Below are 115,343 nucleotides of genomic sequence, written 5' to 3'. Positions count from 1 at the left end.
ATCATCGTCTCCGGTGGCCGCGCCATGCAAAGCCGGGAAAACTTCGCAAAGTACATCGAGCCGCTCGCCGACAAGCTGGGCGCCGGTGTCGGTGCCTCGCGCGCGGCGGTCGACGCCGGCTATGCGCCGAACGACTGGCAGGTCGGCCAGACCGGCAAGGTCGTGGCCCCTGAGCTCTATGTCGCCGTCGGCATTTCCGGCGCGATCCAGCATCTCGCCGGCATGAAGGACTCCAAGGTGATCGTCGCAATCAACAAGGACGAGGACGCGCCGATCTTCCAGGTCGCCGACTACGGCCTGGTCGCCGACCTCTACCAGGCGGTTCCTGAGCTCACCCACGAACTCGGCAAAAAGGGAAACTAACCTACAAAACAATCCGCCGGTGTGTTCGCCGGCCACACCTACTTCGAATTGGAAGCTGCTTTCAAGAATAACGCAAATGGTGAAGCATAACCTCTGGCGTTTCTCATCGCGGCATCAATGACCGCCATGTGGGAATATCGACGCTCTCATTGGCGAGGATATTGACCGGGAACTCTATGGACCTATCGAGATGTTGCCATTTCTAGGCGTTCGGCGTGGCAAGTCCTCAATGCTGGATGCGATTCGCCAGATCGCTGACAATTTTTGCGTTCGGCGTTTCGGCCGCGAAACATCATGCCCGGACTCGATTCAGTAGCGTCCAGGGTGCGCTGTTTTCTGGTCACACGACCTTGATCTCGTTGCGCGTTGCGCAGTTCGCTCAGTTCAAGGCTTGCCGGCTCATCAACACGCGCGTGCTCGTCGACACCTTTGATCTGGTCGAGTAGGGGCTCGGTCGGCCAACACATCTCCCGAACGTGAGTGGGCACTGTCACGATGGAAATGGGTCCGCCTTCCCGGCCTAGCCTTTCCTGCGGGAGGTTGCGCGGCCTTAAGCACGGCCGAATGGGCCGCACGAAGGCATTGTCGGTGCCCTGATGAGCAAACAATAACTTCATGTCAGACGCGGCGCGGGATCAGCCCCAACAGAAGCTAAGATTCGGAAAAGTTGCGAACTGGCACCTATGCAGCCGCGTCCCTTAGAGTCGGCAGCCGCCAAACGCACACAGTCAGTTCCAACCTCGTATCAGTTCGTGCGAAATTGCTATTGGCATCATGAAAGGCAATACGTTCACAGCCTTCTTTCTCAGCTCGCGAGGCTGCCATTTGTCGGCGGCCGGCCTGCAAAGCAACTTCGCTAAGGCCCGCAAGCTCGCGAGTCTTGACGATGCAAGCCCCTGCGACACCACGATCTCCGACACCGGTTCGCGGTGACCAGGCTCAGGCTTTGGCACCACTCCGGCGGAGTGGGTTGATGGACTGTCCTGGACGACCCGGATGATCTCGGCATCGGGATAATGGATGTCGACGAGGTCGCGCATGCCTTGGGCATAGTCTTCCGCCGCACGCCGCTCGGTGACTTTGACCTTGCGCCAGGGACGATGCGCCTCGAGGAGAACGAAAAGATTGACGATTGACGTATCGTTGCCACGATACTCGTAATCGTTACGTTCGAGTGGGCTAGACTCAGCCGGGGTGGGCTGACGCGCCTCACCGATGAGCTGCACCTGGCTTTCGTCGAAGCACACCACCGGCCGCCTGGGATGGGGGCGCCTCGGCATAGAGGTCCTCCATGCTGAGGGCATATTCACGATCGACCTGCGGAATGCGTCAGCGGCCAGCAAAATATGCGCGCGCTTAAGCTTGCGGGATCCATGCTTGCCGCCGCTGAGCAGTGCCGTGAGTTTGGTGCGCTCGATTTGGCTGAGCTCGACCCGATAGCGTACATTCATGGCGTGCCTGCTTGTTCGAGGCACGCACCAACAACTGAATCGAATGGCCGGCGTGTGTCCTTCGGCAGAAACCTACGTGTAAAAGAAGGGACTTGAGCTGACAGTGGGTGCTTTGTCGCGGCAGGTGTCCGACAAAGATTTCGTGTCCGACCTCACGCAGCCGGCAACAATTTCTCTCTCGACAGAGCACTTGCGTCAAGCAAGGTTTGCATCGGCGTCTTGCCGTAGCACCAGCGCCCCTGATGCGGGCGCACCTCATTGTAGGCAGCGATCCACTCATCGAGATCGCTCTGCAACGCAGGGATGCTCGGATAGATCTTCTTGCGGAACGCGACGCGATAGAACTCTTCGAGCACGGTGCGGTGGAAGCGCTCGACAATGCCGTTGGTCTGTGGGCTCTTCGTCTTGGTGCGGGTGTGATCGATGTCCTCGACGGCGAGGTAGAGCTCGTATTCGTGATGCTCCGGATTGCCGCAATACTCGGTGCCGCGGTCGGTCAGGATCCGGTTCAGCGGGATGCCCCGCGCATCGAAGAACGGCACCACGCGATCATTCAACAGTTCGGCCGCCGTGATCGGCGTCTTGCGATCATACAGCTTGGCGAACGCCACCTTGCTGTAGGTGTCGATGAAGGTCTGCTGATAGATCCGCCCGACCCCCTTCATGTTGCCGACATAGAAGGTGTCCTGCGCACCACAATAGCCGGGGCACTCGCTCTCGAACTCGCCGTGCGCTTCCTTCTCGGACTTGGCCTTTTCCAACGCAACGAGCTGGGCCTCGGTCAGCACCAGGCCGTCCTGGGCCATCTTGGCCTCCAGCGCCGTCAGCCGCTTCTTGACGTTGGCGAGGTCGTGACGCAGCCACACCGCCCGCACACCGAACGGGGAGATCGACAGGCCGCGGCTCCTGAGCTCATTGCTGACTCGCACCTGGCCCCAGGCCGGCTGGTCGATCGCCAGCTCAACGACAGCCGCCTCGACCTCCGGCGCGACCCGGTTCTTCAGGATCGGTTTCTTGCGGCTGATCTCAATCAGCGCCAGCTCGCCGCCCTTGTCGTACAGTTCCTTGAACCGGTAGAAGCTGTCGCGGCTATAGCCCATCATCCGGCAAGCCTGGCTGACATTGCCGAGCTGCTTGGCCAATTCCAGCATTCCGACTTTCGCGCGAATGACCTTCTGTTCCTGGGTCATGGTAACGTCTCCTGTGAGACGCTGCGGGCTGCGCGGGAGCGCCCTTTGGGTGAGCGCTCCTGCTCGCCCGCAGCTCCATTCCCTGCCAGTTCAAACCTTGCCGTCAGATTAAGTCGAAACTTCTACAACCTACGGCTCGGCCGCAGGCCCCTGGCCGAACCCGAATGAAGGAAAATTTCCGCGTCAGCCCGCCTTCGGTCCACCAGATGGTGCTGACGCTGGAACGCGCCGGCCTCATCAGAAGGCAGCCAAGAACCCCTCGCAGCATCGAGGTCCTCGTCGATCCAAACACAAACACTTGCGCTGATCTGACAAGACCCAACCCGTCAAAGTCACTGTGCAGAGCAACTAGAGCATGATGTTTTTGACTGGAATCGGGGTTCCCAGAGCGGGCGATTTCTGATTCAAGCTCCATGCTGGAGTGCGGAGGCCAGCATGGATGACGCGCCCCTATTCGGAAGACATCCGTGAACGTGCCTTGGCTCGCGCTGACGCGGGCGAGACGGTTCGTTCGATCGCGAAGGCGCTACAGATCAGCCCCTCGTGCGTGACGAAGTGGAAGAACCTAAGGCGTGATACCGGAGGCCTGGCGCCCGGCCAGATCGGCGGCCACAAGAAGCGGGTTCTGTCGGATGCCAACGCCGACTGGCTGCGCAAACGCATTCGCTCGGGGCCATTCACCTTGCGCAAGCTGACGCAGGAGCTGGCCGCACGGGGGATCAAGACAGACGTGCGGGCGGTGTGGACTTTTGTTCACGCCGAGGGGCTCAGCTTCAAAAAAAACGCTTCTACCAGCCGAGCAGGATCGCCCAGACGTCGCCCGTAAGCGGACCCGATGGAAAGCGCATCAAGGCAGGATTGACGTCACGCGGCTGGTTTTTATCGACGAGACGTGGATCAAGACCAATATGGCGCCGCTACGCGGCTGGGGGCCTTGTGGGCAGCGCCTCCAAGCCTCTGCACCTTTCGGCCATTGGAAGACCATGACCTTCATCGCGGCGCTGCGTCATGATCGGATCAGTGCGCCTTGGGTGATTGATGGTCCCATCAATGGTGAACTCTTCACGCTGTACGTCGAGAAGGTGTTGGCACCCACCCTCGCACCGGGCGAGATCGTCGTTCTCGACAATCTTGGCAGCCACAAGGGCAAAGCGGCTCGCCAAGCTATCCGCGCCAGAGGAGCCCACCTTATCTTCTTGCCGCCCTACAGCCCTGACCTCAACCCGATCGAGCAGGTCTTCGCCAAACTCAAACACCTCATGCGATCCGCAGAACCCCGTGACGTCGAGGCAACCTGGCGGAAGGTTGGTGAACTCCTCGATCTCTTCTCCGAGGCGGAGTGCACCAACTACTTCAAAAACTCAGGCTATGTTTCCGTGTAAATACATCATGCTCTAGCATATGATGCGACGAACTTCCGTTCCAGATGACTAGCGTCCCTGATGCTAAGCTGGGAGGAGCGGGCTGAATTGGAAAGGCGTTGGCGGGCCGCCGCAAGACGGCAGCGCCAATGCGAGAGAGCTCGGACTACTTTTCTGTGAACCGGCTTGGCTTCATGCCCATCCCCTCTGCGTCATGAGACTCTACCAGATTTGGGAGGAGATTATGGGATTCAGCAAAGTTAGAAGTTCCTTCGGGCTGAGATCCATTGGAATGGGCCTCCCGCACGAAGCTTTCAGGAAAGGGCCTATGCCAAGATATCACCATTTCGTCAGCGGAAAGACGTTCTCAGCCCTACTGGATCGAATTTTGCTACCTTTGTCCGCTGTAACCACAGCGATGCTTTTCGCTTGGGTCTTATACTACAGCAGTTACGGTCTCAATATTGGCGACGAAGGTTACTGGCTTACCTCTATGGCGAACCCATTCGCCTACAGAATCAATATTCCGCCTTCTCTTTTTGGCGTCGTTTATCACGAGCCATATCATTGGGTAAAAGGCGACGTGGCAATGCTTCGCATGGCGAACGTCACGCTCACCATGCTGCTTGGCTGGATCCTCAGCTTCTTAGTGATCCGGCGCTTCTGGACCGCGGGCTGGCTGTATGAGGCGGTGCTATCGGCCGGGTTCGGCAGCCTGGCATTAGCCGCTTTTCATGACCGCTTTCTGGTCACCCCCAGCTACTATACACTCAACATTCAATCGGTCTTGCTGGTGATGATCGGCCTGCTGCTAGCCGACCGGCCAGGGCGCATCCGCCAATTCTCGGGATGGTTTCTCGTGGGCGTTGGCGGCTGGTGCTGCTTCATGGCCAGGCCGACCACCGCTGCGGCACTTGCCCTTGTCGTCATGCTCTATGTCATCGTTCTGCGCCGAACGTCTTTACTGCCCATGCTTGCTGCGGCGCTGGTCGCTCTCGCTCTAGTGATCATTACCGGCCATTTGATTGGCGGAGGCATCACTGGGCTGGTAGCTCGTACGGTCAACGGCGCTGAGGCGATAATGTTGCTGGGTGCCGGCCACGAGGTATCTCACATTTTTCGGATCGACTGGCTCGCTACTAGTCGCTCGCAACTCGCTATCGCAGTTTTACTGGCAACAGCCCTTTTGTTCAGCATTCTGATGCGGTCTACACTCGATTTGCTCTCCCAGTTGGCGCTTATTGCGGCGCTGATCGTAACAATAACGATTGCGGTGCTCGGGACCGATCCGATCAGCATCAAGCCCTCGACCCTATTCTTAGTGCCCGCCTTCGCATGCGCCGGCGCGACGCTTTATCGCGAGGGAATGGTTCTGCGCTCCCAGGCTCCCTGTAGCATGCCTCTAGCGTTGGTCTTTTTGGTCCTGCCACACCTGCTTGCGCTCGGTTCTAATCTCAATTACTGGATCATTGGTTCGTACGCCGCCTTGTTGTGGATGCTTGCGGTCGTCGCGTACCTAGCTCCTCTTGCTCAAGAGGGCCGCAGCGTCGCAACCCTACTTCCCCTGACGGTCTTGGCACAACTGCTCACAGCATCGGTGGTCAATACTGGCATGCTCAAGCCGTTCTTCCAAGCGAAGGATCTACGCACTTATACAGCTACTATGCATATGCCCGGAGGTGGAAAGTTGGTGATCTCGCAACTGTTCCACGACTATCTAGCCACTGCCAGAGTTGAAGCTCGTGCGGCCGGTCTAGAAATCGGTGCCGGGGTCGTCGATCTCACAGGCCATTCGCCAACCCTGCTGTATGTACTCGAGACGCAAGCACTAGGTCTACCATGGCTGATAGGGGGATATCCCGACAGTAGCGCAATCGCGCTGGAAGCGCTCAGGCTTGAAAAATGCGCCGATCTGGCCAAAGGGTGGATATTGATCGAGCCCGGTGGCCCGCGTCACCTGGACCAAACCAGTATCATGTCCTCCTTTGGAGCCGAGCCGGCGGACTACGTCCCCGCCGCTACATTTGAAACCCCGGTCCTGGGGGGCGATTATCCGAATGCCCATAAGCAGTTTCTGCTCAGGCCTGCGCGGCCGACTGCGCTGGCGGAGCAATCCTGCCATGAAGCTAGGCGACGGCGACCGGCTAGCCAGAAATGGACTCAATCCTGAAAGCAGCCGCAGGGCGTGGGCTTGGAATCCCAAGTCCAAGGAAAACCGCCCTGAGCTTCTGCTAGTGTTGAACAAATTGAAGGATCAAACAGGGAATTTCGAGATGAAGATGTCGCCATGTGGGCAACATCCCGACTTGCGCTTCAAATTGCAAAGGTGAAAAATGGTGAATACAGCTTTAGTTGCAGGCCGCGCGGGATACTTTGGGCAATTGTTGAGCAAACGGTTGCTTGAGCGAGGAACGCATGTTCGTGTGTTCGACCTCAATTTCCCTGATTTCAGTCATCTAAACCTTGAATCTTTTAAAGGCACGATTCTCGACCGCAACGCGGTTAAGCAGGCGGTCTCAGGCGTGAACAAGATGTTCCACAACGTTGCCCAAGTACCTCTGGCCAGAGATGTAGACCTGTTCTGGTCCGTCAACAGGGGCGGCACTCAGATCGTTGCTGACGAATTGGTCGTGGCAGGAGTCGAGAAGCTGATATACACCTCCTCCAGCGCTGTTTTTGGAGCTCCGAAATCGAACCCCGTCACGGAGAATACGGCCCCCAATCCGGCCGAGGACTACGGACGCACGAAACTCGCTGGAGAAATCATTTGTAAGAAGGCAGTGAGCCATGGCTTGGACGTGGCGATTGTGCGCCCGCGGACTATTCTCGGACATGGCCGGCTTGGCGTCGTTCATATCTTGTTTGATTGGATTGAACGGGGCCTCGACATTCCATTTTTGGCTGACGGCGAAAATTTTGAGAATACAACATTGGCTCCGCCGAATTTGGCACAATGCGTAAACTTCTGCAGGTGGCAATCGATCATGCGGGAACGACGAGCCGAATCGGGGCAATGCCGATGAGGCCAACTACTCTCGCAGCGAATTTGGCCAGTGCGCTCGGCTTTTCCCCCTTAGGCCCGTACCATTTGTTGATGTGTGGCCGACCAATGTATTTCGACATTTCGAAAGCACAAACAGTTACGTACCGAAGTAATCGAATTCCCAGATGATCATCGATAGTTATGATTGGTATCAGGCCAATAAGTCGTCTCTGAGCAAAGACGGAGCGTCAAACCACAAGTCTCCAGTCAAACAGCGGCTTCTCGCACTGATTCCCTACATATTGCGGGTGATCCCGGAATGAATATGCCGCCTCTGATCACGCTTCTTGCCGCGGGCCTGAATTCCTGCAGTATCTTGCTGCAGTGGAGCCGGACGTCATTGCCTGCCGATGCCCTACTAGCCGATAAGCTTCTCTCAATGGGCTTTATAGGTGCCCTAGTTTTTTTCGGTTGTGTTAGCCGGTATTATTTTTCTGGCTCGAGGAGACTAAAAATGATATTCGATCGAGTGCTCGTGGCAACACTGATGCCGACGTGGCCATTGCTCGACGCGGAAGAAAGACCAATCGTAGTAGTCGAAGTGGCTGCAAGCGTCACCCGGGCCATTGGAGGCGCCCCCTTTTTTGTACGTTCGACGGTTCGAAGCGTTTCGATTTTGCTGGGCCTTTGCATCTTGTTGATCTCGACCGCCGCGGGCGGTCCGTTAGCAACCGCCTCTCGAGCAGACAGTTTTTATGCTCTTCTGCAGAGGTCGCCCGGTGCTATCACGTCCGTCGTACGCCTCTATCGATCGATGACGCTACTTGCATTTTATGACCACATGTACGTGACGGCCAAGCTTTGGTCCGCACGGCCTGGGCCTACTCTGAACCAAAAGGCACGGACATGAAAGGCAGTTTTCATCCGACCAACGCACTGCAACTGGAAGCGGATGCGGTGATTATCGGCTCCGGTGCGGGCGGTGCCAGCGTGGCAGATGCGCTGACATCTGCCGGTTTATCTATAATCATGCTTGAAGAAGGTAAGCATATTCCGCCGTCATCGGCTTCTCCTATCGCAATAGAGGCATTTTCGGCCGCTTGGCGCGGCGGAGGAATAACCGCCGCGATTGGCAGGCCTAGCATTACCTATGCGGAAGGCCGCTGCGTCGGGGGAGGAACAGAAATCAACAGCGGTATTACCCAACGAGCCGATAGCGATCTCATTGATCAATGGCGCTCGCTCAACAAGATCGAGAATTTTACGCCCGATGAACTGGCGCCATATTACGAGCGCGCAGAGGCGGCGGTAAATGCAAGCCTGACCCCCGGTCCGCACGGACGCGCGACCGATATTTTGCGGCAGGGGGGCGAAGCGCTCGGTTGGAAAGTATCGGAACTGAAACGGGCGCAACGTGGCTGTAAGGGGGCGAACCGATGTTCTTATGTATGTCCGAACGGCGCCAAGCAGTCTATGTCGGTGACGCTTCTGCAGAAGGCGATGGACTGCGGGATGCGGCTGCTGGCGCAAACGCGGGTGGACAAGATCCGAATTGAAAAAGACCGCGCCACAGAGGTCCTTGCCCAGTCACGGGATACTAGCGGACAGGCCGTGCCAGTCCGCGTAAAAGCCGACCTGGTGTTTGTTTGCGCCGGTGCAATTCAAACCCCAGCGCTTTTGCGCCGCTCTGGCCTGCGTGAACGCATTGGTAATACGCTGCGCCTTCACCCGACAATCAAGGCAACGGCGCTGTTTAACGAGCCGGTCGATGCGCATCAGTCGCGGCTTCCTTTAACTGCGATTACCGAATTTATGCCAGAACAACGCATCGGTGGATCGGTATTCACGCCCGCGGTCTTTGGCCTCTCGCTTGCGGAGGACTGGACCAATCGCGGCGATCTGATGCGGGACTGGCGTTTTTGCGGCTCATATTACGGCATGATACGTCCGCGCGGCGTGGGCTCAGTGAGACCGATTCCGAGCTCTAACGAGCCGCTTGTCACTTTCAAACTTGCCCCTGAGGACTGGATTGCGTTGAGCCAAGTTCTTACGCGTCTTGGCCAAGCCATGTTTGCCGCCGGCGCTCGCAAGGTGTTCCCCAGCATATCCGGCCATGAAGGATGGACGAGCCCTGATCAGGTGCATGAATTCTGGAACAAGCCTCTGCCCAAAGGGGCAACGAATCTGATGACAATACACTTGTTTTCGAGCTGCCCGCCTGGCGAGCATCGGGATGTTTGCGCCGTCGACAGTTACGGGCGGGTGCGCGGCATTGAAAACCTCTTTATCGCCGATGGCAGCCTCATTCCGGAAGCGCCAGGCGTCAATCCCCAAATGACCATCATGGCGCTAGCTTTCCGGGCTGCGGAGGCAGCGCTCTGTCATTCAGCACGAGAACGTGCCGGCTCAGCCACAAGAGAAAGAAATTAAGGGGCAATTAATGTCGCAAGAGGTAATCCCGATAGCCCTGAATACGCCGCTCGTGCTTCTGACGGGAGCCTCCGGCTGGCTGGGCGGGCGGATCGCGGCGGCGCTGACGACAGGTTTGCCGGAAACACGACTTCTTGCAACCGGAGGCTTCCGGTTACGGGCGCTCGCCCTTCCGGGAGAAGACGTGTCGCAGCTACGTCAACAGGGCATACAAATCGTGATAGGTGACATCCGGGACATGGAAACTGTTCGTGCATTCATGGCCGGTGCCGAGGGTGCCATATTGATCCACATTGCGGGGGTTGTTCATCCCAAATCGGTTGCTCAGTTCGAAGCGATCAACACGCAAGGCACGATCAATCTGCTTACGGCGGCGCAAAAGATAGGCGTACGGCGCGCGATCGTCATGTCCTCAAATTCGCCGATGGGCTTCAACCCACATCCGGACCACAGGTTCACTGAGAAAAGCCACTATAACCCATATATGGGATATGGCCGCTCCAAGATGCTGATGGAAAAAGCGCTGCGTGCGGAAATTGCCGTTGGTGGGCCGACAGAAATTGTCATCGTCCGTGCGCCGTGGTTTTACGGACCCAATCAGCCAACAAGGCAAACGCTCTTTTTCAAGATGGTAAAGAACGGCAAGTTTCCAATCGTTGGATCTGGGCGAAACCGCCGCTCGATGGGCTATACTGACAACCTCGCGCAGGGCATCCTGCTTGCCTCAGCTCACAAAAATGCGGCGGGCGAGATTTTCTGGCTTGCGGACGAGACGCCGTACACGATGAACGAAATTGTCGAAACCATCAGCAAGGTCCTGCATGAAGATTTTGGGATGACGGTCAAACGTAATAAGATCCGTCTGCCGAGCGTTGCGGCCAAACTCGCAATGGCGGTTGATGCAACTCTTCAAATGGCCGGCATTTATCACCAGAATGTCCATGTTCTTTCTGAAATGGACAAGACAATTGCCTGCGACATCACTAAGGCGAGAAAAGTGCTTGGATATGGGCCCAAGATCGCCTTGCGAGAAGGCATGCGCCTTTCGATCGACTCGTGCCTGAAGGATGGGCAAGCGATTTAGGTGGTCTTAGGTCAGAACGCTGCACCGATTTTTGGCTAAAGCAGGATGGGTTTAGTTAGGGATGAACGAAGCCGCTGGCGCGGCATTTGAGGAGAGGTGGTAACGGCCGGCTCCCGCTATCTAGAGCTCGAGGGCTCTCAGAGCCCAACACTTCAGACAGGAGGTTTTCCGATGGCCGAGGTGAGCCCTCTCCGCCGACGCATCCACAATTTGTCGCCGGCGAGCAGCGAGTGGCAGGTCTCAATCCGCAGGGCCTGTGACGCTCTCGAATTTGACCGCTCGACCTACCACTACAAGTCCCGTCGCTCCGGCCAGGCTGCCCTCGAACAGAAGATCAAGGAGATCTGTCATGTTCGTATCCGCTACGGTTATCGTCGTGTTCACGTCCTGCTGCGTCGTGAAGGCTGGCGCCATGGCCAGAACAAGACGCGGCGCATCTATCGCGAATTGGGCCTGCAATTACGCAACAAAACGCCCAAGCGCCGGGTCAAGGCCAAGCTGCGGGATGATCGCAGGCCGGCCACACGATCGAACGAGACCTGGGCGATGGACTTCGTCCATGACCAGTTGGCAACCGGACACAAGCTGCGCGTACTTACGATTGTCGATACCTTCTCCCGCTTCTCGCCGGCGCTGGCGCCACGGTTGACTTTTCGCGGCAGCGACGTCGTGGCGATACTGGAAAGGGCCTGTAAGGAAGTGGGATACCCGGCGACGATCCGCGTCGATCAAGGCAGCGAGTTCGTGTCGCGCGACCTTGACCTTTGGGCCTACCAGCGCGGCGTCACGCTGGACTTCTCGCGGCCCGGCAAGCCGACCGACAATGCGTTCATCGAAGCCTTCAACGGTCGCTTCCGGGCCGAATGCCTCAACGCCCACTGGTTCCTCAGCCTTGCGGACGCCCAGGAAAAAGTGGAGACTTGGCGCAGATATTACAACTGCGCATCTGAACACCCATCTGGCTATGTGATTGAAGAGAAGAGATTTTGTTGAGCGGGATGCGATCCCGCGGGGTATTTTGGGTTCTGTCGCGCTCGTTCGGCGATAGATTGAGCGGCAGTTGTTATCAGCCAGGTGCGGGCGAAGATCCAAGGACCATCCGGGAGAGGATGGATGGATTCGATCTCGCCGGCTTCAGCGGCGAGCCGGAGCGTCTTGGGCGCGATCTTCAGGAGCTTTGCGGCGTTGCCAAGGTTGAGCCATGGCTCGATCCCGTCCTCGGCGGGCTTGAACACCGGGATGTGGTAGTTCGAGCGCATTGATGTGACGCGCTCGCGGGTCCAGCGATTGCCGTTACCGGTCTTGAGGCCGTTGCGATTGAGGAGGCCGGCAATCAGATCGTCGCTGGCGATCAGCACGAACTGACGCACGGCCTGGATGATGTCGGCGGAGGTGCTGTTGCGCTGTCCGCGCCGGCGCTTGGGCAAGCGCAACTCGCTGTGGGCGCCCCCCACCCAATGGACGATGAGAACGATCTCCGAGGCCGCGTCGTCGATATCGGCCACGACCTCATGGATGAGGGTCCGCACAATGCGCTTCTTGAGGCGAGCATCCGTGGTCGGCGCATCCCAGACCGTTTTGAGGTTCGAGGCCAGAACGCCGAGCGAGGCTGGATCAGCAAGGGGTGCGGGCGTCGCCGCATCATGCATGGCGATCTTGGCCTCAACCTCCGCCGCGTGAGCGAGCGACCTGTTCCAGCGGGCTTCCAGCTCACTGGCCACCAGCCGGTTCGCGGGATCAGTGGCATCGTATTGCCGGAAGGCTCGGTCGGCGGCATAGCGCGCCGCTTCGAGGTCGCGACTGAGAGCATCGCGTACCTGATCGCGCCGTTCCCTGGCTCCCTTGGCGGCAGCGGTTGCGGCGGCGACAGCGCCCGGACCGACGACGCCAAGCAGTGCTTCCTCGATGGCATCATCGACGCGCAGTCCGCCGAAGGCGATGCAGTGGGCCCCGCCATTGTCCATCCAGGCGCGGCTGCAGCTGTAGCGAGGGATATGGTTTTCCATGCCGGAGTACCGGAGTGTGAGCTTGCGACCGCAGCGCTTGCAGCGGATCAGACCGGCCAGCAACGCGTCACCATGCTTGGGCGCGCCGTGATGCCGACTGGTGGGAACATTGCTGCTGACCATGGTGCGAATCGCCTCGAACTTCTCCCAGCTCACATACCCTTCGTGAGTGTTGGGCTTCAGCGTCAGCCAGTCGTTCCGCGCCTTGCGGCGGATCTTCACGCTCACGCCCGCGGTGCTGTATCCCGCCGCCACAGCTGTCTTACCATAGGCATAGGCGCCGCCGTAGACCGGGTTCTCAATGATCCGGTGGATGGCAGAGTAGTTTGGTCGCCGCCAGGCCGTGTCGCCGTTGGTCTGCTTCACCGGCAAATCGAGATTGTACTCGTGGAGCCAGCAGAGCGCCTGCCGCGCGCTGCCCAGTTCCTCGACCTTGTCGAACACCAGCTTGATCGCTTCCTGGACACGCCGATCCGGGTCTTTCTCATAACGGTCGCCGGCCTTCACGAAGCCGACGGGCGCTGTCACAACCAACTCGCCCCGGCGTGCCTTCTCGTAGCGGGCCGAGAGCGAGCGCTGGCGCAACAGATCCAGCTCGTACTCGTTGAGGCTGCCCTTGAGCCCGAGCAGCAGGCGGTCGTTGCCGTGCCTTGGCGCATAGATGGTCTCTTGATCGACCAGAACGGTATCGACCACGCGGCACATCTCGATGAGTTGCTGCCAATCCCGGCTATTGCGGGCGAAGCGCGAGACCTCGCGGGCGCAAACCGCACCAACCTTGCCGAGGCAAACCTCCGCCACCATTCGCTCGAATCCGGCGCGTTGTATGCCGCCGGCGGCTGAACGACCGAGATCATCATCGATCACTTCAATCTCTGACCACCCGAGTGCCGTCAGTCGGTCTCGCATGGCGTATTGCAGCGCGCTGCTCTCGCGATTGTGCAACACCTGATGGGCCGAAGATTGACGCACGTAAAGAATCGCCTTGCGCTCCAGATGATGAGGCCTGACCTTGTCAGAGATCATGATCGACCTCCTTCGCGCGCGGCGTCGCTGTCATCGCAGCATGGTCGAGGATCAATTGCGTCATCAGGCTCGTGAGCGCTGCCCGCGCTTCTGCTGGCAGATCCAGCCATGTGGGCGCGCCGACGGCGCCGTTCGACAGGCCACTCCCGAACAGATCCATCTGATGCTTGCGCATTCCAGGGATGGTGATCAGGTGTTCCAGGCGATGGTGATCACGGATTCCAGTGATCGCGATCAGGTGCGGAGGCGAACACGGCTGACGATTGCATCTGGGCTGGAAATAGTCTCCTCGTCAAGATTGGCGGGTTGGTTTGGAGATCGTCCCGGCGGTCCATGGGAGGGCCCCGTGCGCGGCGCGGAGTGCCCCCACGAGCGACGTAGCGACGCGCGCGGGAGGGGCCTGTGGGCCGGCGGGCCGATCGTGCGCGAGGTGCTCACGGTTTTTTCTTTTCGCCAGCCTGACGCCGTAGACTGTCGCCTTTGAGCTCGATGCGGTGGGCATTGTGAATGATGCGGTCCAATATCGCATCGCCGAGGGTGGGATCGGCAATGACGTCATGCCATTGCGACACGGGGACCTGACTTGTAATCAACAAGGACCCCTTGTCGTAGCGATCATCGACGATCTCAAGCAGATCACGGCGCTGGTCGGCGGTGAGCGGTTCGGGTCCCCAGTCGTCGAGGATGAGGAGATTGACGCGCTCCAGGGCCGCGATCAGGCGCGCCAGACGGCCTTCGCCGCGCGCCTGGGCGAGATCGGCGAACAGACGGGATGTTCGCTTGTAGAGGACGGAAAAGCCGTCGCGGCAGGCCTTGTTGCCGAGCGCGCAGGCAAGCCAGGACTTGCCGGTGCCGGTTGGGCCGACAATGACCAGGTGGTTGCTGTCACGGATCCATTGACAGGTGACGAGGTTCTGGAAGAGCGAACGATCGAGACCACGGGCGGTGCGATAGTCGACGTTCTCGATGGTGGCGGCTTGACGGAGCTTGGCACTGGTCAAGCGGCGCGTGAGGCGGCGGTTGTCGCGGGCGGTGACCTCGCGATCGACGAGGAGGCCGAGCCAATCGGCGTGCGGCATCTCGGCCGCCTCGGGATTGTTCTGCAGTTCGGCGCAGGTATCGGCCATGGCGGCGAGGCCGAGTGCGCGCAAGCGATCGACGGTGGGGTGAATGAGCATGCTGATCTCTCCTGATCAATTGTAATAGCTGCGGCCACGGATGTTGGTATGGAAGAGGATGGGCGCCTCCTCGGCGGGAGGAGCAGTTCTGTCAGTGCCGTTCTTGAGGATGGCGGCGACCGATTTGTACGACCGGGCGTTGAGCAGGAGGGCCCGGGCACAAGCGGCATCGACGCGTTCCTGGCCGTAGCGCTTGACCAGCCCGAGAATGCCGATGGCCGAGCGGAAGCCCTGTTCCGGATGTGGCCGCGATCGCAGGATGACGTCGATCAGCGTCTGGGCATCGGGACCGACCTTGGCGGCTTCCGAACGAATGCGCTCAAGGGTCCAGTCGCGATAGCGGCGATGTGAGCTCGGCATATGCTCGGGAATCGTGGTCGGGCGATGTGGCAAGGTGCTGCGCAGATGCGACGCCACCCGATTGCCGCGGAGAAATATCTCGACGGTCTTTTGGGTGATGCGGGCCTCAACCTCCTGATGAACGAGGTTGTGAGGGACGCTGTAGTAATGCTTGGCGATCTCGACGTGATAATCGAGGTTGACCCGGCAGCGCTTCCACTCGGCATACTCGTACGGTTCATCCGGCAAGGGGGTGAGCGCCGGATGATCGAGCTCCTGAAACAGTTCGCGCCGACTTCGCCCCCAGCTCCGGAGAGGTCGATCGTTCAACTCGACAAGGAGCGCGTAGATCGCCTCGTTGAGGGCGGCGAGCGAGAAGAAGCGGCGGTTGCGCAAGCGCGCCAGAATCCATCGCCCGACGATTTGGACCCCGACTTCGACCTTGGCTTTGTCGCGCGGCCGATACGGCCGCGCTGGAACGATGGCGGTGCGGTAATGGCGGGCGAGATCGGCATAGGTCCGGTTGACCATCGGCTCGTGGAAGCAAGCCCGGGTGATACCGGCCTTCAGATTGTCGCTCACCGTCTGCCGGGCCACGCCGCCGAAAAAGGCAAAGGCCCGAACGTGCGAAGCGATCCAGTCCGGCAGGCTCTGGCTGAGGCTGGCCTCGGCGTAGGTGTAGTTCGAGGCGCCGAGCACGGCGACGAAGATCTGCGTGCTGCGCACCTCACCCGTGAGCCCGTCAACCACCTCCATCGTGTGGCCGGAATAGTCGACGAACAGCTTCTCGCCGGCGACATGAACCTGGCGCAGGGTCGGCTTGAGGCGGCCGGCCCATTCCTTGTAGCGTTCGCAGAACCATGAGTAGCTGAAGCTGTCGGAGCTTGCGTCGCAATACTCCTCCCACAACAGCATCAGCGTGACGTTCGGGCGCCGCAGCTCGCGATGCACGAGCGCCCAATCCGGCTGCGGACGTTCGTCGCTGGGCCGATCAGAGGGTGGCGGATACAGGCGGTTCTCGAGCCGGACATCGTCATCCAGCTCTGGCCGCAACGGCCAGGTCAGGCCGGCGCGGCGGGCGCGGTTGAGGTACTTGCTGACCGTGCCTTGGGCCAAGCCGAGGCTGCGGGCAACGGCGCGTTGCGACATGCCGACGCTGTAGTGCAGGCGTAGAACTTCACGAATGTGGCGCATGGACAGTCTCTCTGTCGGCATCTCGATCCTCTGCGGTTGGGCAAAAGACCAAGGTAGCCGGGTTGCAGACTGTCAGCGGTGCGCGCCTCCCCGTTGCCCCCGATCATGATCGCTGGAAATAGCGATCACGATCGGCTGGAAACGATGATCACGATGCTCTGGAATGGGTGATCACGATGGCCTGGAATCGGTGATCACGATCGGCTGGAACACGCATGATGCTGCGGCCGCGGTTGTCGATTGCGTCGGTATCCGCTCCCTGGCACTGCCGTCTGCCGTGACATGAGTCTCTCCCCGATTCTGGTCGTGAGAGGCTCTGGATGCGCCAGAAAGCAGGGCAGCTGATGGCGTTCGATCCTTCAACGCCCGATCGAGAAGCGCAGAGAGCGCCGCAAGTGCGTCAATGCTGACAAACGGCTGAGCTGTCAAAGGCTCAGCGTCAGGGCATGCTGTCCGATCGAACATCCATGCTGGAACCTCCAACCATCGATCCGCTTGCGATCCATCAAGAGAGCAGCGGAAAGCGACATCATCAGCCTTCTCGACCCTTCCATGAACGCAAACTCGGCGACCAAACCAGGGATGATGTCGGTAAAGAACCTCGCGAAGAACCGTCCTGTGGGCGTTCTTGAGCCTTGTTGTATAACGAAGAACGGCCCCATGGGGCGATCGGCAACAGACCGCCGATTTTGCTGCAAACCCACCTTGGCGCATCCAGCCCGCCAACGTGACAGAGGCGTAAAACTCTAGGTCTGGGTGGTCCAAAGTTCGGTCTCGCTCCAAAAACCCCGAGACTCTAACCGCCGCTGGATGAAAGTTCGGTGGCAGGTCATTCCAGATTCACCTGGTGGCGACGGGGATCCCATGGCCTGCACTGAATCAGATCGTCTGTGCGTTGCAATCTTCTACGGCGTGACGCTCGGTCACAGCACGATCCCGGAGCGGATCGCCTATGCGCGGTGCCACGCAAGTGCCGGTCGTGCTGTGTGCCGACGAGGTGGTGAACTTTCTAGAGGCGATCCCGAGCCTAAAGAGCCGCAAAGCGTTGACGACAGGCTATGCCGCCGGACTACCGCTGTCGAAGGTGGCTTTCCTCAAGGTCGCGGATATCGACAGCCAGCGGATGGTAATCCGGGTCGAACAAGGCAAAGGCGGCAGGGACCGCTATGTCATGCTCTCGCCGCGGCTTCTGAAGATTCTGAGAGCCCACTGGCGGCTAACCCGACCGACACGCTGGCTATTTCCCGGCCGCGACAGTGAGCGGCCGCGCGTCCGTGCTGCACCGCCGATTTCATTCCTGGCTATGCAACTCCCTTGGCTTTGGAGAGCGAAATGAGCCGCTGCAAACAGGTGCGCTGAACAGCTCATCTGGCTTGGTTCATCCGCATGGCGTCCGGATTGTAAATCTGACCAAACCGATTGCCCAGAAAGTCCGCCAAACCAATCTCCTCCTGTCGGACAAAGCCTTTTGCCGGCAACCGGTCCTGCGCGAGAAGGTCAAAGATAGTGGTAATTCCTGTCGCCGTCGCCATTTGGATTGCAGTCGATGTGCGTCCCGCAACAATTCCAGGATAGATCTTGTTTGCATAGGTTTCCTGCACATAACGTCCATCGCGCCAACCGCAGACAGTGACAAAGATGATGACCACATCTTGCGTGGTCGCCGGCAGAGCATTTTCGAATAGATCTTTCAGAACATCTCGACGGTCCTTCAGATTGAGATCGTTTAGCAGCGCCTTCATAATTGCCTGGTGACCAGGATAACGGATTGTTCGATAGTTCATCGTGCGCACTTTCCCCTCCAGCGTCCTTGCCAGCGTACCCAATCCGCCAGAAGTATTGAAAGCTTCATAAGTCACTCCGTCAAACGAAAGCTCCTCCCGCTCCTCCATCGCCGGCACCTGCACAAGTCTGCCGTCGACGATGGCATCGCAGGGCTGAACATACTCGTTGATCAGGCCGTCGGTGCTCCAGAGCAGGTTGTAGTTCAGCGCGTTAGAGGGATACCGGGGCAGCGCGCCGACGCGCATGCGTACGCTGTCGAGTGTGTCGAAGCGCGATACCATGTCGTTGGCGACGATTGAAACGAAGCCAGGCGCCAGGCCACATTGCGGGATGAATGCCCGATCCGCATTGTGAGCCAGATCTTCGATCTTCTCACTGGTCGCTACATCCTCGGTCAAATCAAGATAGTGCGCGTCCGCCTCAAGTGCGGCCTCGGCGATCTGCCCCGTTACATGAAAGGGGGCGGCGGAAAGAACCGCGAATTTCTCCGTGAGCGCGGCCGCCAGACTTGCATTGTCCGCAATGTCAAGCAATGCAATGGAAAGCGCCGGATGGCGATCCACCTTGTCGAGCTGCTCACGACTGCAGTCGGCGACCGTCACCTTGTAGTCGCCAGTATCGACCAGCATCGACGCGATTGCACCGCCGATCCGACCTGCCCCGATGACCAGAATATCTTTCATGTTTGTTCCCTAGTTTTTTTGTACGTTGGATATTCAAGATTTAGGGATGAAATCGGACAATTCATAGTGACAAAAGGTACTGTTGGCACACCTGTTCTGGCAGTTTGACAATCGCCTGGACACTAGAAACGTGCTCGTCCGGGTTCGAACTAAAGCGAAGCTGTCGGGTTTAGACTGAGCATGCCGGCACACCGGTGGTGACACTGGTGAGGTAGTGCCGCCTCGTAGTGCCACGCAGACTTTAGCTGAATCTTGGAAGAAAACGGCGATTACCGTTTATGCCGTTGTTGCGTGGGATATGCTTCAAGTGGTACGGGCGCATATGCTATTGGTTTTGTGCCGAAAGCATTGGCGGAGGTCGTTATCTTCGTTCGAAAAATGCGCGAGATAATTGCGATGAATGGTCGCGGATTTCGCGAATTGTTTGACGCAATCTGGATCATCGAAGGTGTCGAGCAGAGGGCTGATGGGGTAGAATACCGGATTGGTACAACGGTGATCCACATATAACAAGATTCTGTGTTTGTTTTCCGCATCGCCGCCCGTTCGGAATGGATGATCCGTTATTGTCTCGACTGCGACGATGGTTTTGGCGCGAACCGCGCGAGCGCTGGCCAAGTTCTCACATCGGCACAAAAGCTGGTTAGGTTCGCAACATCGCCACGCCGTGCTACCCACCTTAGCTTTTGAACGCGCAATCAGTGGCTTAGTGTTCGCTGACGCCGATGGCACGAACATTGCTATTGAGATGCAGCAACACTGAGTGGATGGTGACTCGAAATACCGAGCAGTTGGGATCACAGCTGAACCCAAGCTTCTGGTATCCGAACCCGGATGGGCGTGCCTCTTGGTGAGCGGGGCCCTGACTCAAAGGAGCTATAATTATGGATGCAGAGCTAGCTGGACCGGAAAGGTGGCAGCAAGAGGTGTTCCGCATACTGAAGCAGCATGGAGTGAAGCACGTCGTCTACGTTCCGGATATCGGGCATTCCACGACTATCCGATTGGCCGAGGCGGACAGGGAGATCAATGCTGTCGTCCTCACGACGGAGGAAGAAGGGATCGGCTACTTGGCTGGAGCGTGGCTCGGAGGCGAGCGCGGCGTTCTTCTTATGCAGTCGAGCGGTGTGGGAAACTGCATCAACTCGCTAGCCCTTCAGTCCTGTACTCACTTTCCGCTTCTGATGGTCGTCACCAGGCGCGGCGATTGGGCTGAATCGAATCCATGGCAGAATCCCATGGGGCAAGCGATCGAGAAGGCGCTGAACCTGATGAACGTTTTGACTTGGCAGGCCGACGATCCCAAGGATGTCGGCCCCGTTCTGCACGGCGCTGCAACCATGGCCTTCAACGGGGACCGGGCGTGCGCTGTACTGCTCGGGCAGATATTGATGGGAGATAAGCAATGGGTGAGGTAGTAGACAATGGTATGCTCGATCGCCGCGAGGTGGTGGCTCGCCTGCTTACTGGTCGGAAGAACCTGTTGGTGGTGGGTGGTATCGGGTGGGCATCATTCGACATCATGGCGGCAGGCGATCATGATAACAATTATTACCTCTGGGGTGCCATGGGGAGCGCCGCTATGATAGGCCTCGGGCTCGCGACAGCCCGGCCCGATCAATCAGTACTCGTCCTCACCGGTGACGGCGATATGCTGATGGGCTTTGGGGCCCTTGCGACCATTGGGATCCGCAACCCCGCCAACTTGACCGTGGCCGTTCTCGACAACGGCCATTTTGGTCAGACCGGAATGCAGGAAAGCCACACCGGGCGCGGCGTTGCGCTCGATCAAGTCGCGAAGGCTTGCGGCTTCTCATGGACCGGCAAAATCACGAATCTCGCGGGCATCAACGATCTACGCGAGAGGCTCGATAGCCGATGTGGCGTGAAGTTCGCTGCGATCAAAATCACGACCGATATTCCCCCTCGCGTTCCACCTCCGCGCGACGGGGCCTACATAAAGAACCGTTTTCGTTTTTCGCTCGGGTTTCAGCCGATATGAGGCCTCATCATGGCAAAGGTGCAGCTGTTGTCAGCCTCTCGACAACACCGGTCGCGAGCACAAGCAGCTGCACCCGCGGCTCAGCGACCGTGAGCCGAGGTGCGCATCGCTTCGAAGGAACGCCGACGCTGCGGTTTAGAGTGCGTCTGCGGACCGTAGCGTGACTGTGGCCGAGGCATCGAGGTGAGGGCGCCTCTCCCGCCGTTCGTGGGGGGGGGGCCGTGTTGCCGATTGGCTAATTGAGAGGCCATGATGATGCGACAATGCATGCCTCCGCCTCGCCGCCACGGCGGCAGCTAGACAGAGATCATCAAGACACCCGAATTGGAGCAAGGAGCCCCAGCGATGGATATCAAGCGAGTTGTTCCCGAGGCGTCCGCGTCGATCGACTTCCAGAGCCGGCTCGTTTCACGGGGGACAAGCGGCGCGTTTTCCCGGCGCTTGTACCGCGTGCACACTCCATGAACGCTGCAAGCGGCCAACACTAAGCGTGCACGAGATTGATGATGTGACGGAGGCAAAGAGTGCAGCGGCGCAAGCTTGGGAAGAGCAACTTGGAAGTCTCGGCTATTGGACTTGGCTGCATGGGGCTGAGCAGCGGTTACGGTCCGGCGGTCGATAGGCAGACGGGCATTTCGCTCATCCGATCTGCCGTCGAACGCGGCGTCACGCTTTTTGATACCGCGGAGATATATGGGCCGTTTACGAACGAAGAGCTGGTAGGCGAAGCGCTTGCTCCGCTCCGCGACCAGGTTGTAGTCGCCACCAAATTTGGGTTCGAAGTTGACCAGAGAGCGAATCAGATAAGTCTCAATAGCTGGCCGGTGCACATCAAGGAAGTCGCGGAAGGCTCACTCAAACGGCTAAGGACCGACCGGATTGACCTATTTTATCAGCACCGCGTCGATCCGGACGTCCCGATCGAGGATGTTGCCGGCGCAGTAAAGAGCCTAATTCAGGAAGGTAAGGTGAAGCACTTCGGTCTGTCGGAGGTTGGAGTGCAAACGATCCGGCGTGCGCACGCGGTTTGCCCGATCACCGCGGTACAGAGTGAATACTCTCTTTGGTGGCGAGAACCCGAGCATGAGGTTCTACCGACGCTCGCGGAACTCGGCATCGGATTCGTACCGTTCAGTCCGTTAGGCAGAGGCTTCCTCACAGGAGCCATTAACGAGCACACGACTTTCGACAGTACCGATTTGCGTAAGAGTGTGCCGCGCTTCACTCCAGAGGCCCGCAAGGCGAACCAAGCGTTAGTCGATCTCATCGGGGAAATTGCCACGCGCAAGCAAATAACGTGTGCGCAGCTGTCGCTCGCTTGGGTGCTTGGCCAGAAAGGATGGATTGTGCCGATTCCTGGTACCACTAAGCTTGACCGGCTTGAGGAGAATGTTGGAGCCGCTCGTGTTGAACTAAAAGTCGAGGATCTTCACGATATCGACACCGTCATTTCCAAGATCCTGGTGCAGGGGGCACGGTACCCGCAGCATCTCGAGCGGATGACTGCTCCTTGACCGGCCATGATCAAATCGGAATGCCCACAGGGCTTGATTGTTTGGTACGTTCTCTGCGACTCCTATCCCCCACCGATTCCCCTCAGTGGCTCGGATCAGCTTCGAGGCGGTACAAGCTATGGCGATTCCAATTGGGTTGCTCGGACTCGCGGGCCACGCAAGATCTGAAAGGAGGAATCTTGCGCGCGACATACCGATCTCGGGTGTCGTGGCCGCGCCGAGATCATCGATGTGCTCGCGCCCGGCCGATTTGCCGCGCCCCATAAAGGCAATCCGCTGGCGATGGCGGCAGCGCACGCGGTGCCATCGTCTACGAGAAGCGAGTTTCTGAGCTCGATGGCGCTGGGCGAACGGCTGATGCGCAGCTCACCTCGCTGGAGGACAAGTTACCGATATGGCGCGAGCCGGGTGCTAATGTACCGGTCGGGTCTGCAATCTGGGCACACGTGAGCCCGATGTCCAATTCGTGAACCGCCCTTGAGCGCGGCGTCGAGGCCGATCTCGTTGCGCACAGCGGGATGGAATAGCGCCGCCCCCGCGCGCCCTTGCCATTGGGGAGCAATTTACGTGAGGCAACAACTCAGTATTCAGGAGCATTTCTGACGGGGCAATGCGCATACGGATACCCTAGTCGCGAGGACAAATCGTTCGCCGCCACATGCACCACCGTTCCTCGCCGTAATCCGCAAAAAAGCTCTGCCTCGCGCCGATCCTCCATGTGCCTTGTCGGCAGCCCGACACGCGTCACAAAGCTAACAGGCGCGTTTCGAAAAGGCGAGCGTTATCCACGGGGCGCACTGGCACGCGTCTTGCCAATTCACAGACAAGCGATCCGGAAACATCAATTGATAGCTATGATAGATCTGAGGACACTACAGTGGATGCGGCCAACAGTGCGACTCAACGTCGGGCAGCCGGCACGATCAGTCCCGAGCAATAGGCCTGTATTGCCTCGTTCCGGCCAATCACAGTCGCAAGACCCTATGTCTATCGCAGGCGTGTCTCGCTCCTTTTCTCCGCGATCTATGTGACCGCCGCGCTGGCTGAACCGCCTTGGTAACGAACAAGCTGGCTGTCGGACTCAGTAGGATTGATCTGTCTGACATTCCAATTGGCGTCACCAGACCCCATTCATCAGAGTTCATCAATCAAAGGACGACGAGACGACGATTATGCGATTTGCAATATCAAACTTCCCGCTCCTGCTGATCGGACTAACCTGCTACTCGCTCGCGACTTTTGCGCAAACCCAGGATCCTCTTATCACCTCGATGCGTAAAGCCGATGAGGCCAGGGTGGCAATGGGCTCGGTCCCTCCCTGGATGGGCGTATCGCAGAGCGGAGAGCCGACGGGTTACACAGTAGAGTTGGCGAGTCTAGCGCTCAAGAATATGGGAGCACCAGCGCTTACGCCTGTGCTTACGGCATGGGAGGCGATGATCCCTGGACTGCTGGCCCGGCATTTCGACCTGATTGGACCGGGGCTTGTAATCACCGAACCCCGCTGCAGAGTGGTGGTTTTCTCGGCCCCAATGATCGCAATGCATGATGCCCTGTTTGTGCGCTCTGGAAATCCGAGCAATCTAGAGAACCTCAGGCAGGTTACGGAGACTCCTGAAATCAGGCTTGCGGTGGTTACAGGGTCATCTCAGGAAGCCTATGTACTCAAGCAGGGAATCGCATTCGAGCGACTCGTGCGCGTTCCTGACATCGAGGCTGGCGTCGCGGTAGTCATTGGCCGCCGGGCAAATGCGTTTGTAGTCGGTCAGTTCAGCATCAGCAAGCCGGAGCAGAAAGGTCTCGAGGTTGTGGTCGACAAATCGACCCCACTGAGTGGAATTGGCGCGGCATTCCGCAAAGAAGACATTCGTTTTCGCGACGCATTCGACAAGCAGCTCGATTTATTGCGCACTAATGGGGCCTGGAAGAACCTGATCGTGAAGTACGAGGTCCCCAACTGGGATATGCTTACCAAGCTGAAGAGGGCCAGTCACGTCGTGCCAAGTTGCGAGTAAGGAGCAGCTGCAGTGGGAGCTGTGTTGGAGTACTGGCCTTCACTCGCGCATGGCTTGTGGGTCACCGGATCGGTAGCGTTCTGCATCATTCTGGGTGCAGCTCTAGGCGCGCTCATCCTTGGCCCGCTAAGGCTCTCCAAGAGGTCGGTGATCCGAGTAAGCTCGATTCTCTTGATCGAATTCATTCGTGGTCCCTCGGCTCTGGTTCTCCTGTTTTGGGTCTTCTATGTGCTGCCGCTGATACGCGGAATGCCGCAGCTGAGTCCGCTTGCGGCCTCGATCCTTGTGCTGTCGCTCGATGGAGCCGTTTACGGTGCCGAGATCGTGCGAGCTGGCATTCAGGCCGTGCATCGCGGGCAAACTGATGCGTGTCATGCACTCGGGCTGAGTAGAATACAGAGCCTCACCAAGGTGGTTCTGCCACAGGCGCTTTCGCAGATCGTCCCCGGTTTCGGCAGCTTAGCAAGAGACATGATCAAATGGACCTCGATCGTGAGCTTCGTTGGTGTACAAGATGTGCTCTATGTTGCGAATAACATTCGCAACCAAACGTTCGAGTCGGCCACCGTGTTTTGCCTGGTTGCTGCGGTGTACTGGATGCTGTGCCTGCTTTGCGCCGCTGCTTTTCGCGCGCTTGAAGGTGTGCTTCCGTTGAACCGCGCATTGCGAGCTGCGCGCGTCTCGGTTCAGGTCGCGCCCGATGCGACCGCGCTCGCGGGAGCCGCTCAATGACGTGGGATTGGGGCTATGCTGTTCAGATCCTGCCGCGCCTGATGGTCGGGGTCTGGTACACCGTCCTAGTAACGTTTGCGAGTTCGGCGATTGCGCTGACAGCTGGTCTTCTGCTTGCGATCTTGGAGAATGTGAGTACCAAGCTCGGTCGAATGTTCGTGCGTTTCCTACTCGAACTCTTCCGGGGAGTGCCAATCCTGGTGCTTCTCTACTTCGCCTTCTATGTCTTGCCGGAAGTGGGGTTCACCCTTCCCGCAATGCCAATTGGCATCGCCGTGCTGGGTGTTGTCTACGCTGCGTTCTGTTCCGAGGTATATCGGGGCAGCCTGGTCACAATCCCCGCCGAATTGCGCGAAGCTTGTGTGGCGCTCAGTTTGAGTCCATCGACAACCTGGCGATGCGTGCTTGTTCCGTTGATGATAAAGCGGTCCATCCCTGCGCTCCTCAACTACGTACTTGCGCTGTTTCGGACATCCGCGTTCCTCTTTGCGATCGGGGTGCCTGTACTGCTTGGCGAAGCTCAAGTCGCTGGCTACGAAAACTTCCGCTATCTCGAGCCCTTCACCATTGCGGGCCTTATTTATATCTTCATGAATCTGCCGTTCCTCTATCTCATCTGCCGATTGAAAGACAAGCATGTTTAGCACCGTGATTGGCCGTGCAGGCGGCTACGTGCCAGGAGCCGCTGTAACCTCCAATCCAATAGAGGCACAGGCATCCACCCCCAAATCGGTACAGGCCATGTACGCCATCGAATTCGAAAACGTCTCGAAATCATTCGGCGCTCACCCCGTTCTCATCGATCTGGATCTGTTGGTGCGGCCGGGCGAAAAGGTTACGCTGATCGGCCCGAGCGGTTCAGGAAAGACGACTGTACTGCGTTTGGCGATGACCCTTGAGAAGCCCACCGGCGGCAATATCCGCGTCTTTGGCGAAAGCATCCTCTTCGATGCTACGGGCAAACCGCTCTCCAGCTCGCAGGAGGCGCGAATCCGCCGCCGGTGTGGTATGGTCTTTCAGCAATTCAATCTGTTTCCGCATCTGACCGTACTGCAGAACCTCGTGTTGGCACCGACGACCGCGTTGGGACAGGCCACAGATCAGGCTCAGACGAGCGCGCTCAAATACCTTCGGATGGTAGGCCTTGAAGCCAAAGTGCATGCATATCCTGCGCAGCTTTCTGGAGGTCAGCAGCAGCGTATTGCGATCGCGCGGGCGCTCGTCCTGAAGCCTGAGATACTCCTGCTCGATGAAATCACTTCAGCGCTGGACCCTGAGCTCGCCGGAGAGGTTCTCGATGTGGTGCGAGACGTAGCGCACGAGACGAAGGTGACGTTGCTAATCGTCACGCATGAGATGCGTTTTGCACGCGAGGTCTCTGACCGCATCGTCGTCTTCGACGGTGGCCGCATTATCGAGCAGGGTTCGCCGGACAAGATCTTTAGCAATCCCGAATCCGCGCGCACGCGCACATTCCTACAATATGTTCTGAGCCGCTGAGGGCCAACCTACAATGCAGCTCATTTCTGAGTTCCTCCTAGCCGGGCTTAAGAAACGGCCGCCGCATCGTCTGTTCGTGAATCTGCCTCGACATCGTCCCTTTAGGCCATCCATCTAATGTGAGCGACGTCCATCGTTCCGCTAAACGGCAGCTTGGCTTATATAGATCACCTGAGCCTGTCCGCGACAGGGGCTCGTCCTTGTGCTGGATGAGGTCTCGTCGGACCGCTAACGCAGCAATAGAATTTGATGCCGCTGTTCTGCGGCTGTACTATCGGCACGAATGAGCTATTCCATTCGTTGGATGCGGTGATTAGCAGCATTTCGTAATTGGCGCAGTGCTTGCTCTGGCTTACCTGGTAAGAGGAGAGATCGCCAATGAAAGTCAGCTCCATTACCTACCATGCTCGCACCCGGGCGCTTTCAAGTTCTGACTGGAACCGAAGAGATCGACACCCCGTCGTGACCGGGTTCGAGAGTAGACACCTTAAGAAATTATCGAAGCGAGCTTTTCTGATCGGAACGATCAAGTCGACTCCTGGTGGATCATCGCCCTTCAATATCCGGCAGAAACGTAAGGGCACCGGCGAACTTCAAGCGAGTGTTCGCATCGACATTGGTACGGATGAGTGCCCGCCCATCTCGCGTGCATTAAAGAACGTATCTTAACCGATCGTCGCGGACTTGTTCGACCCTTGCACTCCGCAATAGGCGTTCTACCGTTCGCATGGCAGCTGAATAGTTTTATCCTCCGAAAACAGCAACTTGGAGCAAATCACTATGAGCGAAAAGATCGACAATGTCATTCCGCCTGCCGACGTCGTCAAACGCGCATCGCGCATCGGTGCTGAAATCACGAATATCAAATTATCAGGCGCGTTGTTGGATCACACAATTGACGCCATCAACCGCGTGCTGCTCGACCACAAGGTCATCTTCTTTCGCGACCAGACTCATCTCGACGACGCGGAGCAGGAGCGCTTTGCTCTTCGCTTAGGAAAGCTTGCACCGCACCCGCTACGCGATCTCCATGAGGGAGCGCCTCCGATCCTCGAGCTTGATTCCACCCGGGGCGGTGGTCGGGCGGACATCTGGCACGTCGATGTGTCCTTCGTCAATGCCTATCCCAAGATTTCGGTGCTGCGAGGAGTTGTGATTCCACCATTCGGCGGCGATACCGTCTGGTCAAACACCGCGGCTGCTTATCTCGACCTGCCGCCGCCGCTGCAACGGTTGGCCGACGAGCTCTGGGCCGTTCACAGCAACGTCTACGACTACCAGGCCGTGAGATCTCGCGCCCGCGAAGTCGACAAGAAGCACTATGACGAGCTCGAGACCAGAGTGATCTATGAGACTGAGCATCCCGTCGTACGCGTCCACCCCGAGACCGCCGAGCGCGCACTTGTGCTTGGCGGTTTAAGTGCAGCGTTTTGTCGGTATCTCAAAGTGTGACGGTACAGAAGCTGTACGATCTGTTTCAGTCTTATATCGTTGCACCCGAGAACACCGTCCGCTGGAACTGGAAGGAGGGCGATGTTGCAATCTGGGACAACCGAGCCACGCAGCATTATGCAGTCAATGATTACGGGGGCCAGCATCGCGTCGTTCGTCGCGTGACCGTCGAAGGTGAAGTGCCTCTCAGTGTTGACGGCCGGCATAGTGTAACGCGCATCACTGCCCCCAAGCTCCCGACCGCGAGGAGCGCGTAGCGCATGTTCCGCCTCCGCCGCCTGCAATGTTTGCGGGCCAAACGGCCCGCTATGGCGACTAATGTGGTCTTTGTGATCGCGATCAGTCTCGTCGGCCTGGCATCGTCTCCCCTCGGTGAAAACATTGCCTGGATATTCGAGCACATGTCCTCAAGCGCGTTCGTTTTTTGAACATTCTTGGAGCGCTTGATGGGGGCCTGATGCAACCGAGCAGACTCATGTTGCTTTCGATCGATCTGAATGACTGCTGCCGATTGGAATTGCGCCCGAATTTGGCCAGGCCCCATTTCGAATTGCAGGTCTGTCGGTTACCTGTCCAACTCCCGGGGGGTTGGCTTGCCAGAGTGAGCGCACGGTTTCTTTAACCCAAGAATCAGAGTCGAAACGAGCCCTGACTGAAATGGTCCAGCACACTGGAGGGGCGCTCTCAAGCCGAATAATCTCAAGTTGAATCGACTTGTGATCCCAGATCAGTCCACTTCTTGTGCCGTCTATGTCTGAATGAAGACGCCGACGTCGGAGCTCGGACAAAACGGGCGGTCCTTCCACACGGGCATTGCTACGAGCGCGTGTTTCTCTCGCGAAGCAAAGTGCGCGTCAGAGTGCGCGAGCGGCACGCCAATTGCTTTAATGAGGAAGAGAGTCGCTGCAATTGATGCGGTTCGTTCCACGAATTGCCGATGAGGGGCGCGATCGATGGCTATGAGTGGGTTTATTGCGTCGTGGTGAGATCAGGCGGCGACAAAGCCAAAGCACAACTGCTTGCCCGCATGCTGCCGGGCAGATTGGCTGCGACAGCGATCGGCGTGGTGTTCATGAGAACAACAAGCGGCTCAAGACGTCAGGATACCTACAGTGGGCGCCCTTGCGAGCGCCCTTTTGGTTCATTTTTACCGCTCTGGCCAGTCTCGTCCGGGTGCCGACACGATCTTTGTGATGCGAACGACATTGTAGATGACGGCACTGACCCAGAGGACCATTGGACCAGCGCTGCAATAGCAGCACGTCTTTTGCAGACCGCCGGCGCTCTTAATCGGTATCGGCGTTTCGTGCTGATGCGATCGCAAGATATGTGTGGCGTGTCAGCGATTCCGGAGCGGTGATGGGTCTGGTTTTGCTCGGCAAACAGTTGGAAAAGTGAGTCGGACAAGCACACCTGTAAGGAAGGGAAAGATATGAGTCGGATTAACGATCAGATGACGCCGAGCTATCGTTGGGCCAAGCGAGCGCATGATACGGTCGTTTCAGCGGTGATCGCGACCGCGCATGGCAAGCCAGTCGAGCTCGGTGGCGGCTACGATTTTCCTGACACGCTGCCGGACATCGTGTCGGAAGCGATGGCGGCCGCCCAGTCGAAGCACGAGACATTGCAATATGGCCCACTCTATGGCTTGGATGAGCTACGCGATGCTATCGTCGACTATCTCCGCGATGATGGAATCACCACCGCTCGGGAGAACATCCTGGTCGTTAATGGCGCCAAGCACGGACTTGACCTGGCCTGTCGGGTCTTCGTGGAGCCTGGCGATGCCGTGATCGTGGCCGCTCCCACTTACCTGAATGCCGTCCAAATCCTGAAAAACGCCGAGGCGCACTTTGTTTCCATACCGCAGGATGATGCAGGTATTGATACGGAGATACTGCGGCAGCGGCTGCAGGCACGGCATGATGCCGGCGAGCCTATGCCAAAGCTGCTGTTCGACATGCCGGACTTCCACAACCCAACGGGTATCGCGATGTCTGCTGCTCGTCGGCAAAGGCTCGTCGAGCTCGCCATGTATTATGACTTCTTCATCATTGAAGACGACCCCTATCGCCGCATCCGCTTTGAGGGCGAGCCCGTGCCGCCGATTAAAGCCTTCGACAATACCGGCCGGGTCATCGGCCTGGGTACCGTCTCCAAGATTCTAGCTCCAGGGCTCCGAATCGGCTGGGTGAACGCAGCCCCGCCCATTCTTCGTCGCATGGCTTCGCAAAAATCCGACGGGGGCACCTGTCCATTTCTGCAGCGAACGCTTGTCCAGCTCTTCCGCAACGGTAAGGTGGACCAACACATCGCGACGCTCTCGACTCTGCTGCGTCTTCATCGCGACACAATGATCGATGCTATCCGCGAGCACCTGCCAGGCACGTCGATTCGTACGCCGAACGGCGGCTACTTCCTGTGGGTGCGGCTGCCGCCTCAGATCGATGCAGACGAGCTGGTGCGCCGCGCCGCGAAGGAGGGCGTTTCCACTCTGTCGGGCCGGCTGTGCTTCGCCGAAGAGCCGTCAGATTCGTTCCTGCGTCTAGCTTACAGTTTCAGCACGCCCGGGCAGATCGCCGATGGTATCGAGCGGCTGGGGCGCGCCTACGCCGCAATGCGGTCCGAGTTCGGGCCGCCTCCTCATCGGGATCTCTGACCATAAACACCTCGATCGAGTACCGCGCCCTCGACACCTACGTGAGCGCGGCTCGAGAATCTCTACCCAGAAAGACATCCATCATAGTCACGGACGTTCCCGTGTGTTTCGGTCTCTAATATTTGCAAGCCGATCATAGGGAAGTCGCTGCGGAATGAAAGTAGTGATAGTGCTCCGCAAGTGATCGATAGTTTCCTTTGCGGCATTCCGCTAAATTTTGATCCCTTTTGGCTGGGCAGCTTGTCAGTGATAGCAATGGCGACAGGGGTGAGCGGGATGATGTCCTTCTCCGCGTACACGCAGACGCCGCGATTGAACGTACTGAGTATCAGAGGGGATATCGGAGGAATAGGAGTTATAAGTTGGCCATAAAGCTTTGTGAATTGCAAGGCAGACGGTATGACGCTGTTGTAATCGGATTGGGCATCAACGGAGCTGCCGCGCTGCGAGAACTCGCGTGCGCTGGCTATTCGGTGCTGGGCGTTGATATGCACGATTTCGGGTCAGGAGCGTCCGCGCGGTCGAGCCGCTTGCTGCATTGCGGGCTTCGGTACTTGGCGCCTGGTCGATCGCTGTGGGAATTCGTTTGGCGGCCCCAGCAGTTTGCCACTGCATTGAGGATGGCCCGTCAAGCGGTTACGGCTCGCAATGAATTTGTGCATGCTGAGCCGCACCGAGTGAGCGCAATTAAAGTTCACTTCCCGATATACGAGGGCGGACCGTATGCCACTTGGCAAGTTCGTGCTGCTTTCGGCCTGCTGGGCGCGATGAACGCGCATGGCATTCCATTGGATTATTCCATGCTGTCGCACGATGAGGCGGTCCGAGCTCCAATGCTGCGCATGCTGCGCTCACGGGATCAGCTAAAGGCCGTCGTCTCCTACCGTGAGTACTCGCTTATTTGGCCTGAGCGCATCTGCGTTGATGCGGTACTCGATGCCGAAGCCGCTGGGGCCGCTATGCTGAACTACACGCGCGTGCAATCTTGTGCCAAAACACCACAAGGCGACTGGCGCATTCACCTTGAGGGAAATGTCGAGATCCGAACGCCCGTTGTTTTGAACATGGCTGGAATCTGGATCGACGACATTGTGCATACCGCCAATCTTCGGGCCCCCAGGCGTGTTGTGGGAACAAAGGGCGCTCACATTCTCGTGCGTATGCCGGAAGAGTGCAGATCGCTAGGCATCGCGAGCCTTAATTCGAAAGGTGAGCCCTTCTATTGCTTACCGTGGGGGGATTATCATTACTTCGGGCCGACAGAAACATTGTACGAAGGTGACAAGGAACGTGTATTCGTCAATACGACGGAGATGGAGTTCCTGCTGAGCGAGGCTAACCGCCTGTTTCCTTCCCAGGCGCTGAACGCCTCGCACATTGTGCAAACGTGGGCGGGGGTGAGGCCATTGACGTTTGATAGTGACCTGCCGATGGGAAAGCGCAACCGGTTGCTGCACGACCTTTCGCGGGATGACTTGGCTGGGATGCTTGCGTTGACCGGTGGACCGTTGACCTCCCACAGATCGGCCGGCAGGGAGGTCCGACAAGCGCTTGATCGGTTGACCGGCAAAATAGGTGACAAGCGCGAGAAAATCCGGTGGGAGCACGCCGCCATAGACCGAGATCTGTTGCAGAAACTATGCGCGAACGAGCCGAGAGCGAATGAGCAGTTGCAGCGAGTCCTATCAAACGAACAGGTTCGCACGCTTTCCGACCTTTTCTTCAGGCGATTGGGCGTGGCGTGGTTTGAGCGGATTGAGCCCGCCAAGGTTCGCCAGATTGCAAGCGTAGTGGCAGCGATGCTGAACTGGAACGAAGCGAAAACCGAAATGGAGATTGCCAAGTTCCTTGACGAGCTCAACACGATCTTCGGATATGGCGTGAGTAAGCAGGCGGAAGAGCCAGAGCTCCGGCACTGATTGCGCGTTGCGCCGCGCGTCGTTCTCATTCGAGATGATCACCGAGCCTCTGTTACGCTGAGAGAATTCGATATCACCTGATCAATGCGGTGTGTTCACACTGGGAAGAGTGGCAATCATACCAGGCGGTCGCAACAGCTGGCGTGAGTGCTCCCGGACACGCTGTGCTCCGCCATCACCTGCTCGAGCAGAGAGCGACACCCAGGTGCCAGGAAGAGTTCTTTTCTGCGCCCATCCTCGGACTGTGAATAGACACGCGAAGCGCTCGCCGACATCTTGAAGCAACGAGGCTCATCTGCAGAAAGCGCCGGATTTGAGGTGTCCCAGTTAGGATGCGAGCTGAGGAAACATAGGCTGGGCGTCCCCAAGCAAGAAGGCCACATTCTCACGAAAACGAACCAAACTACACTCGGCACTAAGTAGCTGATCAGTGTGCCCGATCAAGATAGATTGGCGACTACAGGGTCATTCTCGTCGTGCTCTTGCCGGAACTCAGGGCTGCGCCTTATGAATATATACGGGGCGAAAGAATCGCGCGTGACGGCGCGGGGCTTAAGCTGGGGCCGCTAGTCAGCGACGATATCTCGCGCAGTTACCACGGTCGAGCTCCAGTCGATGGCGATGGCCGGCGCCGAGAGGCCTGCGATGCATTTCCAGGACAATGTTGGTCACCGTATCCCTGCCGTTCGCGAGCGATAGGAGCATCGATGAATCCGTCCACTGTCCGGCGTTTCAACTATGTGCTGGAAGGCCAGGCGACTTTGAACGTCTGGCAGGCGCGTCGATGGTACTTTATCAATGCCGCTTCCCATAAACGCCTTCAGCAACGTCGAGGCAGCAGCTTCTCCGGCGGGATCGATAGCTATCCAATTGGCGGCGCGGCAACCCGCCTTGCTGCTCCCACAGCGCCGTGCCGCCGCGCCGGACCCTCAGTTGGCACAACGCTTTCCTCAAGAGGCCGCTAGCCCTAGCGCAACCTGAGGTGTGGTCTTACTCGGTCGAGAGGTTTGGCCAAAATCTCCTTACTACCTCGCCTCCCTGCCGGTATGCGTGACAACTATCGATCAAGCCGGGTCGCGGTTGTTTGTCGAATGTTCCTTCTTTGTAATACAGGAACGGCAAGATGGTTTGGAACATCACCGAACCGATAGGACCAAGGAGTTCGGCGAAGTGAATGCAACCTGCAGCTCCGCCGACGTGCTCTTTGATCTTCCTTTGCCAACCGGGCCCTATCGTGAGACCCACGAGTCGCGCGAACGCGTTCGCTACCTCCGAGCACGCTGGATATGGATTCTTATCGCTCGCAAGTTCAAGCGCGCGGATTTTAAAACTGTTATCCACGGTTAGCCGTAGCCACATATCGTGCACCGGTTCGCCCGCGGGCACCTCTCCACCCCAAGGGCTCACGTACTCATTGGCCTTTGAGTCGATGGCCCAAGTGAGCGTCGATGTCCCAGAGTTGATCGTGACGACGGTAACCCACCAGTTCTATAGCCCTGCGATGCAGAACCTCGCGTTCGACAGGAACGGGAAGCGGCATGGTTGCTCCTCTCATTTGCAATGCACCTTAATACTAGGCGCAGCATAGCTGGGTCCGCAAGAAGAAATCTCAATATAGGTGTTTTTGAGTTGATTGATTCTCTAAATAGGTGTACCAAGTATGTCGAGGCGGAGACGCGGCCTTCCAGATGCTAGATTGGAGACAGCATGCCCATTTTGGAAACGGAAGCTTATGGTGCGGTTCTGGTCGCGCGGTTCAATCACTCCAACATAAACAACCCGATGAGTGTGGAACTTGAGAATGCCATTCGCGCGACTTGCAAAGAGACAGAAGAAAATTCAGCGATAAGGGCTTTAGTATTGACGGGAGGGAACAACCGATCATTTTGCGCCGGTGGCGATTTTAAGGAGGTGGCTCAAATTTCCGGACGCGCGGCGGTGGAGTCGTTTATCGACAGGGTAGTTGATTTTTATTGTACCATACTCCACGTGACGAAGCCGACTGTTGCTGCGATCGGCGGGTACGCAGTGGGGCTCGGCTTTCAAGTCGCTCTATCGTGTGATTGGCGTGTCGGATCGTCAGAAACCAAGCTCCTCATGTGGGAATTGAAACACGGTTTAGCCTGCACGATTGGTGGCTATATGCTCGAGAGTTTCTTGGGTCGAGCAGCGATGTCTGACATCATTTACCGATGCGAGGCCATTCCGGTTGCCTGGGCGGCGGACCACAAATTGCTTCACGAGGTGGTTGATTCAGAGGGCCTTGTGGAGAGGGCTGTCGCGCGAGCACAGATTCTCAGTGAATTTCCGGAAACCACATTTCGGCGAACGAAGGCCTCGTTAAATCAGCGACTCATCACAGGCCTGCGGAATATCGCGTTGGACGCAAAGGAAGCTCATGTTGCGGCTTTTGCGAGCGGGGCCGCCGAAGAACACTTCAATCGCGTACTGGGGAGATAGCCAAGGCGGGCGGTATGATCCTGGGTACCGACGCTCGCCGCGGCTTCAGCGCGTGACCTTCGACTTGGATAGTCTTGAAACCAACGAAACGATATCCGATCGAGCACGCTCATCCCTAATCTTCATGAAGGCCGTGACGAGATCGAGGACCTGGTTTGCCAGCTTACCCTTGTGCGTGCCGACTATCGCAGAAACGTCGGACAGGGGCGAGGAACCTCGCGGCAATTCGCCTTCCACGACTTCATAAAAGTATGAAATAGGTGTATTCAGTACTCTGGCTATTTCGTAAAGTCGGCTGGCTGGCACTCTACTTGTGCCATTCTCGTGCTTCTGCAGCTGTTGAAAAACTATATCCAGACGACTCGCGAGTTCCTTCTGACTTAGCCCGAATCGCTTTCGCTGGTTGCGAATGCGTTGACCAATTCTTGCGTCAAGATTGTTGTGTGTCACGGGGATAAATATGGCATTTAGCTTACAATTTGTCAGCTATCATACCACTTCCAACAATCCGCTCAACAGCCACTCTGTCATCCGATGAAGCATTTGGAGCAATTCAACTGGACGAACTCTAGAAGATTCACGGCGGTGCCTACTCCCGTTCGACAATTGGCCTAGGATCGGTCTCATTGGCTTGGCCGGTCGGAGGCCCGCGACATGGATAAACGCCATTCGTCGCGTCATTACAAAATTCCGCTTTTGCATCGGCCGGCGCATTGGGGCACATTTGCTGCACAGGGTGACCGGCGCAGCTCGATCGCGGGCTCATTCACCTTAGTGAGGTTTGCGCGACTGCCAGATGCTAATTCAGTCCTTGCCCGGTTTCACTCTCACAATCTTGTTCAAGACACCTGCTGCCGCAACTGGTCCACTTTTTTAAGCGTAGTTGGTACGTATGGATCGAGGACAACGCTGGCACGCCTGTTGCTCTACGCGGCAGCAACACTGAGTGACGCCGTGGCTAGATCGCGAAATGTCGCAGAACAAAGTCGATGATCGCGAATGATCCCGAGATTTTCTTTCGAGGCGACTTCCCAGATGTGGTCGCTTCCGTCACAGCGACGGCGGAAGCACTCCGGATGTCACGAAGCCCCGGATCATGCAGCTCAAAGTGAGGCCTAATTTTCAGCCTCTGTTTCGGCAACTTCATCGGGGACTGTCTGATGACACACACCTCTACCGATCTAACTGGCGCTCTTGCTCGATTTGCCTCAACTCTCAATCTGGCTGACGTGCCGGCCGTTGTGAAAGCCGACGCTCGCCGTCTTCTGCTCGACGCAATCGGCTGTATAATCGCGGCAACTCAGACCCGAATGGCACCGATCGCCTACGGCCTGGCTGAGTTCATGGGTGAGAGCAAAGTCGCATCTGTTGCCGGACGCAAAGAGCGCGCGAGCATAGCGGCGGCAGTGTATGCAAATGGTCGCCTGGGAAACTGTATGGACCTCGACGAGACGTTCCCCGTCGGGCACCATTTCGGGGTGCCCGCCGTCGTTGCCGCACTTGCGCTAGCGGAGGCACACAAGGCGACCGGCTCCCAGCTTTTACAGGCCGTGATCGCGGGATATGAATTGGGCGGGCGCGTGGCGAGTGCAAGTGGGCCGCCCATGATTTTGAAGGATGGTTACCTAACTGGCTTCCCAGTTCTTTATAGTTGCTCCGCGTCCGCGGTATTCGCGGCAGCAGGCTCGGCAATCCAACTGGAGTCTCAGGACGAAAGGCTAGCTCGGCAGACGCTGGGTATTGCTGGTTCGAATACTCCGGTACCGGTGGCGAGTAAGTGGGCCGAGTCAACACATCTGCCGGACTGCAAATACGCGGATGCGGGTTGGTCTGCCCTTGCGGGCGTATTCGCGGCACGGTCAGCCGCGATAGGCGCGACAGGCTTTTCTACCATCTTGGACGGCGACTACGGCCTGATCAGAATGTGCGGCATAGATGCTTTCGAACCAGATACGCTAGTCGGCGGCTTTGGCTCGCGCTGGATGCTCGCCGATATTACTTACAAGCCATGGCCGACCTGCCGGTGGACGCATCAGCCGCTCACTGCCCTCGTCAAGGCGACCGCCGGAGCCAACGTGGACCCTCAGCAGATTGAACGCGTCTTCATCGGTACGAACTTGTTGCTGTGTACTCCGCGTTTTTGCAATCCAAAACCACGCACTTTTTCCTCGCGGCAATTTAGCATTCCACACGCTGTGGCCATGGCGTTGCTCGGCATTCCCGCCGGTGCGCTTTGGTTAGACGAGGCACAGGACCACGACCCAATGGTTACGGCGTTGCGGGAAAAAGTAACGGTCGAGCAGTGGGATCGCGCGAATACGTTCGCATGCCATATTGTGCGCGGGCAGGTGCGCAATATGCCCGCACGCGCAACAGTTCTGATGCGCGATGGCGCGCGGCTCGAAGCTGAGACGGAGTTCGCTCTGGGCGATCCGTGGACGAGCGACACTGCTTATGGTGACGAAGACGTAATCGAAAAGTTTCGCCGTGTGAGCGGGCTATCGACTGCGCGAGCTACGGAGGTAATCGAATTCGTGATGAATGTCGAAGCACGGACAAGCGTGGAGCCGATCGTGTCGGTGCTGCGTAACGCAAATCAAAACCATTGAAACGGGTTTGCGCATGGAGGTCTGTCTGGCAGGACCAACATTCCGCACTGCTGCGTCAATGTCCGCCTGAGACCCATCGCATTGGTAGGCTCGGAGGCCGCCCACCATTTCTAATTGCGGCTCATCGTTCTGTTCGAGCAGGATCGCGGCAACGAGGTGGAGAATGGCGCCTTCCATCAGGAAGATGCCGATCAACTCGGTGCGCCGCTTGATCTCCTCGCTAAGGCGCTGGATCTGGTTTTTTGAGGATGGCTTGGTCCGATGCTGGGCTGGGAAGCTCATGGGCCGAGATCGCCACAGCGGAGATAGCCCAGATCGATGCGTCGCTAATGCGCGATAACGTGAGCTGGGGCGGGCTCCCGGAGCAGCATGAAAAACAAAGCTAGGATGAAAGGCAGGTCGAGGCCGGCAGAGCAGCAAGTACAAGAAGGTCCGCCCGACAGATCCCGAAGTAGCGATGGCCACGAATGCCCGAAAACACCGTCTGGAGCTCTCATACAAGGAGCACAGGGCATCGATGATAAGTCGACGATCTCGATCGTGCGGTCACAACTGGATAAACGAAGAAAGGCGAGGCGATCGAGCTGCAACTCGATGAGATTGAACCGATGAGAGTCCGCGAGATCGACACGGCCACCTCCGCTGCCGGCTTTGCGTATGCTGCGCGCTCTCGAACGGCGCGGCATCGATGCCCCGATCCGAACTAATCAAAGGTCACGTACCCTCAGACATTTCCGGTACAGCGCCAAGCGCGACATCTTGAAGTGCCCCCGAGGACGCGTCCTGCGACCCATGCAGTCGTTTCTCTTATTCGAAGGCGAAGGATTGTACCAGGTGTCCCTCCTTGATGGCTTCGTGAGCATCCGAGATCAACCGGCGGCCCGCGCGAGGTTGCGCAGGAACGCGGTCCAGAACATCTCGGCCTCAAACGGGCCGATGTCCATGCGGCACTCACGCCGGCCAGCGCTGTTAACCTCGCTCGCGGCAATCGCCGCGAACCAGACGATGCGGCCATTCTGGCGCACCTTCACGAAAGTGACATGTCAATTTACGGCCAAACGCCCTCGATCGAATGGGCAAGGAGCACCTTCACCTTGTAGTCGATCTCCGTGCGCAGCCGGCCTTGGCACCCATCAATCCTTAGGGCCATTGCTTATAAGCTTACGTTCGCACTCTAACCCTGTCTGATTTGGTAGCTGCCCAACCGATATAGCCAATGGTTTACTTCGCTTGAGCAGTGGGCATTGCTTGCGCTACGACGGCCGCTGCCCTGTTCAGACTGCAGGAGCTCACTCATTGCCGGTCTTCACCACATCGGGAGGCCAGTTCACCGTGTGATGTATGATGTATGGAGAGGACCGGTCGGGATTGTGCAGTCGTAAATTACCACGAGGTTGCAGTGTCGCTTGTTGATCATGAACTGTCGCGGCCCGCATGCGGTCGGAAAAACCTCTACAACGTTGGAGAGATTCCACCGCTCGGATACGTTCCGAAGCAGATGTACGCATGGACCATACGCCGAGAGCGCCACGGGCCGCCGGAGACCTCGATGCTGGTCGAAGTGGTGCCGACTTGGCCGATTGAAGAGGACGAAGTACTCGTGTTCGTGTTGGCGGCTGGTATCAACTACAACGGAATCTGGGCCGCGCTCGGTAACCCGATTTCACCCTTCGACGTGCACAATGTCCCTTACCACGTTCCCGGCTCAGATGCGGCTGGCGTGGTATGGGCGGTGGGCGCTAAGGTGCGGCGTTGGAAGGTCGGCGACGAGGTTATCGTCCACTGCAACCAGGACGACGGCGATGATGACGAGTGTAATGGCGGCGAGCCGTTGCTCTCTCAGTCCCAGCGGATTTGGGGATACGAGACCCCTGACGGCTCGTTCGCCCAGTTCAGTCGTGTTCAGTCGCGACAGCTAATGAAAAAACCGGAGCACCTGACGTGGGAGGAGGCGGGCTGCTACACGTTAACCTTGGCCACAGCCTATCGCATGCTGTTCGGGCACGCTCCGCACATCATTAAACCAGGCGATAACGTCCTGGTGTGGGGGGGCTCGGGCGGACTCGGAGTCTTCGGGGTTCAGCTTACCGCGGCCTCCGGCGCCAACGCGATTGCCATTGTCTCGGAAGCCAGTAAAGCGGAGTACGTGAAGGCGCTTGGCGCCAAAGGTGTCATTAGTCGCAACGACTTCAACTGTTGGGGCCCGATGCCCACGGTAAATTCGCTTCAGTATAACACCTGGATCAAAGAGGCTCGGCGGTTCGGTAAGGCGATCTGGGCGGTCACCGGAAATCGCGACGTGGACATCGTGTTCGAGCATCCAGGTGAGCAGACGTTCCCTGTCTCGACCCTGATCGTTAAGCGCGGCGGCATGGTGGTGTTCTGCGGCGGCACCACAGGGTTCAACATTAGCTTCGACGCCCGCTACGTCTGGATGCGCCAAAAGCGAATCCAGGGCTCGCACTTTGCGAATCTCAAGCAGGCCAGCGCGGCGAACCAGCTCGTGCTCGATCGTCGCATCTCTCCCTGCATGAGCGAGGTCTTTTCGTGGGACGAAATCGCCCGAGCGCACACGAAGATGTGGAAGAGCCAGCACAAGCCTGGAAATACAGCCGTGCTGATCAATGCATTACGTATCGGCTGCCGGACTTTCGACGACATCACATCGGCGACGAGAACCTGACTAATTTGCAGCCGACGTTAGCTTTCCCGGGATTGCGAGAGGGGGACACGATTTGAGACAGATGAGCGGTGCGGTTGCTGTAATAGGGGCTGCTTATGCGAATAGCCATTTCCGAAGGAATAACCGTCGTTTAAGCTTGGCAAAGACCTGTTCGATCGGGTTCAGGTTGGGCGAGTATTTTGGCAGGAAGAAGAGCTTGGCGTCGAACGAACGGATGAGCTGACGAACTGCGTTGCTCTTGTGGCGGCCGAGATTGTCCAAGACGACGATATCGAGGGGCCGAAGGATGGGCAGGAGAACCTTCTCGATATAGGTCCGAAGGCTAACGCCATCGATCGGTCCCTCGATGAACCATGGCGCATCGATCCGGTCATGGCGCAGGGTAGCCAGGAAGGTCATGGTCTTTCAGCGGCTGTGGGGAACTTTGGCGGGCAATCGGCGTCCGCGCGGCGCTCATCCCGGCAGGGGAGCTATGTCGGTCCTGGTCCAGATCTCGTCGATGAAGGCCAAGTGCTCAGCTTCGACGGACCTTGATACTTTGTCCATTGGGCTCGCCGCCGCGCGACCTCGGGACGATCGCGTTCCCCAGCCGCCACGCCTTTCTTGAAGCTGAGCTTCTCGGCATGAACGAAATCCCACACCGAATGGTAGTCAACCTTCAGCCCACGGCTGGCAAGTTCGGCCACAAAACCACGCAGCGTGAAATCGTCGTTCCTGATCCGCTGTGACAGCCACTCCGCATGCTCGCCCGAAATCGCCTTCCGCTTGTGACCGCCCATATGGCCCGGAGTAACGCTGCCAGTCTCCTCGACCCGCTGCATCCAGCCGATTGCCGTGCTGATCGCGACCCAAACTGCTTGGCTGTTTGATTGCGGGACATCCCGCCATCGATCGCGGCCACGACACGCTTGCGAAGATCCGGAGAATAAGGCTTGCCCATCCATGCTGGCCTACGTCCAGCCAGCATGGTGAATCAGAAACGGACTGATTTGATGGTGTGGAACGACCCCGCTCCTCCAGTACAGTTGGCGAGACCGGTCGTTCGAGGACCGGTTAGCTTTCGAGGGAGCAGCGCGATGGAAGAGATGACGACAGTGAGACTAGACATAGCCAAGCAGGTCTTTCAGGTGCACGGCATCGCCAGCGACGGCCGAGTGGTCGTCAGGCGATCGCTGCGGCGCTCCGAGGTGCTTCGCTTTTTCTCCAAGCTGTCGCGCTGCGTCGTCGGCCTCGAAGCGCGAGCGGCGGCGCCCATCACTGGGCGCGCGAGATTGGAGTGTTCGGGCATGACGTTCGGCTGATCTCGCCAAGCTACGTCAAGCCCTATGTGAAGCGTGGCAAGACCGACGCGATCGACGCCGAAGCGATTTGTGAGGCGGTATCTCGTCCGACCATGCGGTTCGTGCCCGTTAAGACGATCGCGTGCCAGGCTAGTCAGATGGCGCTCAGGCGTCGCGACCTTCTCGTCCGGCAGCGGACTCAGACCGTCAACGCCTTGCGCGGACATCTTGCTGAACTGGGAATCGTCGCAGCAAAGGGGTTGGCGAAGGCTGATACGCTGGCCGCCATTGTCCTCGACGACACCGATGAACGGCTGCCGATCTCAGCACGGAAAGCGCTTTCAGTGCTCGTGGATCAGCTCCGGTCCTTGACCGACCAGATACAGTAGCTCGAGCGCGACATCGTTGCGGACGTTCGCGCCAGCCAGACAGGGCGTCGGCTGACGACAATCCCGGGCGTCGGGCCGATTACCGCCGCCACGCTCGAGGCGCTCGCGCCCGATCCAGCCGCCTTCGCTTCGGGAAGGCATTTCGGGGCCTGGATCGGCCTGACGCCTCGCAGCAACTCGAGCGGCGGCAAGGAGCGGATCGGCAGGATTTCCAAGATGGGCAACCCCGCGTTGCGCTCGCTCCTGGTCGCTGGCGCGACCGCGGTGATCATGCATGCGCGACGGGGACGCCCCATGTCGACGTGGCTGAGGCGGCTGCTCGAGCGGAGGCCGCCGAAGGTTGTGGCCATCGCCCTGGCCAGCAAGATGGCGCGGATCGCATGGGCCCTTCTCGCAAAGGGCGGCGTCTACAATCGCGGCCTGCCTGCCATGGCGGTCACGGCATGAGCTCACGACCCACCTGACGAATTGGCCAGCCGGCTTCGGCGGTTGGTCATGGGCAAGGCGCAGTTAACTGTGATGACCAACGGGACGACATCTCGATAGGGCGTAAGGCCGCGGATTCCCAAGCGCATCAAGCGCGTTGATTTGACTGGCCCGTACTATCGCGAACGTCATCAAGGCCGGCGGCTTTTGTCCGCACAATTAGAGGCCGGACATATGGGCGCACCGAACCCCAAAGGTCATTCAGGCGACGGCGACCCTTGACCGCGGGGTCGTTCCACATATGGGAATCCCCTTCGATTCAACCTAACCCCATCCCGCTTTAGAAAATTGAGATCGCTTGAAGCGCTCGGACGGAGCGAGTATGGCGGTACAGATGATTGGATGCGGCCCATAGAGCTGATCTCGGTTGACTAGAGTTGTTTCGCAGCGGAGACGCTGTCCCTCACAACTGAGGGGAGATGTGCATGGCGGAGCTAAATCTGGGACTAGAGGAAGTTCTTATGCCTCAGTTCAATCGCAGAGAAGCTGGTGGCCCCGCTTATTCCGAGAGCTAAAACGAGACATCGTACAGACTTGTCGATCCAGGAGGAAGCCGCGGTGAAGGCAACAGTTTCTTCGTGGCTGAATCCCACCGGCCCGTCAGGCTCTAGTCTAGTTTCTGTCGCGAAACGCCCGGGTTGAGTGGTGCAATCTAATTTATGCCGATGGATTGGGCACAAAATGCCAGTAGCTGCGGGGATCGGCAAGCTCCGGAGGGCCGATTTTCGGGCTTGGTTTCGCTGTTGGGCAACGAAGTGTCAGCTCAAGATACGTTGAGCCGTGGGGGTGCCTGCGGCTTCGGAGAAGGAGGCACCATGAAGGTCAAGCCGCTTTTTGCCTGCGCGGCGATCGTGCCCCCAGCATTGCCGCGATCCTCATGAGATTGTTGGCGAGCACAGCGGCGCCGACCCACAATTCGAAGCGGTCACGTCCTTCGGCAAGACAGCGCTTCATGCCGCGGCCTCGGAACAGCACCGAGATGCGTCCCTCGATGCCGGCGCGAAAGCGCTGACCATTCTTGAAGACTGCGCTCTTCTCGTACGCTTCACGCCGTCTCGTCCTTTTGCCGCCGCGCTGCGGAATGCAGACCACCTTGACGCCGGCGTGCTTGCACGAGGCAAGGTTCTGCTCGCTGAAGAAGCCACGATCCGAGCCGTACAGTTGCGGGGCACGGCCAAAGGCTTGCCTGTGGCGCTGGAGGGAAGATGCCACGTGAACTTCGTCGGGCGGATTGCCTGTAAAAGAAGGGACTTGAGCTGACAGTGGGTGCTTTGTCGCGGCAGGTGTCCGACAAAGATTTCGTGTCCGACCTCACGCAGCCGGCAACAATTTCTCTCTCGACAGAGCACTTGCGTCAAGCAAGGTTTGCATCGGCGTCTTGCCGTAGCACCAGCGCCCCTGATGCGGGCGCACCTCATTGTAGGCAGCGATCCACTCATCGAGATCGCTCTGCAACGCAGGGATGCTCGGATAGATCTTCTTGCGGAACGCGACGCGATAGAACTCTTCGAGCACGGTGCGGTGGAAGCGCTCGACAATGCCGTTGGTCTGTGGGCTCTTCGTCTTGGTGCGGGTGTGATCGATGTCCTCGACGGCGAGGTAGAGCTCGTATTCGTGATGCTCCGGATTGCCGCAATACTCGGTGCCGCGGTCGGTCAGGATCCGGTTCAGCGGGATGCCCCGCGCATCGAAGAACGGCACCACGCGATCATTCAACAGTTCGGCCGCCGTGATCGGCGTCTTGCGATCATACCGGTAGAAGCTGTCGCGGCTATAGCCCATCATCCGGCAAGCCTGGCTGACATTGCCGAGCTGCTTGGCCAATTCCAGCATTCCGACTTTCGCGCGAATGACCTTCTGTTCCTGGGTCATGGTAACGTCTCCTGTGAGACGCTGCGGGCTGCGCGGGAGCGCCCTTTGGGTGAGCGCTCCTGCTCGCCCGCAGCTCCATTCCCTGCCAGTTCAAACCTTGCCGTCAGATTAAGTCGAAACTTCTACATTGCCTTTCAGCACCTCGTATTGCGTGATCAGGCCCTCCGCGCTTTCGGCGAGGAAGACTTTATGGCCGAACTCGACCGGCGTGCGCACCTTGCCACGCTTGATCAGGTCGGTATGGGGCTCGAAGATGGAATAAATCTTCTCGTCGGTAGCCACCTGCTCACCAAAGCGCACACGACGACGTGCCTGATCGAGCCGCGCATCGTGTGGGTCCTCTCGAGCCCCGCGCGCGCGTTTCCTACGACCTCCTCGGCGATGTCGATGAGCACCCGGTACGTTCGGGTCTGCTGCTCGTGACGCTGCCTCGTCGTCATGCGCTGGATCTCGTACATCCGGCGCCGCGCCGCGCGCGTGCGGTCGCAAAAGCCCTTGATTCTTTGCAATTCCAGCGCTTTGGCCAGACGGCGGACCAAGCGTGTGACGACACGGACCACATCCCATAGCAACGTGTTGTCGGTCGGATGATGAATGTCGGTCTGCACCACCGTAGTGTCGACCCGCAGCTTCGCGCCGTCCTCCAATCCGAGCTCGATCGCTGCCCGAACCACCAAATCGTTGACCGCTCTCAGCGTTTGTGGGGTCAGACGGATGAAGCCACGCTGAAAGGCGTCATGCTTCGGCACTGGCGCGCAGTAGAAGTCGGTGAACTGACGAAGCGTCAATCCATCTGCGATGCGTTCACGCAACTCGCGATAGTCCCAGTTCTTGAGCCGCATCAGAACCAGCGAGCGCAGAACCTGTGTCGCCGTCAATCCGTGACGACCGCTATCGGGCTGCTTCAGGCCACGCACCAGATCCCGCCGGACGCGCTCGATGACGTCCCGCTGGTCGTCGAGAAAGCCGGATATCGCCTCCAGTAGCGGCTCCAGGCGAATGCCCTGATCACGTTGCCGCATCAGCTCCCAATCGGCAAAGCTGATCTGTCGCGCCGTCGCTCTCACTCCGCTCGGCTCTTCTTGCTTTTGGCTGCCTTGGTCCGTTCTCGCTTCAAGGCCTTCACGTAGCGCGGCGCAGTCTGCTGCAGCAGCTCCTGCAGGGCGCGTCCGTTGTCCAGACTGCGCTGAACCTCCGGCACAAGCTCTTCCGGCACATAAACGGCAACACGGCGCCCGTTCGCCCGACCGTACAGCACATAACTTTGATGCTGTTCGCCAGACTGGCACGCCGGGCAATTCTTGCGGATGCACCGACTCCGGCGCAGGCTCAGCGAACCCAGAAGCGCAGGCCAAAGATTCGTCGTTTCGCTTTGCAGCCAGCGCGCGACATCCGAAGGCGATTCCGAATCAACATGCTTCATATGAAGCATGTGATACCATGCACATATACGTCGCAAGAAAAACCGTGCTCGAAAATCGCGAAATAACCCCTATTTTTTAAGGGCGAAATGTCTTTCGCGACAGAAACTAGTCTAATTGCCGAGCGATGTCGGCAATCGCCGCTCCTAAAAGCGCGGCCGATATTTCAAGATCCAGCTCTGCTATCTCGGCCTCCGCATAGCGAAGCAAGTTAAGAATGCTTGTAAGTCGCTTCTGCCGCTTGCCCTTGGTAACATACCGATCGTCGGCCGTGACAAACTCTTCCTTAACGGGGCTCAGGAGTTGTCCATGCGGAAACGTGTCGTAGCCCATTGAGATGAGGAAGATTGGAATATTTCTCATAGAGGGATTCTTGAGAAGGCACTGACAAGCTTTCAATGCTTCTCCGACCGGCGGGCACGCAACCAGGATGAGATCCGGCTGATGTTTGACGGCCAACGATACGATTCGCTCGAATTCCGTCTTAACCACATGAACCTTGGATCGATCAATTCCCTGCAACTCGCTCAAGTGATGTATTGCAGCTACTACTAGCGCCACTGGGGCGTGACGTTCCGTCGGTAAAGGGAGCTCGAAGTAGGTTGGCCCGACCGCCAATAGGCTGCATTCTGCCAATGCATTCGGCGGGCGTAAATTGTTTTTCGGTCGTCCCATGAGTAAATTCCGATCTCCTTAGTCGTGATTGGAAGTCTCTGCGGAGTAGCCGCGACCTTTAGTCTCTCGACATCGTTTCCCCAGGTTGTGGCCGCTTACAAATGTAGCACTTCAGTCGCTAGCCGATGTGAGTGTTGTCAACATATCGAAAGAGAGAAAGGGGAGCCCTTACAAATTCCGGAAGGAGGTGTGACAATCGTTGTCGATTTTCGGACGCTTTATCATTTGTCCTAAGAAATCACGACGCCGGACACTTATGCCGCCAGCTTTTGTTGCTTCTTCTATTTTATGTTGGAGCCAATGCTTGGTTTCGCCGAGCGCGACCAATGGGTTGTCAAGGCACTCCGTTATTATAGCGTAGCCACCCAGCTTCTTCCCGACCAGGCTAAATCATCTCCTGGACGGTTGCTCCTCGTAGCCGCGCACAGCACAGCGCAGCCCTCGACCCTGTTCAATTGGGCCGACGCATCAGGCTACGCGCGTCCTGCTGGCGATCTGTGGGATTGTCGGAAATATCGAGTTCGATATTGTGAGATACCTCTATGATGGTTTCTGGATGCCGACCATTCTCGAACAGGCCGTATCTGAGTGCTTGAGCGCGATTCACGAACAGGCCGCCAAACAGCCCGTTCTGTTCGCGTGCAACCCAGTTCCCGCGCCGATTCCTCCCGAGAAGAATGGTCGACGCTATGTTGCTGCACGAAGCAGGCTTGACGAGCTTCATAGTCATTTCTTCCATGAGTTTCGAAAGGTATGCCATTCGGAAAACGCCTGCCAACATCCATACTGCAGACTCCTCAAAGCTATCGGACTGGAAAACAGACTCACCACATTACAGTATCTGGCGCATGGCGCGGCGCTTTAGTGCGAACGGCGGGGCAGAATACAAGCGAAAGGAAAGGCAGCCACCTACCAATTCTGGAGGAAACTTAACTTGCGACGAGCGCCGCGTCAGCGTTTGCGCGGTTCGGCCGGCAGAGCGATCTGATGCAAAGAGTCGATCAAAGAGACACTGAGACATTAAATCGAGGCCTTTGCCGAGTGGTCAAGCTTCGAAGCCGCGCAGCGGCTCGCCGGAGGCGCGGGACTTAGCGGCGAAGATTCGGTCCAAGCGATTAGGGGTCGCAAAACCGCAATGCAAAACATCATTGCGTGACAATCACACTGGCTACATCAGCTGACAGGAGTACGGTCGAATTAGAAGCTATGTCTTGCGCGACACGAAGCAAGAGCTGTGGCCCAACCGGAGGTTTCTGGCGATGCTTGTGTCCAGCATGTCTTCGCGAAACGAACTGCTCGCACGTCGATGACGGCTGTGTTGCCGGGGTCGCTTGTCGTCGGGAGCCGTAAATCGAATTGGAGTGCCGGGGACGTACTTCTCTCTCACGGCTAACGCGCGTGGCTTGTCCGGCCCGCCATTTTGACTCCAATCGGCATCGCCGCTCTTATCGAATCCTGTCTGGCTTCGAGGAGGCATTAGAAAAGCAATGGCAAACCACGCTCTTCCGGGGACGCGAAGCGCGCAATTCGTGTCCCGTCTCTAACAGCGGCACAAAGTCTGTCAGGTTCAAGACACCGACATCTCGGGGGCGTGGAGAGTTTGGTGCTTAGTATGCGCCGACGCCCTTGGCACGGCCGTTGCTAGTAAAACGCAGCAATACTGAAACGAGGCTGAGTGCTCGCAGACGCACAAGACGAGCGATACTCTCCTCCCACCGAAGACGTGTCGCCCGTTTCTGAGAGAAAACGGAGCTCGCGCATAAAGTCGAGCAGTCTTCCAATAGCGTTGGAGAGCAACATGATGCTGCGCATTGGGTCACCGGCTCCTCGGATCAAGGTGGAGAGCTGGCTGCGCGGACAGCCACTGACGAGCTTTCAGTCGGGGAAAGTGTATATCGTTGAGTTTTGGACAACTTGCGAACTATGTGTGGCGGCAGTGCCCCATCTGATGCAGCTGCAAGAGAAATATCGAAACAGCGGACTTGAGGTCATCGGAATCGCGGCCTACGAACGAACTTCAACACTGAATGATACCCGAATTAACCTGGACGCATGGTTGACCAAAAAGTTCCCGAATCTGAATTATCGGATTGCGTGCGATAACACAGGTGAAATGAACGAGCTTTGGATGAAACCGAACCTTTCTCGCGGGATTCCCACGTCTTTTGTCGTCGACCGTGACGGCTACATCGCCTTTATCGGTGCTCCGATGCAAGTCGATGATGTTTTACCGAAAGTTCTCGACTACGTCTGGCTCGCCGGACATAATGCTGAACCCGCCGACGATACGGCTTTTCCCCCCTACAAGCCGTTAGTAGTTGATCTAGATGGATCTTTGCTGCTCACGGATGTGCTATATGAGTCCTTCTTTAACGTCTTGCCTCTGGGATTCCACGCAAACTTTGCCGCCGTTCGGGCTCTGGCAGATGGCAAAGCGGCCGTAAAGCATCAGCTTGCTCAGTCGTCCGACCTGGATTATGCAACTCTCCCGTATAATGCCTGCGTTTTGGATCTAATCCAGGCCGCCAAAGCAGGGGGCAGAAAAGTCTACCTTGCTACCGCAGCCAACGGGAAACACGCGAAGGCCATTGCAGATCACTTGGGGATCTTCGATGGTTGGTTTGCTTCTGACGCGAAAACGAATTTGTCGGGACCTTTGAAGGCCGAGATACTCACAGCTGCCTTTGGCAAGTCCGGGTTTGACTACATTGGCGACGGTCCCGCAGATTTACCGGTGTGGGAGATTGCCGATAAAGCCTACGGGGTCGGTCTTTCCAATTCGGTAAGGAGTAGGCTCGTCGCGCTCAATGATAACTACGTCCCGTTAGATCGCGGAAATGTGGACAGGCGGGTATGGTTCAAGGCCCTTCGGGTCCACCAATACGTCAAGAATCTTCTTATTTTTGTGCCAGCGCTGACCGCGCATCAATTTACGCTCGCTAACATCTTCTCCGGTGCGATCGCCTTTGTAGCATTTTGCGCCTGCGCGTCAGCCGTCTACTTCCTCAACGATCTACTAGATTTAAAATCTGATCGCGCGCACCCTAGCAAGCGTGCGCGACCCTTTGCGAGTGGGCTTCTCCAACTTCGGACCGGCTTGCTCATGGTTCCGGCGCTCCTCCTATTTTCTCTAATGCTGGCAACTATGATCTCACTTGAGTTTGTCCGCGTATTAGTTGGCTATTTCGTGCTAACGAGCGCCTACTCTGTCTTTTTTAAGCGCCTGATGCTGGTGGACGTTATTGTGCTGGCGATGCTCTATACGATGCGGATTGTCGCAGGGGGGGTGGCAGTTGAAATTCAAATTTCGCAATGGCTTTTCATCTTCTCTATCTTCATTTTCACATCGCTCGCGCTAATCAAACGCTACGTAGAGCTGGCGACCAGGCTCGACCACGGCCTCCCCGATCGTCCAGATCGAGACTACAGGATCGGCGATCTTGATGTCGTTGCCGCTCTAGTTGCGGCGGCTGGCTTGAACGCTGTCACGATCTTTGCACTTTATGTTACATCGCCCGATGTTCAGACACTCTATCGACATCCGAAAGCGCTATGGCTTATCTGTCCAATTCTTCTGTATTGGACAGCCAGGAATCTCATGATGGCGCACCGGCGTCAAATGGACGACGACCCAATTGTCTTCGCATTGAGGGATCGTATCAGTGCAATTGCCATCGCCTCAATAGTCGCTGTAGTTCTCATCGCCATCTGACGCATTTTCGGGTTTTCAGGGTGGCGTACATTAGTGAACATAGATACCGGCTTCGGCACCGCTGATAAACCGTGAGTTGGCATCGCCCGCGATGCTGCTAACGCGCAAATCTCCTACAAAGTATCGTGACTGAACATTTTTGGCTAGAGTTTTCGCTGCCAAATCCTCGCCTCGGAGGAGCGGACGACGATGAAGGCGTCAAAATTTTCGGACGCCCAGTAGGCGTTCATCCTAAGGCAGGGCCATGACGAGATTTTACTGGCGCAATCTGCCGCAGGCCGGGATCGGCCAGACGACTATTTCAACTGGAAGAAGTGTGACGGTTGCCCACCGAGATGCGGCGGTTGAAACAGCCCGAGGATGAGAACGCCAAGCTGAAGAAGCTGATGGCGGATCTGTCGCTCGTCAAGGAGATGCCGCAGGACGTGATCCGCCTAAAGCCATCAAGCTTGGCCGCAACGCAAGCTGGTCGACGAGGTGTGCGGAGTGGCAGGTATCGATCCGCAAGGCTTGATTCGACCGGTCGACCTACCGTTACAAGTCTCGTCGTTCCGGCCAGGCAGCCCTCGAAGATCGGATCAAGGAGATTGACCTTGCCCCCATATGTGGAACGGCCCGCGAGGCAAGAGCTTTTTCAGTCGATTCACACATTGGGACGGTGCGGTCATATGTCCGGCCTTTGCGCGCGGCACAATAAGGCCGCTGGCCTCGATGAGATCCGCGGAACGAGGAGCTAAATCAAGTTTACGCGCTTGAGCGCATTGGGGGCAGTAGCTTCACTCGTTTCGGGATTTCGTCCCATGGGTTCATCGCCTGTTGTTGCACCTTGCCCTCTGCCGGCCTGCGCCGGTCAGATCGTTTTGGCGGTCACTACGTCACCGCGGTAATCGCCAATGGGTCGGGACGCCGATAAATTCCGCCCTTGTTCAGAAGCGCCCAGATAATCCGCGCCGTCTTGTTGGCCTGCGCGACAGCGGCAACCTTGAAGGGCCGTCTGGCGAGAAGCGCCTTCAGCCACGGCCGCGCCCGAGTGTCGTTTCGGACAACCCGCAAGACGGCCGTTGCCCCGACAACGAGGAGAGAGCGGAGTTCCGGATTTCCCATCTTCGATATTCGTCCCAACCGCTCTTTGCCTCCGCTTGAATGAGGCCGCGGCGTCAATCCCAGCCAGGCGGCAAAGTGGCGAGCCGACTTGAACCCGCCGGGATCCGGCACAAGCGCCTTGATGGTCGCCGCCGTAATGGCGCCGACGCCAGGGATCGTGGTCAACCGACGCATGTCCTCGTCGTGCTTGGCTTCCACGACGATTGCGCGCTCGAGTCTTTCGATCTGGTCGGCTGAAGCTTCAATCTCGTCGGCAATAGCCATCAGCGCGAAGCGCGCTGCTGCGGGCAGGCGAGCATCTGTCTCATCCCGTATGATTGCGACCAGCGCCTCAACCTTTGCCAGGCCGGCGGTGGCGATGATCCCCAATTCTGCCAGATGCGCGCGCAACGCGTTGACCGGCTGCGTTCGCTGCCGCACTAGAAGAGCGCGGGTCTTCAGCACCATCGCGGCAGCCTGTTGCTCAGCCGTCTTAATCGGCACGAAGCGCATGGTCTTTCGGATCACCGCTTCGCTGATGGCCTCAGCGTCCGCCGCATCCGTCTTGCCACGCTTGACGAAGGGTTTGACATAAGCCGGCGGAATGAGCCGGACCTCATGACCGAGAGCTGCGATCTCGCGTGCCCAATAGTGGGCGCTACCGCATGCTTCCATCCCCACCAGGCATGCTGGCAGCTTCTCAAAGAAACGCAGAACTTCGCTGCACCGTAGCTTCCGGTTGAACACGGGTGAGCCCTGGGCATCCGCCCCGTGAACCTGGAAAACGTGCTTGGCCAAATCCAACCCGATGGTGCTAACCTGTTTCACGGAACGGTCCCTCCTTTGTGGCGTTCGAACAACGACCACGTTCTAGCACTTTGATGCTGCTGGAGCGGGCCGTTCCACCACATCAAGTTTTATCTAGTCCTGAGTTCGCCCCGGCTGTTGGATTTACCCGAATGGGCGGTGGTAGCGACGGGAGCTGGTGCGGAGCCATCGGCATAGCGCAGCGCCAGATCCCGTCGCGGGTTGCAGGTGAAGGCAAACTCCGATGGTGTTTTCCATCCGAGTTGCGAGTGAGGTCGCGTATCGTTGTACAACAAGGCTCAAGAACGCCCACAGGACGGTTCTTCGCGAGGTTCTTTACCGACATCATCCCTGGTTTGGTCGCCGAGTTTGCGTTCATGGAAGGGTCGAGAAGGCTGATGATGTCGCTTTCCGCTGCTCTCTTGATGGATCGCAAGCGGATCGATGGTTGGAGGTTCCAGCATGGATGTTCGATCGGACAGCATGCCCTGACGCTGAGCCTTTGACAGCTCAGCCGTTTGTCAGCATTGACGCACTTGCGGCGCTCTCTGCGCTTCTCGATCGGGCGTTGAAGGATCGAACGCCATCAGCTGCCCTGCTTTCTGGCGCATCCAGAGCCTCTCACGACCAGAATCGGGGAGAGACTCATGTCACGGCAGACGGCAGTGCCAGGGAGCGGATACCGACGCAATCGACAACCGCGGCCGCAGCATCAGATGGATCTGTTCGGGAGTGGCCTGTCGAACGGCGCCGTCGGCGCGCCCACATGGCTGGATCTGCCAGCAGAAGCGCGGGCAGCGCTCACGAGCCTGATGACGCAATTGATCCTCGACCATGCTGCGATGACAGCGACGCCGCGCGCGAAGGAGGTCGATCATGATCTCTGACAAGGTCAGGCCTCATCATCTGGAGCGCAAGGCGATTCTTTACGTGCGTCAATCTTCGGCCCATCAGGTGTTGCACAATCGCGAGAGCAGCGCGCTGCAATACGCCATGCGAGACCGACTGACGGCACTCGGGTGGTCAGAGATTGAAGTGATCGATGATGATCTCGGTCGTTCAGCCGCCGGCGGCATACAACGCGCCGGATTCGAGCGAATGGTGGCGGAGGTTTGCCTCGGCAAGGTTGGTGCGGTTTGCGCCCGCGAGGTCTCGCGCTTCGCCCGCAATAGCCGGGATTGGCAGCAACTCATCGAGATGTGCCGCGTGGTCGATACCGTTCTGGTCGATCAAGAGACCATCTATGCGCCAAGGCACGGCAACGACCGCCTGCTGCTCGGGCTCAAGGGCAGCCTCAACGAGTACGAGCTGGATCTGTTGCGCCAGCGCTCGCTCTCGGCCCGCTACGAGAAGGCACGCCGGGGCGAGTTGGTTGTGACAGCGCCCGTCGGCTTCGTGAAGGCCGGCGACCGTTATGAGAAAGACCCGGATCGGCGTGTCCAGGAAGCGATCAAGCTGGTGTTCGACAAGGTCGAGGAACTGGGCAGCGCGCGGCAGGCGCTCTGCTGGCTCCACGAGTACAATCTCGATTTGCCGGTGAAGCAGACCAACGGCGACACGGCCTGGCGGCGACCAAACTACTCTGCCATCCACCGGATCATTGAGAACCCGGTCTACGGCGGCGCCTATGCCTATGGTAAGACAGCTGTGGCGGCGGGATACAGCACCGCGGGCGTGAGCGTGAAGATCCGCCGCAAGGCGCGGAACGACTGGCTGACGCTGAAGCCCAACACTCACGAAGGGTATGTGAGCTGGGAGAAGTTCGAGGCGATTCGCACCATGGTCAGCAGCAATGTTCCCACCAGTCGGCATCACGGCGCGCCCAAGCATGGTGACGCGTTGCTGGCCGGTCTGATCCGCTGCAAGCGCTGCGGTCGCAAGCTCACACTCCGGTACTCCGGCATGGAAAACCATATCCCTCGCTACAGCTGCAGCCGCGCCTGGATGGACAATGGCGGGGCCCACTGCATCGCCTTCGGCGGACTGCGCGTCGATGATGCCATCGAGGAAGCACTGCTTGGCGTCGTCGGTCCGGGCGCTGTCGCCGCCGCAACCGCTGCCGCCAAGGGAGCCAGGGAACGGCGCGATCAGGTACGCGATGCTCTCAGTCGCGACCTCGAAGCGGCGCGCTATGCCGCCGACCGAGCCTTCCGGCAATACGATGCCACTGATCCCGCGAACCGGCTGGTGGCCAGTGAGCTGGAAGCCCGCTGGAACAGGTCGCTCGCTCACGCGGCGGAGGTTGAGGCCAAGATCGCCATGCATGATGCGGCGACGCCCGCACCCCTTGCTGATCCAGCCTCGCTCGGCGTTCTGGCCTCGAACCTCAAAACGGTCTGGGATGCGCCGACCACGGATGCTCGCCTCAAGAAGCGCATTGTGCGGACCCTCATCCATGAGGTCGTGGCCGATATCGACGACGCGGCCTCGGAGATCGTTCTCATCGTCCATTGGGTGGGGGGCGCCCACAGCGAGTTGCGCTTGCCCAAGCGCCGGCGCGGACAGCGCAACAGCACCTCCGCCGACATCATCCAGGCCGTGCGTCAGTTCGTGCTGATCGCCAGCGACGATCTGATTGCCGGCCTCCTCAATCGCAACGGCCTCAAGACCGGTAATGGCAATCGCTGGACCCGCGAGCGCGTCACATCAATGCGCTCGAACTACCACATCCCGGTGTTCAAGCCCGCCGAGGACGGGATCGAGCCATGGCTCAACCTTGGCAACGCAGCAAAGCTCCTGAAGATCGCGCCCAAGACGCTCCGGCTCGCCGCTGAAGCCGGCGAGATCGAATCCATCCATCCTCTCCCGGATGGTCCTTGGATCTTCGCCCGCACCTGGCTGATAACAACTGCCGCTCAATCTATCGCCGAACGAGCGCGACAGAACCCAAAATACCCCGCGGGATCGCATCCCGCTCAGCAAAATCTCTTCTCTTCAATCACATAGCCAGATGGGTGTTCTGATGCGCAGTTGTAGTCGGCCCGCCAATGTCCGAGTTCGACCCGGGCCTGGGCCAGCGACGTGAACAGCGTCTCGTTCAACAATTCGTCTCGGAGACGGCCATTGAAGCTTTCGATGAAGGCATTCTGCGTCGGCTTGCCGGGCGCGATGTAATGCCAGGCGACGCGGCTCTGATCGGCCCATGTCAGGATGGCGTTGCTGGTCAATTCGGTGCCGTTGTCGCTGACCACCATTTTGGGCTTGCTGCGCTCGATGATCAGCCGGTCCAGCTCCCGCGCCACCCGGGAGCCCGACAGCGAGGTGTCGGCCACCAACGCCAGGCATTCGCGCGTGCACTCGTCGACCACGGTCAGGATGCGGAAGCGGCGGCCATCGGTGAGCTGGTCCGAGACGAAGTCGAGCGACCAGCGGTCATTCGGCGCTATCGGCACCACCATCGGCGCCCTGGTCCCGAGCGCCCGCTTGCGGCCACCACGGCGACGGACCGCGAGCCTCTCTTCCCGGTAGAGCCGGAACAGTTTCTTGTGGTTGACCAGATAGCCCTCCCGCCTGAGCAGAACATGCAGGCGCCGATAGCCGAAGCGACGGCGCACCTCGGCAATCGCTCTCATGCGTTGGCGTAGGGCCGCGTCGTCCGCCCGGGTCGCCCGATATCTGATGGACATGCGGCAACAGCCGATGGCTTTACACGCCCGCCGTTCGCTCATCCCGTGGGCGTCCACGAGATGGGCGACAGCTTTCCGCTTCCCCGCGGGCGTCACCACTTCTTTCCCAGGAGGTCCTTTAACGCCGCATTGTCCAGCATGGCGTCGGCCAAAAGCCGCTTCAGCCGCGTGTTCTCATCCTCCAGCGTCCTCAGCCGCTTGGCCTCCGAGACCTCCATCCCGCCAAACTTGGCTTTCCATTTGTAGATGCTTGCATCGCTGACGCCATGCTTGCGGCACAGATCGGCAACCGATACGCCAGCCTCGTGCTCCTTCAAAATCCCGATGATCTGCTTCTGTATTCGGTCTGCTTCTGTATTCGGTCTGCTTCTGTCAATCCCTTAAGTGCGCGTGCCGCGGGTACCTTGCTTCTGTTCGTGGTCGGCAAAGCCGCCACACGATGGGATTCGGTTGAATGGTCGGTTCAAGCTCTTCGGCGTAGTCACCCGACCTGGAGGGCGGACGCCACGACAGATCATACGAACTCGACCATCCCCACGCCCCGCGACGGGCGTCTCTTGGGATGACGATGGCGTCCTTACGCCACCGCCGTCCATCGGAATTCGGTTCCATCAACCCACATTCGGTGAAGGACGACAGCTATCTTTCTGGCCAGCGCGACCTTCGCACGCTTGCTTCCTTGCCGGTGGGCAACACGCACCGCCCAAGCCTTCATCGGAGACCATCGGGTTGATGGCCTGAGAACGACGTTGGCAGCTTCGAACAGGGCTGTGCGCGTCTCTCCATCTCCGACTTTTGTGATCCGTCCCACCCGATCAACCTCGCCAGATTGGTATCGCCGGGGCGTCAACCCGAGATAGGCGCCGACGGATTGGGAATGCAGGAATCGCCTGGGATCGTCCACAGTGGAGCGGAAGGTCAACGCAGAGACCGGGCCGATCCCTGGCATCGTCATCAAGAGCCGACAAGCCGGGTCACTGCGCACGGCCTTCAGAACCAGACGATGCAGTCGGGCGTACTCCCGCATCAGCGCTTCACGTCCGGCAAGCAGTGGATTCATGATCGCCTCCAGCAAGGCGTCGTCGCCGACCAACTCACGAACTCGCGTCGCGAACAGAGTCCGCGAGACGATTCCGACTTTGAGACCGAGCGGACGCAGAAGTCCGCGGATGACTTGCTCTGTGGCAGCGATGGAGCGGATGATATGCTTGCGAGCCGCGGCCAGCGTCCGCGCCCTTTGGCTGCCGATGCTCTTGACGTGAACAGGCTTGAACCATCCCGTTCTCACCACCTGCGCGATCCCACGGGCGTCATTCCGATCGGTCTTCACCGGCATGGCCGAAAGCGCCGCCTTAACTTGGCGGGCTTCCAAACTGACGGCCGGCAGCCCCAGTTCGATTAGATTTGCGGTCAGCCATTCTGACGTCGGTCCTGCCTCAAGGCCCACCCGTTCAACTTGACCAGCCCATGGTTCGAGGTACTGCACAATCGATGGCGCGTCCGCCAACGTCGTTCCCTCCCGGATAAGCTTTCCGGTCTCATCCACCGCACATACCGCAACGGAATTCAGCGAAACATCGAGGCCGACGTAGATCATGACGTTTCTCCTTCGGATAGAGTTGGTCCACGATCGTCAGTCAAAACGTGCCGCGCAGCAAATAGGTCAGGCGATCGTGACCGAATACCCCATCTCTTCCGTAAAGCGGCTGCGCTTCATGCTCTGGTCCTCATATGGGCCAGAGCGAACTTCAATCTGGATTAAGTCCAGGGGGCAAGGTCAAGATCTGCCATGTTCGCGTTCGCTGCGGATATCGCCGTGTCCACGTTCTGCTGCACCGCGAGCGATGGCGCCACGGCCAGAACAAAGACACGTCGCATCTATCGCGAATCGGGCCCGCAATTGCGCAAGAAAACGCCGAAGTGCCAGGTTAAGGCCAAGTCGCGAGATGATTGCGGGCCTGCGACGCGATAGAACGCGACCTGGGCGATGGATTTTGTCCACGATCAGTAGACGACGGGGCATAAGCCGCGCGTGCACGCGATCGTCGATATTTTCTCCCGCTTCTCACCGGTGCTGCAGTCACGGTTCACCTTCCGCGGCAGGGACGTCATGGCGATACTGGAGAGGGCTTGCAAGGAAGTGGGATTCCGGGCGACGATCCGCGTCGATTAAGGCAGCGAGTTCGGGTCGCGCGACCTTGACTATGGGCCTAACAGCAGGGCGTCTCGCTAAACTTCTCACGGCCCGGCACGCCAACCGACAATGCATTCGTCGAGGCGTTCAACGGTCGCTTCCCGGCCGAATGCCTCAACCTCCCTGGTTCCTCAGCCTTGCGGACGCCTAGGAAAAAGTGGAGACTTGGCGCAGATGCTATAAGGAAGAACGGCCCATGGGTGATCGGCAAGGGACCGCCGATTTTGCTGCAAAACCACACCGGTGCATCGAGCCCGCCAACGTGATCAAGAGTGAAAAACTCAGGTTCTGGTGGTCCAAAGTTCGTTGCCGCCACATGATGATATGGCTCTAATTCGTTCTGGGGGAGAGTGGCAGGCACAATCGCCCAATGAACTTAAGACGGCAGCGTTTGCAGCAACTGCACGTTTCTTAATTCTGCGAGTGTTGCGTGTTTCGGCTTCCGCTAGCGCTACGAAAATGGTCCTTGGCCGGGAATAGCGCTAGCTCTGAGACGGGGAACGCGATTACGCCGTGCCCGATCACCGGCAAAGCTGAGCTGAAGGAGACGCGCGAAAATCTGGAACACGCCGCAGCAGGCACAAAAAGCAAGTGCTGTGCTGCCATTTACCTTTCAAACCCGTTAGCGGTATATGGACGTTAGGGCGTCGGTCCCGCGCTCTCCAGTACGACCCACCCGGTCGGCGCGACGCACCGGTGATCATGGCGAACTCGCTGCCGCTTTCCGGATCGCCGGGGCGGTCAGTCCCTTGCTTTGCTCTCAACAACTCGGAGAGGGTTGGCCGTCGTTATTGTCTGGAACTTGATGGCTCGGAGATTCTTCGCAATGATTCTGAGTACACATGCGATCGTCGGCGGCGCGATCGCCAGCTTACTCCCTTCCGATCCGTTACTCGCGGCCGTGCTCGGCTTTGTGAGCCATTTTGCGATCGACGCCATACCGCACTGGGACTATCCACTTCGGTCGATATCCGTCGGGAAACGCGCCGACAATCGACGCCTTAGATTGAACCGAGCCGTGATAATCGATGTCATGTGCGTTGGTGTTGACGCCTGCGCAGGCCTCGCACTCGCGGTTTGGTTGTTTGCTACACCTACTTCGGCCTGGCTTATGGCGCTTGGCCCCATCGCTGCGATGGTCCCCGATGCATTGCAGTTCGCGCATAGCATTTGTCCACGAGAACCACTGGTCACACTTCAACGCTTTCACGGATCGATTCACTCAAACCGTAAGTTGGCTTGGAAACTGGGCGTCAGTTCTCAGATTGTGTTCGCCGCCGCAGTTGCAGCTCTGACTGAGACTGTCCGTTGATGCAAATGTGACTACCTGATCTCCTGACTCGGACTCAATAACATCAACACAGTTGTCAGTTCTTTAATCGCGGGCACGGTGTCAACCCCGATTAGACAAAAATCATCCGCTGCCGGGTTCATGGTTCTTTCCGCGGTCGTTTCTACAGCGTAAGCGGCAAGCTGCGGCCGTCACACGGCGTGGTTCCATGGCATAAGCGCGTCGATTTCGCTGCTCGGCCAGCCGTTGGCGATACGCTGAAGTGTTAGGGCCAGCCAAGCGAACGGATCGACGTTGTTCATTTTCGCTTTCTGTAGCAGTGTTGCGATGGTCGCCCAGGTTCGTCCGCCGCCGTCGCTGCCGGCAAAGAGGCTATTCTTTCTCGTAATTGTTTGTGGCCTGATGGCGCGTTCGACTATGTTGGAGGCGAGCTCGATGCGACCATCAGTCAGGAAGCGTTCGAAGATGGCACGGCGCGAGACGGCATAGCGGATTGCCTCGGCCAGCTTTGATTTGCCTGATCCGCCGCAAAGTCTGCTGCCAGAGATCGAAGAGATCTGCGGCGACCAGCGCGGAGACTTGCTGGCGCGCGGCAACGCGTACGTCGGGGCTTTGGCCACGCACGGTCTTCTCGACCTGCCAGAGCTTTGCCATCCGCTCGACCGTCGCCGTTGCCACTTTCGAGCTTCCTGCAACATGCAGCTCGTAGAACTTGCGCCGGCTGTGTGACCAGCAGCCGGCCAGCGTGATGCCATCATTGCCGCGATCGGGTCGCGCCAACTTGTTATAGGCAGCGTATCCATCAACCTGCAGGATGCCGCGATAACCATTGAGATGCCGGGCCGCGCATTCGCCGGAGCGGCTGTCTTCGAAGCGATACGCCACCATCGGCGGACCGCTGCCGCCAAAGGTTCGGTCATCGCGCGCATAGGCCCATAAGTAGGCCGTCTTCGTCGATCCGGAGCCGGGAGCGAGGGTCGGCAAGGTGGTTTCGTCGGCAAAGACCCGTTCGGCCTTCTTGACCTCGCTGAAGATGTAGTCGGCCACGATCTCGAGCTCGAAGCCGAGCTTGCCCATCCATTGCGCCATCAACTGGCGGTCAAGTTCGACCTGGTCGCGGGCGTAGATGGCTTCCTGCCGGTAGAGCGGCTGGCCATCGGCGTACTTGGAGACGGCGATCTGGGCCAGAAGGGCTTCGGTCGGAATGCCACCCTCGATGATGTGGGCTGGGGTCGGCGCCTGGATCACGCCGTCCTCGTTCTTGAACGCATACTTGGGACGGCGGGTGACGATGACCCGGAACTTCGCCGGCTCCACATCCAGACGCTCCGACACGTCCTCGCCGATCAGCACCTTCTGCTTGCCGGCATGCTCAGCCAACGCTTCCGGCTCAATGACAACCTCGATCCGTTCCAGATGCGACGCAAAGCCCTTGCGCCGACGAGGTGCGCGTTTGCCATCCGCACGCTCGCGGCCCTTGTTGACCTGTGCCTTGATCGCAGCGAGGCCGGTCTCGATCTCCTCGAAGGCAAAGGCTTGCTGTTCGTCATCGATGCTCGCAGGGCCGAGCTTCTCCGATCGTCGGCCGAACCGGGCGCGGTCAAAGGCCTTCAGGATCTGCGTCAGCCGCTCTATGCGCGCATCGGCATCGGCGTTGCGGGCCTTGAGATCGACGACCTCGCTCTCCAGAGCATCGACACGTGCCGCCCTTTCGGCCATGGCAAGCACCATGGCCCTTCAGCATCTCTACGTCATTCGGGAGGTCGAGATCGGGCGGCGTCATTGACCTGACCAGAGCACATTTTGCTCCGGTTCTCTCACCCTTTCAGGCGGTTCATTCACTTCGCCGCAGCGCTTTACCCAACAATCTCCGGCGGCCTGACCGGCACAGCCCAGACCCGCTTCCAGTCCATCCCATCCACCAGTGCCATCAACTGCGCGGAGGTGAGCTGCACCCGATGATGCCCGATCCGCGGCCAGCAAAACTTCGCCTTTTCAAGGCGTTTCAAATAGAGGCATACGCCAGAGCATCCCACCATACGATCTTGATTCTGTCGGCTCTTTTGGCCCGGAACACATAAAGCGCCCCGTCGAATGGATTTGAGCCGGCATCGCGCACAAGCGCAACAAGGCCGTCGACGCCCTTGCGGAAGTCGACCGGATGGCTGGCGAGGAACACCCTCACACCAGAGGGGATCATGCCGATCGGACCGCCCGGATCACCCGCTGCAAGTGTGCTTCGTCGAAATCCACGCCGGCGCGCACGACGACCTCGCCAATGGAAATCTCGATCACGGCGTCTGACATGCACGCCACCGCGGCTTCGCGACTCGAAGGCCGCGACAGGTAAGTTCGTTCGGCCTGAGCATCGCGACGCCAGGCGAAGAGCTGCGACGGGTGAATGCCGATCCGATGGGCGATCCCCGATACACTCGCGCCGGGCTCCAGCGCCTCTGCCACAACTTGTGCCTTGAACTCATCCGACCAGCGTCGGCGAAGCTGTCGCGGCGCCCCCTCAAAACGCTCGGCGACTTCGATCAGATGGAAGGTTCTATTTTCAGAACCAGGCGCAGACATAGAAGCTCACATCAGCTCACAGACTCCGCAGCCGATAGCCGATCGCTCATCCACTCCGCCAGATGGGGGCTCTTTGCCGCTTACTCTACAGCCGCCGCATGATGGCGTTCAAGAGGTGTGCATCTCGATGTGAAGAGCGCGGTGCGTAACGCCCGCAGGGACGACTTCGAGATTGCCAACACCTTCGTCCCGGCAGGGACGCTTGTTCCGCCGAAGGCGGATCTGGGTGTCGGTTTAAGGTTACTTCATGCGGCGCGCATCTCTGCCTGCCTGGAACTCAGTGCCGTCGGTCCAGATGGCGTGGAGGATGACAGCCATTTTGCAAGCAACGGCAACCTTCGCCTTTTTGGCGCCGATGCGCTTGGTCAGCTTGGTGCCCCAGCGCTTGAGCGCAGAACCTCGCCTGACAACGGTCAGCAGGACGTTTGCGGCTTCGAAAAGATAAGTCCGAACCTGATGGTTGCCGCGTTTGGAGATGCGGCCAGTGCGGTCGATCTCGCCGGATTGTTAACGTCTCGGTGTCAGGCCGAGATAGGCACCGACGTCGGCGGAATGTCTGAAGCGAGCGGGGTTGTCGATGGTAACGACGAAGGCAAGAGCGGTCAGGGGACCGATACCGGGAACGGTCATCATTCGCCGAACAGTTTGGTCACCCTTCGCCATCACCAGAAGTTCTCGATCAAATTTTTCAATTTGCTCGGTCAAACAGGACTGAGCAAGGAGTAGCGGCGCGAAAATACTATGCAAATCCGGCGATTCAGCGAGGACGGCGTTGACTTTGCGAGCCAGGTTGGTCGAACCGGCCCTGCCGAGCAATATTCCCAGCCCCTTACAGAGACCACGCATCTGGTTGTCGAGGTCACGCCGCAGATCCACCAGCTTGCTTCGAGCCGCCAGCATCGAACGGGTTTTCCTGCTCTCCGCCCCCTTCACGGCAGCTTCCCGGTACCATCCCTTGCGGGCCATTTCGGCCAACCCCTTGGCATCGTTCTGATCCGACTTGTTGATACGCATTGATAACGCCGCGTTGGCGTGACGCGCATCAAGGCAAATCACCGGAAAGCGGCAAATCACCGGAAAGCCCAGTGCCCTGAGTTGATGCCAAAGCCAATTGGATAGCGAGCCCGTTTCAAAGACGATCCGCTCAGCATTGCCGGCATGACTCCTTAGGAGCTCAGCGATCGCCTCCGGATTGGTCGGCGCACAACCTTCGAATGTCACGCCGCCGGCCAGGTCCAAAACGCAAATGCTGGTTTCTTCCATAGAGATGTTCAGACCAACGTACGGCTTAATAGCGCGGCTCCTTTTCGATTTGCTGACGCCGATCGTACCGATCCTCGTGTTCTCAAGAAGACGTCAGCCGCGATTACGCCATGTGAACAAGCACCGGAAGTCTGTTTTTCGGCCGCGACGGCATTTGAGATTACAGGGATCTGGGCCTTGAAAGCTTGGAATTTCGTTTGTGGATTCCCATTCGCTGCGGGCCACGATCCTGTGGCGCATCGTAGGGGATGATGCGGCCGAAGAAGCACCAGACGACTGGATCCAACGATCTGTTCCGGGTGCGGCTGGACCAGATTATCAACATGAAGCACGAGCTTGTCTGCCTGCAGGCACTGAGACACTCACCGGCTATTCGATCGAGCGGCCGATGTCGACCAGGGATATCGCGGTGCCACGACGCGCAAAATGCGCGCCGCGTCTTCATTTCCGGCCAGAAGCGCGGCGTCTTCGGTGTCATCAAACGTGAGCTACGCCATTGAGGCCATCATCGAGCACTCAAGGCCGAGGGTCATATCGGGCGCTCCTCAAAGTCGCGCAGGAGACGCTGCCAACGTCGTCTTCTCAGCCGTCGGCCACATCTTCCGCTGCATCCTCGTCTCACGGGCTCCATCGATCGTGTGTGGTTGTGTGGCGGCGCAGGCGATGACCTCGGGACTGGTCGCGTCGGTTTCTGCGGCGGGAGAACAAGTGCCAAATTCGCGCGTTTTGACGGCGTTCGCTCACGTGAACTCCTGGGACAAATCACGGGTAGATTCTCCGACAATCAAACATCATCCACTATGTGGGATGACCTACGCGTTTACATTTCACCCACAGTCCGCTGGGCTACACGCAACGGCAATCGTTTTTTGTCTGCAAGCTAACGATGTCGGATCAGCAACATGGCACTCATGGAGCCATCAAGTGGTAACAAGCGCTTTTTCGTTTGGCACGGAACATGCTGGATTGGAAGCAGACGCACTGCAGTTAGTGACTAGGGTTTGCCTTGACCGCACGATGCGACTCCGCGTCACCCAATGGCCTCGGAGTCGGAAGGAGGAGCCGATGAGAAATCTAGTTATCGATGATGCGAGTGGATGGGCAGGGTCAGCAACAGCAATCGGAAACATCTGCCTCGGTAAATTGCGAAGACCTGTCTGCCATCTACGAGTAACGTCCAAGAGCGCACGAAATTGCCGCGAATCTTTCTCTCATCGCTGTGTAACGTCCTGATTGCGCTTCTTAGCCCAGTGGCTTCACGAGCACGTCGCCGGGATTGGAAACAGAAAATCTCGACTGCGAGTGATCCAATCAAAGGCCAGGATGAGACCCATTCCCAGCAGTTTTTAGGTCAGAGACAGTGAATACAGCTTTAGTTACCGGCGGCTCCGGATATTTTGGGCAATTGTTGAGTAAACAGCTGCTTGCGCAAGGAACCCACGTTCGCGTGTTTGATCTCAATTTCCCTGATTTTAGTCATCCTAATCTGGAGTTTTTTAAAGGCACTATTCTAGATCGCGACGCGGTCAAGCAGGCAATTTCCGGAGTGAACAAGGTGTTCCACAATGTGGCCCAAGTCCCTTTAGCCAAAAAGGTCGACCTATTCTGGGCGGTCAACAGGGATGGCACTCAGATCATTGCAGACGAGTCGGCTGCCGCAGGAGTCGAGAAGCTGATATACACTTCGTCCAGCGCTGTTTTTGGCGCTCCGAAATCGAATCCTATCACAGAAAGAACGGAACCGAATCCTGCCGAAGATTACGGACGCGCAAAACTTGCAGGAGAAAATATCTGCAAGCTGGCAGTGCGACGCCACCATTTGGATGTGGCGATTGTGCGTCCGCGGACTATCCTCGGGCATGGCCGCCTTGGCATCGTCCAAATCCTCTTTGACTGGATTGACCGGGGCCTCGACGTTCCCGTTTTGGCTGATGGGAACAACAGATATCAGTTCGTTCACTCGGATGATTTGGCCTCGGCATGTATTGCGGCGTCGAATGTAAAGGGCTTTGCAGAATACAATATCGGCGCGGCCGAATTTGGCACGATGCGTGAACTTCTGCAGGCAGTAATTGACCATGCCGGAACCAGAAGCCGAATCAAATCTATTCCGATGGGGCCGGCTGCTCTCGCTGCGAATTTGGCAAGTGCCCTTGGCCTCTCGCCCTTGGGTCCGTACCATTCTCTGATGTATGGGCGATCAATGTATTTCGACATTTCGAAAGCGCAGAAGGAACTTGGTTATTTGCCAAAGTACTCAAACTCCCAGATGATCATCCATAGCTTTGATTGGTATCAGGCCAACAAGTCGGCTCTGGGCAAAGGCGGAGCGTCACACCATAAGTCGCCGGTCAAACAGCGGAGTCTGTCACTGCTTCCCTACGCATTGCGGATGATACCGGAATGAATATCGCACCTTTGATTCCGAGTCTTGCCGCGGCTCGAATTCCACTAACGGCACGTATTGGTGAAATGCAGCCGGATTTCACTATCTGCCGAGGCCGAGAAGGATCTCTCAATTGGCCTTATGGGCGGGCTGCCAAGCTTAACATGGCCTTGTTTGCAAAGGCTCGTAACCTCCATAAAGATAGCAGTCGCTCTTAGTTGTTTGGTGGATTCCGAGTTCGCAATCTTGGCTTGGCCGCTGTTGATTTTCTGGCTCGAGGAGACTTGGATGGTATTTGATCGAGTGCTCGTGCCAACACTGATGCCCGCGTGGCCTTTGCTCGACGGGAAAAAAGCCAGCTAGTAATTGAAATCGCGGCAAGCGTCACCCGAGCCATTGCAGGCGCCCCCTTTCATATTCGTTTGGCGGTTCGAAGTGTTTCGATCTTCCTGAGTCTTTGCATCTTCTTAATATCGGTCAGCGCCGGTGGTCCATTGGTAAGCGCACTCCGCGCGGAGAGGTTGTTTACACTTATGCAGAGATAGCCCGGTCCGTCGTGCACCTTTATCGATCGATGACTCTGCTTGCATTCTACGAGCGCATGCCCGTGGCAGCAAAGCTGTTGTCCGTACGGCCTGTGCGGAATTGAAAGGCGTGAACATGAAAGGCAGTTTTCATCCGAGCAACGCCAGCCGGTCGATGCGCATCAGTCGCGGCTTCCTTTAACTGCGATTACCGAATTTATGCCAGAACAACGCATCGGTGGATCGGTATTCACGCCCGCGGTCTTTGGCCTCTCGCTTGCGGAGGACTGGACCAATCGCGGCGATCTGATGCGGGACTGGCGTTTTTGCGGCTCATATTACGGCATGATACGTCCGCGCGGCGTGGGCTCAGTGAGACCGATTCCGAGCTCTAACGAGCCGCTTGTCACTTTCAAACTTGCCCCTGAGGACTGGATTGCGTTGAGCCAAGTTCTTACGCGTCTTGGCCAAGCCATGTTTGCCGCCGGCGCTCGCAAGGTGTTCCCCAGCATATCCGGCCATGAAGGATGGACGAGCCCTGATCAGGTGCATGAATTCTGGAACAAGCCTCTGCCCAAAGGGGCAACGAATCTGATGACAATACACTTGTTTTCGAGCTGCCCGCCTGGCGAGCATCGGGATGTTTGCGCCGTCGACAGTTACGGGCGGGTGCGCGGCATTGAAAACCTCTTTATCGCCGATGGCAGCCTCATTCCGGAAGCGCCAGGCGTCAATCCCCAAATGACCATCATGGCGCTAGCTTTCCGGGCTGCGGAGGCAGCGCTCTGTCATTCAGCACGAGAACGTGCCGGCTCAGCCACAAGAGAAAGAAATTAAGGGGCAATTAATGTCGCAAGAGGTAATCCCGATAGCCCTGAATACGCCGCTCGTGCTTCTGACGGGAGCCTCCGGCTGGCTGGGCGGGCGGATCGCGGCGGCGCTGACGACAGGTTTGCCGGAAACACGACTTCTTGCAACCGGAGGCTTCCGGTTACGGGCGCTCGCCCTTCCGGGAGAAGAAGACGTGTCGCAGCTACGTCAACAGGGCATGCAAATCGTGATAGGTGACATCCGGGACATGGAAACTGTTCGTGCATTCATGGCCGGTGCCGAGGGTGCCATATTGATCCACATTGCGGGGGTTGTTCATCCCAAATCGGTTGCTCAGTTCGAAGCGATCAACACGCAAGGCACGATCAATCTGCTTACGGCGGCGCAAAAGATAGGCGTACGGCGCGCGATCGTCATGTCCTCAAATTCGCCGATGGGCTTCAATCCACATCCGGACCACAGGTTCACTGAGAAAAGCCACTATAACCCATATATGGGATATGGCCGCTCCAAGATGCTGATGGAAAAAGCGCTGCGTGCGGAAATTGCCGTTGGTGGGCCGACAGAAATTGTCATCGTCCGTGCGCCGTGGTTTTACGGACCCAATCAGCCAACAAGGCAAACGCTCTTTTTCAAGATGGTAAAGAACGGCAAGTTTCCAATCGTTGGATCTGGGCGAAACCGCCGCTCGATGGGCTATACTGACAACCTCGCGCAGGGCATCCTGCTTGCCTCAGCTCACAAAAATGCGGCGGGCGAGATTTTCTGGCTTGCGGACGAGACGCCGTACACGATGAACGAAATTGTCGAAACCATCAGCAAGGTCCTGCATGAAGATTTCGGTATTAGGTTCAAGGCCAACATGGTTCGTCTGCCGAGCTTTGTGGCCGACGTCGCAACGATGCTCGATGCAGCTCTTCAAATGGCCGGCATCTATCACCAGAAAATCCATATCATGTCTGAAATGAACAAGACGATTGCCTGCGATATCACCAAGGCCAAAAAAAGTGCTCGGTTATGCGCCCAAGATCGCCTTGCGAGAAAGGGTGCGTCTCTCAGTCGACTTGTGTCTGAAGAATAGGCAGGCGATTTGCGGCACTGAGACCGCATCATTCGAGGCATGTGAACCGGTAAGTTCACGTCGTTAACAGGGGCGTTATGGTGCGAGCCCCAGTTTGGAAAAGAATTGCTCGATGGGGCTGAGGTCGAAGCTTTACGGCGGAGAATAGAGGAGGACAGCACTGCGCGCTTCAATGGCGCCGGCGACCTTCTGATTTCAACGTTTGTCCATGAAGACCAAATTTCCCCGCCTGAGCGTTGGCGCGATGATAGTTTCGACATGCGCCTTATCGGGAGGGGGAGATTCCGATTCTAGACCGCTATTTTTCACTTGGATTCGGCATCGCGAGTGTTGTCGCTGTATTGTTGGCGAACTTTCCTGGTAGCATGAGTGCGCGGGTAGACTGAAATGTGGTGCCGCCACGCGGCCTCAGTCGCGTTTATCGCGGCAAATCAGATGTTGCTGTGGTCGCCGCCTCGTCTTGTGACCGATCACATCTATAGTGAGCCGATAGATGAGCCGGGAATTCTCAGATCGGAGAATCTTTGCCGCAGACGCAGATCAGTGACGTGCCGTAGACATTCTTCGGCAAAATTCGGCTTTCGACCCAAAATGCAATTCCTAATAGCCCATCCAGCCAGGATGCCTTGGGTGCGCGAAACGCAGTCATACGCTTTATGCCTAGTTTCTTCAGCAATAACGTAGGCACATATAAAGCGTGAAAGAAGTAACTGTAGGATTTAATGGAAAGACGCGACCGAAGTGCCAATCTGCGAAGTTCAGTAACATCGTAGCGTAAGAAATGGCGGTAATGTTCATCAAAGTTCGACCAGATCTCTTGGCGCGCCGGCAGTGTGATGATCATTAGACGTAGCGCCGGGAGGGCACGAAACATTGCTTCGATGAATGTGACCGGCTGCTCGATGTGCTCAAGCACGTCCAAGAGCAAAACCGTAGTGACTCGGTCGCGCAGATCCTTATCAATATCGGCGAAATCAGTTTTAGGAAAGACAAACGGTCTCGCCTCCTCGTGGACCCATGGATCGCCCAGATCGCAGCCGTATGCGTCGAACCCGGCTTTCCGTAAGACTCTAACGTAGTGACCCCGAGCGGTGCCGATTTCGAGTAGCGTATCGTCGAGGCCACAAAACGTGTGAACATAACTCTTCACAATGGCGCTACGTGCGCAATGCCAGTAGTGTCGCTCGTAACCGGGCGGAAAGAGTTCATCGAACTCGTTGTGCGAAAACTCACTGCCGATTTGGCGATGATAGGAGACGCTCGCTTCATCAATCATAAAAGACCTGCGCACAGTTTTCGCGACAGGAAATAGATGCAGATTAGGAAATAGTAAAGGCGGGCGCCCCCTACCACACCTGATGGGTGGAATTAACGACCATGTGTTAGGCGCTGGCGCTCCCTAAGCCTTTGCGTTCTCGATGAATACCCAACAATCTGGAGGGCCGCACCTTCATCCTGATTGCCGCCCCGCAGAATCGCTTCGGGTTAACCTAGCGAGCACGCGCGCTCTCGTTGAAGAAGCACTGCAGTTCCGATAGAGAGACATTAGTTCGGGCCCTCCGACTCTAATGTGAATCGATGTCTCAATCGTGTAGCCAGAGCCGTCGCCTGCCCTATCTTGACTGCTTGGCTCGCTAATACAGGAGCGAGAGAATGCGAGAGTACAGAGTACGAGGACGTTGCGATCATCTGGCCGCTTCGAACACTCGATTATGGACACGCACTCGCGATCATGGAAGCCCGAGGACCTGCTCGACTCCATGTCAATCCCCTCCGAGTGATAGCCTCTACCAATTCTTGGAGGAGATTGCGCGGCTCGGGGCAGTTAGAAGATCGTCGAGGCCCACATACAGTGGATGAGCCTCCTCTGCGCAGCTGGTAGGAAAGGACCTATGCCGCGACAGTTGGTTGCGGTTCTGGCTATCGTATGCCGACGTATCTCATTTGCTGGCGCTAGCTGTCAGCACCTATCCCCTCGCTCCAAGTCACCCGAGGGGGCGATCGGATGCTTCCTGTCGGGATGGCTTGCCGCACGTTTGCAAGGAGCGGGAGCCATAAGTAGATTTAAACGTCACTTGCATCCACGACCAAGAGCGCACCTTGACCTCTTCATCATTCACACTGATCGTTTTTAGCGTAAGCATGAATGCGTTAGCTCAAGTTGCTTTGCGTAAGGCTATGCTGACGCTTGGTCGCTTACCGTCTATCAGCGAGCCGCTAGCATGCCTTCGGACATTTATCAGCAATGTCTATCTTTGGGGCGGCTTGGCTTGTTATTTCGTCGGTATTTTATTCTGGTTGGCTGTGCTCTCAAGCAATCAGGTTAGTGTAGCGTACCCAATGCTATCGATTGGCTACGTAATCGCGCTCGCATTCAGTGTTCTTGTGCTCGGCGAAGAAATACCGCTTGCGAGGCTCGTTGGCATCGCGTTGATTTGCGTGGGCGTAGCCTTAATTAGTGGGACGACGTAGCCGATGCGACAATTGATACTTCTGCCTACTGGAAGCAATGAACCTCCTCCGAATGAGTGGACACCTGTAGTAGGCTCGGAGAGCCCGGAGGTGTCGAATGCAAGGACGTCAACGTCGGTCGTTCACGGACGACTACAAGCGCCAGGCCGTTGAACTGGCGGTATCGAGCGGTCGATCGATCGGGTCGGTCGCCAAGGAGCTCGGTCTGCGCGACTCGGTGCTGCGACGCTGGGTGGATAAACTCCGGCAGGAGCCGGCATCGGCGGCGTGGCGCCCCACTACGCAGGCGACGCCGATGTCGGCGGACCAGGCTTCAGGAGGTTCAGAAGGTTGGAGGTAGATCGAGCGATACAGTGGGGCTCACGAAATGCGGTGGCCAAAGCCCGTGATCTGAGACCGGCAAACCGGACCATTTTTGGCTAGAGTTTTCGCTGCTTAAATCCCCTCGGCTGGGAGGAGCGACGGACATGAAGGCCTCGAAGTTTTCGGAAGCCCAGAAGGCGTTCATCCTGAAGCAGGGCAGCGACGGGGTTGCGGTGGCAGAGATCTGCCGTAAGGCCGGGATCAGCCAGGCGACCTACTTCAATTGGAAGAAGAAGTATGACGGTCTGCTGCCGACCGAGATGCGCCGGCTGAAGCAGCTCGAGGAGGAGAACGGCAAGCTGAAGAAGCTGGTCGCCGATCTGTCGCTCGACAAGGAGATGCTGCAGGACGTGATCCGCCGACAGCTATGAAGCCTGGCCGGAAGCGCAAGCTGGTCGACGAGGTCCGCAGCGAGTGGCAGGTCTCAATCCGCAGGGCCTGTGACGCTCTCGAATTTGACCGCTCGACCTACCACTACAAGTCCCGTCGCTCCGGCCAGGCTGCCCTCGAACAGAAGATCAAGGAGATCTGTCATGTTCGTATCCGCTACGGTTATCGTCGTGTTCACGTCCTGCTGCGTCGTGAAGGCTGGCGTCATGGCCAGAACAAGACGCGGCGCATCTATCGCGAATTGGGCCTGCAATTACGCAACAAAACGCCCAAGCGCCGGGTCAAGGCCAAGCTGCGGGATGATCGCAGGCCGGCCACACGATCGAACGAGACCTGGGCGATGGACTTCGTCCATGACCAGTTGGCAACCGGACACAAGCTGCGCGTACTTACGATTGTCGATACCTTCTCCCGCTTCTCGCCGGCGCTGGCGCCACGGTTGACTTTCCGCGGCAGCGACGTCGTGGCGATACTGGAAAGGGCCTGTAAGGAAGTGGGATACCCGGCGACGATCCGCGTCGATCAAGGCAGCGAGTTCGTGTCGCGCGACCTTGACCTTTGGGCCTACCAGCGCGGCGTCACGCTGGACTTCTCGCGGCCCGGCAAGCCGACCGACAATGCGTTCATCGAAGCCTTCAACGGTCGCTTCCGGGCCGAATGCCTCAACGCCCACTGGTTCCTCAGCCTTGCGGACGCCCAGGAAAAAGTGGAGACTTGGCGCAGATATTACAACTGCGCATCTGAACACCCATCTGGCTATGTGATTGAAGAGAAGAGATTTTGTTGAGCGGGATGCGATCCCGCGGGGTATTTTGGGTTCTGTCGCGCTCGTTCGGCGATAGATTGAGCGGCAGTTGTTATCAGCCAGGTGCGGGCGAAGATCCAAGGACCATCCGGGAGAGGATGGATGGATTCGATCTCGCCGGCTTCAGCGGCGAGCCGGAGCGTCTTGGGCGCGATCTTCAGGAGCTTTGCGGCGTTGCCAAGGTTGAGCCATGGCTCGATCCCGTCCTCGGCGGGCTTGAACACCGGGATGTGGTAGTTCGAGCGCATTGATGTGACGCGCTCGCGGGTCCAGCGATTGCCGTTACCGGTCTTGAGGCCGTTGCGATTGAGGAGGCCGGCAATCAGATCGTCGCTGGCGATCAGCACGAACTGACGCACGGCCTGGATGATGTCGGCGGAGGTGCTGTTGCGCTGTCCGCGCCGGCGCTTCGGCAAGCGCAACTCGCTGTGGGCGCCCCCCACCCAATGGACGATGAGAACGATCTCCGAGGCCGCGTCGTCGATATCGGCCACGACCTCATGGATGAGGGTGCGCACAATGCGCTTCTTGAGGCGAGCATCCGTCGTCGGCGCATCCCAGACCGTTTTGAGGTTCGAGGCCAGAACAAGCGTCTGTCGAAGCGGCTGCAATACGCCAAGCTGCGCCAGCAGGCCTGCGTCGAGGACATCGACTATCGTACCCCGCGCGGCCTCGACCGCAGCCTCTTGACGATGCTGGTCGAAGGCCAATGGATCGACGACCACGCCAATCTTTTGATCTGTGGCCCGTCCGGCGTCGGCAAGAGCTGGCTCGCCTCGGCGCTCGGCAACAAAGCCTGCCGCGACAATCGCTCCGTGCTCTATCAGCGCGTCCCGCGACTGTTCAGCGATCTGGCCTTGGCGCGCGGTGACGGCCGCCACCCGCGCCTGCTGCGCGCGCTCGGCCGTGTCGATCTCCTCATCCTCGACGACTGGGGCCTCGAGCCGCTCGACGCCGCGGCCCGCCACGACCTCCTGGAGATCCTCGAGGACCGCTACGGCCGCCGCTCCACGATCGTCACCAGCCAGCTTCCCGTTGATCAGTGGCACGCGCTAATCGGCGAGCCGATGACTTCATGATGCCTCCTTCTTCGAACGCTTGGTGCGTCGTACCCGATTGCGAAGCTGACTGACTTGTTCGTTTGAGAGCTGGATCTGCCATGGCTGGCCTTTGGCTAACTGACGACCTGCCAGCAATCCGCGCGCGAGATAATCGAACACCGTTTGCGCGGTTACGCCAAGCTCAGCCGCTGCGCCCTGAATCGAGAAGCTCCCGTCGGGCCAGCGCATCGGATTCTTGTCCACGCCGTTGATTTTGACGGTGGGAATGCCCCAGCGGGTACGCAACACCCAGACGTTCTTGCCTTTGAACGCGCAGCCTAGGGCCGCAACGAAGCCTTCCTGATTGAGTATCGCCGCGATCTCGGCATCCATTTTGTGTTCAGCATTCAACTCTACGATTCGTTGCCGCAACCGATCCATGTCGATGTAATCGCGGTAGGTGTGAACGCGCCTTTGCACGTGATGCTCGCTGGTTGCGCCGGTCTGCCAGACGATCTTGAGCCACACCTGACCTCGGGTCCGCTTCTGATCAAGAACGACTTCGCGGATAACAAATCGCAGAATGCGCTTGCGATCGGCTGCCGACGTGATGGCCGCGTTCCAAATCCGTGGAAGGTTCTCGCCGAGCGTTTGTAGCCCCGCGCGTTCCGCCGGGCCAATCAGAAGCGGCTCTTGCGCGCGCCAACGCGCATGCTCCTGCTCGACCGTCTCGACGACACGCAGCTTCTCTTCCCAAACCCGCTCAAGTGAGCGCGCCACAAGACGGTTCTCGGGCTCTACGGCGTCATACTGACGCCGAGCACGCTCGGCCTCGTAGCGGGCGCGCTCCACGCGAAGCGCCCACTGGTGCTCGAGCTGACGGCTCTCCTGCTCCAGTTGGCCCGCCGCCGCGAGTGCGATCTCAATCTGATCCGGCACCAGGGCATCGAGGACCACCCGCTCAACTAGCGAGTCAACCGCCAAGGCCCGGACTTCCTGGCACAGTGCACTGCCTTGCTGGTCCCGATCCGAACGGCAGCAATAGACCGGATAGTCGGCATTCGGGCCCGTGTAGCGCATGCCATGCGCCGTCCACAACGGCCGCAGATCGCAATTCCTTGTAACAGGGCTGCCCCCTTGCGCGGTACGCCAGAGTGTCCTGCCTCATAGCGGCAGACGTTATCTGCCAGTCGCCCCTGGTTGGCCATGAACTCCTCCCAGCTGATATAGCCTGGGTGAGCGGCGTGGAGGCAAACCGCCCAATCCGCGATCGCCACCTTGACCGTTCCCGTCAGCGATCCCGGCCGGCATCGGCTCGGATCTTTTTGCCGGCGGCCATAAACATAAGCCCCAGCATAGGCTGGATTTTGAAGGATACTAAGGACGCGTGCACTATCTGGCGCACGCCAGACGATCTCGTGTGGAGATGGTCCAAGCAGCGGTCGAGCCGGCAAGGACAATCCGTTCCTGTCCAAGTACCGCATCACACGGCGAGCGCTTTGCAGTTCCCGGAATTTAGCAAACACGAGATGAAGACGGGCCTGCACCTCCTCGTCGGGATTGAGAATAATTGTGCCCGCTCGATCATAGGCGAGCCCCGCTGGCAGGGGCAGCCGCAGTTCGCCCCGCGCCGCCTTCTGGCGTTCCCCTTGGTGAAGGCGCATTCGAAGCTGATGCAACTCCGCCTCGCTCATGATGCCGGACAAGCCCAACAGCAGGCGGTCGTGGTAGGCGCGAGGATCGTAAAGCCGCTCACCATCCGCAATGAGCACGCCGAACACCGAGCACAGTTCGAGAAGCTGATGCCAGTCTCGGTTATTGCGGGCCAAGCGAGAAGCGTCGAGGCTCACCACAAGACCGGCGTTGCCAAGGCCGATCTCGGCAATGAGCTTCTGGAAACCATGACGATCCACACCGCCAGCACCGGATTTGCCCAGATCCTCGTCAATGACCTGGACGCGCTCCGGCGGCCAGCCCAGACCGATGGCGCGATCGACGAGGCGGTACTGCAGCTCCGTGCTCTCTTGGTGCTGGCGCACCTGGTTCACGGATGACTGCCGCACGTAGACATAGGCCAACTTGGCTCGGTGCGCAGTCGTGAGCCGCTCGTCAGCGACGTTCAAGCTGATCAGCACGACCCAGTCCTCTTCCGGGCGTGCCGGGAACCGCTTGCATTCGCCGCAGCAGCGTGGCGAGGATTTGAGCGATCTGGGTTTGCGTCGTGGTCGACAGATTCGGCCACAGGCGCGGAATGTCGGCCGGACGGCCAGGTGGATTTGCCAACGTCGGTAGGGGTCGATACGCAACGCGACCTGGAAGCGGTCGGTGGGTCATCGCGAATCACCTTCTCGTCGCGCTCAAATGTTGCATCAATGGGATCAGCGTACGTGCACTGATGCGCGGCAGATCGGCGGCGCTCGGGCGGGAAGTGATTGCCGTCTCGGCAAGATCCGTCGACGCGATCCGAACTGCCCGCGGCCGGCCGTCCGGCAGCGCGACAACGACATAGGCGGGACCGCGCCCCGACCGCTCCTTCAGCACCTCAAGCCGGTGCCCAAAAAGAAAATGATGCGGGTCGGTGATCGTGACGTGAGACACGACCCGTTCCAAAATAGGGGCACTCTGTCGTGTTCGGTGACCCCACCTACGCCGACGCCGTTCTCGACCGCCTGGTCCATAACGCCCACCGGATCGATCTCAACGGCGAGAGCCTGCGGCGAACCCGTAAGCCCGGCCGAAAGGCCTAAGCCAGTGGCGCTGTGGACATGCCGCTGCGCTTGGACAACGCGAAGGGGCGTTGCCCACATGCCCACAGCACGAGCAGCAAAAAACAAGTCCTTCGAGCCGCGATTCAAGATTGACCACGCGGCTTCGCCGATGCCAGAAACCAGATAGCCAGAACGCCTCGCGCCCCGGGCGACATCAAATCGGAATGGTGGGCGAGATCATCTCGGAATCCTGGGCGAGATCAAATCGGTACACCCGGGCGAGATCATCGGAATCCGCACCATATTGGACCGCATCATTCACAATGCCCACCGCATCGAGCTCAAGGGCGACAGCCTGCGTCGTCGGGCCGACGATCGGACAACCGCGTGACCACCGCGCGCCCGATCGCCCCATCGGCCCACAGGTCCCTCCCGCGCGCGCCGCTGCGTCGCTCGCGGGGGCCACTCCGCGTCGCACGCGGGGCCCTCCCATGGACCGCTGGACCGATCTCCAAACCCTCCCGCCCGTCTTGACCGGGAAGACCATTTCCAGCACACATAAACACGTCAGTCGTGTTCGTCTCCGCAAGTGATCACCATCGTCTGGACTCCGTGATCACGATGGCCTGGAATCGCAGATCATCATCCCTGGAATACGCACACAGAACTCGCCCAGGACAGCACTTCCGTGGTAACGCCTGGCAGCAAGCCAAGGTGAACCTCGATCCGCTTCAATCGCGGAAACCACTCGTTCCGCTCGCTTTCGGCCGACCTAAAAGTGATCCAGCGATTGAGCGCGAGTAAGGCCCCGACAACTCCTCCTTGCCGACTTTCATTGACCGGCCAAATGCCTGGTGAGGCGCTCCATTCCACCAGATCGCTTTGCAAAGCCGCTCCTTACCGAGCACGATCGCATTGGATTGTGGTCCACGGATATACTTGCCACCCGCGTATGCGACCAGGTCGGCTCCGTTCTTGATCCATCGGTCGGAATTTTCCGGTGAAAGGCCTGCGGCATTGACAAGGACTGGCACACCGTCCGCGCGCGCAAAGGGCAGGAGCGAGCTTAGCGACAATGTCGAGGTAGCGTCCATCCGACCCCGCAGGCAGATCATCGCGACGTTGCCGTCCAAAGCCTCCGCCAACTCCTCTGTGCTGGAAATGCTGACAATCTGAGCACCCGCAACGCGGATTGCCTGCTCGTAGGCAGATCGTTGATTGGAGGGGATCAACACCTTGTTCCGCAGCCCCGATATGTCCGACCGCAACATCAGCTCTGGATTATTTCCGGCAATGCACGCTGCCGTGGCCAACGATAGCGCGGCTGCAGTCCCGGCGGTGATGACACCCCATTCAGCGCCAGTGAGTTCAGCCCTTCGTCGGCCTGCGGCCTCCGCGGGCTCGTCCATGTCCACAAAAGCCTCGGCAGCCGCGTTCATTGCGGAGATGGTCTCGTCGCTCGGGTTACTTGCACCATAGATCGTGCGGAAACCCAGCGCATTGTATGAAGGGTTCGACGCCGATTTCGCGGTAGATCCAGCCACGCGCGTGGTCTCGCCGTGACAGATCGCGTGCTTGCAGGAATTTCGATCGCTTCTTCACTCTAGTCTCTTCATTTCAGGTACGAGGTGCCCAAGATGAAGTGCGGTAAGAACAGGCTGCACGATGCCTGACGCCTTCCGCACTCGGAGGGGCCACATGCGAGCAACAGTTGCGACAGACACCAGAACAGGGTCCGGAAGGCCGCTTGGGGAATAATCGGACGGAACAAGGGCGATTGCTCTTACCGTATGGGGGGCTGGCCCCGGATGGACCGAACACCGCAGCGCCGGCGGCCATGCAGGAGTGGTGCTCGCAGCGAGCTGGCAAGCACGTCCGGCAACCGAGCTCGTGAACGGAAAGCAGATCTCGTGCCGACAAGGTGAGTGCATGACGCTTTGCTGGTGAGTCTGCAAACCTGGGCCGATGATCGATCGAGGTCTTCTGGATAGGTGCCGTACCGGGGATGGTAGGTGCCGCACCAAAAGACGGCTCGCGCCCTAAGGTCATGCCTGCCCCGCACACTCGTAATCTGCCGGCCGGCTGCTCAAGGTCACCGAGAAGCTGCCGATGATGCGAGCGGCAAAGATGCCGATTCCGTCTACAGGGCTTTGCTCGTGAAGGCAAACGAATTGAGGTCACGTGATCGAGGAGCAAGAAGCAGATTCTCCAAACGCGACAAGCCCCTAGCGGAATGAAAGGTAGGTGAAGAAGCGAGAGGGCCAGTAACGCCATATCGAATGACAAGAGCACCCGTAAGAAGAGCCCATCGGACACCCACAGAAATTGGCAGAAATGGCTAAGCCTCATTGCGCCTGCTACGAGTTGGGCGGCTGGGATCACAGGGAAAATGCCGACGCATTGCTCAGCTGAAGTAGCAGCACTGCCGGCACCACCGCTGCCGGTCTTCGCAACATCTATGTCGCAGTCCATAGTGGGATCAGCCGCGTCTCCGTCGAGGTGATCTGACAGCACAGCCCAAAAGCGCTGTCACGCCGCAATGGCCAGCTCGAGGTGCCAGAAGTAGGTTCGCGGAACAAAAGAGGAGACCTGTGGTAGTATCGTCCGCCGGATTGCAAAGGTATTTCGGCATTTGGTCCCTCACTTATCTTCCTGCCTCGATGCTAGAGCATGATGTATTTACACGGAAACATAGCCTGAGTTTTTGAAGTAGTTGGTGCACTCCGCCTCGGAGAAGAGATCGAGGAGTTCACCAACCTTCCGCCAGGTTGCCTCGACGTCACGGGGTTCTGCGGATCGCATGAGGTGTTTGAGTTTGGCGAAGACCTGCTCGATCGGGTTGAGGTCAGGGCTGTAGGGCGGCAAGAAGATAAGGTGGGCTCCTCTGGCGCGGATAGCTTGGCGAGCCGCTTTGCCCTTGTGGCTGCCAAGATTGTCGAGAACGACGATCTCGCCCGGTGCGAGGGTGGGTGCCAACACCTTCTCGACGTACAGCGTGAAGAGTTCACCATTGATGGGACCATCAATCACCCAAGGCGCACTGATCCGATCATGACGCAGCGCCGCGATGAAGGTCATGGTCTTCCAATGGCCGAAAGGTGCAGAGGCTTGGAGGCGCTGCCCACAAGGCCCCCAGCCGCGTAGCGGCGCCATATTGGTCTTGATCCACGTCTCGTCGATAAAAACCAGCCGCGTGACGTCAATCCTGCCTTGATGCGCTTTCCATCGGGTCCGCTTACGGGCGACGTCTGGGCGATCCTGCTCGGCTGGTAGAAGCGTTTTTTTTGAAGCTGAGCCCCTCGGCGTGAACAAAAGTCCACACCGCCCGCACGTCTGTCTTGATCCCCCGTGCGGCCAGCTCCTGCGTCAGCTTGCGCAAGGTGAATGGCCCCGAGCGAATGCGTTTGCGCAGCCAGTCGGCGTTGGCATCCGACAGAACCCGCTTCTTGTGGCCGCCGATCTGGCCGGGCGCCAGGCCTCCGGTATCACGCCTTAGGTTCTTCCACTTCGTCACGCACGAGGGGCTGATCTGTAGCGCCTTCGCGATCGAACGAACCGTCTCGCCCGCGTCAGCGCGAGCCAAGGCACGTTCACGGATGTCTTCCGAATAGGGGCGCGTCATCCATGCTGGCCTCCGCACTCCAGCATGGAGCTTGAATCAGAAATCGCCCGCTCTGGGAACCCCGATTCCAGTCAAAAACATCATGCTCTAGGGGAAGGCTCCTCCGTTGAAAGATGAGCTCCGCAATGCGCAGATCTTCGATACTGTCGATTCCGCACCACCTGAGATCTTCACACCGGGCTGCACCAAGCTGCAGACCTCGCTTTTCGATGAGATAGGCGATGAGCTCGTCAGTGTAGGCCCGTATTGCTCCCGACGTGACAATATCGTCCAGTGTTGGGACGATCGTTGTTTTGAGAGTCAGTGCCGAAAATCGAAGCAGGTTCATCGTCTTGAATAGCCTTGGGCCTTCCGCAACAAAGCCGGCCGCAGCTTTGCTCATGCAAAAACCCGATATGAAGCCGCTATCCGACAACAAAACGGCCGCCCCTTGCGTCAGCTCGCCAAAGGGAGCTACTGCGGCCGCATCGGGTACTTCGCTGGCCATCAAATGGCGCAATGCATCCTGTTCGAAGAAGACATCCCCCTCTAAAACAAGGCAGTCTCCAGCGAGCAGCACGTCGCGTGCCAGCCACAGCGAAAAGGCGCTCCCGGTGCAGTCGAATACCGATGACTCGAGATAGTTGATTTTGAGCTCGCCAAAGCGCCTTCCGCAGGCATATTGAATGGCGTCCTTGCGGTAACCGACCACGATGGTCACCTCTCCAACACCAACCGCATCAAGGTTTCGTAAGGCATTATGAATGATCGGCGTGCCGTTGACCTCGACCAGCGGTTTTGGGCAGAGATCGGTCAGTGGCCGGAGCCGCGAGCCCAAGCCAGCGGCGAGAATGATGGCGCTGTTTGGGACGTTGGGGGTCATTTTATTCCCTCGCGTCGTCGAATGATTTCGGGCCGTCGTTCCCTTGCGTTGAGGACTGTGGCCAAATGTCTCTGGCCTCGGCTGTTTGGCCGGCTTTCTGGGAAAGGACAAACGTCCGCGAGCTCCGAATGCCGTGACTGATGTGTCCTCGTGACCGAAGGTCCGGCTCCCGGAGGGGGCGTGTCCCGGGGGGACGACGCCGCGGCCGCATCCCGCCGCAAGCACGAGGGTTGGGCTCGGAATTTGGGGCAAAGGCAGCTCTAATCATGTCGGCACTCGTAAAACCAAGCTTAGTTCCACTCATTCAGAGTTGCGGTCAGGCGCCGCAGGCCTCTACCGAGTAGTTTAAGATCGATGCCATAGGAAAGCCGGAGACCCGTAGGGTCGCCAAATGCTGTGCCCGATAGTGTTGCGACACCGGCGTTCGTCAGCAACGCCTTGGCGACATCATCAGCGTTGAAATCTCCGCTATCGCCGGCGGCGCGCCGCTGAAGCGCGCAGAGATCGAGGTAGAAGAACAATCCACCCTGGGCAGTGGGCGATGGCACCAATTTCAACTTTGAAAGGATCGAAAGTCCGAGTGTTCGCGCGTCCGAAATGTGGCGCTGCAATCCCAATTCGAAGGCGGAATCGCCAGATTTGAGATGATACAGCAGCGCAAGCTGCGCAATGACATTGGGGTTCGATGTATGGGTTTGTAGAGCCTTAACCGCACTGATAAAATTTTTGGGCCCGGCGATATATCCGATCCGCCAGCCGGTCAGGGCCAACGACTTCGAAAACGAATTGACGATCAATGTGCGATCGCGGGCCTGGGGAGCCACCGATAGGATCGAATGATGCGTATGTGGGGGATGAGCGAAAGCCCCGTAGCATTCGTCGAAGATTATCCAGAGGTTCCGATCCCTCGCGAGTTGGGCAATACTAGCAAGGGTATCGCGGTCGTAGACTGTGCCTGTCGGATTGTTGGGTGTGTTGACCACGATCGCCTTGGTCCTTGATGTAATGGCCGCGGCCAGATCTGGCGGCCTCGGCACGTAGTTGCTGTGCCGGCTCTCTACAAAGATTGGCGTGCCGCCGGCAATGATGATCTGGGTCGGGAAAGTCGTCCAGTATGGGGTGGGGATCAGTACCTCGTCGCCGGGATTTACAAGCGCTAGAGCCGCATTGAAGAGCGCCTGCTTGGCGCCGCTCGTCACAGCGATTTCGTCTGCTGACCATGGCTGAGCCGTCTCGGTGGAAACCTTGCAAGCAAGCGCGCCGCAGCTCCAGCACCCGATCGGGTCGGTATAGCGGTTGAGGTTGCCATTGATCGCTGCGATCGCGCCCTCGCGCACCGATGGCGCGAGTTCGCTCCAAATCTCTCCCCAGTCAGATCAATAATGTCCTCGCCGCGTGCAATAGCCTCCTTTGCGGTAGTCCTGGTCGTGGTGCGGCCCCACAATAGAAACTCCCCGGTACTGACAAAAGCACACAGCAGAGCTCCTGTTTCTGAACGCCAAATGAATTTGGTGCGTTTCCTCGGTGCCTAGCCGTTGAGCAACGTGATGAGGTGGAAGCGCAGGCCGTCACGGAATAGCGGCTGGTCATGCCAATCAATGATATCTCCACGAGGACGAACAGGGGCTGCGTCGGAAATTTCAGTGGCGGGTGACGATGCTAAGGACCGGTGCATGGTGTCATGCCCGTCAAAAATTCATATGTCCTGTGGCGCATGAGGGACCTACTATTTTTTGTCATTAGGCTGGAGATATCGCGCTTCGGCACGGACGAGTTCATCGTACCCTAATAGGTTAAAAACCTCGTCGAGCGTCGCAATATGGGGCTCGATACTCGCGATGCCTTCCCTAGCCATGATGCGACCGCAGACCCTGCGCATGGCAACTATTGCAGCTCGCATGCAGTGGTTGGCCCAGATTACCGTGGAGATGCGCGCATCGCGATATGCAGAGACCGGCGTTTGATAGTATTTTGTTGGGATAATCACGATGGGCAGTCGGTTCTGCCAAGCACTCGCAAACTCAAGGATCTCCTCCGCGGTGCTCTTTCGCGAGTGAATGAGAATCGCATCGGCTCCCGCATGGGCATAAGCGTGAGCACGCGAAACCGCTTCCTCCATTGGACGACCGGCAATCAGCGCTTCGATCCGCGCCACGAGAACCAAGTCCTGCCCAACTGTATCCTTGACGGCCCGCAGACGGCCCGAGAACTCTTTGATGTCGGCTATGGCATGTCGCTCGCCAACGAACGAGTTCATTTTTGGAAAACAGCTGTCCTGCAGCGCGAGGCCGGCAGCCCCACGTTGGCGGAGTTTGCGTGCGAACAGACGCGCATTGTTGAAGTTGCCGAAACCGCTATCGCCGTCAACGAGCACCGGTAGTTCGGACGAGTCCACGATGCGTTCGACGACGTCGACGAGTTGGCTCCATGATGCCTCATTGGCATCGCGGTAGCCGAGAGAGGAGGCAATTGATAGGCCTGAGGCCCACAGACCTTTGAAACCCGCGCGTTGGGCGATTGCTCCCGAAAGCCCATCATGGGCTTCCATGAGAAAGGAGAGGTCGTCGTTGAAGCAAATCTGAGGTCGAAGTATATCGGCGGGCAGCGTTTTCACGCTTCGATCGGGCAGGCCGTTTCCGCGAACAGATCTGTGTTGCATGCCGAGTTTCCTGAGGGCGGGACCTGCGCTCTTGATCAGGCATTGATTGGCACGTCTCTGTCATCTCGATCAATTGCTAACGTTAGTAGTTGACTGTAGCAAAATTCTGCAGGGCGACCTCCGAGGAGCATAGAATTTCCTGATTCGTGCTAGTCGGCGACAACGCGATTGCTAGATCCGAACTGGGGCGGCACGGCATACTCGGTTCGGCGCGTAGGTAAAGAGCTTAGGTAGCCGTGTGGGCATGCAGCCCCTAGCTTTGCGCGTTCCGCTTTCATTGTGCGAGCATGAGATCGAATGCGTCGCTTTGGCCGGAGAGTCTTTGGTCTACATCGAGGGATGTCGCTACCGGTGCAAACAGTGATGTCGCAAGTCGGACGTATGTCGTGCTTCAAATCGGTTAAGACCCGTTAATCTCTTCAAGTGCTTGTCCACGACTGAGTTTCCTGCGGGCCGCGATTGGTATGACACTTGCTGTGCTCGATTGGGTTCCTGGCAAGGTTCTCGGAGAATCGGATGCTCAGCGTCATCTACGTCGATCTGGTTCAGGAGCTTGCTCTAACCGCCGCGCGGCTTCTCGCCAATGTCATTGGGCGCCAGGGCGGCGATCAATATCAACCGGGTCGATCGGTTCGCGCCGAAGGGAACGATGTGCCTGGGCGAAGAGCTCGACGGCAACCACAGCGTTCTTACAATTGGCACAGCAAGCGGGCCCTATTCCTTACCGAAAGTCGGATCGGCGACCGCCATGTATTTCAAAGGTCGGGTCTTCGCCGAGTTCGGCTCGCTGCCGGTTATGCATCCGTTGGCAGTCGTAATACGCGACGATCAATTGGCGATCGAGTCGGGACGAACTCATATTCGCTACCAAGCGTATCGATACCAAACAGCTGGAGCCCGGCACCATCGGGCCGATCTGCGCAGTGCGGCTTAATTGCCTGCCCATGGCCAGAATTTGGGATTTCTGCCTACGCCCGATCGGAGAATTGGCTGGCGCGCGTTTGGCATAGCGAAGAGACCGACAACGCTATTCAGCCTAGCGCAAAGTATCGGCGCGGGCGTCTCCCGCGCGATCCCCCATCATTTGAGCGCGCGCCGAAGCAATTTGGACACTGCCATGCAACTCGGCGAAAACACGCCGTCAGCCCGACTTTGTCCATATGGACAAGGAGTGTACGTCGCCCCCTCGCTGACGGCCCTTTTCGCCCCGTAGCTATCGCCCCACTAGCGCGACTGCGTTGCGAGCTGGAGCATGTCAGAAATTCAGCGAATCTCCGCCTGAAACCGACTCAATCGAACGGCGCACAACGTCCCTTCGGCTCGATCACGTGAGGCGCCTTATGAATCTCTTTAGCTTCGTCGAATGCGCGAATCAAACGCAATCTCTCAAAGCGCTGTTTGATTTGCTTGTGAGCTGTGCGAGCGAAGAGGGGTTCACTGAGGTCGCTTACGGAGCGCTCACCTTCTCAGAGCCGCTTCGTCTACCGGGGTGTCCACCGCCTCTGGTAGCTATAAAGGTTCCGCCTGACTGGTGCCAGCGCTATTTGGAACGCAAGTACTACATTGTCGATCCGGTCGTCCGGCGGACACCGATGTTTGCGGGGCCATATCTATGGGACGAGCTCGCAAAAGAACATCAACTGCAGGCATGTGAACAGCGTGTGCTACAGGAGGCCAGAGAAGCAGGTCTGAAGCACGGTGTCAGCGTGCCATTGTTTGGGCCATCAGGGCGAATATCTGTGATATCATTCGCATCCCGTTGTGATGATGCCGATCCTCAGAGGAATGTGAAGCATCTCAACGCTCTGGCTTGGCACTTCCATATTGCGTTTGCGGAGATCGCAAGGCCGTCGGACAGGGTCTCGAACAGAAAAGTGAGCCTATCCGAGCGCGAAAAGGATTGTCTGCGATGGGTCGCGGAGGGCAAATCGTCCTGGGAAATCGGAAAGATACTCAACGTCAGCGGGAATACGGTGAATTTCCATGTGAAGAACGCAATACGAAAGCTGGGTTCGGCGAACCGAACTCAAGGTCTTGTAAAGGCGATACGTCTTGGGCTCATTGAATTTTCGGAGCCTGCGTTGGCAACGCCGTTGGTCGCCTAATTGGTGTTAAGTCCGCTGCAGGGCCCCGCCAAAACGTCGCAACTGATCTGCGGACAAAGCGAGCCGCGCGCCAGTGTGGCCAAAAGGCTGTGGTGGTCGGCATGGATCCGCAGGTAAATACTTCCTAGTGACTTCGACTGGTTGATGCGGGGCGCGGGGGAGAGCCGCCTCTGCAGAACACTGAAGCTCCAAAAAAACGTTACACCTTGCCGTCGTTGCTGCCGAACTACGCGTCAGCAAGTCCCACTACGGGGAGGTATGTGCTTTGCCGAGCGCGACTTGGTATAAACATCGTGCATAAGCAGCAATGTCTGCCGACGCACGTCTGGCTATTGTGGTCGTCAGATCTGGAAAGTGCGCGCACACGAGGTGAGACTTCGCTCAGGCTGCATTGTCGATGATGCGGCGAATTGATGGTCGCGAGCTCGCCTCAATTTTCGCGACAATCAGCGTCGCTAACGTGCTCCTCGCACTATCGGCGCGGCCGGATAATTTTGGTCACACACACATGCCACTTTGCAGATCGCCCTTTGGAGAGGTGGTGCAAGCGTGCCTCGCAGGCATAATGGAAACGTCGTCTGCCGCGTGCCGTGATTGCCGAAAGCCGAAGCATCGGGATTAATGTTATCAAGGTCGCGCTGGATTAACGAAGCCGACGCTTTGGCACAGACCGTCAGTGGCACACTCGAGCGTAGTCGTGGGTCGGTCACACTATGGCGCCTTGCGCACTCGGTGTGGCTCAGCACATCCAGCAGGCCGACGTTTCCCGGATTTCAGAATGGACATGAAGGACGTTAAAGCCGGAACTTTTCCGAAAACAGAGACACCTAAGTGATCTTGCGTTCTTGAATTAGCTCAAGAAAGAGCCCCGGTCAAAAGGACCGGGGCTCTCGATCGCCGTTTGGACTGAGGAGATTGTTATTTGAGAGCTACGGGCCAGCCAAACTTGTAGTTAACTCGCGCGGTGAGGAGATCGAAATCCTGGCGGATACGATCGTTCCCAAACGAACCGCCACCGGCGGCGTTGAAGTTCACGTCGCTAGTCGGCATGAATATGTGGTCGTACTCGAGGCCAGCTGACCAGTTCGGCGTCAGGTTGACCTCAAATCCCGCACCAACGACGCCACCCCAACGTGTCGTGTCCGCGGTCCCAAGCTGCGTGCCTGAAGCAACGTCGTTGACCTGATAGCTGCTGCTCACGATCGCGGTGCCGCCTTTGGCGTAAAGCAGTACGTTGCTGATGGCATATCCGATTTGGCCAGTGATCAAACCGAACGAGTCGATCTTTGTCTGGTTCCTGTTGGTCGGAAAAGCAGTGCTGACATTGGATCCGTTGAAATCGGCCCAGTTGCCCTGGCCTTCGACGCCAAGCACTGTCTGGCCGATCTGCCAGCGATAGCCGATCTGCCCGCCCACCGTGCCGCCGCTTGCGTCGTGGGAGCCCTCAGGGTTCGTGCCTGCAAAATCCCAGGAGGTGTGGCTCGAACCCCAACCGCCGTTGACGCCAGCATAGAAGCCGCTCCAGTCGTAGAGTGCGACCGCGACCGGGGGCGGTGGCGCCTTGGTGTAGACGGGCTGTGCAGCGAGATCCGCAGCGAATGCAGGCGCCGCAGCGGTGAGTGCGACGATGCTCGCAGTCATAAGCAACAAGTTCTTCATTTCGAGCTTCATTTCCTTTAGTGGCCCCCGCCGTTCGCGTCATAACAGCGCCGACGCGAATTGCTGTAACTGCGGCGCAACATTCACGTTCAAAGAATCGGCTTGATCCTGACGCTGCGTAAGGTTGTACGCTTGAACGTCACTAACAAGGGGCGCATCGAGTTGTATCAGATGCGTGCAGCAAATTCCGACAATGGCGTAGGTGTCTGTACATCGAAGCTCGTTGATGAAGGATGGTCACTCGCATGCTTTCGCTGATCGGACCAACTGGAGCGTGGCACGAGTGCATTTGGACGCGCAGCGACACCAAATGTCGTTTCCCCAAAGTTGCCGTGCCCATCAGCGAGAATAAGCGGTCAGGGATGCCGCGCTGGATGGCGATCGGTCCAAGGAAAGCTGCGCGCTACATCGTCACGGCCTTACGGTGCCGAGAAGGCCGCTCGCTGAAACAATTCGCTACACTGAACCGGATCCGCTCGGCGATGCCTTGTTGCATGCGCAGCAGGGAGCGTCAGAGTGCCTAAGGAGCAGTCAATCTTCGGTTGATTCGGACACCGCAGTGCCTGAGATGGATCATACGACTCGCGAGTCCTCTAGAATGACTGTGACCGGGCGATCCACATTTTCGGGTGGCGAGTTCCTATTCTCCATCTGATCCCTATCAGCCCACCTTGCGCCACGGGATGAGCATGCAGGCTTGTCTTTGATATTGGCGGTACTGCTCCCCGAACTGTTGGAGAAGATCCCGCTCTTCGAAAAATATCCCGACAAAGATGTAGGTGGTGGTCACGGCCGCAAACAGTAAATGCCCGATCGTCATGATCGGCGCGGCCCAGAACGCGATGATGAAGCCGAGATAGATGGGATGTCGCACGAACTTGTAATACAGCGGCGTCTTGAATTGCGGCGCAGGTATGCTCCGCCCCCTGAGATTGGCGGTGACGTGACGCAGTCCGAACAATTCGAAATGATCGATAAGGAACGTGCTGGTGAACACCGTCGCCCAGCCGATGAATGATAGCGTCGCGATCATGACGAATATGTCGGGGTCCTCAACCTGCCAAACAATTCCCGGAAGCGGCCTCCACTGCCAGAATAGCAACATGAGACACAGGCTCGCCATGAGCACGTAAGTACTTCGTTCAATGCAGTTCGGCACATATCGCGTCCACCAGTTCTTGAACCCCTTGCGCGCCATGCCGGAGTGCTGGATAGCAAACAAAGCCATCAACAAGGTGTTTATGGAAAGCGCATCGATGACCGACGCCTCAGGTCCCGTGTCAATCGTCTTCGGTACGCCTATGCCGCTTACGAAGCCGATAGCGTAGACAATCGTGAAGAGAAACACCCCGTAAGCTGCCAAACCGTAGAGGAAAGCAATCAATCGTAACGATCGTATCCGGGAATGTGCTTGTCTTACGGAGTTTACCTTAGGCATGAAACGACTCCACCTTTAGGCAACGGCTTGCTCAAGGTCGTGGGACGCTGAAGAATCAGGAAAATCATCCAATCAAAGCCTGGTCCTGCACATGTATTGGAGATGCAGCCGATATGCGGCGCAGCGCCGACCAGATGCTCGATGATCATCATCACCGGCAAAGAGCCGCCGACCGTGTGCATCGCCCCGCTGAGCGATGCGAATGAAGGGAAAGCTGGCTCGCCTCAGTGCGATATGACAACGAACAGGTCTCATCGTGAACTCCTGGCGCAGTTCGCTGCCGGCAACATTGGTTGCGGAGCTTTCGTCCTCATCCCAGCAAACTGCGTGCCGATCGCGGAATTGGGGATACATCTTGCACGACCGGAGAATACCCGAACGACGGGCGGCCCAACGGGAGTAATGCTGAGGCTCTTGGGATTTCTGACATCGGCGTAGCCGCCGGACGGCTGGCATGACGGGCACCCATGTAATGCCAGCCACTCCTCACGCCGCTTGCGCGGGTCTAGACGATGATGTCTGTTGCGACTTGATGCCGCAATTCTGGGATGCCGCTTCAGTGCCGGACGCCCCGGTCGCTCGAACTAGGCATGTCCGGGCTCCGAGCGCCTCGAAAAGGTCACGCCGTTAACGCGTTCAGTCGCCGGGGCAAGCCGCCAGCTTTTCGTTTCGCTCATCGCGGTCGATTTACGTCCCCTTGGTATGGCGATACGGCCGGCCCTTGCCGAGCACTGGGAGCGGATCGATCGTCAGTCGCTGCGGCTTTCCGCTTTTGGGACGGAAGCCTGCTGATGCCAGAAGAAGTCGCTTCAGCCTCGATCCCGATCACACGTTGAGGTCCTGATGTAACCGAATGACGGAGGCGGCAGTTACTCGATCGGCTCGACAAGTGCCGAGGTCGTGGACCCCAGCGCTGTGGTCATACACGCCAAAGGGGCGGCGTCGCTCCTTGAGCTGGCTCGTCGGCGCTGCGGCTGCGCCAATCGTGTGTCTCATAGCCGCTGGACCGGCGGCTGATCGTCGCATCCCGGCGCAAGGGGTGCAAAGCCCGCGACGTGCCCTCATAAGCCTGCCCGCCAGTCATCCATTTACATGAAGCGGCGACTTGAACAGCTATCATAGCCTGTATCTTCTCTAATGCGCAGAAGATCCATTTCCTCGGGCCGTGCAAAGCCCTGAGCACCAGCAATTGTAGGCCCGTTTGTTCGAAAGGAACTTGAAGTGACTGGCGCGTCAGGTTGTAGGCTGGAGACCATATGATGCTGGCTTATTGAAAGCGCAGTGACGCTAATACCGGAGGGAATTGTGGCTACAGCAAGCTCGTCGACAGAAGTGGGCGATGGAAAGCCAACGCTCTCCGCTCCTGATGATGATCCATATCTTTGGCTGGAAGAGATAGAGGGGCCGCAGGCGCTCGACTTCGTTGAGCGGCAGAATGGCAAGACTCTGCAGGTGTTCGGCGGAGCGACATTCACCAGGGATCGCGACGAGTTGGCGTCGATATACGACCGGGCGGACAATATACCCTACGTAAGCCGGCACGACGACCATCTCTACAATCTTTGGAAAGATGCTGACAATCCGCGGGGTCTCTGGCGTCGGACGACTTTAGAAGAATTTCGAAAGTCGAAGCCGTCATGGGAGGTTTTACTTGATGTGGATCGGCTCGCGGCCATTGAACGCGAGGACTGGCTTGTAAGCTGGACCGCCATGCTGCCTGGTAGCTCGCAAGTCCTACTCGCTCTGTCACGGGGCGGCAGCGATGCAGTGACGCTGCGCGAGTTCGACCTGACGACGAGGAGTTTTGTGCCTGATGGTTTTGTGCTTGGGGAGGCGAAGAGTAGTGCCGCTTGGGTCGATCAGGACACCCTACTGTTGTCCAGCGCCTATGGCGTGGGCATGTCGACATTGTCGGGCTATGCCAGGACCGTCCGATTGTGGCGACGCGGCGACCCCATTGAACGAGCGGCAGCGGTGTTTGAGACGACCGTCGATCGCATTGGCGTTGGCTGCAGGATCGATCGAACCAGCCAAGAAAAACGCGTCTGGTTCACCGATAAGCTGAATTTCTTCAATTCCCAGACATGGCTTGGAACCGAGAAAGGGGCGCTCATCAAGCTCGACCTTCCTACCGATATCTCGCTAGAGGCGCATCAGGATTGGTTCGCGGTGAAGCTCCGCTCGGCCGCGACAATCGCCGGAGTAATCTACCCGACAGATACCCTGATCGGCATATCGTTGGCCGCCTTTCTCGCTGGGAAGCGCAATTTCGCGGTGCTTTTTCTGGCAAACCCGCGGCGAGCACTGCAGGGGTTCTTCTGGTCGGGCGGTAAGCTTGTCCTCTCCATCCTAGACGAGCTGCGGCCGGTCTTCGAGAGTTGGACGCCATCCACTACGGCTTGGAGCCGCGAGCAGCTGAGCATGCTTCCCGATATGGGCCTCGTTGATGTCTGGCCGCTTGATCGCGATTCATCCGAGAGCAACGACGATCTCCTTGCGAAGATCGAGGATCCGCTCACGCCCCCGTTACTGATGCTCTTGGAGCAAGGCGTGGCAAGTCCAGCGGTGCTGAAGGAGGCGCCAAAGACCTTTAGCATCGATGGTCTGGTGGTCACCCAGCACGAGGCGATCTCGGTCGACGGCGAGCGCATCCCCTATGTGCAGACCGGGCCGAAGCGTGAAACCGGCGAGGCGCCGGTCCATATGAGCGGCTATGGCGGGTTCGGCATCTCATTGAAGCCGTACTACAATTCCGCACTCGGCAAGCTGTGGCTGGAGCGTGGCGGCACCACTGTGCAGGCGCATTTGCGTGGCGGCGGCGAGTTCGGCACGCGCTGGCACGATGCCGGGCGGCTTGCCCGCAAGCGGCTGTCGCATGATGATTTCGCGGCGGTCGCCGCCGATCTCGTGCGGCGGGGCGTCACGCGGGCAAAGCGCATCGCGGCGCAAGGCGGATCGAACGGCGGCATCCTCATCACCAACATGCTGACGCGGTACCCTGAGCGCTTCGGCGCGCTGTTCTGCACGATCCCGCTGATCGACATGCGCCGCTACACAAAGCTGCTCGCGGGCGCGAGCTGGATCGCGGAATATGGCGACCCGGACAAGGAAGAAGAGTGGAAGTGGCTGAAGACCTTTTCGGCCTATCATGCCGCAAAGCCTGGCCGGCCCTATCCGCCGATCCTGATCGCGACGACGCGGCGGGACGATCGCGTCCATCCCGGACACGCTCGCAAGATGGCGGCGAAACTCATAGGGATGGGCTATGAGGCTTATCTCTACGAGCCGGCCGCTGGCGGTCACGGCTATGGCCGGGACAACAAGGAGCGGGCCGGCTTTCAGGTGCTTGGCTTCCAATTCCTGAAAAGCAAAATTGGCTGGCTGGACGAGACGGCCTGAGCGAGCTTCGCCCGTACTTGCAAACACCAGCCTGAAATGCTGACCGGATGTTTAGCGATCTGACCTGCGAGAGATCGGAATAGGCCACACGCAACGTCAGTACTTTCAAACGTTCGTGGAGTGCGTTCGTATAGGATCAGTCTGTAACGTGCAGATTCCTGATATCACTGACATATTCGCGCGGGCCAAGCCGCGAGATTGGCGTCTAAGTTTAGCGGTGAGTCATCCTTCAGTTTGGAAGACGGAAGGGGTATCCGATGGGTTCAGAAGCCTTGCGTATGCAACCCACGCATGCTTGGCAGCTCCACTTCGGCCCTGCTAGATGTGTGCACAGAATCCCAACGGAGTTGTTATGCCCAAGACGCTGAACAAGAAGATTGTACGTCGCGAGTACACTAAGACAGACGTAAAAGAACTGCGCGCACATTCGAGGGCGAAGACACCCGTTTCGAAAATCGCAAAACTTACAAAGCGAACAACCGGATCGCTGCGTCAGAAGGCACGAAAGTTAGGCATCCCGCTCGGACACCGACGGTAGTCAGGGCGCCGCACGGTAGAAGCACCGCGCGGAAGCACTCGAGATCAAGTACATCGGCGAGAGGAAGCTCGGCGCCATCCGAGTTTGGTGTCATGCACTCACCGTGTCATCGACCGGCTGTGCGCTGAGACCATCTTGTGCGGAACGCAAGGTGCGCCGGGAAAGCGCATGGCAACGCGTTCGGTGGCATGAAAAAGTCGCCGGAATACACTAGCCACATGATCGCGCGCGCATGTGTCACTTGGAAGCTACTTTATGGGACCTGCGCCGGTCGTGATTGTAAGGCCATATGTCCGCCTCTTCAGGTGAAGTGGCTCGCGCCTACAGTGCGGTCCGAGGATTACTCGGGCGTACCGAGCCGATCCTCACTCCACCTTCAGCGATCCGGCAAAACGCCATCGCTTCAGCGACAAGTGCGCATCGAGTTCGCTCTTCCAATCACGCATTGACGCTCTCCCGCGCACTACGCCCAGTTAGACCAGCCAGCTTATCACAAGCCAGGCCGCGAGCTGGCGGAGACGCTGGTCGCAACATAGGGCGCCGCCCCTCATCCGCTTGTCATGGCAGTAGCCGCCGGCAACATTGCCGGCGGCCCTTCGGGTTCAAAATACTCGTTGTGAAACAATGCAGTCCAGCCCCGTTTCAGAGATCTTCTAGAGCCAAAACGCATCGTCTCCTGGTTTTGCCGTTCGGGACGCTTAACGCAGCCCGATCCGGCGTGCGCTGGACCGCGACGCGCCACACATCAAACAGACGCGAGGTGCCGAACTCGATATGGAGCGCTGCTGGCGATGAGACACTTCAGTTCGACTTCGGCGTGGTTGCTGCGGCGGGCTGCGCGGCGGCCCACGGCGCGCGACCGACGATGACGGTCAGGAGGCCCTGGCCCCACAGCCACTTCGCGGCCTGCTTGGCATCGTCAAGCGTTACGGCATCGACGATGGCGTTGCACTTCTCGATGTAGTCGATCGGCAGCTTGTCCTGCTGATATTGCAACAGCGCTTGTGCGAGCTTGGAGGAGGTGTCGAGCGCGAGCATCTGCGAGCCCTTGAGGTAGGATTTGGCCTCGTCGAGCTCCTTCTGCGTCGGGCCCTCCTCGGCGATGCGGCGCACCTCCCTCTCGATGGCGTCGAGCGTGTCGCCGGCGCGGTCCGCCCGCGTGCCGGTGTTGCCGATGAAGACGGCCGAGTGCTCCATCCACAACAGCGATTCAAACACCGAATAGGCGAGCCCGCGCTTCTCGCGCACCTCGCGATAGAGCCGGGAGGACAATCCGCCGCCGCCCAGGATGTGGTTGACGACGTAGGCGGCCATGAAATTCGGATCGCTGCGCTTCACGCCGGGGCCGCCGAAGGTGATCACGGTCTGCGGTACGTCGAGCGGCACGAAGGCGCGCTGCGGCGGCGCGGCTGACTCGATGTCGGGAACCGGCGTGAGGTTCGCTTTGGCGGGCAGGCTGCCAAACGTCTTGTCGAGCAGCGCGCCGAGCGTCGCCGGGTCGACGTCGCCGACGACCGCGACCTTCAGCGTGTCCCTGGCGAGGATGCGGCCGACATAATCCTTCATGTCGGCGACCGTGATGGTCGGCACGCTTTCCAGCGTCCCGCTGGTCTGCCGACCGTAGGGATGATCGCCGAAGGCGACCTCCAGGAATTTGCGGCTGGCAAGCGCGGTCGGATTGGTGGTGTCGCGGCGCAGGCCCGAGATGACCTGGGACCGGATGCGCTCGACGTCGGCGGTGTCGAAATGCGGCGAGGTCAGCGCCATCCGCAACAGGTCGAAAGCCTCGTCCTTGTTGTCGCGGAGCATACGCAGGCTGCCGCGAAACGTGTCGCGGCTGGCGCTGAAGGAGAGCTTGATGGCACGGCGGTCCAGCCGTTCGTGGAAGGACTTGGAATCGAATTCGCCGGAGCCTTCGTCGAGGAGGCCACCGACCAGGTTGGCGACGCCCGGCTTGTCCTTGGGGTCCTGTGCCGCGCCGCCGGCAAAGGAATACTCCATCGCGATCAGCGGCACGGTCGCATCCTGCACGAACCAGGCTTCGATACCGCCGGGCGAGGTCAGATGCTGGATCTTGGCCGCGGCCTGCGACGGCGAGATGGACGCCAAGGCGAGCGTCACCGAGGTGACGACGGAGAGCGCGATGCCGCGCACGCGGGGGAAGGGATAGGTCACGAACGCTTCTCCTCGCGCTTTGTTGCGTCCTTGATCAGGTAGCCGGTGACCGAGCGCTTTTTCTCGAGCCATTTTTGCGCGGCGGCGCGCACCTGTTCGGCGGTGACGGCGCGGATGCGATCGGGCCAGCTGCGGATGTCCTCGACGGACTGGCCCGTCGTCAGCGCGCCGCCATACCGGTACGCCAGCAACGCCTGGTTGTCCCGAGCGTAGATCTCCCCCGCGATGAGCTGGGTCTTGACCCGCTCGAGATCCTCAGGCCTGATCGGGTTCCGCACGATGTCGGCGATCACGTCGTCGATCACCTGCTCGACCTCGGCGAAGTTGACGCCCTGCTTGGGCGAGGCCGAGATCGAGAACTGGCTCGGGTCGAGCGCGATGCTCGAATAGCTGGCGCTGGCGGAGACCGCGAGTGGTTTGTCGACGACGAGCGCGCGGTAGAGATAGGAGTTGCTGCCGCTGCCCATTAGTCGGGCGAGCACCTCGAGCGCGGCGCTCTCGCCGGCTGCCGCCGTGGTTGCCGACGGCACGAGATAATAGCGGCGCACGCCGGGCTGCTCGACGCGCGGATCGGACAGCGTGACGGTGCGCGGGGCGGCCGGATCCGGCTCCTGCGGACGGATGCGTTGCGCGGGGATCGCGGGCTGCGCCGGGATCGGACCGAAATTGCGCTCGACCAGCGGGCGCACGTCAGCGACCTCGACGTCGCCGGCGATCACCAGGATCGCATTGTTCGGCGCATAGAAGCGACGGTAGAACGCCAGCGCATCCTCGCGATTGAGCTTCTCGATCTCCTGGTGCCAGCCGATCACCGGTCGACCGTAGGGATGGTTGAGATAGAGCGCGGCCATGACCTGCTCGCTCAGCCGAGCCTCGGGACTGTTGGCAACGCGCATGTTGTATTCTTCGAGCACGACGTCGCGCTCGGGCAGCACGTTCTCGTCCTTGAGCACGAGCCCGGTCATGCGATCGGCCTCGAACTCCATCATGGTCGGCAACTGCTCGCGCGGCACGCGCTGAAAATAGTTGGTGAAGTCCTCCGAAGTGGAGGCGTTGTCGTTACCGCCGACGCGATGCACCGTCTGGGAAAATTCGCCGACCGGATGCCTCGAAGAGCCCTTGAACATCAAATGCTCGAGGAAATGGGCGAGCCCCGATTTGCCGGGCTTTTCGTCGGCCGAGCCGACCTTGTACCAGATCATCTCCGTGACCACGGGCGTACGGTGGTCGGGGATCACCACGACCTGGAGGCCGTTACCGAGCGTGAAGCTGCTGGGTGGTGCGGTGCTCGCAGCAGTCTCGGCTGACATGGCATCTGTCAAGGAGACCCAGCTCAAGACCAGCGCTAGAAGGCAAGCAACCGATCGTGATGATGGGAGCCTTGACAGCACTCGAGGTAGAACTTCCGGAACGAAAGCACGGTCTGGTGGCCGGTGAAACGCGGCATTGCTTCCGACCTGGTTCGTCAGCCGCTGGATTGGCATGACTTTTTGCAAGCTCCATTGCAGTTGGTTCTGGACGAGGAATGAGCTCATGATCGAAGTCATCTATCTGCTGCTCCATGACTTGCATAATCGATCGACAGATCAGCCTGCTCCAGGGGTATTATCGTGGTCCGCCGGGTTCGCCGGCTAACCCAAAGCATTGGTCGTGCCAAAGAAGAAACTCTTTGAACTACAACGTGATCGCCCGAAAAGCCTGTTCGCATGTTCACACGCAGTCGTACGTCGGACACGCTAGGCGCTATTTGCGACAGGTGTGGCATCGATGTGGCTATCGAAAGGCCTCCTTCGTGCGGAGCGGGGTTGGATCCGCGCAGCGACCACGGCAGCGTCACGATAAACATTCTGCTGTCGATATGCCCAGCCGGGCCTTGCGCGATCGGCTGGCGGCCTTTGTCACCAATGGCGGCGAAGTCGAGGCCAGGATTGCTACGGTCGCCTCCTCAACTTTCATGCAAATCCGGCAATCGCTTGCTCTTCATTTTTGGCAGAAGCGCTTTGACTTTGGCGCAATCAAACGCGAGCTCAGGCGCCACTCGTCAATCAAGCCCATGGAAGGTGGTGAAAGCCGACGGTTATCTCGGCCGCTGTTCGCGACGAGACCGGCCCGGGCAATGGATACTCGCCTCGCACGGCCAAAGTCACGGCTTGGTCTTCGCCTAGCTGGAGCTGCTGTTGCAGGTTAGTTTTGGATTTTTCGTTCGGCTGGTCGTCGCCCCAACGGCGCTCATAAGGGGGGACTATCGCTACCAGAAGTGGCAAGCCATTCCTTCCCTTAGGGAAACATTTTAGACGCCATGACACGCATATTGACGAATGCCAACTTCTTAGATTTGCCTACGTATTAAGCCGGAGCACAATTGCTAGTTGGACACTCAGATATGTCACAGTTCCAACCGGCCGTCTTCGGCAAGCGTTCGTAACGATCTGCCGCGCAGCTTTGCCTGCAGCTTATCCAACCTCGCTAGTCCCTCCTCGATGAGGTTTGTCGGGAGATAGCTAAAGCACAGGCGTACATGGTCACCACTACGCGGGCCATAATGACGGCCATGCAGAAGGTGCACGTCGTGTTCGCAGCGCGCAGCCTCAATGAAGGTCTCAGCCTCAATTCCGCCGGCGAGCCGTACCCAAAACGAGAAACCACCGCTTGGAAGGAGATATTCTGGCGCGCAAAACCGGCTACGCTGCAGTAGCGTGTGCAGGCTGTCCCGCTTGGCACGATAATGCTGGCGTAGTCGCACAATGTGCGCATCAAGTGCGTCCGACTGCAGCAACGATAAGACGATATTGCTGACAATAGGGCTGACCCCGCCGTCGCATTTGAGGCGCGCCAGCCTGTTGATGACATCTGAATCCGCGAGCACCCAGCCCACTCGCAATCCGGGTCCCGCGATCTTGGATATGCTGTGGACGTTTATGACGTTGCCACCCGGCGGCAGCCAATCAGCTGGACCGTCATACGGCAGCTCCGAATAGACGAGATCCTGCACCAAAGCCACGCCATGCCGGGCTAGCATCCCGGCAACGCGCGCCATATGGGCGCGCGATATTTGCCGCCCCGTCGGATTATGAAATGCAGGCGCCGTGTAGAAAAGTTTCACGCGGGGCTCGCGGCGCAAGGTCGTTTCAAGCGCGCTCAGATCGACGCCATCGGCGTTCATCCCAAGCTGGAGGATGGTCGCTCCCGTGATCGAAAAGATGCGCAGTGCACCCAAGTAGGACGGGTCCTCGGTCAGAACGATATCGCCTGGGTCGAGTAAGACGTCGCCAATCAATTGCAGAGCCTGTGAAGCACCAGCTGTAAGGATAACCTCCTCATCCGGCACATTATAGCGTTGTGCGAGGCGTGTCCGGAGCTTGGGCAAACCCACCGCGTCCGTATATTGAAGCAGATCGGCCGTGGCGACGCCGGTATTTTGGCTTAATGCGTCGGGCCAGGCCAGCTCTGAGAACCTAGCCGGATCGGGGAGCCCATAGGCGAAATTGATGCCGTGCTTCGCACTTGAGTAGTTGAAGGGTGCAAAGCCCTGAGCGAGGGAGCTGCGCGTCGAGACAGTCGAGTTCATGGCTTCTCGTTCATCTCCCGCTATTTTGCTTGGCTTGGCGTTTACGAAAACGCTCATTGTACGCTGCGATAAAATGCGCAGGTACCGCGGCGTTGAGGACTGGGAAGTCTATTTTCGGTGGCAGGCTGGCTTTCGCTGCCAGCTTGAAGGACGGCTGCCAGGCTGCACCGTAGAAATGTCGGCCATATCGGATCGCTAGCTCGGGTACCACAGGATACAGCAGGCTCAGGAATAGCGAGATCTCCATGGCGTTCCACATCCCGCTGTTGTCACGCGCAAAATCGGCTGCCTGGAAGTACTCATCGACAAAATCAAGCGCATCCCAGAAGCGGAGTTCCTCGATTGCATCCGCGTAACGCTGAGCCAGGATCCGCAGACGAGACCGCAGACGTCTAGAGTCCAATGTGCGTGCGTTGCCTGCATATTGGCGCAATGCATCTTCAAAGACCCGAAGGTGCGACGCCGCCGTGACCAACCCGTCAACATTGAACTCGTTTTCGTCTCTGCCGAATGGCCGTGCAATTCGAGCGAGTGCGTAACGAATGACGTTGGGGTCCACGTCGCGCGCAACCTCGTCGGCCCAAAGCGCATGGTCGCGACCGGTCGAAAACTTTTCGCCTTCGAGCTTATAGAAATCCTGGACCGAGTGGTTCGTGGGAATTGGATAGCCGCGCGCGAGCAGGACGGCGGTCACACCTATCGTGTAGTAGAAGCGGTTGTCCTGGCCCATGAAAAACACAAGCCGGGTGCGGGGGTCGTGCATGGTTGATTTCGCATCCCGAAAGTCGTTGGCGCATTGCTCTCGAATTCCGGTGTCAAAGCACCACAAGCCTTCGAACCACGTGAGCAGGGTTTGGCCGAACAAAGCTTCAGGCTCAGTTAACTCCACACCATGACTGAACTGGCGCGACATCGGCAGACCATGCTTATCGCTTGCCAGCCAAGCTCGCGCCTTGTCTCGTATGGACTCCGGCCAGGCGCTTTGTCCAATGGCTGTCTCTAGCGCCTGGGTGAGGCGGGGCGTATCGAACACCGCCTGCTCAATGGACCTTAGTTCAAGCTTGCGGCCGCATGTGGTGTGCCTGGCATTGCGCAACGTGTCATGCCGAATTGCCAGGCCACAGTTCTCACACAAATTACTGTCGGCAGCTGAGTTGCACGCCGGACAATTTCCAGTGGCAAGCGAATCCGCGACAAATTCGTCGCAATGCTCGCAATAGAGTTGGACACCATTTCGGACCTCGACGTAACCGGCCTCCTGCAGGTCGCGGAAAATCGAAAGAGCGTTCTCCTTGTGTATCTCGCTGGACGTGCGAATGAAGACATCAGGCGTAATGTGCAGCGCACGCAGGCCCTGCAGGATCTCGTCAATGTGCTTTTGTGCGACCTCGCTAACGCCTTGCCCGAGCTTTCGCGCCTTTACGAGCGTATACGTGCCGTGCTCATCCGCGCCGGTGATATAGTGCGCGCGATGGCCGGCCATACGCTGAAAGCGCACGAAGATGTCGGCGAGCAAGTATACGCCGCCGACGTGACCGAGATGCAACTTGCCGTTAGGGCAGGGGGGAGCTGGACATACGAAATAGGTACGCACGTCAATCCCACCAGATAGAGAGGAACTTGAGGGGGCTTTCCTGGCTGAGATTGCGGATCGCGTGCATCTGGTGTGGTGGCATGTAGAACAAAGTCACGTCCTTCACCGACCGGGTCTGCCCGCAAGCTTCGAATTCTCCCTCACCTGAGATCAGCACCCACAATTCGTGCTCATGGTGGGCGTGCAGATCGACCGCGCCACCGGGTATGACCTCAACAACCGAGGCACCGAACTCGGGGCTGAGATCATCCGGCAAATGCTCCAGCAAGCGACAGACCAGCGCGCCATATTCGGATCGCATCAGGGAGCGATCGATCTGCTTTGTGTACACGTCTTTCCTTAAGTGTTGCGGTCATCACGATAAAAGATGCCGTTAGGCTTCTTCAGATCTTCAAGGTCAGAGACCTTGCCCTCTGGCGGGTTATAGGCACGTTTCATCCGGTTGTACTCGGCACGATCAGGGCCGCCGGTAGATGCCCGCTGGAACACCAAGTAAATCACGCGGCGGGAGCGATCGCTCTTGTTCGGTAGTGAGTAGTGCGGCGCGTAGTCGTCGAAAATAAAGACGTCGCCCGCGTTCCACGGTGTCGGCTCCCATTCAAAGCTCTCGGCCACGTCCGGGTTGATGACGCCGCCGGCATCCATGGGAAAAACTCCCTCCTTATGCCGCCCTGGAGTGAAAAATAGCCCTCCATTGTCGGGAGCCGCATCGTCGATCGCAATGGCTGCGATAGCATGCACCATTCGCTCCGGGATCTTGTGGGGGATATGATAAATGTCCTGATGTGGGCGATACCCGCCGCTATCAGGATATTTGAAGATCAGTAGCTCCTTGAGCATCCGCGTGTCTTCATCGAGTAGCTTCTCGATCGCGGTGCGGATGCGACCGTCGGCCAGCAGCGTCTGGCGTAGAGCATCATGGTAGTCCAGGAAGTTTTCGACCTTTGAGATAATCTTACGATTATCGGTGGTCTTCTCGAACCACTTCATCCATTTGTCGGTGCTTACGTCCCAGCGCGCGACGTCCTCCACGAAATCAGAGATCCTGTTACGCGTAGGCGCATCAAAGAAGCCTTCGAGCCGAAGATATCCGTCCCTATGCCATTTTGCCTTTTGTGCGTCGGTCAGCATTTTGCGAGCTCCTTTCTCATTGTTACAGAGAGCCAATTCTTGCCTTTGGGCGGAGTGTGGTTGCCAATACTCCGTTAAGTACGGTCGCACCCAATAGCGTGAGTAACATCGCATTGATGCCAAATTCGTAGATCAACTTCCCTCCAAGCACCGGAAAGCCGAACGATCCGAGAAAATAGGCTAAGGTGAAGATTTGTGAGGCAACTGGCACGGAGAGCCCATGCTCGCCGGCGAGATTGACGGCTATTCCGTTAAGTGTGGAATAGCTGAGCCCGTAGCCTGTGGCGAAGATTGCGGCGGCCAGAATATAGAGCAGTTCGTTGCCAGGATTGACGATGAACAAAGCCAATGAGGCGCCGGTCGCGATAATGAGCGTGAGCGCAAGCCGCTCGACGGGCACTCGATCCAGCATATGGGCGACCGAGAAGCGGAGCGCCACGCTGGTCACGGTGAATACCAGGAAGAAGAGGTCGGGATTGAGGTGGCGTGCTGCCGCATAGGCGCTCTGATATGTCGACAGCCCTGAGAAAATGCAGGCCGCAACCGCGATCATCATGATCGGCGCGGCCGTCGCGTGTCGCAGCAGCGCGATCGTCTTGACCAAGGTGACCTCGATGTGAGGCATGGGGACAGATGGGATCTTCAACATGGCGTGCCCCGCCACGCCTATGCAGATGGTCGCGATGACGCAGGCGATGGCGAACAATGCGTACGTGATCGCCATTGAGCCTGTGTATTCCGTTAGAAAGTGGCCGAGCGGGGCCGCCAGGCCAAGCCCGGCCATTTGTGCGCCAGACAAGATCGTCAGATGTTGGATGCGGGCGGTGGGGCGTAGATGGCGGATGATCTGCAGCGGCGAGAGGATGAACAACACGGACCATCCCACACCGACGAGCATGCCGCCTGCATAAGCTAATCGCGCATCTAACACTGCGGCGGCAAAGGCTGCCATCGCCAGCGCCATCACGACCGAGGCGGCAGCCATCGTTGGCATAATGCCGATACGCTGAGCCAGGCGGCCAGCCAGGCAGCAACACACGATCGTCGCAACCATGCCACTGGAGATAATGAAGCCCGCGACCTCGTGCGCTAACCCAAGAATTTCCATATATTCCGGCAAGATGAAGCTCGAGCCATAGGCCGCCGCGATGACACTGGATGCGAGCAAAAATGGTCCGGAGGCGCGGTAGGGCAATCTGCAAGCGAGGCGGTCCGCAGCTCCAGGAGGCACATCGACAATACGCAAGATAGAGGACCGTGCCGCGCTCATGGGATCGCGCCTGTGTTTTCCGCCGACGTCGCTGCCTCCGATCCAGCGTTCAGCTCTGCATGGTCTGGATTGTCGTATCCGTCGAGCGAGTGCTCAGATCGATCCAAATAGAACGGCTGTCCGAGGAGGCTGTTGATAATGAGGCTGTTGCGGTACGCCACCAGCGACAGGTTTGCGCTCTGTAACCCGTGCTGCAGGCGGCTTTGATTCTGCAAATAGACCTGGCCTGGCATTGGCTTGGTGAAGCTGACCGCGTAGTCGGGGCCGAGCACGGGCAGGTTGTTCTCCATGTGCGCGCTGCCCAGGAGCGACTGCAGAAATAGGGGAGTTCGCGGCCGAAAGCCGGTGGCGAGTACGATGCGGTCAACGACGATGCTGCGATGCTGCTGCCTGGTGAGACCGGTCAGATCGACTCGCCAGCGTTTGTTCAGGGGCGTGATGTGCTTCAGGGTGACATTGCAGAACAAATGGAAGCTCTCAGATGGCGCGCCTTCCACGTCTCGTTCATACAACATGTCGTAGAGGCGATTGCACAGTTCTGCAGAAATGCCATCGCTCGTCAGCTTTTCACGCTCGATGAGGGCGCGGCGGTGCTGAAACGGCAGGGCGTGAAAGCGCCGGCTATAACCGGGTATATAGGCCTCATTGACGAAACTGCTGTCGTCCATTGCAAACAGGTTTGAGCGCGCAGTGATCCAGGTAATCCGGGGCGTATCGGGGCGATTGAGCATGTGCTCGACAATCTCCGCGCCGCTCTGACCGCCTCCCACCACAAGCACATGCTCGTCCGTCCGAGGTAATCCCCGGTCAAGATACTCAGCCGCATGATAGACCGTGTTGCAAATGAGGGGCTTAGCGCATCGGGGAATCTTTGGCTCGATACCAATTGCGACCACCACGGCGCGCGCCAGATATGTGGTTGTGTTCGTACTGACGCGATAAGCGTCCCTGGTGGCGGTCACATCCAAAACGTCTTGGTGAAAGCGGAGCGTGCCGAGTTGCCGTGCGACCCACTGGTAATAGTCGGTGAACTCCCGCCGCGAGGTCGAAGCGTTGCGTTTGTTGATGAAATTGTAGAGCCGCCCATTGACTGCGAGGTAGTTCAGGAAAGAATAGGGACTGGTGGGATCGACCAAAGTCACGCAATCCTTGAATGGCGACACTTGTAATCGGCTGTTCGGTAACACCAAGCCCGGATGCCAGCAAAATGCCTCGCGCTTCTCCAGGAATAATGCGCGCAGAGGAGTGGGTTCAATCAGCGCCGCCAGGCTGAGATTGAATGGACCGATCCCGACGCCAATGACATCCAGCGTATCCACGAAGCTCTCTCTCGCGCTTGCATAAGGTCGCCCCACTTGAACAAGGCGATCAGTTGTTGCGCGTGGAAGCCTACAATCTGACACTACGTGAGATACAAGTTGCTTTATCGCCGCACTGAAGGTGTTGTTTTGATAAGGTCGCTTCTCCTTGGCGACCGCAAAATGTGCATCTCCTGCAGCGTTGTCTCGCGGACGGCGAAAGATGGGCGCATGCGCGAAAGTCGCGGCCGGTTATGGGTTCTGGTAGTTGACCGAACGTGCCCTAAGCATGTAATGCGCCCCTCGCGCCGGCTGAAACCGCACTCTACGGGCTGCAAGCGGAAGAAGATGTTCGTGTGCCGTACGACTTGAAGGCTTGAAATGTCGGCTGCCGGATTGCGGCGGAAGAGTGCGGTATGAAACCCATGCTCACGCTCGAAAGCTCTCTGCTAATCGCAAAAAGTTTCTAAGGAGAAGGTCTCCTCGTTGGGTCAGGATCGATTCGGGGTGGAACTGCACGCCGAAGGTCGGTTGATCGCGATGTGCTAGCGCCATGATCTCGCCCTCGTCCGAACGCGCCGTGACCATAAGGGGCGATGCGTTTGACGGATCGAGCTCAACGACAAGAGAATGGTAGCGTCCCACACAAAGAGGAGAGGTGAGTCCTTCGAATAGCCCTTCGCCGTCATGCGTGACATGTGAGGACCGACCGTGCATGGGGCGACGTGCACGCGCCACCCTTCCGCCGAAAACGCTCCCGATGCACTGGTGCCCGAGGCAGATGCCTAAAATCGGGACGCGACCTGAAAGCTCGCGAACGATCGAGGTAGATATTCCCGCCTCTGTCGGGGAACAGGGACCGGGGGAGATGACCACGGCGCGTGGCCTGAGACGGACAATATCGCCTGTGCTGATCGCGTCATTCCGGACCACGTCCGTTGCTTCGCCAAGCCGGCGGAAGTAGCGGGCAATGTTGAAGACGAAGGAATCGTAGTTGTCGATGATGACAATCAAGGCTCACCGGAAGAACTGGCGGCAAATGCATCAAACATTCGCTGTGCTTTGGCGAGTGTCTCATCGTATTCGGCCGCGGGATCCGACATCGCCGTTATCCCACCACCTGCGTGAAACACAGCCGAGCTGTCATCGATCGTGACAGTGCGGATCGCAATATTCGTATCCATATGGCCGCTAAAGGCGAGAAAGCCGATCGCTCCGCAGTAGACCTCTCGCGTTACTCGCTCGATCTCCGTAATAATTTCCATCGCTCTCACCTTCGGCGCCCCAGTAATGGAGCCGCCTGGAAAACAGGCTTGAAGAAGGGCGACGGCGTCTTGGCCCTTTTCTAGATCCCCCGTAACGACTGATACGAGGTGGTGCACAGAGGCGTAGGATTCGAGATTGCACAGCGCAGGAACATCAACTGAATCTGGGGTGCAGACACGTGACAGATCACTGCGCAGGAGGTCGACGATCAAGATGTTCTCGGCACGATCTTTGTCGGATGTGACCAGGAGTTGAGCCTGGCGCTGATCTTCCATGGGCTCAGTGGAGCGCACGCCTGTGCCTTTGATGGGGCGTGTTTCGACGACTCGTCCGTCGAGCTTTAGGAAACGCTCCGGCGAGCTTGATGCAATTGTGAGTTTGCCATAACGTAGCAGTGCTGCGAACGGTGCGGGGTTCAATGACCGTAGTTGGCAGTAGAAGGCAACCGGATCAAATGAGGTCGTTAGCCGGGCGCAGAAACGCTGGGCGATGTTGACTTGAAAGACGTCTCCAGCCAGAATCAGGTCGACCACGCGCCGTACCGCCGCAATGTAGCCCGCGCGGCTGAAGTTCGAGTGCCATGGTCCGACCGCCCCGTGGGCGTCATTCCTCGCCAAGTTTGGATTGGCAAGGAGAGCTACAAACTCATTGGCTCGATGGCGTGCGCGCGCGGCTCGTCGCGCGGGGTCCTGCTCCGGCCAGCCAGTGGAAACGATCCAGCATCTGTTCTCTCGGTGATCGTAGCTGACGACCACATCATAGAAATGCAGGATTGCCTGAGGTAAACGGTGTCCGGAGGCTGCCGGCACCGGCAATCGCTCCAATGTCCTGTTCAGATCATACCCAAAGACTCCGGCCGCTCCGCCCTGAAATGGCGGCAGACCAGGGCGGTGCTCTTGCGGATACCTAGCAAGCAGTGTGCGAAGGGCTCCCCATGGGTCATCGCCGAGTTTTTGTCCGTTCCAACTCGCCTGTCCGTCCTCGACCATATAAGTGCCGAAGGGGTCACAGGTCAGATATGAGTAGTGCCCCAGCGGCTCCTGGTTTGCTGCGCTATCAAGGAACGTAAGATGAGGTCGGTGGGCGAGGCGCCGCATTGCAACGACAGGTGTCATCCAGGGCAATTCCCGCACGTGGATCGGGCGGTCAGTCATCGGCAAATTGCCTCCGCGTGCTGGCGAGGATCGCCCACCAAACGAGATCGAGAATAGATCGGAGCATGCAAGCTCGTGAGACTGACGCTCAGCCTAGCCTCCGACCGTCGATACAGCGCGGTGAGTGAGGAATAGCACATCGCTTGATGCATCGTAGTCGGCCGCGAACCGCAGCTCGCGGAGCGGACGTACCCGCCTGATGGATTCCTGGTACAGCTCATGCGCTTTGTAAGCTGCTAATTTCGCCTCGTTCTCGAACTCGCCATAAACAATGACGTCGATGTCGTTGCCGAGCTGATCGCTCTTGCGGTTGCGAGCAACCTCCAGCCGACTTGCATGCGGGATGGTGGTCAGAACCGATAGGCCCTCGATGATCCGGTCAATGTGCGCCTCATCCTTGGCAGTGAATAAAACAATATGACGGATCATGGATGGCTCTAGGTGTGCTATGAGAGATGGGCCGCCTAACTAACTTGGGATCGCGGCTTTCGCAACTCAACTCTGCTGCGTCGCTGGTTGATGATCGATAGTTCGCGCTGTTGTGCCCACTACCGTTGCAACTTAGCTCGAGAGTGGCACTTCTTGATCAGGAGGTCTGAAGGGCGAGGCGCTCGATGGATTGAATGTGACGTGCGAGCAGGTTACATGCTTGGTCAAGATTGCGGCTTCGTAAGGCCTGCAAAATCAGACGGTGATCTTGGTTGGACCGTGGGCGCCAGCCGGCGGTTCGCGCCATCGCGAAGACCAGCCGAGAATTGGCAAGCTGAAGCTCATCGAGGCTTGCAAGCAGCCGCGGCATCGCACAGGGCGCAACCAGGGCGTAGTGAAAGGCCCGATTGGCCATCTCAAAATCTTCGATCGTCTGGGCATTGTCTCCTTCGATCAGGGCAAGTTCAATGCGTGCAAGGTGGACCGATGAGAGCTTTGGAGCTGCATTGCGCAGCGCGACCACCTCGAGCGCTGCACGCATCTCGGCGATCTCCTTCACCGAATGCGCATCGAGCGGTGCAACCCGCACGCCTCGACGAGGTGCACTCACCACAAGATGTTGAGCCTCCAGTTGTCTAAAAGCTTCGCGCACGGGGACGTGACTTGAATTGAATTCTCGCGCGACATGATCCTGGCGCAGCGGAGAGTCGGGCTGCAGTGCGCCGTTGATAATCCGTTCGCCAATCGACTCGGCAATGCGTCCAGCAGTCGTCCTGTTCTCGATCATAGATTATCTATCGGAAAAATGGGTGCGCCCTGGTAACGCATCGATTAGCATCGATGCAATGTCGCTGACGATAGATAATTTGCGTGATTATCTATGATTATGGATTCGAGCTCATGGACCTTTGTGATGGAGTTGACCGGAACGGAAGCTGCGAGCTCGCGCAAGTCGGCGGGACGTGGGAACGCGCCGCGGCCGAAGCGCTCTATGATCTGCCCTTCGCCGAGCTGATGTTTCGAGCGCAAAGTGTTCACCGCGACAACTGCGATCCAAACCACGTCGAAACGGCTAGCCTGCTCAGCGTCAAGACGGGGGGCTGTCCGGAAGACTGCGGCTACTGCGCGCAGAGCGCGCGCTACGAGACGGGGGTGAAAGCAACCCGCCTGATGGATTGCAGCGACGTCGTCACTGCCGCGCAGCGCGCGAAGGAGGCAGGCGCGACCCGCTTCTGCATGGCTGCGGCTTGGCGAAGCCCAAAGGACCGCGATCTCGATCTGGTCTGCGAGATGGTCAGCGCCGTCAAAGATCTTGGCATGCAAACCTGCGTCACGCTCGGCATGCTAACGCCGAAACAGGCGGCGCGGCTTTTCGAGGCGGGGCTCGACTTCTACAATCACAACGTGGACACCTCGCCTGAGTTTTACGGCAACATCATCACCACCCGCTCGCTGCAGGACCGAATTGACACGCTTGAGCACGTGCGCGAGGCGGGCATCAAGGTCTGCTGCGGCGGCATCATCGGCATGGGAGAGGGGGTTCAAGATCGGCTCGACATGCTCGTCCTGCTCGCCAATCTCTCAAAGCCTCCGGAAAGCGTGCCGATCAATCTTTGGAACGAGGTCAAGGGGGTTCCTGTCGCTAACACCGCGCAGGCTCCCGACCCAATCGCGTTGGTGCGTCTGGTCGCAACCGCCCGGATCATGATGCCCAGAAGCGTGATTCGCCTGTCAGCCGGACGGCGTGACATCACTGACGAATTGCACGCGCTGTGCTTTCTGGCCGGAGCGAATTCAATTTTCATCGGGGACGTGCTGCTCACGACAAAAAATCCGACAGCCGACCGGGACGCCAGATTGCTGACCAAGCTCGGCATCACATCTACCCTTGGAAAGGGGCTGTAAGCGATCCTGTGTGCAGACCTCCAAGACACGGTTGAGAAATGCAGATTACCTTGTTGAAAGGCAAAATCCACTGCGCATCGGTGACCGAAGCCGATCTGCACTATGAAGGCTCAATCTCAATTGATCGTGAGCTATTGGACGCGGCGGGCTTCCTGGTGAACGAACGGGTCGAAATTCACAACGTCGAAACCGGCGCTCAGTTCGCCACCTATGTCACTGAGGCGCCGCGCGGCTCGGGGACTATCAACTTGAACGGTGCGGCTGCGCGACTAGCGCTACCTGGAGACAAAATCAGCATCCTTGCATACGCCTTACTTGCTGAGGTGGAAGCCAAAACGTTCAGACCACGTGTTGTGCGGGTCGATCGAGAAAATCGAATATTGCCGGTTTGATCGCGATAGCTGCCAACCGAAGCCGTTTTTCCGCGCGACCGCCCAGAATTTTGCACAATTTCAATGCCAGCCGGGTGCCACAATGAATCCAGTCCACGCGGGAAAAGCTGCCCCCTATGCCTCGGCGTTGAATGTCCTGAAAGAGGACCACCGATTGCGCAGTCTCAATCCGCGTGCGGGGATCGATTTCACGTCGAACGACTATCTGGCGCTCGCGAGCGCGCCGCGCATGAAGAAGGCTGTCTTGGCAGCGATCGAGGCCGGCACGCCGATCGGGGCCGGCGGGTCGCGGCTCCTGCGCGGCAATTGCGAGGAGCACGAACGTCTGGAAGCTGAAGCTGCCCGGTTCTTTGGTGCCGAGACAGCGCTCTTTTTTGGCAGCGGTTATGTCGCAAATTTTGCTGTCCTGACGACGGTGCCGCAGAAAGGCGATCTGCTCGTTCTCGATTCTCTGGTGCACGCGAGCATTCATGAAGGCGCGCGAGCGGGTCGCGCTGACTTTCGGATCAGCGCGCATAACGACCCAGAGGCGGTTGCAAGCACAATTCGTGACTGGTGGGCAAAGGGCGGAGTTGGGCGTGTCTGGATCGTGGCCGAAAGCCTTTATAGCATGGACGGCGATTTTGCACCGCTCAATGAGCTGGTTGCGCTCGCCGACCGGCATGATGCGTTCCTGATGGTGGATGAAGCCCATGCCACAGGCGTTTACGGTGAGAATGGACGGGGGCTCACCGCGCCTTACGAGGGCCGAGAAAATCTGCTGGTCGTTCATACTTGCGGCAAGGCGCTGGGCGCTGCCGGTGCGCTCGTCACTGCCTCCGGCGTCCTGCGAGACTTCATGGTCAACCGGTGCCGCCCCTTTATCTTCGCCACCGCGCCCTCGCCGTTGATCGCCGTTGCCGTACGAGAAGCGATGCTGATCCTGCAGCAGGAACCCGAGCGTCAGCAGCGTCTCATCGAGCTGGTCGCGTTCACGCATCGACAGATGAAAAACGTCGGTTGGAAAAGTTCCTCGAACTCGCAGATCATACCCTACATGGTGGGCGACAACGCCCGTGCGATGCAGCTCGCCTCTGCGCTGCAGGCGCGCGGCTTCGACATCCGCGGAATCCGCCCCCCAACCGTGCCGGCGGGCACGGCCCGTTTGCGAATCTCGCTGACACTTAACGTCGGCGAAGCGGACGTACGCGCAATGCTCGATGCCCTGGTCGAGGAGACGGAAGGTATACTTCGATGAGTCTAAGGATCGTGGTCACGGGCACGGATACCGGAATCGGTAAGACCGTGTTCGCATCGGGGCTTGCGAACCTCCTCGGCGCGAATTATTGGAAGCCGATTCAGGCCGGTCTCGATGGAGAGACCGATACCCAGGCCGTCGCGCGGCTGGGCGGCCTCTCAGCCGATCGAATCTTGCAAGAGCGCTACCGCCTTCGAGCGCCCGCCTCGCCCCATTATTCGGCAGAGCTTGACGGAGTTCGCGTTGATGCAGATTCGCTCGATTTGCCGGATACCGGGGGACGGCCATTGGTTATAGAGGGCGCCGGCGGGCTGATGGTGCCGCTGAGCGGCGACACACTTTATATCGACGTGTTCGAGCGCTGGCGCCTTCCAGTCGTGCTTTGCGCGAGCACGAAGCTTGGCACCATCAATCACTCGCTGCTGTCAATCGAGGCTCTCCGAAAGCGTGATATCCCCATTCTCGGGATGGCCTTCATTGGCGAACGAAATGCCGAGACTCAGACGGCCATCCGGGAAATGGGGCGGGTGCGTTGGCTGGGACGATTGCCATGGCTCTCTGACCTCACCGCGGAAACGCTGCAAACAGCGTTCAAAGCCGCATTCCGTGCAGATAGTTTCAAGTTGTATGCCGAAGAATAGGTCTCCGATCTGGCATCCGTTTACGCAACACGCTCTTCAAGACGAGATGACGCGGGTAGTTCGGGGAAATGGTGCCTATCTCCACACCGCGGATGGTCGCCGTATCATCGATGCAATCTCATCCTGGTGGGTGGTGACGCACGGTCACTGCCATCCCCGTATCGTGCGCGCGATTCAGGAGCAGGCGGGTAAGCTCAATCAGATCATCTTTGCCGGGCATACCCATGATCCTGCGGAGGAAGTTGCCGCGCAGCTCCTGAAGTTCGCGCCACCAGGGCTCGAGCATGTCTTCTTCTCCGACAGCGGCTCGGCAAGCGTCGAAGTCGCGTTAAAAATGGCACTCGGCTATTGGCATAATATAGGCGAGCAGCGAGTAAGCATTGTTGTGATGCAACATTCCTATCACGGCGACACGATAGGCGGGATGTCGGTGGGGGCGCGCGGCGTCTTCAATGAGGCGTACGGACCCCTATTGTTCGACGTCACCTCAGTCCCGTTTCCCGTAAGAGGTCGTGAGCAGGACACGCTGGACGCCCTGGAGCTAGCCTGTCGAAACGAAATTCCAGCGGCCTTTATTGTGGAGCCCCTTATATTAGGGGCAGGCGGAATGCTGATGTATCCAGCCTGGGTGCTAAAGGAAATGAAGCGGATCTGCGAGGCTTCCAGCGTCCTGTTCATTGCCGACGAGGTCATGACTGGCTGGGGTCGCACGGGAACACTGTTCGCGTGCGAGCAGGCCAACATCACACCCGATATCGTCTGCTATTCCAAGGGCATAACGGGAGGAGCGCTTCCCCTCGCCGTGACACTCTGTCGCGCGGATATTTTCGATGCCCACTATTCGAGAGATCGGACGCGCACATTCTTTCATTCCAGCTCATATACTGCAAATCCCGTAGCCTGCGCCGCCGCAAGAGCCAATCTAGAGCTCTGGCAAGATCCCAATACTCGCCAAGGCGTGGCGGCGATCGCCGCGATGCAAGAAAAGGCGATTGAGCCATTCCGGGCCGATGCACGCTTTGGAAACGTTCGGCAGACCGGCACGATTACAGCACTCGACCTGAAGACGAACGACGCCGGCTATCTCGCGGACATAGGTCCGAAGCTCCAGGCCTTCTTCAATAACCGAAATCTGCTGCTTCGACCGCTCGGCAATACGATCTACGTGATGCCCCCGTACTGTGCAACAGCGGCAGACCTTGATGAAATCTATGCTGGCATCTGGGATGCAGCCGATGCGCTGGCGGAAAGGGGCGCTCTGCGGGTTGAGGAGCCGAGCGCAAGCGTTTGTTAACTTATTCGGTGGTGTTGCGGTGATCGCGATTCCCCGAACCCCTAGCCTGGGGGACTAGGGGTCGGAGGTTCAAATCCTCTCGCTCCGACCAAATTCAGAAGATAAATCAATGAATTACATCGCGGACCTTTCGGGGTCCGTTTTGTTGTCGTCGCCGTGTAAGCACGGTGTCAGCACCGGCAAATTTTTGGACGATCGACGTTCTGCCAACACCATGTCCACCGTCCGGCGAACCCTCGCGGAGTATGACGTGGAAAACGGCAACGGGAGCATGCCCGGCAGTGATGGCGCGTGTAAGGTCAGCCTGCACAACCGAGGCAGGCCATGGCGCGGACGCGGGTCAATAAAGATCAGTTTCAGGTCGACGAAAACGAGGTCATCCACACGCCGACCAACGCCCGCTGGACGGCGCACCCCGGCCGCCCGGAGGCGGCCATCTATTCTCCGGGCATGTTGGGAAGCGTCCTTCCGAATGGCGACGACTACTGGCGCGAAGACGTCGAGCCGATCGCCCTGAAGCTTCTCGCTGAGAGGCCCATGGCATCGGAACAACAATGATCGGGCCGCCCGCTGAACGCTTCGCCTAAAGGGGACAGAATGAACCGGCTACAGAAATTCGTCGAACGAGGCGCCTTCGGAGAAGGTCCCGGCCGCACCGCGTACGTGCTCGATCCGACGAAGCTGCCCCAGCCAAGCAGCGGCTTCGAGTGGCACATCGCGGCCGACTTCCTGCCGGGCGATGCTATCCTGGCGGATCCCGGTCTGAAGCAAGTTTTCGAGGCTGCACTGAAACGCGGCTGCGCAGTCGTGGCGCAGACCTAATCTCACGAACAGCCGGACAGAATAGCTCCGATGAAGACCGACCGCTTTCCTATGAGACGTCCCGGTGGAGTAACCTACCGGAACAAGCCAAACGATGGTTCGAAGAACTTGAAGCGCTCGGCCCGCAGAACGTCCGGGCCAGATTGGCACAAGTCGATGCCGGTTCTGCCGGTTCTATTGCGATCGGCGAAATGCGGAGTTTGACGATCGGCTTCGCCCAGGAATGGCTCGCATGGCATGACCGAAGGCGGGAAGCTCTCGAAACAGCGCGGCACAATCGGCAGGTCTTCTGGACGCGCTTTGCGGCATTGGCCGCGACAGTCGCCGCGGCCAGCGCGGCGATCGGCTGGGCTTGGACGATCTTTCACAGGTAACGTTCGCGCACAGAATGAACCAGATTTTCGACCCCACCAACTGGGACTTGCTGTCCTTGCTAAAGACGGCGGTTGGAGCGGGAATAGGAACAGCCGCGGTGCAGGGCGGCATCGCCCTTTACCGAGAACGCACGCTGAAGAACGAGCATGCCGCCTACCTCGCTTTGCGGTTAGCCGTCCTCTTGGAGGCATATGCTTCCGAGTGCTGCGATTTCTATTTCGACAACGCCAACGCCGAGCAGCTGCCGAATGAACCCTATCCCTCTTGGAACACGCGGCTGCCGGACCTGCCAGAATATCCTGACGACACTGAGGCGTGGCGGACACTGGACAAAAAGCTCCTAGCGAAATGCCTGAATTTTCCGAACCGAGTTCACGCCAGTCAGAACGCTATCGCTGCATGCGGCGAGCACACGATGGACGATCTCGACATAGCGCTGGACGAACATGCATCCGCGCGCGGCGCCGAGGCTTGGGAGATCGCGTCCGCGCTCCGCGAAACGTATGGGCTCGACCGGGCCGAGATCGTCTTCGATTACTACACTGCCCTCCAAAAGGTTCTGAAACAGTCACGAGAAAAGCGCAAAAGACGAGAGGAAGGCCAATGGTCCTTCCTCAGTGAGATCTCCGCGCGCGAGAAAGATTTCCCGACCTAACAAAGGAAGTGCAACACATGCCCGCACCAGAAAGTCTGGCCTATCTGACAGCTTCGAATGCTGTTCCACTGGTCGGCGCAGACGGAAAGATGATCGCGCTTCAATTCACGCTGGGGAACGGCAAGATTGTCAATATCGGACTTGATGCTGATGCCGGTGCGCGGCTTGCGCACGACATGACAACCGCCCTTTCAGCGAGCGTTAACAGAGCCGCCGGAGGGCTCGGCTTCACGAGAATGACGCCGGTCACTCGGGTGCAGGCGCACCCGACCGATCAACCTGAGGAGATCGCCCTCGGACTGATCGATAGGGCCGGCCTCGTTCACTATTTTGTCCTTCGAAAACAGACCAGCAGCGAACTTCGTTCGTCGCTTCGATCCGCTGAAAGCAAAGCGCGCGTCGGGGTACAGATCCCAAGAGCGTGAAGCGCCGCATTCACGTAAGCTCGTCTTGCAGGACCATCATGTGCAATCTCTGACATGGCTATCCTCGATTGGTCCAAATCCATCGGCGTGGCGGCCGCAATAGGCTTCCTTGTGGTGTCGGGAATTTTCCGCGGGCCGGCCACTTGCGCCGACGGCTGGCATTCGCCTTCTATCGGGTCACGCGGAGCATGCTCGCATCACGGCGGCGTCGCTCGCACCGGATCTCTGTGGTTTCTGATCAGCATCGCTGTTGGCTTTGGGGCGTGGGCGCTTGCTGATGCCAACAGTCCGACGAGACGACGCGAGCTAGATGAGCAGAGACAAAGAAAGCTCGCAGAGGAAGCCAGGGTGCGAACGCGCCGCCGCGAATTCGATCAGGCCCAGCAGGTGGAAGGGCCACCCACAATCCGAAAAGAGACCGCGATCGACAATGCGGACGCACCAATGGGTAAGCGCTGCATCAAATGCAACGAAGCGATGAGCGCGGTTATCTCGACTGCAGGCCCGCACGCAAATCGCCTGCAGTGGAAGTGTGTAAATCCAACTTGCGACGGCGCGGTATTGATCGAGGATGACCTGTTCCCCGCGCATTCCCTGCCGGGTCGAACAAAACCACGCAGTCGTCGACCGGGGAGGCGGCGCCGGCGATAGGGAGCGTGGCTGGCCGCAGTACAGGCCGTCGCTTTGTTGCTAGGAAAGGTCCAGAGCCAGCCAGAATTGGTTAGCGGGTTGTTGATTGGTGATTGGCAGGCTTGCGGTCACTGGAGCGTATCGCTGCCTAATCCAGCCCCCAGCCACAGGCAGCGGAGGATGGCCGGCGGCGGCTGACGCCCGCCGGCCGTCTGCCCGGAAAAGGCTGGCGCGCTCTCTGCCATTACGGAGCCTTCGCAGGCCCCCCTCGCAGCAATTGACGATACCCGCTGTTGGCCATCCATAGCGCGCGCTCGAGATGGCTTTCAAACGCCTCCGCTTGGGCTCGCGGTCTGGGTCGATACCAAGGACGATCCGCGATACCTCGCGCCAGTCAGCGCCTTCAGCATTGGCGTCGAGCAGGCGCCAATACGTGGCCATGTGCTCTTCATCGTATACGGTGAGGTCTGACCCGGAGGGCGCCAGATCGGCGACAACTGGATTGAGCAGCGGCGGCATTGGCTTCCTGCGATCATTGGTTGTGGCGTCGGGATATTTCCCGGTGTTTGTGTCGGCAGCGTGACCGGTGCAGGATCATCCAAACAGCCGGCGGCAGACATTGATGATGAAATCCGGTGCGCCGATGATAGCGCCGACTAGGCCATAGCCGACGGCGCCACCGGGACCGATCTGGCGCTGCCGTCCCCCACACAGCGGCCAGAAGGCATTGCGCAATGCTTCTGCGACGAGGTAGTCAACGAACGCCTAGCCGCCCACGTCCAAACTGCCCACCGGGGCTAACCGTCGCATGAAGCATACCGCAGAACGTCCAAGCGCCGATGCGGAAGCAACAGCTCGCCCGACTAAACCGCAGGGTTCGTCAACCGCGCCACGATGCGGACCCCG

At 58.4% G+C, this 115,343-nt stretch carries 86 protein-coding genes and 22 pseudogenes (1 of these 108 cut by a window edge); 54 read left to right on the top strand and 54 right to left on the bottom strand.

Annotation, left to right across the window (positions count from 1 at the left end; translation table 11 throughout):
- Together ACNJX9_RS34630 and ACNJX9_RS34625 are read left to right on the top strand one after the other, a co-directional pair.
- On the top strand, positions 1 to 363 hold the end of the coding sequence (locus tag ACNJX9_RS34630) for an electron transfer flavoprotein subunit alpha/FixB family protein (RefSeq protein ID WP_439406532.1). It extends 582 nt beyond the left edge of the window; the window shows 363 of its 945 coding nt (coding positions 583-945); its start codon lies beyond the left edge, outside the window; the stop codon is at positions 361 to 363.
- Between the two features lie 76 nt (positions 364 to 439).
- Positions 440 to 809 (top strand): annotated as a pseudogene (locus ACNJX9_RS34625) (nuclear transport factor 2 family protein).
- 480 nt (positions 810 to 1,289) lie between these two features.
- On the opposite strand, the pseudogene ACNJX9_RS34620 reads toward ACNJX9_RS34625, so the two are convergent.
- Together ACNJX9_RS34620 and ACNJX9_RS34615 are read right to left on the bottom strand one after the other, a co-directional pair.
- A pseudogene (locus tag ACNJX9_RS34620) lies at positions 1,290 to 1,689 on the bottom strand (IS630 family transposase); the annotation flags it as partial.
- A 277-nt stretch (positions 1,690 to 1,966) separates the two neighbouring features.
- The gene (locus tag ACNJX9_RS34615) at positions 1,967 to 3,004 is read right to left on the bottom strand and encodes an IS481 family transposase (RefSeq protein ID WP_439406531.1); all 1,038 of its coding nucleotides are present in this window, start codon (positions 3,002 to 3,004) and stop codon (positions 1,967 to 1,969) included.
- 439 nt (positions 3,005 to 3,443) lie between these two features.
- On the opposite strand from ACNJX9_RS34615, the gene ACNJX9_RS34610 reads away from it, so the two are divergent.
- The 6 genes and pseudogenes from ACNJX9_RS34610 to ACNJX9_RS34585 form a co-directional block, all read left to right on the top strand.
- Positions 3,444 to 4,386 (top strand): IS630 family transposase gene (locus ACNJX9_RS34610; RefSeq protein WP_439404163.1). Its coding sequence is split into 2 segments (ribosomal slippage): positions 3,444 to 3,779 and positions 3,781 to 4,386, totalling 942 coding nucleotides; the frame shifts between segments, so codons are not numbered across the junction.
- A 307-nt stretch (positions 4,387 to 4,693) separates the two neighbouring features.
- Positions 4,694 to 6,535 carry a hypothetical protein gene (locus tag ACNJX9_RS34605; RefSeq protein ID WP_439406529.1) on the top strand — a complete coding sequence of 614 codons (1,842 nt, stop codon included), beginning with the start codon at positions 4,694 to 4,696 and terminating at the stop codon, positions 6,533 to 6,535.
- A gap of 163 nt (positions 6,536 to 6,698) precedes the next feature.
- Complete coding sequence (locus tag ACNJX9_RS34600; protein ID WP_439406527.1) at positions 6,699 to 7,388, top strand: NAD-dependent epimerase/dehydratase family protein; 690 nt, start codon at positions 6,699 to 6,701, stop codon at positions 7,386 to 7,388.
- An 866-nt stretch (positions 7,389 to 8,254) separates the two neighbouring features.
- Positions 8,255 to 9,778: a GMC family oxidoreductase N-terminal domain-containing protein gene (locus ACNJX9_RS34595; protein WP_439406525.1), complete on the top strand. Its 1,524-nt coding sequence runs from the start codon at positions 8,255 to 8,257 to the stop codon at positions 9,776 to 9,778.
- A 10-nt stretch (positions 9,779 to 9,788) separates the two neighbouring features.
- Positions 9,789 to 10,862 (top strand): NAD-dependent epimerase/dehydratase family protein, encoded by a 1,074-nt coding sequence (locus ACNJX9_RS34590; RefSeq protein ID WP_439406524.1) that lies wholly within the window; start codon positions 9,789 to 9,791, stop codon positions 10,860 to 10,862.
- A gap of 228 nt (positions 10,863 to 11,090) precedes the next feature.
- Positions 11,091 to 11,855: pseudogene (locus ACNJX9_RS34585) on the top strand (IS3 family transposase); the annotation flags it as partial.
- Here ACNJX9_RS34585 and ACNJX9_RS34580 read toward each other — a convergent pair.
- From ACNJX9_RS34580 to istA, 4 genes are all read right to left on the bottom strand, one after another.
- On the bottom strand, positions 11,825 to 13,894 hold the full coding sequence (locus tag ACNJX9_RS34580; RefSeq protein WP_439406484.1) for a recombinase family protein: 2,070 nt from the start codon (positions 13,892 to 13,894) through the stop codon (positions 11,825 to 11,827). The pseudogene ACNJX9_RS34585 and the gene ACNJX9_RS34580 overlap by 31 nt on opposite strands.
- On the bottom strand, positions 13,884 to 14,069 hold the full coding sequence (locus ACNJX9_RS34575) for a hypothetical protein (protein ID WP_439406522.1): 186 nt from the start codon (positions 14,067 to 14,069) through the stop codon (positions 13,884 to 13,886). The genes ACNJX9_RS34580 and ACNJX9_RS34575 overlap by 11 nt, the downstream gene beginning before the upstream one ends.
- A gap of 259 nt (positions 14,070 to 14,328) precedes the next feature.
- Positions 14,329 to 15,072, bottom strand: a complete 744-nt coding sequence (gene istB / locus ACNJX9_RS34570; protein ID WP_439406521.1) for an IS21-like element helper ATPase IstB — start codon at positions 15,070 to 15,072, stop codon at positions 14,329 to 14,331.
- 15 nt (positions 15,073 to 15,087) lie between these two features.
- Positions 15,088 to 16,626, bottom strand: a complete 1,539-nt coding sequence (istA, locus tag ACNJX9_RS34565; RefSeq protein ID WP_439406519.1) for an IS21 family transposase — start codon at positions 16,624 to 16,626, stop codon at positions 15,088 to 15,090.
- A 142-nt stretch (positions 16,627 to 16,768) separates the two neighbouring features.
- Here istA and ACNJX9_RS34560 point away from each other — a divergent pair, with 142 nt between their 5' ends.
- Complete coding sequence (locus tag ACNJX9_RS34560) at positions 16,769 to 16,891, top strand: hypothetical protein (protein WP_439406517.1); 123 nt, start codon at positions 16,769 to 16,771, stop codon at positions 16,889 to 16,891.
- 139 nt (positions 16,892 to 17,030) lie between these two features.
- On the opposite strand, the gene ACNJX9_RS34555 is transcribed toward ACNJX9_RS34560, so the two are convergent.
- Entirely contained in the window at positions 17,031 to 17,267 is a 237-nt protein-coding gene (locus ACNJX9_RS34555; protein ID WP_439410261.1) for a hypothetical protein, read from the bottom strand.
- A gap of 164 nt (positions 17,268 to 17,431) precedes the next feature.
- On the opposite strand from ACNJX9_RS34555, the pseudogene ACNJX9_RS34550 reads away from it, so the two are divergent.
- Positions 17,432 to 17,872, top strand: a pseudogene (locus ACNJX9_RS34550) (tyrosine-type recombinase/integrase); the annotation flags it as partial.
- 97 nt (positions 17,873 to 17,969) lie between these two features.
- Here ACNJX9_RS34550 and ACNJX9_RS34545 read toward each other — a convergent pair.
- Positions 17,970 to 19,073, bottom strand: a complete 1,104-nt coding sequence (locus ACNJX9_RS34545) for a saccharopine dehydrogenase C-terminal domain-containing protein (protein WP_439406516.1) — start codon at positions 19,071 to 19,073, stop codon at positions 17,970 to 17,972.
- 252 nt (positions 19,074 to 19,325) lie between these two features.
- On the opposite strand from ACNJX9_RS34545, the gene ACNJX9_RS34540 reads away from it, so the two are divergent.
- The 11 genes and pseudogenes from ACNJX9_RS34540 to ACNJX9_RS34490 all read left to right on the top strand — a co-directional run bounded on the left by ACNJX9_RS34540 (position 19,326) and on the right by ACNJX9_RS34490 (position 32,866).
- On the top strand, positions 19,326 to 19,583 hold the full coding sequence (locus ACNJX9_RS34540) for a hypothetical protein (protein WP_439406515.1): 258 nt from the start codon (positions 19,326 to 19,328) through the stop codon (positions 19,581 to 19,583).
- A 374-nt stretch (positions 19,584 to 19,957) separates the two neighbouring features.
- Positions 19,958 to 20,491 (top strand): thiamine pyrophosphate-binding protein, encoded by a 534-nt coding sequence (locus ACNJX9_RS34535; RefSeq protein WP_439406514.1) that lies wholly within the window; start codon positions 19,958 to 19,960, stop codon positions 20,489 to 20,491.
- On the top strand, positions 20,479 to 21,075 hold the full coding sequence (locus ACNJX9_RS34530) for a thiamine pyrophosphate-dependent enzyme (protein ID WP_439406512.1): 597 nt from the start codon (positions 20,479 to 20,481) through the stop codon (positions 21,073 to 21,075). Before ACNJX9_RS34535 ends, ACNJX9_RS34530 begins: the two co-directional genes overlap by 13 nt.
- Positions 21,076 to 21,599: 524 nt before the next feature.
- Positions 21,600 to 22,589 (top strand): aldo/keto reductase, encoded by a 990-nt coding sequence (locus ACNJX9_RS34525; protein WP_439406511.1) that lies wholly within the window; start codon positions 21,600 to 21,602, stop codon positions 22,587 to 22,589.
- 1,172 nt (positions 22,590 to 23,761) lie between these two features.
- Positions 23,762 to 24,604 carry a transporter substrate-binding domain-containing protein gene (locus tag ACNJX9_RS34520; protein ID WP_439406509.1) on the top strand — a complete coding sequence of 281 codons (843 nt, stop codon included), beginning with the start codon at positions 23,762 to 23,764 and terminating at the stop codon, positions 24,602 to 24,604.
- A 12-nt stretch (positions 24,605 to 24,616) separates the two neighbouring features.
- A complete protein-coding gene (locus ACNJX9_RS34515; RefSeq protein WP_439406508.1) occupies positions 24,617 to 25,336 on the top strand; it encodes an amino acid ABC transporter permease in 720 nt (239 codons plus the stop codon).
- Entirely contained in the window at positions 25,333 to 25,980 is a 648-nt protein-coding gene (locus ACNJX9_RS34510; protein ID WP_439406506.1) for an amino acid ABC transporter permease, read from the top strand. The genes ACNJX9_RS34515 and ACNJX9_RS34510 overlap by 4 nt, the downstream gene beginning before the upstream one ends.
- A 97-nt stretch (positions 25,981 to 26,077) precedes the next feature.
- Positions 26,078 to 26,836 (top strand): amino acid ABC transporter ATP-binding protein, encoded by a 759-nt coding sequence (locus tag ACNJX9_RS34505; protein ID WP_439410179.1) that lies wholly within the window; start codon positions 26,078 to 26,080, stop codon positions 26,834 to 26,836.
- An 879-nt stretch (positions 26,837 to 27,715) separates the two neighbouring features.
- Positions 27,716 to 28,545 (top strand): annotated as a pseudogene (locus ACNJX9_RS34500) (TauD/TfdA dioxygenase family protein).
- A 1,175-nt stretch (positions 28,546 to 29,720) separates the two neighbouring features.
- A complete protein-coding gene (locus tag ACNJX9_RS34495; RefSeq protein WP_439406505.1) occupies positions 29,721 to 30,947 on the top strand; it encodes a PLP-dependent aminotransferase family protein in 1,227 nt (408 codons plus the stop codon).
- Positions 30,948 to 31,309: 362 nt separating this feature from the next.
- Positions 31,310 to 32,866, top strand: a complete 1,557-nt coding sequence (locus tag ACNJX9_RS34490) for an FAD-dependent oxidoreductase (RefSeq protein WP_439406503.1) — start codon at positions 31,310 to 31,312, stop codon at positions 32,864 to 32,866.
- A 990-nt stretch (positions 32,867 to 33,856) separates the two neighbouring features.
- Here the strand turns inward: ACNJX9_RS34490 and ACNJX9_RS34485 are convergent.
- Positions 33,857 to 34,297 (bottom strand): DUF2889 domain-containing protein, encoded by a 441-nt coding sequence (locus ACNJX9_RS34485; RefSeq protein ID WP_439410178.1) that lies wholly within the window; start codon positions 34,295 to 34,297, stop codon positions 33,857 to 33,859.
- 276 nt (positions 34,298 to 34,573) lie between these two features.
- Between ACNJX9_RS34485 and ACNJX9_RS34480 the strand changes: the two genes are divergently transcribed.
- Positions 34,574 to 35,326, top strand: coding sequence for an enoyl-CoA hydratase/isomerase family protein (locus tag ACNJX9_RS34480; protein ID WP_439406502.1), 753 nt, complete (start codon positions 34,574 to 34,576; stop codon positions 35,324 to 35,326).
- A gap of 45 nt (positions 35,327 to 35,371) precedes the next feature.
- On the opposite strand, the gene ACNJX9_RS34475 is transcribed toward ACNJX9_RS34480, so the two are convergent.
- Positions 35,372 to 35,776: a helix-turn-helix domain-containing protein gene (locus ACNJX9_RS34475; RefSeq protein WP_439406500.1), complete on the bottom strand. Its 405-nt coding sequence runs from the start codon at positions 35,774 to 35,776 to the stop codon at positions 35,372 to 35,374.
- A 710-nt stretch (positions 35,777 to 36,486) separates the two neighbouring features.
- Here ACNJX9_RS34475 and ACNJX9_RS34470 point away from each other — a divergent pair.
- Complete coding sequence (locus ACNJX9_RS34470; RefSeq protein ID WP_439406499.1) at positions 36,487 to 37,935, top strand: MmgE/PrpD family protein; 1,449 nt, start codon at positions 36,487 to 36,489, stop codon at positions 37,933 to 37,935.
- Between the two features lie 120 nt (positions 37,936 to 38,055).
- Here ACNJX9_RS34470 and ACNJX9_RS34465 read toward each other — a convergent pair.
- Both ACNJX9_RS34465 and ACNJX9_RS34460 read right to left on the bottom strand, forming a co-directional pair.
- Positions 38,056 to 38,217, bottom strand: a pseudogene (locus tag ACNJX9_RS34465) (transposase); the annotation flags it as partial.
- Between the two features lie 561 nt (positions 38,218 to 38,778).
- Positions 38,779 to 39,055 (bottom strand): annotated as a pseudogene (locus tag ACNJX9_RS34460) (transposase); the annotation flags it as partial.
- Between the two features lie 279 nt (positions 39,056 to 39,334).
- Between ACNJX9_RS34460 and ccrA the strand changes: the two are divergent.
- Positions 39,335 to 40,618: a crotonyl-CoA carboxylase/reductase gene (gene ccrA / locus ACNJX9_RS34455; RefSeq protein ID WP_439406498.1), complete on the top strand. Its 1,284-nt coding sequence runs from the start codon at positions 39,335 to 39,337 to the stop codon at positions 40,616 to 40,618.
- Positions 40,619 to 40,738: 120 nt separating this feature from the next.
- Here ccrA and ACNJX9_RS34450 read toward each other — a convergent pair.
- A pseudogene (locus ACNJX9_RS34450) lies at positions 40,739 to 41,558 on the bottom strand (IS630 family transposase); the annotation flags it as partial.
- 136 nt (positions 41,559 to 41,694) lie between these two features.
- Here ACNJX9_RS34450 and ACNJX9_RS34445 point away from each other — a divergent pair.
- A pseudogene (locus ACNJX9_RS34445) lies at positions 41,695 to 42,734 on the top strand (IS110 family transposase).
- Positions 42,735 to 43,595: 861 nt separating this feature from the next.
- Here ACNJX9_RS34445 and ACNJX9_RS34440 read toward each other — a convergent pair.
- The 7 genes from ACNJX9_RS34440 to ACNJX9_RS34410 form a co-directional block, all read right to left on the bottom strand.
- Positions 43,596 to 43,985, bottom strand: coding sequence for a hypothetical protein (locus ACNJX9_RS34440; RefSeq protein ID WP_439406497.1), 390 nt, complete (start codon positions 43,983 to 43,985; stop codon positions 43,596 to 43,598).
- A 99-nt stretch (positions 43,986 to 44,084) separates the two neighbouring features.
- The gene (locus tag ACNJX9_RS34435) at positions 44,085 to 44,645 is read right to left on the bottom strand and encodes an integrase core domain-containing protein (protein WP_439406496.1); all 561 of its coding nucleotides are present in this window, start codon (positions 44,643 to 44,645) and stop codon (positions 44,085 to 44,087) included.
- Positions 44,646 to 44,753: 108 nt separating this feature from the next.
- A complete protein-coding gene (locus ACNJX9_RS34430; protein ID WP_439406495.1) occupies positions 44,754 to 44,927 on the bottom strand; it encodes a hypothetical protein in 174 nt (57 codons plus the stop codon).
- Positions 44,876 to 45,712 (bottom strand): hypothetical protein, encoded by an 837-nt coding sequence (locus tag ACNJX9_RS34425; RefSeq protein WP_439406493.1) that lies wholly within the window; start codon positions 45,710 to 45,712, stop codon positions 44,876 to 44,878. Before ACNJX9_RS34425 ends, ACNJX9_RS34430 begins: the two co-directional genes overlap by 52 nt.
- The gene (locus ACNJX9_RS34420; protein WP_439406492.1) at positions 45,709 to 46,077 is read right to left on the bottom strand and encodes a DUF6788 family protein; all 369 of its coding nucleotides are present in this window, start codon (positions 46,075 to 46,077) and stop codon (positions 45,709 to 45,711) included. Before ACNJX9_RS34420 ends, ACNJX9_RS34425 begins: the two co-directional genes overlap by 4 nt.
- 97 nt (positions 46,078 to 46,174) lie before the next feature.
- Positions 46,175 to 46,741: a hypothetical protein gene (locus tag ACNJX9_RS34415; protein ID WP_439406491.1), complete on the bottom strand. Its 567-nt coding sequence runs from the start codon at positions 46,739 to 46,741 to the stop codon at positions 46,175 to 46,177.
- A 451-nt stretch (positions 46,742 to 47,192) separates the two neighbouring features.
- A complete protein-coding gene (locus ACNJX9_RS34410) occupies positions 47,193 to 47,465 on the bottom strand; it encodes a hypothetical protein (RefSeq protein ID WP_439406489.1) in 273 nt (90 codons plus the stop codon).
- Positions 47,466 to 48,539: 1,074 nt separating this feature from the next.
- Between ACNJX9_RS34410 and ACNJX9_RS34405 the strand changes: the two genes are divergently transcribed.
- Complete coding sequence (locus tag ACNJX9_RS34405) at positions 48,540 to 50,453, top strand: UbiA family prenyltransferase (RefSeq protein ID WP_439406488.1); 1,914 nt, start codon at positions 48,540 to 48,542, stop codon at positions 50,451 to 50,453.
- 228 nt (positions 50,454 to 50,681) lie between these two features.
- Positions 50,682 to 51,042, top strand: a pseudogene (locus ACNJX9_RS34400) (IS3 family transposase); the annotation flags it as partial.
- A gap of 281 nt (positions 51,043 to 51,323) precedes the next feature.
- Here the strand turns inward: ACNJX9_RS34400 and ACNJX9_RS34395 are convergent.
- Positions 51,324 to 52,364 (bottom strand): IS110 family transposase, encoded by a 1,041-nt coding sequence (locus ACNJX9_RS34395; RefSeq protein ID WP_439406487.1) that lies wholly within the window; start codon positions 52,362 to 52,364, stop codon positions 51,324 to 51,326.
- Between the two features lie 89 nt (positions 52,365 to 52,453).
- Positions 52,454 to 52,633: pseudogene (locus ACNJX9_RS34390) on the bottom strand (IS3 family transposase); the annotation flags it as partial.
- 426 nt (positions 52,634 to 53,059) lie between these two features.
- On the opposite strand from ACNJX9_RS34390, the gene ACNJX9_RS34385 reads away from it, so the two are divergent.
- Complete coding sequence (locus ACNJX9_RS34385; RefSeq protein ID WP_439406486.1) at positions 53,060 to 53,230, top strand: hypothetical protein; 171 nt, start codon at positions 53,060 to 53,062, stop codon at positions 53,228 to 53,230.
- Positions 53,220 to 55,289, top strand: coding sequence for a recombinase family protein (locus tag ACNJX9_RS34380; protein WP_439406484.1), 2,070 nt, complete (start codon positions 53,220 to 53,222; stop codon positions 55,287 to 55,289). Before ACNJX9_RS34385 ends, ACNJX9_RS34380 begins: the two co-directional genes overlap by 11 nt.
- Before the next feature lie 8 nt (positions 55,290 to 55,297).
- Here ACNJX9_RS34380 and ACNJX9_RS34375 read toward each other — a convergent pair.
- Together ACNJX9_RS34375 and ACNJX9_RS34370 are read right to left on the bottom strand one after the other, a co-directional pair.
- Positions 55,298 to 56,310 (bottom strand): annotated as a pseudogene (locus ACNJX9_RS34375) (IS3 family transposase); the annotation flags it as partial.
- A 236-nt stretch (positions 56,311 to 56,546) separates the two neighbouring features.
- Positions 56,547 to 57,566 (bottom strand): IS110 family transposase, encoded by a 1,020-nt coding sequence (locus ACNJX9_RS34370; RefSeq protein WP_439406482.1) that lies wholly within the window; start codon positions 57,564 to 57,566, stop codon positions 56,547 to 56,549.
- A 635-nt stretch (positions 57,567 to 58,201) separates the two neighbouring features.
- Between ACNJX9_RS34370 and ACNJX9_RS34365 the strand changes: the two are divergent.
- Together ACNJX9_RS34365 and ACNJX9_RS34360 are read left to right on the top strand one after the other, a co-directional pair.
- Positions 58,202 to 58,429 (top strand): annotated as a pseudogene (locus ACNJX9_RS34365) (integrase core domain-containing protein); the annotation flags it as partial.
- 560 nt (positions 58,430 to 58,989) lie between these two features.
- Positions 58,990 to 59,475 carry a hypothetical protein gene (locus ACNJX9_RS34360; RefSeq protein WP_439406481.1) on the top strand — a complete coding sequence of 162 codons (486 nt, stop codon included), beginning with the start codon at positions 58,990 to 58,992 and terminating at the stop codon, positions 59,473 to 59,475.
- A gap of 185 nt (positions 59,476 to 59,660) precedes the next feature.
- On the opposite strand, the pseudogene tnpC reads toward ACNJX9_RS34360, so the two are convergent.
- The 5 genes and pseudogenes from tnpC to ACNJX9_RS34335 all read right to left on the bottom strand — a co-directional run.
- Positions 59,661 to 60,861, bottom strand: a pseudogene (gene tnpC / locus ACNJX9_RS34355) (IS66 family transposase); the annotation flags it as partial.
- A 51-nt stretch (positions 60,862 to 60,912) separates the two neighbouring features.
- A pseudogene (locus tag ACNJX9_RS34350) lies at positions 60,913 to 61,173 on the bottom strand (transposase domain-containing protein); the annotation flags it as partial.
- Between the two features lie 137 nt (positions 61,174 to 61,310).
- Positions 61,311 to 61,654: pseudogene (tnpB, locus tag ACNJX9_RS34345) on the bottom strand (IS66 family insertion sequence element accessory protein TnpB).
- Positions 61,651 to 62,031, bottom strand: coding sequence for a transposase (locus tag ACNJX9_RS34340; RefSeq protein WP_439406480.1), 381 nt, complete (start codon positions 62,029 to 62,031; stop codon positions 61,651 to 61,653). The pseudogene tnpB and the gene ACNJX9_RS34340 overlap by 4 nt, the downstream one beginning before the upstream one ends.
- Positions 62,032 to 62,271: 240 nt before the next feature.
- Positions 62,272 to 63,324 (bottom strand): annotated as a pseudogene (locus tag ACNJX9_RS34335) (IS110 family transposase).
- A gap of 322 nt (positions 63,325 to 63,646) precedes the next feature.
- Between ACNJX9_RS34335 and ACNJX9_RS34330 the strand changes: the two are divergent.
- The 4 genes and pseudogenes from ACNJX9_RS34330 to ACNJX9_RS34315 form a co-directional block, all read left to right on the top strand.
- A pseudogene (locus ACNJX9_RS34330) lies at positions 63,647 to 63,909 on the top strand (IS5/IS1182 family transposase); the annotation flags it as partial.
- Between the two features lie 745 nt (positions 63,910 to 64,654).
- Positions 64,655 to 65,701, top strand: a complete 1,047-nt coding sequence (locus ACNJX9_RS34325) for an NAD-dependent epimerase/dehydratase family protein (RefSeq protein ID WP_439406479.1) — start codon at positions 64,655 to 64,657, stop codon at positions 65,699 to 65,701.
- A gap of 563 nt (positions 65,702 to 66,264) precedes the next feature.
- Complete coding sequence (locus ACNJX9_RS34320; protein WP_439406478.1) at positions 66,265 to 67,041, top strand: GMC family oxidoreductase; 777 nt, start codon at positions 66,265 to 66,267, stop codon at positions 67,039 to 67,041.
- Between the two features lie 10 nt (positions 67,042 to 67,051).
- The gene (locus ACNJX9_RS34315) at positions 67,052 to 68,116 is read left to right on the top strand and encodes an NAD-dependent epimerase/dehydratase family protein (RefSeq protein WP_439406476.1); all 1,065 of its coding nucleotides are present in this window, start codon (positions 67,052 to 67,054) and stop codon (positions 68,114 to 68,116) included.
- 508 nt (positions 68,117 to 68,624) lie between these two features.
- On the opposite strand, the gene ACNJX9_RS34310 is transcribed toward ACNJX9_RS34315, so the two are convergent.
- A complete protein-coding gene (locus ACNJX9_RS34310) occupies positions 68,625 to 69,392 on the bottom strand; it encodes a methyltransferase domain-containing protein (protein ID WP_439406475.1) in 768 nt (255 codons plus the stop codon).
- Between the two features lie 824 nt (positions 69,393 to 70,216).
- Here ACNJX9_RS34310 and ACNJX9_RS34305 point away from each other — a divergent pair.
- From ACNJX9_RS34305 to ACNJX9_RS34295, 3 genes are all read left to right on the top strand, one after another.
- Complete coding sequence (locus ACNJX9_RS34305; RefSeq protein ID WP_439406473.1) at positions 70,217 to 70,588, top strand: EamA family transporter; 372 nt, start codon at positions 70,217 to 70,219, stop codon at positions 70,586 to 70,588.
- A gap of 97 nt (positions 70,589 to 70,685) precedes the next feature.
- Positions 70,686 to 70,928 (top strand): transposase, encoded by a 243-nt coding sequence (locus ACNJX9_RS34300; RefSeq protein WP_439406471.1) that lies wholly within the window; start codon positions 70,686 to 70,688, stop codon positions 70,926 to 70,928.
- A gap of 127 nt (positions 70,929 to 71,055) precedes the next feature.
- Positions 71,056 to 72,128 (top strand): IS3 family transposase gene (locus ACNJX9_RS34295; protein WP_439406470.1). Its coding sequence is split into 2 segments (ribosomal slippage): positions 71,056 to 71,317 and positions 71,317 to 72,128, totalling 1,074 coding nucleotides; the frame shifts between segments, so codons are not numbered across the junction.
- Here the strand turns inward: ACNJX9_RS34295 and ACNJX9_RS34290 are convergent.
- A complete protein-coding gene (locus ACNJX9_RS34290) occupies positions 72,098 to 72,664 on the bottom strand; it encodes a recombinase (protein WP_439406468.1) in 567 nt (188 codons plus the stop codon). The two genes, ACNJX9_RS34295 and ACNJX9_RS34290, sit on opposite strands and share 31 nt — an antisense overlap.
- 75 nt (positions 72,665 to 72,739) lie before the next feature.
- Between ACNJX9_RS34290 and ACNJX9_RS34285 the strand changes: the two are divergent.
- Positions 72,740 to 73,213: pseudogene (locus ACNJX9_RS34285) on the top strand (ATP-binding protein); the annotation flags it as partial.
- A 6-nt stretch (positions 73,214 to 73,219) separates the two neighbouring features.
- On the opposite strand, the gene ACNJX9_RS34280 reads toward ACNJX9_RS34285, so the two are convergent.
- The 3 genes from ACNJX9_RS34280 to ACNJX9_RS34270 form a co-directional block, all read right to left on the bottom strand.
- On the bottom strand, positions 73,220 to 74,266 hold the full coding sequence (locus tag ACNJX9_RS34280; protein ID WP_439410260.1) for a hypothetical protein: 1,047 nt from the start codon (positions 74,264 to 74,266) through the stop codon (positions 73,220 to 73,222).
- A complete protein-coding gene (locus ACNJX9_RS34275; protein ID WP_439410177.1) occupies positions 74,152 to 75,225 on the bottom strand; it encodes a recombinase family protein in 1,074 nt (357 codons plus the stop codon). Before ACNJX9_RS34275 ends, ACNJX9_RS34280 begins: the two co-directional genes overlap by 115 nt.
- 301 nt (positions 75,226 to 75,526) lie before the next feature.
- The gene (locus tag ACNJX9_RS34270; protein ID WP_439406466.1) at positions 75,527 to 75,784 is read right to left on the bottom strand and encodes a hypothetical protein; all 258 of its coding nucleotides are present in this window, start codon (positions 75,782 to 75,784) and stop codon (positions 75,527 to 75,529) included.
- Positions 75,785 to 75,813: 29 nt separating this feature from the next.
- Between ACNJX9_RS34270 and ACNJX9_RS34265 the strand changes: the two are divergent.
- Both ACNJX9_RS34265 and ACNJX9_RS34260 read left to right on the top strand, forming a co-directional pair.
- Positions 75,814 to 75,933, top strand: a pseudogene (locus ACNJX9_RS34265) (ATP-binding protein); the annotation flags it as partial.
- A gap of 241 nt (positions 75,934 to 76,174) precedes the next feature.
- Positions 76,175 to 76,285: pseudogene (locus ACNJX9_RS34260) on the top strand (AAA family ATPase); the annotation flags it as partial.
- Positions 76,286 to 76,625: 340 nt separating this feature from the next.
- Here the strand turns inward: ACNJX9_RS34260 and ACNJX9_RS34255 are convergent.
- The 5 genes from ACNJX9_RS34255 to aepX form a co-directional block, all read right to left on the bottom strand.
- Positions 76,626 to 77,438: a hypothetical protein gene (locus ACNJX9_RS34255; RefSeq protein WP_439406465.1), complete on the bottom strand. Its 813-nt coding sequence runs from the start codon at positions 77,436 to 77,438 to the stop codon at positions 76,626 to 76,628.
- Positions 77,439 to 78,573: 1,135 nt separating this feature from the next.
- Positions 78,574 to 79,516, bottom strand: a protein-coding gene (locus ACNJX9_RS34250; RefSeq protein WP_439404163.1) for an IS630 family transposase whose coding sequence is annotated in 2 segments (ribosomal slippage) — positions 78,574 to 79,179 and positions 79,181 to 79,516 — 942 coding nt in all. Because the reading frame shifts where the segments join, the coding sequence is not laid out codon by codon here.
- Positions 79,485 to 80,378: a phosphocholine cytidylyltransferase family protein gene (locus tag ACNJX9_RS34245; RefSeq protein WP_439406463.1), complete on the bottom strand. Its 894-nt coding sequence runs from the start codon at positions 80,376 to 80,378 to the stop codon at positions 79,485 to 79,487. Before ACNJX9_RS34245 ends, ACNJX9_RS34250 begins: the two co-directional genes overlap by 32 nt.
- Positions 80,379 to 80,668: 290 nt before the next feature.
- Entirely contained in the window at positions 80,669 to 81,715 is a 1,047-nt protein-coding gene (locus ACNJX9_RS34240) for a pyridoxal phosphate-dependent aminotransferase (protein ID WP_439406461.1), read from the bottom strand.
- Positions 81,716 to 82,104: 389 nt separating this feature from the next.
- Entirely contained in the window at positions 82,105 to 83,037 is a 933-nt protein-coding gene (aepX, locus tag ACNJX9_RS34235) for a phosphoenolpyruvate mutase (protein WP_439406459.1), read from the bottom strand.
- 583 nt (positions 83,038 to 83,620) lie between these two features.
- Here aepX and ACNJX9_RS34230 point away from each other — a divergent pair.
- Both ACNJX9_RS34230 and ACNJX9_RS34225 read left to right on the top strand, forming a co-directional pair.
- Positions 83,621 to 83,971 carry a hypothetical protein gene (locus ACNJX9_RS34230; RefSeq protein WP_439406457.1) on the top strand — a complete coding sequence of 117 codons (351 nt, stop codon included), beginning with the start codon at positions 83,621 to 83,623 and terminating at the stop codon, positions 83,969 to 83,971.
- A gap of 406 nt (positions 83,972 to 84,377) precedes the next feature.
- Entirely contained in the window at positions 84,378 to 85,142 is a 765-nt protein-coding gene (locus ACNJX9_RS34225) for an autoinducer binding domain-containing protein (RefSeq protein WP_439406456.1), read from the top strand.
- Positions 85,143 to 86,060: 918 nt separating this feature from the next.
- Here ACNJX9_RS34225 and ACNJX9_RS34220 read toward each other — a convergent pair.
- Positions 86,061 to 86,801 (bottom strand): outer membrane protein, encoded by a 741-nt coding sequence (locus tag ACNJX9_RS34220; protein ID WP_439410176.1) that lies wholly within the window; start codon positions 86,799 to 86,801, stop codon positions 86,061 to 86,063.
- Positions 86,802 to 87,462: 661 nt separating this feature from the next.
- Positions 87,463 to 88,239 (bottom strand): methanethiol S-methyltransferase, encoded by a 777-nt coding sequence (gene mddA, locus ACNJX9_RS34215; RefSeq protein WP_439406454.1) that lies wholly within the window; start codon positions 88,237 to 88,239, stop codon positions 87,463 to 87,465.
- 141 nt (positions 88,240 to 88,380) lie between these two features.
- On the opposite strand from mddA, the gene ACNJX9_RS34210 reads away from it, so the two are divergent.
- Positions 88,381 to 88,677, top strand: a complete 297-nt coding sequence (locus ACNJX9_RS34210; RefSeq protein WP_439406452.1) for a hypothetical protein — start codon at positions 88,381 to 88,383, stop codon at positions 88,675 to 88,677.
- A gap of 867 nt (positions 88,678 to 89,544) precedes the next feature.
- Complete coding sequence (locus ACNJX9_RS34205) at positions 89,545 to 91,638, top strand: prolyl oligopeptidase family serine peptidase (RefSeq protein ID WP_439406450.1); 2,094 nt, start codon at positions 89,545 to 89,547, stop codon at positions 91,636 to 91,638.
- Between the two features lie 1,339 nt (positions 91,639 to 92,977).
- Here ACNJX9_RS34205 and ACNJX9_RS34200 read toward each other — a convergent pair.
- The 12 genes from ACNJX9_RS34200 to ACNJX9_RS34145 form a co-directional block, all read right to left on the bottom strand.
- Positions 92,978 to 94,351, bottom strand: a complete 1,374-nt coding sequence (locus ACNJX9_RS34200; RefSeq protein WP_439406449.1) for a M16 family metallopeptidase — start codon at positions 94,349 to 94,351, stop codon at positions 92,978 to 92,980.
- On the bottom strand, positions 94,348 to 95,661 hold the full coding sequence (locus tag ACNJX9_RS34195) for a M16 family metallopeptidase (RefSeq protein WP_439406447.1): 1,314 nt from the start codon (positions 95,659 to 95,661) through the stop codon (positions 94,348 to 94,350). The genes ACNJX9_RS34200 and ACNJX9_RS34195 overlap by 4 nt, the downstream gene beginning before the upstream one ends.
- A 1,076-nt stretch (positions 95,662 to 96,737) precedes the next feature.
- The gene (locus tag ACNJX9_RS34190; protein WP_439406445.1) at positions 96,738 to 97,919 is read right to left on the bottom strand and encodes a PLP-dependent aminotransferase family protein; all 1,182 of its coding nucleotides are present in this window, start codon (positions 97,917 to 97,919) and stop codon (positions 96,738 to 96,740) included.
- A gap of 10 nt (positions 97,920 to 97,929) precedes the next feature.
- Positions 97,930 to 99,513 (bottom strand): class I tRNA ligase family protein, encoded by a 1,584-nt coding sequence (locus tag ACNJX9_RS34185; protein WP_439406444.1) that lies wholly within the window; start codon positions 99,511 to 99,513, stop codon positions 97,930 to 97,932.
- A gap of 1 nt (position 99,514) precedes the next feature.
- Positions 99,515 to 99,844, bottom strand: a complete 330-nt coding sequence (locus ACNJX9_RS34180; protein WP_439406443.1) for a cupin domain-containing protein — start codon at positions 99,842 to 99,844, stop codon at positions 99,515 to 99,517.
- Positions 99,845 to 99,852: 8 nt separating this feature from the next.
- Entirely contained in the window at positions 99,853 to 100,644 is a 792-nt protein-coding gene (locus tag ACNJX9_RS34175) for a phytanoyl-CoA dioxygenase family protein (RefSeq protein WP_439406441.1), read from the bottom strand.
- Between the two features lie 22 nt (positions 100,645 to 100,666).
- Entirely contained in the window at positions 100,667 to 101,914 is a 1,248-nt protein-coding gene (locus ACNJX9_RS34170; protein ID WP_439406439.1) for an MFS transporter, read from the bottom strand.
- Complete coding sequence (locus tag ACNJX9_RS34165; protein WP_439406437.1) at positions 101,911 to 103,233, bottom strand: lysine N(6)-hydroxylase/L-ornithine N(5)-oxygenase family protein; 1,323 nt, start codon at positions 103,231 to 103,233, stop codon at positions 101,911 to 101,913. The genes ACNJX9_RS34170 and ACNJX9_RS34165 overlap by 4 nt, the downstream gene beginning before the upstream one ends.
- A gap of 408 nt (positions 103,234 to 103,641) precedes the next feature.
- Positions 103,642 to 104,226, bottom strand: a complete 585-nt coding sequence (locus ACNJX9_RS34160; RefSeq protein ID WP_439406436.1) for an anthranilate synthase component II — start codon at positions 104,224 to 104,226, stop codon at positions 103,642 to 103,644.
- The gene (gene pabB / locus ACNJX9_RS34155) at positions 104,223 to 105,632 is read right to left on the bottom strand and encodes an aminodeoxychorismate synthase component I (RefSeq protein WP_439406435.1); all 1,410 of its coding nucleotides are present in this window, start codon (positions 105,630 to 105,632) and stop codon (positions 104,223 to 104,225) included. The genes ACNJX9_RS34160 and pabB overlap by 4 nt, the downstream gene beginning before the upstream one ends.
- Before the next feature lie 93 nt (positions 105,633 to 105,725).
- Entirely contained in the window at positions 105,726 to 106,061 is a 336-nt protein-coding gene (locus ACNJX9_RS34150) for a Dabb family protein (RefSeq protein ID WP_439406434.1), read from the bottom strand.
- Between the two features lie 157 nt (positions 106,062 to 106,218).
- Positions 106,219 to 106,848 carry a GntR family transcriptional regulator gene (locus ACNJX9_RS34145; protein ID WP_439406432.1) on the bottom strand — a complete coding sequence of 210 codons (630 nt, stop codon included), beginning with the start codon at positions 106,846 to 106,848 and terminating at the stop codon, positions 106,219 to 106,221.
- 113 nt (positions 106,849 to 106,961) lie between these two features.
- Between ACNJX9_RS34145 and bioB the strand changes: the two genes are divergently transcribed.
- From bioB to ACNJX9_RS34100, 9 genes are all read left to right on the top strand, one after another.
- Positions 106,962 to 107,966 (top strand): biotin synthase BioB, encoded by a 1,005-nt coding sequence (gene bioB, locus ACNJX9_RS34140; RefSeq protein WP_439410175.1) that lies wholly within the window; start codon positions 106,962 to 106,964, stop codon positions 107,964 to 107,966.
- 38 nt (positions 107,967 to 108,004) lie between these two features.
- Entirely contained in the window at positions 108,005 to 108,358 is a 354-nt protein-coding gene (gene panD, locus ACNJX9_RS34135; protein WP_057748289.1) for an aspartate 1-decarboxylase, read from the top strand.
- Between the two features lie 82 nt (positions 108,359 to 108,440).
- Positions 108,441 to 109,595: an 8-amino-7-oxononanoate synthase gene (locus tag ACNJX9_RS34130; protein ID WP_439406430.1), complete on the top strand. Its 1,155-nt coding sequence runs from the start codon at positions 108,441 to 108,443 to the stop codon at positions 109,593 to 109,595.
- Positions 109,592 to 110,236, top strand: a complete 645-nt coding sequence (gene bioD / locus ACNJX9_RS34125; RefSeq protein WP_057748293.1) for a dethiobiotin synthase — start codon at positions 109,592 to 109,594, stop codon at positions 110,234 to 110,236. The genes ACNJX9_RS34130 and bioD overlap by 4 nt, the downstream gene beginning before the upstream one ends.
- On the top strand, positions 110,223 to 111,530 hold the full coding sequence (locus ACNJX9_RS34120) for an adenosylmethionine--8-amino-7-oxononanoate transaminase (RefSeq protein WP_439406427.1): 1,308 nt from the start codon (positions 110,223 to 110,225) through the stop codon (positions 111,528 to 111,530). Before bioD ends, ACNJX9_RS34120 begins: the two co-directional genes overlap by 14 nt.
- A gap of 324 nt (positions 111,531 to 111,854) precedes the next feature.
- The gene (locus tag ACNJX9_RS34115) at positions 111,855 to 112,088 is read left to right on the top strand and encodes a hypothetical protein (RefSeq protein ID WP_439406426.1); all 234 of its coding nucleotides are present in this window, start codon (positions 111,855 to 111,857) and stop codon (positions 112,086 to 112,088) included.
- Positions 112,089 to 112,127: 39 nt separating this feature from the next.
- Entirely contained in the window at positions 112,128 to 112,352 is a 225-nt protein-coding gene (locus ACNJX9_RS34110; RefSeq protein WP_439406424.1) for a hypothetical protein, read from the top strand.
- A gap of 388 nt (positions 112,353 to 112,740) precedes the next feature.
- Positions 112,741 to 113,382: a hypothetical protein gene (locus ACNJX9_RS34105; RefSeq protein WP_439406422.1), complete on the top strand. Its 642-nt coding sequence runs from the start codon at positions 112,741 to 112,743 to the stop codon at positions 113,380 to 113,382.
- A 17-nt stretch (positions 113,383 to 113,399) separates the two neighbouring features.
- The gene (locus ACNJX9_RS34100; protein WP_439406421.1) at positions 113,400 to 113,807 is read left to right on the top strand and encodes a hypothetical protein; all 408 of its coding nucleotides are present in this window, start codon (positions 113,400 to 113,402) and stop codon (positions 113,805 to 113,807) included.
- 874 nt (positions 113,808 to 114,681) lie between these two features.
- Here the strand turns inward: ACNJX9_RS34100 and ACNJX9_RS34095 are convergent.
- Positions 114,682 to 114,956 (bottom strand): annotated as a pseudogene (locus ACNJX9_RS34095) (DNA -binding domain-containing protein).
- Between the last annotated feature and the right edge of the window lie 387 nt (positions 114,957 to 115,343).

It is taken from the genome of Bradyrhizobium sp. BLXBL-03, assembly GCF_051853015.1.
GTDB classification, from domain to species: domain Bacteria; phylum Pseudomonadota; class Alphaproteobacteria; order Rhizobiales; family Xanthobacteraceae; genus Bradyrhizobium; species Bradyrhizobium manausense.
This window is presented reverse-complemented; position numbering and strand designations above follow the sequence as displayed.

What these genes read in the sequence shown, in the direction of transcription:
- ACNJX9_RS34190 (WP_439406445.1), bottom strand. Translation starts at nt 97,919, where the DNA reads ATGAACTCGACTGTCTCGACGCGCAGCTCCCTCGCTCAGGGCTTTGCA.
- ACNJX9_RS34385 (WP_439406486.1), top strand. Translation starts at nt 53,060, where the DNA reads ATGGATCTGTTCGGGAGTGGCCTGTCGAACGGCGCCGTCGGCGCGCCC.
- ACNJX9_RS34225 (WP_439406456.1), top strand. Translation starts at nt 84,378, where the DNA reads ATGAATCTCTTTAGCTTCGTCGAATGCGCGAATCAAACGCAATCTCTC.
- ACNJX9_RS34560 (WP_439406517.1), top strand. Translation starts at nt 16,769, where the DNA reads ATGGGTGATCACGATGGCCTGGAATCGGTGATCACGATCGGCTGGAAC.
- istA (WP_439406519.1), bottom strand. Translation starts at nt 16,626, where the DNA reads ATGCCGACAGAGAGACTGTCCATGCGCCACATTCGTGAAGTTCTACGC.
- aepX (WP_439406459.1), bottom strand. Translation starts at nt 83,037, where the DNA reads ATGCAACACAGATCTGTTCGCGGAAACGGCCTGCCCGATCGAAGCGTG.
- ACNJX9_RS34370 (WP_439406482.1), bottom strand. Translation starts at nt 57,566, where the DNA reads ATGATCTACGTCGGCCTCGATGTTTCGCTGAATTCCGTTGCGGTATGT.
- ACNJX9_RS34615 (WP_439406531.1), bottom strand. Translation starts at nt 3,004, where the DNA reads ATGACCCAGGAACAGAAGGTCATTCGCGCGAAAGTCGGAATGCTGGAA.
- ACNJX9_RS34310 (WP_439406475.1), bottom strand. Translation starts at nt 69,392, where the DNA reads ATGATTGATGAAGCGAGCGTCTCCTATCATCGCCAAATCGGCAGTGAG.
- ACNJX9_RS34120 (WP_439406427.1), top strand. Translation starts at nt 110,223, where the DNA reads ATGCCGAAGAATAGGTCTCCGATCTGGCATCCGTTTACGCAACACGCT.
- ACNJX9_RS34315 (WP_439406476.1), top strand. Translation starts at nt 67,052, where the DNA reads ATGTCGCAAGAGGTAATCCCGATAGCCCTGAATACGCCGCTCGTGCTT.
- ACNJX9_RS34150 (WP_439406434.1), bottom strand. Translation starts at nt 106,061, where the DNA reads ATGATCCGTCATATTGTTTTATTCACTGCCAAGGATGAGGCGCACATT.
- ACNJX9_RS34595 (WP_439406525.1), top strand. Translation starts at nt 8,255, where the DNA reads ATGAAAGGCAGTTTTCATCCGACCAACGCACTGCAACTGGAAGCGGAT.
- ACNJX9_RS34195 (WP_439406447.1), bottom strand. Translation starts at nt 95,661, where the DNA reads ATGTCAGCCGAGACTGCTGCGAGCACCGCACCACCCAGCAGCTTCACG.
- ACNJX9_RS34495 (WP_439406505.1), top strand. Translation starts at nt 29,721, where the DNA reads ATGAGTCGGATTAACGATCAGATGACGCCGAGCTATCGTTGGGCCAAG.
- istB (WP_439406521.1), bottom strand. Translation starts at nt 15,072, where the DNA reads ATGCTCATTCACCCCACCGTCGATCGCTTGCGCGCACTCGGCCTCGCC.
- ACNJX9_RS34555 (WP_439410261.1), bottom strand. Translation starts at nt 17,267, where the DNA reads ATGGGGCCGTTCTTCGTTATACAACAAGGCTCAAGAACGCCCACAGGA.
- ACNJX9_RS34220 (WP_439410176.1), bottom strand. Translation starts at nt 86,801, where the DNA reads ATGAAGAACTTGTTGCTTATGACTGCGAGCATCGTCGCACTCACCGCT.
- ACNJX9_RS34405 (WP_439406488.1), top strand. Translation starts at nt 48,540, where the DNA reads ATGATGCTGCGCATTGGGTCACCGGCTCCTCGGATCAAGGTGGAGAGC.
- ACNJX9_RS34170 (WP_439406439.1), bottom strand. Translation starts at nt 101,914, where the DNA reads ATGAGCGCGGCACGGTCCTCTATCTTGCGTATTGTCGATGTGCCTCCT.
- ACNJX9_RS34175 (WP_439406441.1), bottom strand. Translation starts at nt 100,644, where the DNA reads ATGCTGACCGACGCACAAAAGGCAAAATGGCATAGGGACGGATATCTT.
- ACNJX9_RS34300 (WP_439406471.1), top strand. Translation starts at nt 70,686, where the DNA reads ATGCAAGGACGTCAACGTCGGTCGTTCACGGACGACTACAAGCGCCAG.
- mddA (WP_439406454.1), bottom strand. Translation starts at nt 88,239, where the DNA reads ATGCCTAAGGTAAACTCCGTAAGACAAGCACATTCCCGGATACGATCG.
- pabB (WP_439406435.1), bottom strand. Translation starts at nt 105,632, where the DNA reads ATGACTGACCGCCCGATCCACGTGCGGGAATTGCCCTGGATGACACCT.
- ACNJX9_RS34535 (WP_439406514.1), top strand. Translation starts at nt 19,958, where the DNA reads ATGGATGCAGAGCTAGCTGGACCGGAAAGGTGGCAGCAAGAGGTGTTC.
- ACNJX9_RS34105 (WP_439406422.1), top strand. Translation starts at nt 112,741, where the DNA reads ATGAACCAGATTTTCGACCCCACCAACTGGGACTTGCTGTCCTTGCTA.
- ACNJX9_RS34545 (WP_439406516.1), bottom strand. Translation starts at nt 19,073, where the DNA reads ATGAAAGATATTCTGGTCATCGGGGCAGGTCGGATCGGCGGTGCAATC.
- panD (WP_057748289.1), top strand. Translation starts at nt 108,005, where the DNA reads ATGCAGATTACCTTGTTGAAAGGCAAAATCCACTGCGCATCGGTGACC.
- ACNJX9_RS34420 (WP_439406492.1), bottom strand. Translation starts at nt 46,077, where the DNA reads ATGCTTCATATGAAGCATGTTGATTCGGAATCGCCTTCGGATGTCGCG.
- ACNJX9_RS34340 (WP_439406480.1), bottom strand. Translation starts at nt 62,031, where the DNA reads ATGTCTGCGCCTGGTTCTGAAAATAGAACCTTCCATCTGATCGAAGTC.
- ACNJX9_RS34590 (WP_439406524.1), top strand. Translation starts at nt 9,789, where the DNA reads ATGTCGCAAGAGGTAATCCCGATAGCCCTGAATACGCCGCTCGTGCTT.
- ACNJX9_RS34280 (WP_439410260.1), bottom strand. Translation starts at nt 74,266, where the DNA reads ATGCGCTACACGGGCCCGAATGCCGACTATCCGGTCTATTGCTGCCGT.
- ACNJX9_RS34110 (WP_439406424.1), top strand. Translation starts at nt 112,128, where the DNA reads ATGAACCGGCTACAGAAATTCGTCGAACGAGGCGCCTTCGGAGAAGGT.
- ACNJX9_RS34530 (WP_439406512.1), top strand. Translation starts at nt 20,479, where the DNA reads ATGGGTGAGGTAGTAGACAATGGTATGCTCGATCGCCGCGAGGTGGTG.
- ACNJX9_RS34145 (WP_439406432.1), bottom strand. Translation starts at nt 106,848, where the DNA reads ATGATCGAGAACAGGACGACTGCTGGACGCATTGCCGAGTCGATTGGC.
- ACNJX9_RS34100 (WP_439406421.1), top strand. Translation starts at nt 113,400, where the DNA reads ATGCCCGCACCAGAAAGTCTGGCCTATCTGACAGCTTCGAATGCTGTT.
- ACNJX9_RS34245 (WP_439406463.1), bottom strand. Translation starts at nt 80,378, where the DNA reads ATGACCCCCAACGTCCCAAACAGCGCCATCATTCTCGCCGCTGGCTTG.
- ACNJX9_RS34435 (WP_439406496.1), bottom strand. Translation starts at nt 44,645, where the DNA reads ATGACCCAGGAACAGAAGGTCATTCGCGCGAAAGTCGGAATGCTGGAA.
- ACNJX9_RS34410 (WP_439406489.1), bottom strand. Translation starts at nt 47,465, where the DNA reads ATGAAGCTCGTCAAGCCTGCTTCGTGCAGCAACATAGCGTCGACCATT.
- ACNJX9_RS34130 (WP_439406430.1), top strand. Translation starts at nt 108,441, where the DNA reads ATGAATCCAGTCCACGCGGGAAAAGCTGCCCCCTATGCCTCGGCGTTG.
- ACNJX9_RS34600 (WP_439406527.1), top strand. Translation starts at nt 6,699, where the DNA reads ATGGTGAATACAGCTTTAGTTGCAGGCCGCGCGGGATACTTTGGGCAA.
- ACNJX9_RS34380 (WP_439406484.1), top strand. Translation starts at nt 53,220, where the DNA reads ATGATCTCTGACAAGGTCAGGCCTCATCATCTGGAGCGCAAGGCGATT.
- ACNJX9_RS34115 (WP_439406426.1), top strand. Translation starts at nt 111,855, where the DNA reads ATGGCGCGGACGCGGGTCAATAAAGATCAGTTTCAGGTCGACGAAAAC.
- ACNJX9_RS34470 (WP_439406499.1), top strand. Translation starts at nt 36,487, where the DNA reads ATGACACACACCTCTACCGATCTAACTGGCGCTCTTGCTCGATTTGCC.
- bioD (WP_057748293.1), top strand. Translation starts at nt 109,592, where the DNA reads ATGAGTCTAAGGATCGTGGTCACGGGCACGGATACCGGAATCGGTAAG.
- ACNJX9_RS34505 (WP_439410179.1), top strand. Translation starts at nt 26,078, where the DNA reads ATGTACGCCATCGAATTCGAAAACGTCTCGAAATCATTCGGCGCTCAC.
- ACNJX9_RS34605 (WP_439406529.1), top strand. Translation starts at nt 4,694, where the DNA reads ATGCCAAGATATCACCATTTCGTCAGCGGAAAGACGTTCTCAGCCCTA.
- ACNJX9_RS34580 (WP_439406484.1), bottom strand. Translation starts at nt 13,894, where the DNA reads ATGATCTCTGACAAGGTCAGGCCTCATCATCTGGAGCGCAAGGCGATT.
- ACNJX9_RS34480 (WP_439406502.1), top strand. Translation starts at nt 34,574, where the DNA reads ATGCCCATTTTGGAAACGGAAGCTTATGGTGCGGTTCTGGTCGCGCGG.
- ACNJX9_RS34520 (WP_439406509.1), top strand. Translation starts at nt 23,762, where the DNA reads ATGCGATTTGCAATATCAAACTTCCCGCTCCTGCTGATCGGACTAACC.
- ACNJX9_RS34575 (WP_439406522.1), bottom strand. Translation starts at nt 14,069, where the DNA reads ATGCGCAAGCATCAGATGGATCTGTTCGGGAGTGGCCTGTCGAACGGC.
- ACNJX9_RS34510 (WP_439406506.1), top strand. Translation starts at nt 25,333, where the DNA reads ATGACGTGGGATTGGGGCTATGCTGTTCAGATCCTGCCGCGCCTGATG.
- bioB (WP_439410175.1), top strand. Translation starts at nt 106,962, where the DNA reads ATGGACCTTTGTGATGGAGTTGACCGGAACGGAAGCTGCGAGCTCGCG.
- ACNJX9_RS34210 (WP_439406452.1), top strand. Translation starts at nt 88,381, where the DNA reads ATGATCATCATCACCGGCAAAGAGCCGCCGACCGTGTGCATCGCCCCG.
- ACNJX9_RS34360 (WP_439406481.1), top strand. Translation starts at nt 58,990, where the DNA reads ATGATTCTGAGTACACATGCGATCGTCGGCGGCGCGATCGCCAGCTTA.
- ACNJX9_RS34230 (WP_439406457.1), top strand. Translation starts at nt 83,621, where the DNA reads ATGTCATTGGGCGCCAGGGCGGCGATCAATATCAACCGGGTCGATCGG.
- ACNJX9_RS34415 (WP_439406491.1), bottom strand. Translation starts at nt 46,741, where the DNA reads ATGGGACGACCGAAAAACAATTTACGCCCGCCGAATGCATTGGCAGAA.